This is a genomic window from Paraburkholderia sp. BL21I4N1, assembly GCF_002973525.1.
In the GTDB taxonomy this organism is placed as follows: Bacteria; Pseudomonadota; Gammaproteobacteria; order Burkholderiales; family Burkholderiaceae; genus Paraburkholderia.
The window spans coordinates 1-115,343 of record NZ_PVEN01000018.1; the positions used below are offsets into that span (position 1 = coordinate 1).

General features: G+C 61.9%; 99 protein-coding genes, 1 tRNA gene and 2 pseudogenes (1 of these 102 running past the window's edge). 53 read left to right on the forward strand and 49 right to left on the reverse strand.

The window, feature by feature from the left end; genetic code table 11:
- Positions 1–167 precede the first annotated feature (167 nt).
- Complete coding sequence (locus B0G83_RS31265) at positions 168–1,241, reverse strand: MBL fold metallo-hydrolase (RefSeq protein WP_105511209.1); 1,074 nt, start codon at positions 1,239–1,241, stop codon at positions 168–170.
- Positions 1,242–1,462: 221 nt separating this feature from the next.
- Between B0G83_RS31265 and B0G83_RS31270 the strand changes: the two genes are divergently transcribed.
- From B0G83_RS31270 to bioB, 11 genes are all read left to right on the forward strand, one after another.
- A complete protein-coding gene (locus B0G83_RS31270) occupies positions 1,463–1,867 on the forward strand; it encodes a MerR family DNA-binding transcriptional regulator (protein ID WP_105511210.1) in 405 nt (134 codons plus the stop codon).
- Positions 1,868–1,946: 79 nt separating this feature from the next.
- A complete protein-coding gene (gene aceK / locus B0G83_RS31275) occupies positions 1,947–3,803 on the forward strand; it encodes a bifunctional isocitrate dehydrogenase kinase/phosphatase (protein WP_105511211.1) in 1,857 nt (618 codons plus the stop codon).
- Between the two features lie 82 nt (positions 3,804–3,885).
- On the forward strand, positions 3,886–4,647 hold the full coding sequence (gene can / locus B0G83_RS31280; protein WP_105511212.1) for a carbonate dehydratase: 762 nt from the start codon (positions 3,886–3,888) through the stop codon (positions 4,645–4,647).
- A 7-nt stretch (positions 4,648–4,654) separates the two neighbouring features.
- Positions 4,655–5,848 (forward strand): acetyl-CoA C-acetyltransferase, encoded by a 1,194-nt coding sequence (locus B0G83_RS31285; RefSeq protein WP_105511213.1) that lies wholly within the window; start codon positions 4,655–4,657, stop codon positions 5,846–5,848.
- A gap of 62 nt (positions 5,849–5,910) precedes the next feature.
- A complete protein-coding gene (locus tag B0G83_RS31290) occupies positions 5,911–6,588 on the forward strand; it encodes an SDR family oxidoreductase (RefSeq protein WP_105511214.1) in 678 nt (225 codons plus the stop codon).
- 41 nt (positions 6,589–6,629) lie between these two features.
- On the forward strand, positions 6,630–7,079 hold the full coding sequence (locus B0G83_RS31295) for a YchJ family protein (RefSeq protein ID WP_105511215.1): 450 nt from the start codon (positions 6,630–6,632) through the stop codon (positions 7,077–7,079).
- Between the two features lie 571 nt (positions 7,080–7,650).
- Positions 7,651–8,934 (forward strand): dienelactone hydrolase family protein, encoded by a 1,284-nt coding sequence (locus tag B0G83_RS31305; protein WP_105511216.1) that lies wholly within the window; start codon positions 7,651–7,653, stop codon positions 8,932–8,934.
- 922 nt (positions 8,935–9,856) lie between these two features.
- Positions 9,857–11,218 (forward strand): adenosylmethionine--8-amino-7-oxononanoate transaminase, encoded by a 1,362-nt coding sequence (gene bioA, locus B0G83_RS31310; protein ID WP_105511217.1) that lies wholly within the window; start codon positions 9,857–9,859, stop codon positions 11,216–11,218.
- The gene (gene bioF / locus B0G83_RS31315; protein WP_105511218.1) at positions 11,218–12,402 is read left to right on the forward strand and encodes an 8-amino-7-oxononanoate synthase; all 1,185 of its coding nucleotides are present in this window, start codon (positions 11,218–11,220) and stop codon (positions 12,400–12,402) included. The genes bioA and bioF overlap by 1 nt, the downstream gene beginning before the upstream one ends.
- On the forward strand, positions 12,399–13,130 hold the full coding sequence (gene bioD / locus B0G83_RS31320) for a dethiobiotin synthase (RefSeq protein WP_105511219.1): 732 nt from the start codon (positions 12,399–12,401) through the stop codon (positions 13,128–13,130). The genes bioF and bioD overlap by 4 nt, the downstream gene beginning before the upstream one ends.
- Before the next feature lie 34 nt (positions 13,131–13,164).
- Entirely contained in the window at positions 13,165–14,244 is a 1,080-nt protein-coding gene (gene bioB / locus B0G83_RS31325) for a biotin synthase BioB (protein WP_105511220.1), read from the forward strand.
- 116 nt (positions 14,245–14,360) lie between these two features.
- Here the strand turns inward: bioB and B0G83_RS39620 are convergent.
- A pseudogene (locus B0G83_RS39620) lies at positions 14,361–14,459 on the reverse strand (sulfate ABC transporter substrate-binding protein); the annotation flags it as partial.
- 176 nt (positions 14,460–14,635) lie between these two features.
- Between B0G83_RS39620 and B0G83_RS31335 the strand changes: the two are divergent.
- Complete coding sequence (locus tag B0G83_RS31335) at positions 14,636–15,646, forward strand: HNH endonuclease (protein WP_105511221.1); 1,011 nt, start codon at positions 14,636–14,638, stop codon at positions 15,644–15,646.
- A gap of 143 nt (positions 15,647–15,789) precedes the next feature.
- Here B0G83_RS31335 and B0G83_RS31340 read toward each other — a convergent pair whose 3' ends face one another.
- Together B0G83_RS31340 and B0G83_RS31345 are read right to left on the reverse strand one after the other, a co-directional pair.
- A complete protein-coding gene (locus B0G83_RS31340; RefSeq protein ID WP_105511222.1) occupies positions 15,790–16,815 on the reverse strand; it encodes a sulfate ABC transporter substrate-binding protein in 1,026 nt (341 codons plus the stop codon).
- Between the two features lie 138 nt (positions 16,816–16,953).
- The gene (locus B0G83_RS31345) at positions 16,954–17,556 is read right to left on the reverse strand and encodes an alpha/beta hydrolase (RefSeq protein WP_105511223.1); all 603 of its coding nucleotides are present in this window, start codon (positions 17,554–17,556) and stop codon (positions 16,954–16,956) included.
- Positions 17,557–17,885: 329 nt separating this feature from the next.
- Between B0G83_RS31345 and B0G83_RS31350 the strand changes: the two genes are divergently transcribed.
- The 6 genes from B0G83_RS31350 to B0G83_RS31375 all read left to right on the forward strand — a co-directional run bounded on the left by B0G83_RS31350 (position 17,886) and on the right by B0G83_RS31375 (position 22,075).
- Positions 17,886–18,827 carry a glyoxylate/hydroxypyruvate reductase A gene (locus B0G83_RS31350; RefSeq protein ID WP_105511224.1) on the forward strand — a complete coding sequence of 314 codons (942 nt, stop codon included), beginning with the start codon at positions 17,886–17,888 and terminating at the stop codon, positions 18,825–18,827.
- A gap of 98 nt (positions 18,828–18,925) precedes the next feature.
- Positions 18,926–19,852 carry a hydroxymethylglutaryl-CoA lyase gene (locus B0G83_RS31355; protein ID WP_105511225.1) on the forward strand — a complete coding sequence of 309 codons (927 nt, stop codon included), beginning with the start codon at positions 18,926–18,928 and terminating at the stop codon, positions 19,850–19,852.
- A gap of 55 nt (positions 19,853–19,907) precedes the next feature.
- On the forward strand, positions 19,908–20,429 hold the full coding sequence (locus B0G83_RS31360) for a YbaK/EbsC family protein (protein ID WP_105511226.1): 522 nt from the start codon (positions 19,908–19,910) through the stop codon (positions 20,427–20,429).
- Positions 20,430–20,433: 4 nt separating this feature from the next.
- Complete coding sequence (locus B0G83_RS31365; RefSeq protein ID WP_105511227.1) at positions 20,434–20,661, forward strand: DUF1289 domain-containing protein; 228 nt, start codon at positions 20,434–20,436, stop codon at positions 20,659–20,661.
- Positions 20,658–21,125, forward strand: coding sequence for a MaoC family dehydratase (locus tag B0G83_RS31370; RefSeq protein ID WP_105511228.1), 468 nt, complete (start codon positions 20,658–20,660; stop codon positions 21,123–21,125). The genes B0G83_RS31365 and B0G83_RS31370 overlap by 4 nt, the downstream gene beginning before the upstream one ends.
- Positions 21,122–22,075 (forward strand): MBL fold metallo-hydrolase, encoded by a 954-nt coding sequence (locus tag B0G83_RS31375; protein WP_105511229.1) that lies wholly within the window; start codon positions 21,122–21,124, stop codon positions 22,073–22,075. The genes B0G83_RS31370 and B0G83_RS31375 overlap by 4 nt, the downstream gene beginning before the upstream one ends.
- Before the next feature lie 243 nt (positions 22,076–22,318).
- Here the strand turns inward: B0G83_RS31375 and B0G83_RS31380 are convergent, their stop codons facing one another.
- The gene (locus B0G83_RS31380; RefSeq protein WP_105511230.1) at positions 22,319–23,209 is read right to left on the reverse strand and encodes an alpha/beta fold hydrolase; all 891 of its coding nucleotides are present in this window, start codon (positions 23,207–23,209) and stop codon (positions 22,319–22,321) included.
- 326 nt (positions 23,210–23,535) lie between these two features.
- Between B0G83_RS31380 and B0G83_RS31385 the strand changes: the two genes are divergently transcribed.
- On the forward strand, positions 23,536–24,495 hold the full coding sequence (locus tag B0G83_RS31385; protein WP_105511231.1) for a nitronate monooxygenase family protein: 960 nt from the start codon (positions 23,536–23,538) through the stop codon (positions 24,493–24,495).
- A 32-nt stretch (positions 24,496–24,527) separates the two neighbouring features.
- Here B0G83_RS31385 and B0G83_RS31390 read toward each other — a convergent pair whose 3' ends face one another.
- On the reverse strand, positions 24,528–25,466 hold the full coding sequence (locus B0G83_RS31390) for a LysR family transcriptional regulator (RefSeq protein ID WP_105511232.1): 939 nt from the start codon (positions 25,464–25,466) through the stop codon (positions 24,528–24,530).
- A gap of 231 nt (positions 25,467–25,697) precedes the next feature.
- On the reverse strand, positions 25,698–26,783 hold the full coding sequence (locus B0G83_RS31395) for a porin (protein WP_105511233.1): 1,086 nt from the start codon (positions 26,781–26,783) through the stop codon (positions 25,698–25,700).
- Between the two features lie 124 nt (positions 26,784–26,907).
- Between B0G83_RS31395 and B0G83_RS38780 the strand changes: the two genes are divergently transcribed.
- On the forward strand, positions 26,908–27,075 hold the full coding sequence (locus B0G83_RS38780; protein ID WP_181157142.1) for a hypothetical protein: 168 nt from the start codon (positions 26,908–26,910) through the stop codon (positions 27,073–27,075).
- Positions 27,076–27,376: 301 nt separating this feature from the next.
- On the opposite strand, the gene B0G83_RS31400 is transcribed toward B0G83_RS38780, so the two are convergent.
- A complete protein-coding gene (locus B0G83_RS31400; protein WP_374954956.1) occupies positions 27,377–27,970 on the reverse strand; it encodes a hypothetical protein in 594 nt (197 codons plus the stop codon).
- A gap of 530 nt (positions 27,971–28,500) precedes the next feature.
- On the opposite strand from B0G83_RS31400, the gene B0G83_RS31405 reads away from it, so the two are divergent.
- From B0G83_RS31405 to B0G83_RS31445, 9 genes are all read left to right on the forward strand, one after another.
- Positions 28,501–29,529: a bile acid:sodium symporter family protein gene (locus B0G83_RS31405; RefSeq protein ID WP_105511234.1), complete on the forward strand. Its 1,029-nt coding sequence runs from the start codon at positions 28,501–28,503 to the stop codon at positions 29,527–29,529.
- Between the two features lie 275 nt (positions 29,530–29,804).
- Entirely contained in the window at positions 29,805–31,655 is a 1,851-nt protein-coding gene (locus tag B0G83_RS31410; protein WP_105511235.1) for a phosphodiesterase, read from the forward strand.
- Between the two features lie 230 nt (positions 31,656–31,885).
- Positions 31,886–32,872, forward strand: a complete 987-nt coding sequence (locus B0G83_RS31415; RefSeq protein WP_105511236.1) for a LacI family DNA-binding transcriptional regulator — start codon at positions 31,886–31,888, stop codon at positions 32,870–32,872.
- Entirely contained in the window at positions 32,869–34,152 is a 1,284-nt protein-coding gene (locus B0G83_RS31420; protein ID WP_105511237.1) for an AGE family epimerase/isomerase, read from the forward strand. Before B0G83_RS31415 ends, B0G83_RS31420 begins: the two co-directional genes overlap by 4 nt.
- Positions 34,149–35,066: a carbohydrate kinase gene (locus B0G83_RS31425; protein ID WP_105511238.1), complete on the forward strand. Its 918-nt coding sequence runs from the start codon at positions 34,149–34,151 to the stop codon at positions 35,064–35,066. The genes B0G83_RS31420 and B0G83_RS31425 overlap by 4 nt, the downstream gene beginning before the upstream one ends.
- Positions 35,067–35,186: 120 nt before the next feature.
- Complete coding sequence (locus tag B0G83_RS31430) at positions 35,187–35,417, forward strand: hypothetical protein (RefSeq protein ID WP_105511239.1); 231 nt, start codon at positions 35,187–35,189, stop codon at positions 35,415–35,417.
- 66 nt (positions 35,418–35,483) lie between these two features.
- A complete protein-coding gene (locus tag B0G83_RS31435; protein ID WP_105511240.1) occupies positions 35,484–35,729 on the forward strand; it encodes a hypothetical protein in 246 nt (81 codons plus the stop codon).
- A gap of 121 nt (positions 35,730–35,850) precedes the next feature.
- A complete protein-coding gene (locus B0G83_RS31440; protein WP_105511241.1) occupies positions 35,851–36,828 on the forward strand; it encodes an ion channel in 978 nt (325 codons plus the stop codon).
- A 366-nt stretch (positions 36,829–37,194) separates the two neighbouring features.
- Positions 37,195–40,782: an indolepyruvate ferredoxin oxidoreductase family protein gene (locus B0G83_RS31445; RefSeq protein ID WP_105511242.1), complete on the forward strand. Its 3,588-nt coding sequence runs from the start codon at positions 37,195–37,197 to the stop codon at positions 40,780–40,782.
- 115 nt (positions 40,783–40,897) lie between these two features.
- Here the strand turns inward: B0G83_RS31445 and B0G83_RS31450 are convergent, their stop codons facing one another.
- Entirely contained in the window at positions 40,898–41,596 is a 699-nt protein-coding gene (locus B0G83_RS31450; RefSeq protein WP_105511243.1) for a copper homeostasis protein CutC, read from the reverse strand.
- 48 nt (positions 41,597–41,644) lie between these two features.
- Positions 41,645–42,913 carry an EAL domain-containing protein gene (locus B0G83_RS31455; protein ID WP_105511244.1) on the reverse strand — a complete coding sequence of 423 codons (1,269 nt, stop codon included), beginning with the start codon at positions 42,911–42,913 and terminating at the stop codon, positions 41,645–41,647.
- A gap of 395 nt (positions 42,914–43,308) precedes the next feature.
- Here B0G83_RS31455 and B0G83_RS31460 point away from each other — a divergent pair, with 395 nt between their 5' ends.
- Positions 43,309–44,964 (forward strand): Na+/H+ antiporter, encoded by a 1,656-nt coding sequence (locus tag B0G83_RS31460; protein WP_105511245.1) that lies wholly within the window; start codon positions 43,309–43,311, stop codon positions 44,962–44,964.
- Positions 44,965–45,063: 99 nt separating this feature from the next.
- Here B0G83_RS31460 and B0G83_RS31465 read toward each other — a convergent pair whose 3' ends face one another.
- From B0G83_RS31465 to B0G83_RS31500, 8 genes are all read right to left on the reverse strand, one after another.
- Positions 45,064–46,371, reverse strand: coding sequence for a solute carrier family 23 protein (locus B0G83_RS31465; RefSeq protein ID WP_105511246.1), 1,308 nt, complete (start codon positions 46,369–46,371; stop codon positions 45,064–45,066).
- Between the two features lie 205 nt (positions 46,372–46,576).
- On the reverse strand, positions 46,577–48,142 hold the full coding sequence (locus B0G83_RS31470) for a methyl-accepting chemotaxis protein (RefSeq protein WP_105511247.1): 1,566 nt from the start codon (positions 48,140–48,142) through the stop codon (positions 46,577–46,579).
- Positions 48,143–48,516: 374 nt separating this feature from the next.
- On the reverse strand, positions 48,517–49,131 hold the full coding sequence (locus tag B0G83_RS31475; protein ID WP_105511333.1) for a DUF2239 family protein: 615 nt from the start codon (positions 49,129–49,131) through the stop codon (positions 48,517–48,519).
- A 126-nt stretch (positions 49,132–49,257) separates the two neighbouring features.
- Positions 49,258–50,769 (reverse strand): sensor domain-containing diguanylate cyclase, encoded by a 1,512-nt coding sequence (locus B0G83_RS31480; RefSeq protein ID WP_105511248.1) that lies wholly within the window; start codon positions 50,767–50,769, stop codon positions 49,258–49,260.
- A 156-nt stretch (positions 50,770–50,925) separates the two neighbouring features.
- Positions 50,926–51,627 (reverse strand): NAD(P)H-binding protein, encoded by a 702-nt coding sequence (locus B0G83_RS31485; RefSeq protein ID WP_105511249.1) that lies wholly within the window; start codon positions 51,625–51,627, stop codon positions 50,926–50,928.
- Positions 51,624–52,574 (reverse strand): SDR family oxidoreductase, encoded by a 951-nt coding sequence (locus B0G83_RS31490; protein WP_105511250.1) that lies wholly within the window; start codon positions 52,572–52,574, stop codon positions 51,624–51,626. Before B0G83_RS31490 ends, B0G83_RS31485 begins: the two co-directional genes overlap by 4 nt.
- A gap of 189 nt (positions 52,575–52,763) precedes the next feature.
- Complete coding sequence (locus B0G83_RS31495; protein ID WP_105511251.1) at positions 52,764–53,639, reverse strand: SDR family NAD(P)-dependent oxidoreductase; 876 nt, start codon at positions 53,637–53,639, stop codon at positions 52,764–52,766.
- Between the two features lie 56 nt (positions 53,640–53,695).
- Positions 53,696–54,268 (reverse strand): TetR/AcrR family transcriptional regulator, encoded by a 573-nt coding sequence (locus B0G83_RS31500; protein ID WP_105511252.1) that lies wholly within the window; start codon positions 54,266–54,268, stop codon positions 53,696–53,698.
- A gap of 421 nt (positions 54,269–54,689) precedes the next feature.
- Here B0G83_RS31500 and B0G83_RS31505 point away from each other — a divergent pair, with 421 nt between their 5' ends.
- Entirely contained in the window at positions 54,690–56,420 is a 1,731-nt protein-coding gene (locus B0G83_RS31505; RefSeq protein ID WP_105511253.1) for a methyl-accepting chemotaxis protein, read from the forward strand.
- Positions 56,421–56,486: 66 nt separating this feature from the next.
- Here the strand turns inward: B0G83_RS31505 and B0G83_RS31510 are convergent, their stop codons facing one another.
- The 3 genes from B0G83_RS31510 to B0G83_RS31520 form a co-directional block, all read right to left on the reverse strand.
- Positions 56,487–57,119 (reverse strand): NAD-dependent dehydratase, encoded by a 633-nt coding sequence (locus B0G83_RS31510; RefSeq protein WP_105511254.1) that lies wholly within the window; start codon positions 57,117–57,119, stop codon positions 56,487–56,489.
- An 83-nt stretch (positions 57,120–57,202) separates the two neighbouring features.
- Entirely contained in the window at positions 57,203–57,913 is a 711-nt protein-coding gene (locus B0G83_RS31515; RefSeq protein WP_105511255.1) for a YceI family protein, read from the reverse strand.
- Complete coding sequence (locus tag B0G83_RS31520; RefSeq protein ID WP_105511256.1) at positions 57,868–58,698, reverse strand: SDR family NAD(P)-dependent oxidoreductase; 831 nt, start codon at positions 58,696–58,698, stop codon at positions 57,868–57,870. Before B0G83_RS31520 ends, B0G83_RS31515 begins: the two co-directional genes overlap by 46 nt.
- A gap of 369 nt (positions 58,699–59,067) precedes the next feature.
- Between B0G83_RS31520 and B0G83_RS31525 the strand changes: the two genes are divergently transcribed.
- Positions 59,068–59,706 carry a TetR/AcrR family transcriptional regulator gene (locus B0G83_RS31525; RefSeq protein WP_105511257.1) on the forward strand — a complete coding sequence of 213 codons (639 nt, stop codon included), beginning with the start codon at positions 59,068–59,070 and terminating at the stop codon, positions 59,704–59,706.
- A 247-nt stretch (positions 59,707–59,953) separates the two neighbouring features.
- Positions 59,954–61,012, forward strand: a complete 1,059-nt coding sequence (locus tag B0G83_RS31530; protein WP_105511258.1) for a tyrosine-type recombinase/integrase — start codon at positions 59,954–59,956, stop codon at positions 61,010–61,012.
- A 137-nt stretch (positions 61,013–61,149) separates the two neighbouring features.
- Here the strand turns inward: B0G83_RS31530 and B0G83_RS31535 are convergent, their stop codons facing one another.
- The 5 genes from B0G83_RS31535 to B0G83_RS31555 all read right to left on the reverse strand — a co-directional run bounded on the left by B0G83_RS31535 (position 61,150) and on the right by B0G83_RS31555 (position 71,493).
- Complete coding sequence (locus B0G83_RS31535; protein ID WP_146120319.1) at positions 61,150–61,404, reverse strand: hypothetical protein; 255 nt, start codon at positions 61,402–61,404, stop codon at positions 61,150–61,152.
- Positions 61,405–62,145: 741 nt separating this feature from the next.
- Positions 62,146–64,278, reverse strand: coding sequence for a UvrD-helicase domain-containing protein (locus tag B0G83_RS31540; RefSeq protein WP_105511260.1), 2,133 nt, complete (start codon positions 64,276–64,278; stop codon positions 62,146–62,148).
- Positions 64,279–64,498: 220 nt separating this feature from the next.
- Positions 64,499–67,384 (reverse strand): site-specific DNA-methyltransferase, encoded by a 2,886-nt coding sequence (locus tag B0G83_RS31545; protein ID WP_105511261.1) that lies wholly within the window; start codon positions 67,382–67,384, stop codon positions 64,499–64,501.
- A 27-nt stretch (positions 67,385–67,411) separates the two neighbouring features.
- Positions 67,412–68,023 carry a hypothetical protein gene (locus tag B0G83_RS31550; RefSeq protein WP_105511262.1) on the reverse strand — a complete coding sequence of 204 codons (612 nt, stop codon included), beginning with the start codon at positions 68,021–68,023 and terminating at the stop codon, positions 67,412–67,414.
- On the reverse strand, positions 68,020–71,493 hold the full coding sequence (locus tag B0G83_RS31555) for a BPTD_3080 family restriction endonuclease (protein ID WP_105511263.1): 3,474 nt from the start codon (positions 71,491–71,493) through the stop codon (positions 68,020–68,022). Before B0G83_RS31555 ends, B0G83_RS31550 begins: the two co-directional genes overlap by 4 nt.
- Before the next feature lie 717 nt (positions 71,494–72,210).
- On the opposite strand from B0G83_RS31555, the gene B0G83_RS31565 reads away from it, so the two are divergent.
- Positions 72,211–73,146 (forward strand): hypothetical protein, encoded by a 936-nt coding sequence (locus B0G83_RS31565; RefSeq protein ID WP_146120320.1) that lies wholly within the window; start codon positions 72,211–72,213, stop codon positions 73,144–73,146.
- Positions 73,147–73,419: 273 nt separating this feature from the next.
- Here the strand turns inward: B0G83_RS31565 and B0G83_RS31570 are convergent, their stop codons facing one another.
- Both B0G83_RS31570 and B0G83_RS31575 read right to left on the reverse strand, forming a co-directional pair.
- Entirely contained in the window at positions 73,420–73,962 is a 543-nt protein-coding gene (locus B0G83_RS31570) for a hypothetical protein (RefSeq protein WP_146120321.1), read from the reverse strand.
- Positions 73,959–74,678, reverse strand: coding sequence for a hypothetical protein (locus tag B0G83_RS31575; RefSeq protein ID WP_146120322.1), 720 nt, complete (start codon positions 74,676–74,678; stop codon positions 73,959–73,961). The genes B0G83_RS31570 and B0G83_RS31575 overlap by 4 nt, the downstream gene beginning before the upstream one ends.
- Before the next feature lie 414 nt (positions 74,679–75,092).
- On the opposite strand from B0G83_RS31575, the gene B0G83_RS31580 reads away from it, so the two are divergent.
- The 7 genes from B0G83_RS31580 to B0G83_RS31625 all read left to right on the forward strand — a co-directional run bounded on the left by B0G83_RS31580 (position 75,093) and on the right by B0G83_RS31625 (position 84,399).
- A complete protein-coding gene (locus tag B0G83_RS31580) occupies positions 75,093–75,662 on the forward strand; it encodes a DUF4433 domain-containing protein (RefSeq protein WP_181157143.1) in 570 nt (189 codons plus the stop codon).
- Between the two features lie 13 nt (positions 75,663–75,675).
- On the forward strand, positions 75,676–76,788 hold the full coding sequence (locus tag B0G83_RS31585; protein WP_105511268.1) for a macro domain-containing protein: 1,113 nt from the start codon (positions 75,676–75,678) through the stop codon (positions 76,786–76,788).
- 2,671 nt (positions 76,789–79,459) lie between these two features.
- A complete protein-coding gene (traW, locus tag B0G83_RS31605) occupies positions 79,460–80,824 on the forward strand; it encodes a conjugal transfer protein TraW (RefSeq protein WP_146120323.1) in 1,365 nt (454 codons plus the stop codon).
- Between the two features lie 9 nt (positions 80,825–80,833).
- The gene (locus tag B0G83_RS31610) at positions 80,834–81,340 is read left to right on the forward strand and encodes a hypothetical protein (RefSeq protein ID WP_146120324.1); all 507 of its coding nucleotides are present in this window, start codon (positions 80,834–80,836) and stop codon (positions 81,338–81,340) included.
- Between the two features lie 14 nt (positions 81,341–81,354).
- Entirely contained in the window at positions 81,355–81,657 is a 303-nt protein-coding gene (locus B0G83_RS31615) for a hypothetical protein (protein WP_105511273.1), read from the forward strand.
- Entirely contained in the window at positions 81,654–82,175 is a 522-nt protein-coding gene (locus B0G83_RS31620; protein ID WP_105511274.1) for a hypothetical protein, read from the forward strand. Before B0G83_RS31615 ends, B0G83_RS31620 begins: the two co-directional genes overlap by 4 nt.
- Before the next feature lie 16 nt (positions 82,176–82,191).
- Positions 82,192–84,399: a DotA/TraY family protein gene (locus B0G83_RS31625; RefSeq protein ID WP_105511335.1), complete on the forward strand. Its 2,208-nt coding sequence runs from the start codon at positions 82,192–82,194 to the stop codon at positions 84,397–84,399.
- A gap of 41 nt (positions 84,400–84,440) precedes the next feature.
- Here the strand turns inward: B0G83_RS31625 and B0G83_RS31630 are convergent, their stop codons facing one another.
- Entirely contained in the window at positions 84,441–84,701 is a 261-nt protein-coding gene (locus B0G83_RS31630; protein WP_105511275.1) for a hypothetical protein, read from the reverse strand.
- Positions 84,698–84,943 (reverse strand): hypothetical protein, encoded by a 246-nt coding sequence (locus B0G83_RS31635; protein WP_105511276.1) that lies wholly within the window; start codon positions 84,941–84,943, stop codon positions 84,698–84,700. The genes B0G83_RS31630 and B0G83_RS31635 overlap by 4 nt, the downstream gene beginning before the upstream one ends.
- A 331-nt stretch (positions 84,944–85,274) precedes the next feature.
- Here B0G83_RS31635 and B0G83_RS31640 point away from each other — a divergent pair, with 331 nt between their 5' ends.
- The 3 genes from B0G83_RS31640 (at position 85,275) to B0G83_RS31650 (ending at position 86,355) form a co-directional block, all read left to right on the forward strand.
- Complete coding sequence (locus B0G83_RS31640; RefSeq protein WP_105511277.1) at positions 85,275–85,526, forward strand: hypothetical protein; 252 nt, start codon at positions 85,275–85,277, stop codon at positions 85,524–85,526.
- A 93-nt stretch (positions 85,527–85,619) separates the two neighbouring features.
- Positions 85,620–85,880: a hypothetical protein gene (locus B0G83_RS31645; RefSeq protein WP_105511278.1), complete on the forward strand. Its 261-nt coding sequence runs from the start codon at positions 85,620–85,622 to the stop codon at positions 85,878–85,880.
- 82 nt (positions 85,881–85,962) lie between these two features.
- Entirely contained in the window at positions 85,963–86,355 is a 393-nt protein-coding gene (locus B0G83_RS31650; protein ID WP_105511279.1) for a hypothetical protein, read from the forward strand.
- A gap of 1,399 nt (positions 86,356–87,754) precedes the next feature.
- Here B0G83_RS31650 and trfA read toward each other — a convergent pair.
- The 7 genes from trfA to B0G83_RS31690 all read right to left on the reverse strand — a co-directional run bounded on the left by trfA (position 87,755) and on the right by B0G83_RS31690 (position 92,195).
- The gene (gene trfA, locus B0G83_RS31660; protein WP_105511281.1) at positions 87,755–88,816 is read right to left on the reverse strand and encodes a plasmid replication initiator TrfA; all 1,062 of its coding nucleotides are present in this window, start codon (positions 88,814–88,816) and stop codon (positions 87,755–87,757) included.
- Positions 88,813–89,163, reverse strand: a complete 351-nt coding sequence (locus B0G83_RS31665) for an AlpA family transcriptional regulator (RefSeq protein ID WP_105511282.1) — start codon at positions 89,161–89,163, stop codon at positions 88,813–88,815. The genes trfA and B0G83_RS31665 overlap by 4 nt, the downstream gene beginning before the upstream one ends.
- A gap of 485 nt (positions 89,164–89,648) precedes the next feature.
- Positions 89,649–89,724: transfer RNA gene (locus tag B0G83_RS31670), tRNA-Ala, on the reverse strand.
- A gap of 64 nt (positions 89,725–89,788) precedes the next feature.
- The gene (locus B0G83_RS31675) at positions 89,789–90,136 is read right to left on the reverse strand and encodes a c-type cytochrome (protein WP_105511283.1); all 348 of its coding nucleotides are present in this window, start codon (positions 90,134–90,136) and stop codon (positions 89,789–89,791) included.
- Complete coding sequence (locus B0G83_RS31680) at positions 90,133–90,930, reverse strand: BON domain-containing protein (RefSeq protein WP_105511284.1); 798 nt, start codon at positions 90,928–90,930, stop codon at positions 90,133–90,135. The genes B0G83_RS31675 and B0G83_RS31680 overlap by 4 nt, the downstream gene beginning before the upstream one ends.
- A gap of 26 nt (positions 90,931–90,956) precedes the next feature.
- On the reverse strand, positions 90,957–91,544 hold the full coding sequence (locus B0G83_RS31685) for a phosphoheptose isomerase (RefSeq protein ID WP_105511285.1): 588 nt from the start codon (positions 91,542–91,544) through the stop codon (positions 90,957–90,959).
- 216 nt (positions 91,545–91,760) lie between these two features.
- Positions 91,761–92,195: a YraN family protein gene (locus B0G83_RS31690; protein WP_105511336.1), complete on the reverse strand. Its 435-nt coding sequence runs from the start codon at positions 92,193–92,195 to the stop codon at positions 91,761–91,763.
- A gap of 193 nt (positions 92,196–92,388) precedes the next feature.
- Between B0G83_RS31690 and rsmI the strand changes: the two genes are divergently transcribed.
- A complete protein-coding gene (gene rsmI / locus B0G83_RS31695; RefSeq protein WP_105511286.1) occupies positions 92,389–93,291 on the forward strand; it encodes a 16S rRNA (cytidine(1402)-2'-O)-methyltransferase in 903 nt (300 codons plus the stop codon).
- A 145-nt stretch (positions 93,292–93,436) separates the two neighbouring features.
- Here the strand turns inward: rsmI and B0G83_RS31700 are convergent, their stop codons facing one another.
- Positions 93,437–94,039: a septal ring lytic transglycosylase RlpA family protein gene (locus B0G83_RS31700; RefSeq protein ID WP_374954957.1), complete on the reverse strand. Its 603-nt coding sequence runs from the start codon at positions 94,037–94,039 to the stop codon at positions 93,437–93,439.
- 637 nt (positions 94,040–94,676) lie between these two features.
- Here B0G83_RS31700 and B0G83_RS31710 point away from each other — a divergent pair.
- The 3 genes from B0G83_RS31710 (at position 94,677) to B0G83_RS31720 (ending at position 96,495) form a co-directional block, all read left to right on the forward strand.
- The gene (locus tag B0G83_RS31710; RefSeq protein WP_105511289.1) at positions 94,677–95,321 is read left to right on the forward strand and encodes an MBL fold metallo-hydrolase; all 645 of its coding nucleotides are present in this window, start codon (positions 94,677–94,679) and stop codon (positions 95,319–95,321) included.
- Positions 95,318–95,947, forward strand: a complete 630-nt coding sequence (locus B0G83_RS31715) for an exonuclease (RefSeq protein ID WP_105511290.1) — start codon at positions 95,318–95,320, stop codon at positions 95,945–95,947. Before B0G83_RS31710 ends, B0G83_RS31715 begins: the two co-directional genes overlap by 4 nt.
- 89 nt (positions 95,948–96,036) lie before the next feature.
- Positions 96,037–96,495 carry an Lrp/AsnC family transcriptional regulator gene (locus tag B0G83_RS31720; RefSeq protein WP_012431468.1) on the forward strand — a complete coding sequence of 153 codons (459 nt, stop codon included), beginning with the start codon at positions 96,037–96,039 and terminating at the stop codon, positions 96,493–96,495.
- 42 nt (positions 96,496–96,537) lie between these two features.
- Here the strand turns inward: B0G83_RS31720 and B0G83_RS31725 are convergent, their stop codons facing one another.
- The 3 genes from B0G83_RS31725 to B0G83_RS31735 form a co-directional block, all read right to left on the reverse strand.
- On the reverse strand, positions 96,538–97,755 hold the full coding sequence (locus B0G83_RS31725) for a cation diffusion facilitator family transporter (RefSeq protein ID WP_105511291.1): 1,218 nt from the start codon (positions 97,753–97,755) through the stop codon (positions 96,538–96,540).
- Positions 97,756–98,054: 299 nt separating this feature from the next.
- A complete protein-coding gene (locus B0G83_RS31730; RefSeq protein WP_035553963.1) occupies positions 98,055–98,357 on the reverse strand; it encodes an H-NS family nucleoid-associated regulatory protein in 303 nt (100 codons plus the stop codon).
- A gap of 395 nt (positions 98,358–98,752) precedes the next feature.
- Entirely contained in the window at positions 98,753–99,415 is a 663-nt protein-coding gene (locus B0G83_RS31735; protein ID WP_105511292.1) for a HugZ family protein, read from the reverse strand.
- A 274-nt stretch (positions 99,416–99,689) separates the two neighbouring features.
- Here B0G83_RS31735 and B0G83_RS31740 point away from each other — a divergent pair, with 274 nt between their 5' ends.
- A complete protein-coding gene (locus tag B0G83_RS31740) occupies positions 99,690–100,901 on the forward strand; it encodes an MFS transporter (RefSeq protein ID WP_105511337.1) in 1,212 nt (403 codons plus the stop codon).
- 264 nt (positions 100,902–101,165) lie between these two features.
- Positions 101,166–102,857, forward strand: a pseudogene (locus B0G83_RS31745) (collagen-like triple helix repeat-containing protein); the annotation flags it as partial.
- 226 nt (positions 102,858–103,083) lie between these two features.
- Here the strand turns inward: B0G83_RS31745 and B0G83_RS31750 are convergent.
- From B0G83_RS31750 to B0G83_RS31760, 3 genes are all read right to left on the reverse strand, one after another.
- Complete coding sequence (locus tag B0G83_RS31750; protein ID WP_258168403.1) at positions 103,084–104,100, reverse strand: cupin-like domain-containing protein; 1,017 nt, start codon at positions 104,098–104,100, stop codon at positions 103,084–103,086.
- A 102-nt stretch (positions 104,101–104,202) separates the two neighbouring features.
- Positions 104,203–105,348: a branched-chain amino acid ABC transporter substrate-binding protein gene (locus tag B0G83_RS31755; protein WP_105511294.1), complete on the reverse strand. Its 1,146-nt coding sequence runs from the start codon at positions 105,346–105,348 to the stop codon at positions 104,203–104,205.
- A gap of 433 nt (positions 105,349–105,781) precedes the next feature.
- Positions 105,782–106,885, reverse strand: a complete 1,104-nt coding sequence (locus tag B0G83_RS31760) for a nitronate monooxygenase family protein (RefSeq protein ID WP_105511295.1) — start codon at positions 106,883–106,885, stop codon at positions 105,782–105,784.
- 268 nt (positions 106,886–107,153) lie between these two features.
- Between B0G83_RS31760 and B0G83_RS31765 the strand changes: the two genes are divergently transcribed.
- Complete coding sequence (locus B0G83_RS31765) at positions 107,154–107,852, forward strand: dienelactone hydrolase family protein (protein ID WP_105511339.1); 699 nt, start codon at positions 107,154–107,156, stop codon at positions 107,850–107,852.
- Between the two features lie 236 nt (positions 107,853–108,088).
- Positions 108,089–109,606 carry an amidase gene (locus tag B0G83_RS31770; RefSeq protein WP_105511296.1) on the forward strand — a complete coding sequence of 506 codons (1,518 nt, stop codon included), beginning with the start codon at positions 108,089–108,091 and terminating at the stop codon, positions 109,604–109,606.
- Positions 109,607–109,659: 53 nt separating this feature from the next.
- On the opposite strand, the gene B0G83_RS31775 is transcribed toward B0G83_RS31770, so the two are convergent.
- From B0G83_RS31775 to B0G83_RS31795, 5 genes are all read right to left on the reverse strand, one after another.
- Positions 109,660–110,952, reverse strand: coding sequence for an MFS transporter (locus B0G83_RS31775; RefSeq protein ID WP_105511297.1), 1,293 nt, complete (start codon positions 110,950–110,952; stop codon positions 109,660–109,662).
- 298 nt (positions 110,953–111,250) lie between these two features.
- Entirely contained in the window at positions 111,251–111,562 is a 312-nt protein-coding gene (locus tag B0G83_RS31780) for a high-potential iron-sulfur protein (RefSeq protein WP_105511298.1), read from the reverse strand.
- Positions 111,563–111,813: 251 nt separating this feature from the next.
- On the reverse strand, positions 111,814–112,920 hold the full coding sequence (locus B0G83_RS31785) for an NAD(P)/FAD-dependent oxidoreductase (RefSeq protein WP_105511299.1): 1,107 nt from the start codon (positions 112,918–112,920) through the stop codon (positions 111,814–111,816).
- Between the two features lie 371 nt (positions 112,921–113,291).
- Positions 113,292–113,717, reverse strand: coding sequence for a DUF4148 domain-containing protein (locus B0G83_RS39285; RefSeq protein ID WP_258168404.1), 426 nt, complete (start codon positions 113,715–113,717; stop codon positions 113,292–113,294).
- A 257-nt stretch (positions 113,718–113,974) separates the two neighbouring features.
- A complete protein-coding gene (locus tag B0G83_RS31795) occupies positions 113,975–114,952 on the reverse strand; it encodes an AAA family ATPase (protein ID WP_105511300.1) in 978 nt (325 codons plus the stop codon).
- Between the two features lie 266 nt (positions 114,953–115,218).
- On the opposite strand from B0G83_RS31795, the gene B0G83_RS31800 reads away from it, so the two are divergent.
- On the forward strand, positions 115,219–115,343 hold the start of the coding sequence (locus tag B0G83_RS31800; protein WP_105511301.1) for a hypothetical protein. It continues 379 nt past the right edge of the window; the window shows 125 of its 504 coding nt (coding positions 1–125); its start codon is at positions 115,219–115,221; the stop codon falls past the right edge of the window.

Below are 115,343 nucleotides of genomic sequence, written 5' to 3' on the forward strand. Positions count from 1 at the left end.
GCGTGTAATCACGCTGCGTTCGCTTCGAACCCGTTTCCAATTTGACTCTCCTTCTTCCCGCAGGATCAGGTGTCAACTTATTTCAGGACGGGTCAAGGCGCATGAAAAAGCCCGGTTGCGTATGAAACGCACCGGGCTTTTTTTATCGACTCACCAACGCCTTGAGTTTAGATCGGCGAAAACCGAATCACCCCATCCGCACCCTGCTCACGCTTCAACTCCCCCGCGAGCCACAGCAGATGCAAATGCGCGAGCGCCTCGCCCATTGCAAACGTCATCTGATGGATATCGAGTTGGCGCTTGAACATGAGCGGCACGATATCCGCGGCGCTCTGCGGTTTCTCCGCGCAAGCCTCGCGCACTTCGGCGAGGCGCGCGTCGTGATGCTCGCGCAACTGCCGGATACGCGTGCGCACGCCGCGAAACGGCTTGCCGTGCGACGGCAACACCAGGGTGTCTTCCGGCATCGTCTCATAACGACCGAGCGATTCCAGATACAACGCGAGCGGCGTGCCCTCCGGTTCGATATCGAACACCGACACATTGGTCGAAATTCGCGGCAACACCATGTCGCCGGAAATCAGCACGCCGGTTGCTTCGCAATACAGCGCGCAGTGTTCCGGCGAATGACCGAAACCCGTCACCACCTGCCACGTCTTGCCGCCGATCTTTACGCCATCCGCTTCACGCAGGCGACGGTACTGCCCCGGAATCGCCGGCACCAGACTCGCGTAGTAGCTCTTGCGATTGCGCAGTTTGTCGAGCGACTCTTCATCCGTCACGCCGTGCCGCGCGAAGTGTCGCGCCGCACCCTCGCCGCCTGCGTTCGAGCCGTCGCCGGCCGCCATCACGCGTGCCTGCATGTATTCGCCGAGGGTCATCCACAGCCGCACGTCCCAGCGCTGTTTGTCGCCGCCCGTGCAAATCCAGTGCGCGAGACCGATGTGATCGGGATGGCAATGCGTAACGATCACGCGCAACACCGGCAGACCGTCCAGCACCGTGTCGAACACGGTCTCCCAGTTCGCCTTGATCGTGTCCGACGTAATGCCGCAGTCCACCACCGTCCAGCCTTGCTGACCGTCAATCTCGTCGCGCAGCAGCCAGAGGTTGATGTGGTCCAGCGCGAACGGCAGGGGCATGCGTAGCCAGAAGACGCCCGGCGCGACTTCCAGCGCGTGGCCTGCGTCCGGCAAGGTGTCGTTGAACGGGTAGTCGAGTTGATGTTCGAGTGCATTCATTGTGGGTGTCTTCCTTCGTCGGCCGTCCGGCATGGCGAGGTGTGCGATGCCGGGCGGCGTGGTTGCGGCACGCTCGTGCCGTGGTACGCCGTGTTTGCTGCCGGTTACTGCCGGGTTTCTACCAGGTTCCTGCGGGTGTTGCGTTCAACTCAAGTTGACGATAACGTAAACGTCGATTCTATCGTCCAATCCGATTTTCTGCCCGGCCACGAGATGCCCCGATGAACACGCAATTCACGATCACCGAGCTCGCACGGGAATTCGACGTCACGCCGCGCGCCATCCGCTTCTACGAAGACCAGGGTTTACTCTCGCCGAGCCGTGAAGGATCGAGCGGTCTGCGGCGCGTGTACTCGGCCCGCGACCGCACGCGACTGAAGCTCACGCTGCGCGGCAAGCGGCTCGGCTTCACGCTGTCGGAGATTCGCGATCTGCTCGACGTGTACGAATCGCCGACCGACACCGTGTCGCAATTGCATGCGTTCCTCGCCACGGTAGCGCGGCATCGCGACGTGCTCGAACGTCAGCTGGAAGATCTGAATGCGACGCTCGAAGACCTCGCGCAATACGAAGCTCAGGCGCGTGTGCTGCTGGAAAACGGCACGCGCGAAACCAGGCGCGCGTGAACGGCGCGACGCATTGCGAGTCCGCCCGGACGATACAATTCCGGGTGTCTTCACGACATGAGGCGAGTGCACGGTCCACATGAATCACTTCCCCAAACTGCTGTCGTCGCAAATCGGCTTTGACGTCGCGCAGACCATGCTCGAAGGATTCGACCGGCACTACCGGATCTTTCGCGACGCCGCGATCCACGCCAAGACCTTGTTCGAAAACGCCGACTGGCATGGCCTGCAAAAGCTCGCTCGCGAACGCATTACCTCGTACGACGAACGCGTGGAGGAATGCGTTGAACTGCTTGAAGACGAATACGACGCCGAGAATATCGACAACGAAGTGTGGCAGCAGATCAAGCTGCACTACATCGGCCTGCTGACCACGCACCGTCAGCCCGAGTGCGCGGAAACGTTCTTCAATTCCGTGTGCTGCAAGATCCTGCACCGCTCGTACTTCAACAACGACTTCATCTTCGTGCGCCCGGCGATTTCGACCGAGTACATCGAGAACGACGAACCGGCCGCGAAACCGACGTATCGCGCGTATTACCCCGGCAAAGACGGCCTCGCCGCCACGCTTGAACGCATCGTCACGAATTTCCAGCTGGCGCCGCCGTTCGAAGATCTGAAGCGCGACGTGAGCTGCGTGATGCAGACCATCCACGACGCCTTCGGCGTGTTCGACGAAGCGCCCAACTTCCAGATTCACGTGCTGTCGTCGCTGTTTTACCGGAACAAGTCGGCGTATATCGTTGGACGGATCATCAACGGCGATCTGCTGCTGCCGTTCGCGGTGCCCTTGCGCCATGTGAAGCACGGCGTGCTCGCGCTCGATACCGTGCTGCTCAAGCGCGACCAGTTACTGATCATCTTCGGCTTTTCGCATTCGTACTTTCTGGTCGATATGGAAGTGCCGTCCGCCTATGTGGAGTTTCTCGGCACCATCATGCCGGGCAAGCCGAAGGCGGAAATCTACACGTCGGTGGGTCTGCAAAAACAGGGCAAGAATCTGTTCTATCGAGATCTGCTGCATCACCTGTCGCATTCGAGCGATCAGTTCATCATCGCGCCCGGTATCAAGGGGCTCGTCATGCTGGTGTTCACGCTGCCGTCGTTTCCATACGTGTTCAAGCTGATCAAGGATCACTTCCCGCCGCCGAAGGAAACCACGCGCGCGCAGATCAAGGAAAAGTATCAACTCGTCAAACGGCACGACCGTTTGGGCCGCATGGCCGACACGCTCGAATATTCGAGTGTCGCGCTGCCGCGTTCGCGGCTCGATGAAGCGCTCGTGCGCGAACTCGAAAAGGAAGTGCCGTCGCTGATCGAGTACGACGGCGACAATCTCGTGATTCGCCACATGTATATCGAGCGCCGCATGGTGCCGCTCAACCTGTTCCTGCAGAACGGCACGGACCAGGACGTCGACCACGGCATCAAGGAATACGGCAATGCGATCAAGGAACTGATGCAGGCCAACATCTTTCCCGGCGACATGCTGTACAAGAACTTCGGCGTGACGCGTCACGGCCGGGTCGTGTTTTACGACTACGACGAAATCGAATATCTGACCGACTGCAACGTGCGCGCGGTGCCGGCGCCACGTAACGAAGAAGACGAAATGTCGGGCGAGCCCTGGTACTCGGTCGGCCCGCACGACATTTTCCCGGAGACATATGGCACGTTCCTGCTCGGCGACCCACGCGTGCGCCGCTCCTTCATGCAGCATCACGCGGACTTCTTCGGTCCCGCGCTGTGGCAACGGCACAAGGATCATCTACTGAAAGGCGAACTGCCCGACTTTTTCCCGTACGACGACAGCGTGCGCTTTAGCGTGCGCTATCCGGAACGCTTCGCCGATGCGGCTTCGTCCGCGCCGGGTGCGCCGGGTGCGCCGGGTGCAGCGGATGCTCCAACCGACGAACCCAGCGTGCGCGCAGCGTGAAACCCACGCGCTAAACCTCTCGTCCGAATCTTATGCAACGACACCGGCCGGTCCATCGGTCGAGCAAACGTCCAGACACACCATGAACACGAAAGCCAATCCGTCCCCCCACCCGCTCGCGCATCTGTTCGACAACAACGACGCGTGGGTTACTCGCAAGCTGTCCGAAGACCCCGAGTATTTCTCGCGTCTCGCGCATCAGCAAACGCCCGAGTACCTGTGGATCGGCTGCTCCGATTCACGCGTGCCGGCGAATCAGATCATCGGTCTGCCGCCGGGTGAAGTGTTCGTGCACAGAAACATCGCCAACGTGGTGGTGCATACCGATCTGAACTGTCTGTCGGTGATCCAGTTCGCCGTCGACCTGCTGAAGGTCAAGCACATCATGGTGGTCGGCCATTACGGCTGCTCGGGTGTCGGCGCGGCGCTGCACGGCCGGCGCGTGGGTCTCGCGGACAACTGGCTGCATCACGTGCAGGACGTGCGCACCAAGCATGCAACGCTGCTCGAAAACTGGCCGCTCGGCGAAGCACGGCACCGTCGTCTGGTCGAACTGAACACGGTCGAACAGGTGATGAACGTGTGCCGCACCACCATCGTCAACGACGCGTGGGCGCGTGGTCAGGAACTCACCGTGCACGGCTGGGTGTATGGCGTGCACGACGGCAAGGTGCGCAACCTCGGCATGGCGATCAGCGACGCGGCCGCGCTCGACGCGACCTACAAGGACTGCATCGCGGCCGTCGCGGCCGGCGGTGCGTACAAGGAAGACAACGACGCGGCCCGGCTCGGCGACGTGCCGGCGATCGTCGAAGGTGTGATCAAGGAGCTTAAACATGAGTGAGGCAAGCATGAACCCGACGCAGAACGATCCGATCGTCATCGTAGGCGTAGCCCGCACGCCGATGGCGGCTTTCCAGGGCGACTTCGCGTCGCTGACAGCACCGCAACTCGGCTCGATCGCGATCGAAGCCGCGGTGCAGCGCGCGGGCCTCAAGCCCGAGCAGATCGACGAAGTGGTGATGGGCTGCGTGTTGCCCGCCGGCCTCGGCCAGGCGCCGGCACGGCAAGCCGCGTTGGGCGCCCACTTGCCGTTGAGCACCGGCAGCACGACCGTCAACAAGATGTGCGGCTCCGGGATGCGCGCGGCGATGTTCGCGCACGACATGCTGGCTGCGGGTTCCGTCGACGTGATCGTGGCGGGCGGCATGGAAAGCATGACGAACGCGCCGTATCTGTTGCCCAAGGCTCGCGGCGGCATGCGCATGGGTCACGGCCAGGTGATCGATCACATGTTCTACGACGGCCTCGAGGACGCTTACGAAAAAGGCCGTCTGATGGGCACCTTCGCCGAGGAATGCGCGGGGTCGTACGACTTCACGCGCGAAGCGCAAGACGCGTTCGCGATCGAGTCGCTCAACCGGGCGAAGCGCGCGAACGAAGACGGTTCGTTCGACTGGGAAATCGCGCCGGTAAAGCTGGAAAGCCGCAAAGGCGAAGTGACTGTCGACCACGACGAGCAGCCGTTCAAAGCGAACCTCGACAAGATCCCCACGCTCAAGCCCGCGTTCAGCAAAACCGGTACGGTGACGGCGGCGAATTCGTCGTCGATTTCCGACGGCGCCGCCGCGCTCGTGATGATGCGCGAGTCGACCGCGAAGCGCCTCGGCGTCGAACCGATCGCGCGCGTGGTCGGCCACTCGACCTTCGCGCAGGAGCCGGCGAAGTTCACTACCGCCCCGGTCGGCGCGATTCGCAAGCTGTTCGAGAAGAACGGCTGGCGCGCGGAAGAAGTCGATCTGTTCGAAGTCAACGAAGCGTTCGCCGTGGTGACGATGGCCGCGATGAAGGAACACCATCTGCCGCATGAGAAGGTCAACGTGAACGGCGGCGCCTGCGCGCTGGGGCATCCGATCGGCGCGTCGGGCGCGCGGATTCTCGTCACGCTGATCGGCGCGTTGAAGAAGCGCGGCTTGAAGCGGGGTGTCGCGACGCTGTGTATCGGCGGCGGCGAAGCGACCGCGATGGGCGTTGAGCTGGTTTAATGCGAGGCTTGCCGCACTCGCTGCGGCAATCATTGCGGCATTCGAGGAATCGAGGTGAGACGATGAAGTCAGTGTTGATTGTCGGTGCGTCGCGCGGCATCGGCCAGGAGTTTGTCCGGCAGTACAAAAAGAGCGGCTGGCGCGTGCTCGCCACCGCACGCGACGGCGCGGCGCTCGACGCGTTGAAGGCGCTCGGCGCCGAAACTTTTGCCGTCGACATCACCTCGGAAGAAGACATCGCCGAACTCGGCTCGCAGCTCGACGGAGAACGACTCGATGCGGCGATCGTGGTGTCGGGCGTGTACGGCCCGAACACTGAAGGCATTGAAGCGATCAGCGCCGAAGACTTCGACCATGTGATGCACACCAACGTACGCGGTCCGATGCAATTGATGCCGCTCCTGCTGCCGCTCGTCGAAGACGCCGGCGGCGTGTTCGCGGTGATCTCCAGCAAGATGGGCAGCATCGGCGACGCGAGCGGCACCGCCGGCTGGCTGTATCGCGCGAGCAAGGCGGCCTTGAACGACGCGTTGAAACTCGCCTCGCTCGACGCGCGTCGCGCGACCTGCGTCTCGTTGCATCCGGGCTGGGTGCGCACCGACATGGGTGGCGCCCAGGCCGCGATCGACCCGGCGCGCAGCGTCACCGGCATGCGCGAAGTGCTCGCGCAGGCCGCCGCCCTGCACGACGACTTCAACGGCCGTTTCTATCAATACGACGGCACGCCGCTCGACTGGTGAGGAAACAGAGCCATGGTGCTGCGAATCAGGTTGAAAGTCTGATGAATAAAACATTGTTGCCGACGCAACGACCTGCCGACTGCCCATGCGGCGGCGCCGCTCCCGATCACCGCGGCGGCGCCAGGGCGCCCCGCTTTGAGCAATGCTGTGGCCGCTATATCGACGCTGGCGAAGCAGCGCCGCGCGCGCTCGAACTGATGCGTTCGCGCTATAGCGCGTATGTTGTGGGCGCAACGGATTATCTGCGCGCCAGCTGGGCGCCGCAGACCTGTCCCGCCGACCTCGACGTCGACCCGGCCGCGCCCGACGCACCCCGCTGGCTCGGACTACAGATCAAGGCTTTCGCCGAGACCGGCGACGGCCATGCCACCGTCGAATTCATCGCACGATACAAGGTGGGTGGGCGTGCGCACCGGCTGCACGAACTGAGCCGCTTTATCCGCGGCGAGGACGGCCGTTGGCGCTATGTCGACGGCGACGTCAGCGAATAGTCCGTAACCTTTCAGCGCCTTACGCGGCGCAGCGGCGTGCATGTCACCGTGTTCACATAAGGCCCTGTATAAGGGCCTTTTTTTCGTGTTGGCTCAGCACGACACCACGCGCGACGACTCGACTTGCTTCGCACACCCGGACACCCGCGAGGCCTGCGTTTCGCGGCCGTTGGCAGGACGATCGGCGAGCGGCAATTTTTTCGTCGCGGGTTCTCCTTGATTGCACAAAACAAAATTGTCGTGCCAGGATGAGGTCGTAGCTTCATGACGTCACGTTGCGAGAGAGGGCCAACCCACTCCGCAAAATGCGCAGGGCGCTCTGCCGGGCACCAGATAGAGTGGGTTCGGCGGCAGTTCCGGCGGTAAGCGTGGCGCTCATCATCGGCGCGTGGGGTCGCGTCGGCCGTTTGGGTTCATCCCGTGCGATCTCGATTAGCGTGCGTGCGCCTGGCGCATTACGTACGCGAGTGTGTTTTTGTGTGCCGAAACTCGCTGAAAGTCAACTGTCAGCGACGGATTCGACAGACCAACACCACGGTGTTCAGGGCAGGATTTTGAGGCAGGTGCGTCAATGGTGTTCAGCAAGATTCTGACGAAGTGTGCGGTGATGTGTGCAACGGCCACGTGCGCGGTTGCACTCGCGCATGCCGACCCGCTCTCCGACACCCAGGCTGGGCCTTTGACCCGCGCGCATGTGCCGCGCATTGCCCTCGACGACGATGTCTATCTGCCCACTGCGGGCCTGAACGAACAGATCATTCGCGTACCGGTCGACGCTGCCGGCTCGGTCACGCTCGAAACGACGATTTACAAACCGGACGGCGCAGGTCCGTTTCCGATGATCGTCTTCAACCACGGCAAGATTCCCGGCGATCCGCGTACGCAGGAGCGCAGCGACCCGCTGCCGTTCGCGCGCGAATTCGTGCGCCGCGGCTACGTGGTGGTCGCGCCGAATCGCCAGGGCTTCGGCCATTCGGATGGCGTTTATCAGCAGGACGGTTGCGATGTCGAGCGCAACGGCGTCGGCCAGGCTGGCGACGTAGCGGCGACGATCGATTTCATGTCGAAGCAGCCGTATGTGGACGCCTCGCATATCGTGGTGGCGGGCACGTCGCACGGTGGCCTGGCGACGATGGCTTACGGCCCTGAGGCCGCGCCGGGCGTGCGGGCGTTGATCAATTTCTCGGGCGGTTTGCGGCAGGATGCGTGCAAGGACTGGCAGGGCAATCTGACGCGTGCGTTCGGCGTGTACGGTGAGAAGACCAAGGTGCCGTCGCTGTGGATGTACGGCGATAACGATTCGGTGTGGAATGCGCCGCTGGTGGCGGGCATGTATGCCGCGTATGGCGCGCATGGTGCGAGCGCGAAGATGGTGGACTTCGGCAACTACAAGAACGACGCGCATCGGCTGGTTGGCGATCGTGACGGCGTGCATGTGTGGTGGCCTGCGGTCGAGGCGTTTCTTGCGCAGGTTGGGATGCCGACGGGCGTGCAGTATCGGGTCGAGGATCCTTCCGCGCCTAAGGCGAGTGGGTTTGCTGCTGTCGACGCGGTCGATTCCGTGCCCTTTGTCGATGAAGCCGGGCGGAATGGGTATCGGAATTTCTTGCATCAGTATCCGAGTCGGGCTTTTGCTGTTTCGGATTCTGGGGCTTGGTCATGGGCTGAAGGCGGGGATGATCCTAATTCGGTTGCGGTGGCGAATTGTCAGAAGCAGAGCGTTGCGCCTTGTCGCCTGTATGCGGTGGATAACGCCGTTGTTTGGGGGGATCGGTCTTCGCAGACGGCTAGTGGTGAAGGTGCTGGGGCTTCTTCTGGCGCTGACGCGCGGCGGGCTATTGCTAGTCGTGAATGAGGGCGCTGCTTGCGCGGCGCTTGTTTTGGTTGGCTGGCCTCGCTTGTTGGCCTTTCCTTGAATTCGCGGTGGTCTATTGGCGTTGCCCCTGTGCGGGGCGGCACTTACTTCTCTTTGCCGCGGCAAAGAGAAGTAAGCAAGAGAAAGCCGCTCACACCGCCAACTCTTAAGCGGGTCCCCCGCGCAGCCACGGTAGTGGCTCATCTGGAATCCGTGCTCTCGCACATTCCACCCTCGTGACACAGCAGTCATTCCTCCGGTGGCGCTCCGCGCCCCGCCCGGTCGTTCGTCAAACCACCCACAATTTTTAGTCCCTACGGTCTTTCAGTGCCCCGCCTCTTTGCGTGCGCGGCGACTCGAAATTGCGGCCAGTCTTCGCGCGCGCAACTCGCGAGCCCCACCGTGCCAGCGGTGTATGAACGACCGCCGCGGCGCGCGCAGCGCTGCCGGAGGAATGACTGCCTTGTCACCGGCGCGGAGTGTGCGAGGGCACGGATTCCAGATGCACCACTACCGTTGGCGGACCACGAAACCCGCTTATGAGCTGGCGGTGTGAGCGGCTTTCTCTTGCTTACTTCTCTTTGCCGCGGCAAAGAGAAGTAAGTGCCGCCCCGCACAGGGGCAACGCCAATAGACCACCGCGACCTCAAGGAAAGGCCCAAAAAACCCGCTTAACAAGCAAATCCCCACCCACAAGGCCCAACTACTTTGCCGTCGCCAACTCCGCCGAACAGCGACCTTTTCAAACCAACGCAACCGACCAGCCCAAAACGTCGCCAAACCCCAGCGCCACAGGCAAAACCACCCACCCAGCCCCTAGTGCGCAGCACGAAAGAAACCGCTAATCTCAACCCCGCGCATCAGCCCCAAACCCTAACGCGCAGCGCAAAACCAGCAGCAAACCAGCATCCGGAGCACCGCATTGAACAAGCCAGCAGAACCCACCACGACCCCTGACGACTGGGTCGCCCGCAGCCTACGCGCCGTCTGGCATCCCTGCACCCAGATGAAGCACCACGAGCGCCTGCCGCTCGTCCCCGTCTCACGGGGTCAAGGTGCGTGGCTCTACGACCGCGCCAACCATCGTTATCTGGATGCGATCAGCTCCTGGTGGGTCAACCTGTTCGGCCACGCGAATCCCCGCATCAACGCGGCGCTCAAAGACCAGCTCGACACGCTCGAACACGCCATGCTCGCCGGCTGCACGCACGAACCGGCCATTGAACTCGCGGAACGCCTCAGCGCCCTCACCGACAATACGCTCGGTCACGCGTTCTTCGCGTCGGACGGCGCATCCGCCGTCGAAATCGCGCTAAAGATGAGCTTCCATTCGTGGCGCAATCGCGGCTTCGCCGATAAGCAGGAATTCGTCTGCGTCGCCAACAGCTATCACGGCGAAACCATCGGTGCGCTCGGCGTCACCGACGTCGCGCTCTTCAAGGACGCCTACGATCCGCTGATCCGTCACGCCCACGTCGTGGCATCGCCCGACGCGCGTCTGGCGCAACCGGGCGAAACCGCTGCCGACGTCGCACATCGCGCGCTCGAACACGTACGCTCGCTATTCGACGCGCGCGCCACGAAAATCGCCGCGCTGATCGTCGAGCCGCTCGTGCAATGCGCGGCCGGCATGGCCATGCACGACGCGTCGTATCTCGCGGGACTGCGCGCCCTGTGCGACCAGTACGGCGTGCATCTGATCGCCGATGAAATCGCCGTCGGTTGCGGTCGCACCGGCACGTTCTTCGCGTGCGAACAGGCCGGCATGTGGCCGGACTTTCTGTGTCTGTCGAAAGGTATCAGCGGCGGCTATCTGCCGCTCTCCATCGTGCTGTCCCGCGATGAAATCTACGCGGCCTTCTATCACGACGACACCGCGCGCGGCTTCCTGCACTCGCACTCGTACACCGGCAATCCGCTCGCGTGCCGTGCGGCGCTCGCCACGCTCGACCTGTTCGTCAGCGACAACGTGCTCGCCGCCAACGCGCAAAAATCCGCGACGCTCAAAGCCGCGCTCGCGCCGCTCGCCGAGCACAGCCACGTCCGCAATCTGCGCCAGTGCGGCACGATCTTCGCGTTCGACGCCGTGATCGACGACGCGCAGCAAGCTCGCACTTTCTCGCGCCGTTTCTTCGACAACGCGTTGCAGCGCGAACTCCTGCTGCGCCCGATCTCGACCACGGTGTATCTGATGCCCCCCTACATCCTCGACGACGAAGAACTCGCGCTGCTTGCATCGCGCACGCGCGAAACCTTCGAAGCCACGCTCACGGAGGCCCGTTAATGCATCTGCTCGACACACTCACGGCAGGCCTGAAAGACATCGACGAGCGCGGGCTGCGCCGCCGCCGCCGCATCGCGGACACGGCATGCGCGGCGCACATGACCGTCGACGGCCGCGCGATCATCGGCTTCGCCAGCAATGACTATCTCGGCCTCGCCGCGCATCCGCGGTTGATCGCGGCCATCGCCGAAGGCGCACAGCGCTACGGCGCGGGCAGCGGCGGCTCGCATCTGCTGGGCGGCCACTCGCGCGCGCATGCGCAACTCGAAGACGACCTGGCGGAATTCGTCGGCGGCTTCGTCGACAATGCGCGCGCGCTCTACTTCAGCACCGGCTATATGGCCAACCTCGCGACGCTCACCGCGCTCGCGGGCCGCGGCACGACGCTGTTCTCGGATGAGTTGAATCACGCGTCGCTAATCGACGGTGCACGGCTCTCGCGCGCCGACGTGCAGATCTATCCGCACTGCGACATGGATGCGTTGGGCGCCTTGCTCGAAGCGTCGAACGCGGAGGTCAAGGTGATCGTGTCGGACACCGTCTTCAGCATGGACGGCGACGTCGCGCCGCTGACGCGCCTGCTCGCGCTCGCGGAACAGCACGGCGCGTGGCTGATCGTCGACGACGCGCACGGTTTCGGCGTGCTCGGTCCGCAAGGCCGCGGCGCGGTCGCGCAAGCGGCGCTGCGCTCGCCGAATCTGATTTCGATCGGCACACTCGGCAAGGCCGCAGGCGTCTCGGGCGCGTTCGTCGTCGCGCATGAGACCGTGATCGAATGGCTCGTGCAGCGCGCGCGTCCGTACATCTTCACCACGGCGTCGGTACCGGCGGCGGCGCATGCGGTGTCGGCGAGCCTGCGCATTATCGGCGGCGAAGAAGGCGACGCGCGACGCGCGCATCTCCAGCAACTGATCAACCGCACGCGCGCGATGCTGAAAGCCACGCCGTGGCTGCCCGTCGATTCGCACACGGCCGTGCAGCCACTCATTATTGGCGAGAACGACGCGACGCTCGATATCGCGGCCACGCTCGACCGCGCCGGTCTATGGGTGCCGGCGATCCGTCCGCCGACCGTGCCGGTCGGCACGTCGCGGCTGCGCATTTCGCTGTCGGCGGCCCATTCGCTGGCGGATCTCGACCGGCTCGACGCTGGCTTGCAACAGCTCGGAGCGAAAGCGGCATGAGTAGCCTGAATCACAAACCGCTGTCGCTGTTCGTCACCGGTACCGATACGGAAATCGGCAAAACCTTCGTTTCGTCGGCCCTGTTGCGCGGTTTCGTGCGCGCGGGTTTGCAAGCCGCCGCGATGAAGCCGATCGCCGCCGGCGCGTTCGAAGTGAACGGCGTGCTGCACAACGAAGACGCGGATCAACTCGACGCCGCGTCGAGCGTGCTGCTGCCACCCGACATGCGCACGCCGTACCTGCTGAAGGAACCGGCCGCGCCGCACATCGCGGCCGCCTTGGAGAACGTCACGTTCGATCTCGGTCACATCGTCGCGTGTCACGCGCAGGCGTTGCAGCGCGCGGAGATCGTCGTGGTGGAAGGCGTCGGCGGATTTCGTGTGCCGCTGACCGCCACCGAAGACACCGCCGACCTCGCCGTCGCGCTGAAGCTGCCGGTGGTGCTGGTGGTCGGCATGCGTCTGGGCTGCATCAGCCATGCGCTCCTCACCGCTGAGGCGATCGCGGCGCGCGGACTCACGCTCGCGGGCTGGGTCGCGAATCGCGTCGATCCCAACATGACGTTCCCCGACGAAAACATCGCCTCGATCCGCGAGCAGCTGGCTCGCGCGTACGACGCCCCATTGCTCGGCATCGTGCCGCATCTGAGCCCGGCTTCGCCCGAACTTGCGGCGGACCAGCTCGACATCGACCGACTCTTGCAGACGCTGCGTCACACGCAGCGCTGATCCCCACACACATCTATCCACAAGGATTGACGATATGACGCAACTGAACATCGCTTCGACGCCAGCCGACACGGTCGCCGCCCAAAATAACGCCGCCGAAGGCGCCAAACAACTGGCGCGCTGGCGAGTCGCCGACATCGTCGCGCTGTACGAACTGCCGTTCAACGACCTGATGTTCCGCGCGCAGCAAACGCATCGCGAGCATTTCGACGCGAACACCGTGCAACTCTCCACGCTGCTGTCGATCAAGACCGGCGGCTGCGAAGAAGATTGCGCGTACTGTCCGCAGTCGGTGCATCACGACACGGGTCTGCAAGCCGACAAGCTGATGCCGGTCGACGAAGTACTCGCCGCCGCCAAGCTCGCCAAGGAAAACGGCGCGACACGCTTCTGCATGGGCGCCGCGTGGCGTAATCCGAAAGACCGTCACCTCGAACCGATCAAGGACATGATCCGCGGCGTGAAGGCGATGGGCCTCGAAACCTGCGTGACGCTCGGCATGCTCGAAACGCACCAGGCACAGGCGCTGCGCGATGCGGGCCTCGACTACTACAACCACAACCTCGATACGTCGCCGGAATTCTACGGTCAGATCATTTCGACGCGCACGTATCAGGACCGTCTCGACACGCTCGAACGCGTGCGCGATGCGGGCATCAACGTGTGTTGCGGCGGGATCGTGGGGCTGGGCGAATCGCGTCGTGAACGCGCCGGGCTGATCACCCAACTGGCGAACATGGAGCCGTATCCGGAATCGGTGCCTATCAACAATCTGGTGCAAGTTGAAGGCACGCCGCTGACGGGCACCGAACCGATCGACCCGTTCGAATTCGTGCGTACGATTGCGGTGGCGCGTATCACGATGCCGAAAGCAATGGTGCGTTTGTCGGCGGGCCGCGAACAGATGGATGAAGCGTTGCAGGCGCTGTGTTTCCTCGCTGGCGCGAACTCGATTTTCTACGGCGATCAATTGCTGACCACGAGCAATCCGCAAGCCGAAGCCGACCGCAAGCTGCTGGCACGTCTGGGCATTAGCGCCGAGGCCTCGCAGCAGATGCCGGTGGATCAAAGCGGCTGCGAACAGGGTTGCGACAGGCATGCCGCGCCGAATTGAGCGGTGATGAATCGAAAACTGCGTTGATGCAGTTGAAGCGCGCGATAAACCGCGCGCAATAAAAAAGGGCGCCTCGATTTACATCGAGGCGCCCTTTGCGTTTCTAGTATCGCTGCTTACTTCTTGTCGACGATGATCTGATCGAACGTCCCGCCATCGGCGAAATGGGTTTGCTGCGCTTTCTGCCAGCTGCTGAACATCTCTTCGACGGTGAAGAAATTCGATTTTCTACCGGGGGCGCTTGCGCATCATCGCGGATTTGTGGCATTTTCACCGCGACACATCACAAACGCGGAAACTTCATGCCGGTTTTTCTCGCACACAACCAACCCTGCTTCGCCCCTCTCTCTCCATTCAGTCACCCTTTGGGACGAGCGAGGAGGATCAAGTGATGACCAGTCCTCGTGCATGGTCGTTCTTAACGATTGAAGGAACACGGCAATATGGTGGCAACGCAGGCTACGACGACAATCCGGCCGAGGTTTACCGATATGACAGTAACGTCGCCAACTATCGACAAGTTGCAATTAAAGACGTCGTCATTCTGAGATCAAGGACCAACATTCTTGGCATAGCGCAGATTGAAAGCATTGTGCCTGGAAATGGGAAAAAGGCGAGGTTGCGCTGCCCGACGTGTCGGATCTCAAACATCAAGGAGCGCGCCACGATGGCGCCGCGCTGGGCATGCAAGAACCGCCATCTGTTCGATGTTCCACTTCAAGAATCGGTTGAAGTAAAAACATTCGAGGCGCATTACGGCAAAACATTTCGCCAAGCACCTGCAATGCTCACCCTGCAACAAATCAACGACGCAGTAGTCCGTCCGAGTGACCAGATGTCGATCAAGGAACTTGATCTGGCCAAGCTCGAGGCAATACTAATTAGCGAGGCGGGATGCCGACAGCTGGTCGAAAATTTTGCGGGTGCTATCAGTTTGGACACGTCTGCGCACTTGACGGCAGAAGCGACAATGCCTAACTCGATCATTGAAGCAAGACGACGCGTGTTGCGTGAGGTCAATTTGAGACGCGGGCAACCTCAGTTCCGACAGCGACTTATCCAACGCTACGGCAGCGCTTGTCAGATTAGTCGCTGCGATTACCCGTATCTTGTTGAGGCAGCGCACATTGCGCCTTATGCGTTGAGTAACGAGAACGGAGCACACAACGGCTTGCTGCTACGCAGCGATTTGCACATTCTGTTTGACCTCGGCATGTTGGCAATCCATCCTGTGGAAATGACGATCTCACTGCACACGGATTTGATGAAAATGGAGTACGCAGCCTTTCAAGGTCAACGCCTTTTCCTGAACGGAACAACAGGCCCTGATCGCACCGCGCTCGAAGCTCGCTGGGAATTCTCCAAACGCCTGGATGCGATCGCCGCAACGAACTCCAAATGATATTGCTACGAGACTGGTCGAATGAAAAATAGGAGCACGGAGCTCTGAAGCGTGGCAACGAAGATACCTGTGGCACCAACACTTTGAAAAAAAGGGCGCCTCGATGTAAATCGAGGCGCCCTTTGCGTTTCTAGTATCGCTGCTTACTTCTTGTCGACGATGATCTGATCGAACGTCCCGCCATCGGCGAAATGGGTTTGCTGCGCTTTCTGCCAGCTGCCGAACATCTCTTCGACGGTGAAGGTTTTGATCGGCTTGAACTCGGCTGCGTGCTTCGCCAGCACGTCCTTGTCACGGGGACGCAGATGATGCTCCGCGATGATTTCCTGCGCGGCCGGCGACCACAGATAGTCGAGATACGCCTGCGCTTCCTTGCGCGTGCCGCGCTTGTCGACCACCTTGTCGACGATCGCAACCGGCGGCGCCGCCAGCAGACTCACCGACGGATACACCGCCTCGAAATTGCCCGCACCCACGCCGCTATCGATCAGCGACACTTCGTTTTCGAAGGTCACCAGCACGTCGCCGATGCCGCGTTGCGTGAACGTGGTCGTCGCGCCACGGCCGCCCGTATCGAGCACCGGCACGTTTTTGAAGATCGCCTTTTCGAAGTCGAGCGCCTGCGCATCCGTGCCGCCGTGCTGCTTGCGATAACCCCATGCGGCGAGATACGAATAGCGTCCGTTGCCCGAGGTCTTCGGATTGGCGATCACCACCTGCACGCCCGGCTTCGCGAGATCGTCCCAGTCCTTGATGTGCTTCGGGTTGCCCTTACGCACAAGGAACACCATCGTGGTGGTGTACGGCGCGCTGTCGTTCGGCAGACGCGCACGCCAGTTGGCCGGTACGAGTTGGCCCTTCTCGGCGAGCAGGTCGATATCGTTCGGCTGGTTCATCGTCACGACGTCGGCCTGCAAGCCTTGCAGCACCGACAGCGCCTGCGCGCTCGACGCGCCATGCGACTGGCGCACCGACACCGTCTCGCCGCTCTTCTGCTTATACGCCGCGATGAAGCCGGCGTTGATGTCCTTGTACAACTCGCGCGTCACGTCGTACGACACGTTCAGCAGCGACGTGTCGGCGTGCGCCGTCGAGATGCCGCCCATCGCGAGCGTGATTGCCGTCATGCCGGCTGCGAGCCAGCGCGATGTCCCCGTATTGCCTGCCATCTTGTCCCCGCCTATCGATGATAAAAACCTGTAGCCGCACGAGCGCGCGGCGTGAAGCGGGATTCTAACGGATTGCTTACTGCCTCGTCCGGGCCGAAGCCGGACATAACGCAACGGCGCAAAGCGCCATCGCCGTGCTCAAACGAACGCGTGCTGCGCGGCCTCGAACGTCTCCTCGCGAAAGCGCAGCGGCGCCGCGCAGTGCACCAGCGTGTCGACGAAATACTTGGCGCGCGGCCAAGGACCGAAGCCGGCCGCGGTGTTGATGTGCCCGACGTCGCCGAGATTGACGAACGCGCTGCCGAAACGCTGCGCGAGTTCGCGCGCACCGGTGAGCGGCATCCATGGATCGGTTTCGCTGCCGATCAGAATGGAGGGCACGCCGAGCCGGCGCGCGTCGAACGGGCCCGCGAAGGCGAATTTCTCCGGACTGGCGGGTGCGACGAACAGCACGCCGACCACGTCGTTCGCATACGACGCCTGCTGCAACGCGTGCGCGGCCGCGAGGCAACCGAAGCTGTGCGCGGCCAGCACGAACGGCCCGCGCTCGCGCGCCAGCAGGTCGCGCAGCGATTGCGCCCAGCGCGCGACGTCCGGGGCTTCCCAGTCCGCCTGCTCGACGCGCAACGAACGCGCGAACTGCCGCTCCAGCCAGCTTTGCCAGTGCGCGCCCTCGCTGCCGTGCAGGCCGGGGACGGTCACGAGCCGCGGCGGCCACGTCGATTTGATGCATGGAAGCATGTCTGTCCCTCGCAGCGGGAATCTGGAAAGGCATTGTCCCGCCCGGTTCGGCGTGGGTGAACCAAGTTTTTGTGCTTTGGTTATGGGGCAAATGCAGGGGCAAATGCAGTGGCAAATGCGGGGACGAATACGGGGGCGAATGCGGCCAAACCCGTACGCCCGTACGCAAACGCGCGCGGTTCACGTCGAAAAAGTAGAATGAAGCTTATCCATAAAAAGGAGGAGGCCCCCATGCCGCAAGCGTCGACCAATGCACCGCGCGCAGTGCCGCCGTGCGACCGGGCCTTCTTCGTCAATCGATCCGACTACGCAGGGACCTGCCCGACCGTATGAAAGTCCTTTTCTACATGACGCATCCCGACGCCGCCGAATGGCTGCACGACTTCGCCCGCGCGCTGCCCGAAGCGGAACTGCGCGAATGGCAGCCGGGCGATACCGCGCCGGCCGATTTCGCGGTCGTGTGGCGGCCGCCGCGCGAGATGCTGGCCGGCCGCGACGATCTGCGCGCGATTTTGAATCTCGGCGCGGGCGTCGACGCGATCCTCGGGCTTGAACACGCGCACCCCGGCACGCTGCCGCGCAATGCGCAATTGATCCGGCTCGAGGATTCCGGCATGGCGCTGCAAATGGCCGAGTATGTGACGCACACGGTACTGCGCTATCTGCGTCGTTTCGACGAGTATCAAACGCTGCAAGGCGAACGCCGCTGGCACGTGCTCGAACCGCATCCGCGTGACACGTTCACAGTCGGCGTGCTGGGACTCGGCGTGCTCGGCTCGCACGTCGCGAAGGCGCTCGCGAGCTTCGGGTTACCCGTGCGTGGTTACAGCCGCGGTGCGCGGCAGATCGACGGCATCACGACCTTCGCCGGCGATACCCAGTTCGACGCGTTTCTCGATGGCGTCAAGGTGCTGGTGAATCTGCTGCCCCACACGCCCGACACTAGCGACGTGCTGAACACCCGCACGTTCTCGAAGCTCGCGCGCGGCGCGTATCTGATCAACGTGGCGCGCGGCGGCCATCTGGTCGAACAGGATCTGCTGGACGCGCTGGCTAGCGGGCAACTGACGGCCGCGACACTCGACGTGTTCCGCGAGGAACCGCTGCCGGCCGATCATCTGTTCTGGCGCGAGCCGCGTATCACGATCACGCCGCACGTGTCCGCGCTGACGTTGCGCTCGGAAAGCGTCGAACAGGTCGCGTGCAAGATTAAAGCGCTGATGCGTGGCGATACGGTCGGCGGGGTGGTGAATCTTGAGCGCGGATATTGAATCCATTCGCAGGAGCGCCGCTTCGCGCGGCTCGCAACTCAATCGCATGAAACCCGAGTAAGCGCTAAGCCGCTAGCTCGGGTCGAAAGGAGACAATCATGGCCTTACCCCAGCAAGTCAAAATCGTCGAAGTCGGTCCGCGTGACGGACTGCAGAACGAAAAGGAATTCGTTCCCACCGCAACCAAGATCGAGCTGATCAACCGGTTGTCGGCGGCAGGTTTCCGCAATGTCGAAGCGGCCTCGTTCGTGTCGCCCAAATGGGTGCCGCAAATGGCCGACGGCGCCGACGTGATGGCCGGCATCGCGCGCCATCCGGGCACGATCTACTCGGTGCTCACGCCGAACCTGCGCGGCTTCGAAGGCGCGCTTGCGGCACACGCGGACGAAATCGTGATCTTCGGCGCGGCCAGCGAAGCGTTCTCGCAGAAGAACATCAATTGCAGCATCGCAGAAAGCATCGACCGCTTCGCGCCGGTCGCGCAGGCGGCCAGGGAACACGGCCTGCGGATTCGCGGCAGCGTGTCGTGCGCGCTCGGCTGCCCCTATCAGGGCGAGGTGCCGGTGGCGTCGGTGGTCGATGTGGTCGAACGCTTCGCGGCGCTCGGCTGCGACGAGATCGATATCGCCGACACGATCGGCGTCGGCACGCCCAAGCGCACGCGCGAAGTATTCGAAGCCGTGACCCGCGTGTTTCCGCGCGAACGTCTGTCGGGCCACTTCCACGACACCTATGGCCAGGCGCTCGCGAATATCTACGCCGCGCTGCAGGAAGGTATCGAGATCTATCACGCGTCGGTGGCGGGGCTGGGCGGTTGTCCGTATGCGAAGGGCGCGACCGGCAACGTCGCGACCGAAGACGTGCTGTACCTGATGAACGGCCTCGGCATCGAGACCGGTATCGACCTCGCGCAAGTCGTGGCGATCGGCGATTTCATCTCGACGTCGATCGGCAAGCCGAACGTGTCGCGCGCCGGTAAAGCGCTGCTCGCCAAGGCGCGCAACGAAGCGGGCAATTGCGTCTGATTCCAGCCGGTACTATTCGTCACTCACCTTTGCTCATCTATCAGGACCCGAAACGATGACGGACCACGCTTCCCTCGACTCCGACGATCTCGCCGCGTTGCCGGAATCCGCGCGACGCGTTGCGCTGCTGCTGCGCGAACGCGGCCACGCGGGCCGGATCGTGATGCTGCCGGAAACCGGCAAGACTTCCGCCGAAGCCGCTGCGGGACTTGGCTGCTCGGTCGCGCAGATCGCCAAGTCGATCCTGTTTCGCCGTCGTAAAGACGATGCGCCGGTGCTGGTGGTCGCCAGTGGCGCGAATCGCGTCGACGAGCAGAAAGTCGCCGCGCAAGTCGGCGAGATCGGCCGCGCGGATGCGAAGTTCGTCCGCGAACAGACCGGCTATGCGATCGGCGGCGTCTGCCCGATCGGCCACGCGGTCAAGCCGGTGACGCTGATCGACGCCGATCTGCTCGAACTCGACAGCCTGTGGGCGGCGGCGGGGCATCCGCATGCGGTGTTCAATCTGACCGCGCAGGAGTTGGTCGCGCTGACGGGCGCGCCGGTGGTCGACGTGGCGCTGCGCGAGACCGCGTGACGCGATGACGGCCGGCGACGATATCGAAGACGAGGACGGCAGCGTGATGTCGCCGTGCATCAGCATTTGCCGTATGGACGAGTCGACCGGCTGGTGCGAAGGCTGCCTGCGCACCATCGACGAAATCGCCGGCTGGTCGCTGTTCGACGACGACGCGAAACGCGCGGTCTGGCGCGCCATCGAAGTCCGGCACGCGGAGTTCATGGCGAAACACGCGAAGGAGCGGCGATGAAGCCCGCGCCGCGTATCGTCACGATCGGCGAGACGTTCAGCGCCACGCTCGAACTGTCGGCGCAATCGGTGAAATCGTTCGCCGCGCTCGTCAACGATTTCAACCCGCTGCATCACGACGACGCGTATGCCGCGCAGAGCCGCTTCGGCGGCTTGATCGCGTCCGGCACGCAACCGACCGCGCATTTCATGGCCTTGCTGGCGACGCATTTTTCGAGCTATGCGCAGCCGCTCGGTCTTGAGTTCGATATCAAGTTGAAGAAGGCCGTCCACGCGACCGACACGCTCACGATCACCTGGCAGGTGCGCGACGCCTACTGGAAAGCGAGCCTGAATGGCGATCTGACGCATCTCGACGGAACGGTCGTGAATCAGCGTGGCGACCTCATGTTGATCGGCACGTCGACCATTCTCGTGATGCCGAAGCCCGAAGCGAACGAATCAACCCGTGCGGCCACATCATGATCACGCTGCCGGAATCGATACGGGTTTTCGAACGCGGCTGGTTGTCGTCGAATAACGTGCTGCTCGTTGATGACGCGTGCGCCGCGCTTGTCGATACCGGCTATGCGAGCCACGCACTGCAAACGGTCGCGCTGGTGCGGCAGGCACTTGGCACCCGGCCGCTCGATCTGATCGTCAACACGCACCTGCATTCGGATCACTGCGGCGGCAATGCGCAGTTGCAGGCAACCTGGCCGTGCCGCACCGTCATTCCCGCTTCCGAAGCCGATGTCGTGCGCGACTGGGACGAAAGCCGTCTGACGTTTCGCGCCACCGGCCAGACCTGCGAGCGTTTCGATTTCACAGGTACGGTTACGGCCGGCGCGCGGTTGCGCCTCGGCGCGCTGGATTGGGAGGTGCTGGGCGCGCCCGGTCACGATCCGCATTCGCTGATGCTGTATTGCGCGGACGTACGCGTTCTGATCAGCGCGGACGCGTTGTGGGAGAACGGCTTCGGCGTGATTTTTCCGGAACTGGAAGGTGAAAGCGGATTCGCCGAAGAACAGGCGGTGCTCGAAGCGATTGCGAAACTCGACGTGCGTGTCGTGATTCCGGGGCATGGTGCGCCGTTCATGAATGTCGAACAGGCGCTTGAACGCGCGTTCTCGCGTGTCGCGTGGTTGCGTGCCGATCCCACACGCAACGCGAAGAATGCGCTGAAGGTGTTGATTGTGTTCAAGCTGCTTGAAGTCCGCGTGATGAGCTTTGACGCGCTGGTGCGGATGGTGGATGACGCTGAGGTGATGCGCGCGGCGGCGGCGATGCTCGCGCCGCGTGGTGGATGGACTGCGTTGCTGAAGGGAATCGTCGCGGAACTCGCGGCGAAACATGGCCCGCTGGAGGTGGAGGGCGAACGCATCCTGGCGAGGGATTCGAAACCGGTGGCACAAAAAGAAAGCCGCTCGACCTGAGGCAGGCGAGCGGCGGAAATTCTGTCGGACGTGATCAGCGTCTGATGCCATGATACGCGTGGCGGATTTTTGACCGCATTGGTGATTTCCCTACAGAAGGTTGACGGGTCGTTTTAAACCCGCATACGCAACGGTTACGAGGCCTCGTAGTCTGGGGCTTTAGTATGTATTAAGCCGCCGATTTGAATAACCGAGCTTTTTTTGGTTAATCTGGAATCCGTAGTATTGGCACAAAAGCTAACGCTACTGCTCAACCGCCTCAAAGAAGGAAAGCATCTCGGCAACTAGCTCTTCAGAGGCTTCCTCGGGAATATAGTGCCCGCAAGAAAGCGCCCTGCCGCTAACATCCCGCGCTACGTGCCGCCATTCCGCAAGCGCATCGAAGCACTTCTCAATAACACCCTTGTCCCCCCAAAGCACGCGCAACGGACACCCGATCTTATGCCCGCGCTCGACATCGGCGCGATCATGTTCAAGATCGACACTCGCCGACGCCCGATAATCCTCGCACATAGCATGCACCGCCCCAGGCTGCGCCAACGCCGACCGGTAAGCATCGAGCGAAGCAGGATCAAACGCCGCCAGCCCCGCATGACGGCTCCCCATCACCGCATCGACATAAGCAGCCGGATCGGCACCAATCAGCGTCTCGGGCAAAGGCTCCGGCTGAATCAGAAAAAACCAGTGGAAATAAAGCGTCGCAAACGTGCGATCAGTCGCCTCGTACATGGCGAGCGTCGGCGCAATATCGAGCAGCATCAATCGCTCGACCGCATCGGCATGATCCAGCGCCATCCGATGCGCGACCCGCGCGCCGCGATCATGCGCGCATACCAGAAAACGTTCGAAACCGAAATGCCGCATCACGGCGACCTGATCGGCCGCCATCGTGCGTTTGGAATACGGTATGTGAGCGGCGTCGCTCGACGGCTTACCCGATGCGCCGTAGCCACGCAGATCGGTGGCAATCACGGTGAAGTGCTCAGCCAGTTGCTCGGCGCAACGCGCCCAGATCAGATGCGACTGCGGATGGCCGTGCAGCAATAGAAGAGGCGGCCCCGCTCCACCCTTCACTCCGAAAATATCGACATCGCCCACGGCGACGCGAAAGGGCGTGAAATTCTCGAAGGCCATAGCGTCTCTCTTGTCATTACGAGTCAACGCATTGTAGGAGCCCAATGTGTCCACGCGAGGTGGGGTAGCCCACGCAAACGTAGAACCTGAACTCTCCTTCCAACTGTTCTAAACAGCCGTGCATTACTCGAGCGACAGGCATCGCCTATAATCGAACGATCGTTCTTTAATTATCGGGCGACACGTGTCGTCTCGCGCATGTGTGGCGAGCCAGCGGTAAATCGCGCCGCGCCGCTTCGGCGCAATGCCCGCCATGTGCCGCTAAACTCATACACGCCGGGCGCGCGAACGCCGTACCGGTCCGATCAAAACTGGAGACTCGCATCATGGCATTGCCCGCCGTTCTGCAAAAACTCGCACTGCCCGTCGTTGCCTCGCCGATGTTTATCGTCAGCTATCCCGAACTCGTGTTGGCCCAATGTAAGGCGGGTATCGTCGGTTCGTTTCCCGCGCTGAATGCGCGCCCGGCTGAATTGCTCGACGAATGGCTCACGCAGATTCAGACGCAACTCGCCGAGCACAAGGCCGCCAATCCGGATGCGGTTATCGGGCCGATCGCCGTCAACCAGATCGTTCACCAATCGAATACGCGACTCGAACACGATGTGCGCGTGTGCGTCGACCACAAGATTCCGATCTTCATCACGAGCCTGCGTGCACCGTCGCGTGAAATCGTCGACGCGGTGCATAGCTACGGCGGCATCGTGCTGCATGACGTCATCAATCTGCGTCACGCGCAGAAGGCGCTCGAAGCGGGCGTCGACGGTCTGATCCTGGTGGCCTCCGGCGCCGGCGGCCATGCGGGCACGACCTCGCCGTTCGCGCTGGTCGGCGAAGTGCGGCGCATGTTCGACGGCCCGATCATTCTGTCGGGCTCAATCGCGAACGGCGGCTCGATCCTCGCCGCTCAGGCCATGGGCGCGGACCTCGCGTACATGGGCACGCGCTTCATCGCGACCAAAGAAGCGCACGCGGTCGAGGGCTACAAGCAGGCCATCGTCAACTCCACCGCGTCGGACATCATCTACACGAACCTGTTCACCGGCGTGCATGGCAACTACATCCGCGAAAGTATCGTCAACGCAGGGCTCGACCCGGACGCGCTGCCGGAGTCGGACAAGACCGCGATGAACTTCGCCAGCGACAAGGCGAAGGCGTGGAAAGACATCTGGGGCGCAGGCCAGGGCGTCGGCCTGATGGACGACGTGCCGAGCGTCGGCGAACTGGTGCAGCGCCTGTCGAAGGAATACGACGACGCGAAGGCGCGGCTGGGCATCGCGCGCTAGTCGTTTCGTCTGCCGCCGGGCGTCACCGCGAATCAGCGCACTGCCATCGCCTTGATCTGCTCCAGCGATGGCCACAACGATTCATTCGCGAAGCGCTCGGCCAGAAAGTCGACGAACGAGCGCACCTTCGCCGACAGATGCCGCCGGCTCGCGTAGACCACGTGGATCGGCAGTTCGCGCGGCGGCACTTCATCCACCAGCAGCGGCACCAGCCGGCCCGTGGCCAGATCGTCGCCGATCACCTCGGTGCCGAGCATCGCGATGCCCGCCCCTTGCAGCACGATCACGCGCTGTGCCTCCAGATGGTTGACGATCAGATTGCCCGACAGGCGCACGCGCGGCGACGCGTCGCCGGATGCGGTGGCGAGTTCGAGCGTCGAGACGCCCGCGTATTGCAGGTAGTTGTGACGCGCCAGATCGGCGACCGTCTTCGGCGTGCCGTGGCGCCTGAGATACGCCGGCGACGCGCACAGCACGAGGTGCGCGGTCGCAATCTGCCGCGCGATCAGCGACGACGATTTCAACCCGCTCGGTGAGGCCCGGATCGCGACATCGAAACCTTCGTCGATCAGCTCGACCACACGGTCGGACAAGGTGATGTCGACGGTGACCTGCGGATAGTGCGCGGCGTAGTCGGCCACCGCGGCCATCACATGACTCAAGCCGAACGCCGAGAGCGACGACACCCGCAAGCGCCCTTGCGGCACGACACTCGCCGCGCCGACCACCTGCTCGGCTTCTTCCAGTTCGGTGAGCACCTGGCTCAGGCGCTCGTAGTATTCGCGGCCTGCCTCGGTGGGCGCGACGCGCCGCGTCGTGCGGTTCAGCAGACGCGCGCCAAGCTGCTGCTCGAGGTGCATCACATGCTTGCTCGCCATCGCCGCCGACATTTCCATCCGTTCCGCCGCGCCGACAAAACTGCCGACCTCCACCACATGGCGGAACACTTTCATGCTGACGAGGGTATCCATCGCAATCGCTCGCTTGAGGAATCAATCGACGTCATTTTGCCGGGTTTATAAAAAACTGGTGAGCAAAGCGGTGGCCGGCAGCTAATAAGCCTCGCCGGAAAATAAAAAAGCCCGCTTTCCGAAGAAAGCGGGCTTTGCCCATGCCACCGGTCTGCAACGTCGCGCGGCAGCCTGTGCGGCTTAGGCGCGCCGCGCGCCGTACGGATCGTGTGGGTCGCGCCGTAACGCTTGTTAGAACTTCGCGCGCAGACCGACGCCGTACGTGTTGCCGCTCGACTGGTTCGTGATGTGGTCGTACAGGTACGCGGCGTACACGTCCGTGCGCTTGGACAGCGGATAGTCGTAGCCGATCGCCGCCGTCTGACGGGTCTGGTTGAAACCGCCGCCGTCGCGCGAATAAGCGTAGGACGCCATCACCGTGCCCGGACCGACCGGTACCGACGCGCCGCCCTGCCCCGTGTTGACATGCCAGCTCGTGATCTGCTGATTGTTGTACGTGTACATGTACTGCGCGTAGAACTTCACGAACTTCAGGTCGTACGACGCACCCACTTGCGCTACGCTCTGGCTCTTCAGGCCAGGAACGCCAGACGAATCGAAGCTGCCGAGGTCGCTCGGCACGTTGTTGAAGTTCACGTACTGGTAGACCGCTGTCGCTGCGAACGGGCCGTGGAAATACAGCACCTGGCCGCTCCACTTCTTCGCGCCGTTCTCGGTCGTGTTGCCGAGCGCGTACATGGCCGTCGCGCTCAGGCCGTTGAAGTTCGGCGACGAATACGACACCGCGTTGCTCCAGCCGGAATCGCCCGTCACGCCTTGATCCGTGTTGTAGGTCGGGAACGTGCCGAGGCCGAGGTACGTGTGGTACACCATCGGCGAGAACACGTACGAGTCGATGAACGGGTTGAACAGAATCGTCGAAATGAACAACGGCGTCGTCAGACGGCCAGCCGTAACCGTGCCGTACGGCGATTCGATACCGACATACGCATTACGCGAGAACATCGTGTCGCCGGTGAAGCGGCCGTACTGGCCGTTCTGCGCGAGGAAGAAGCCTTCAATCGTGAAGATCGCCTTGTAGCCGTTGCCCAGATCCTCGGCGCCCTTCAAACCCCAGTACGACGTCGACATACCGCCGCCGGACACCACGGCAGCGCTCTTATTGGCCGAAAACTTCTGCGAGCCGACCCATTCGTCGACCTGACCGTAAAGCTGCACGCTCGATTGCGCAAAGGCAGCCGATGCGCTGGCCAGCAGAGCGGCGCACGCAGTGGCCTTGAGGGTGGTCTTCAGCGCACTGCTGATGCTTGTATTCATGGGTTCTCCTGTCTTTGTCAAAAGGGTGTGGCTGTGCGAAAGGGGGAGCTCGCGCGAACCATTTGTTGTTGTCCGTTCGATCGTCGAGCCAATCTGGGCGGGACCATCTTTGCGGACCATTTTTATGGACAAAAATATCGCTGGTTATTGCCGGTATATCGGTCTGGTTAGTTTTGTCGAATATCGGTCTGATAACGCTGCGCCGATTAACCCCCGGGCGCTGTCGTCACCGATTTTGCTGCGCCGCGCAAAACACCGCGAACGCCACGTCCGAAGCGGTGATAACGCATGAAATGACATGCGGATGACGCAGCGCCGCAGAAACGATGGAATTTGACGACAACAGGAGGATCACCGCCGAGTGTTTTCAAAAAAGTGTGGCGTCGAAACGTCACATTGACGGTAGCGTAATGGAGGGGGTAGTACGCGGAGATAAAGCAGGCGGCTTGAAAGGCAGGAGAAACGATCAGACCCAATGCAATAGCGCATTAGCTGACACGCACTGAAGGGAGTTGAAGAGCGTTGAACCGCGTGGGCGCGGCCGTGCGTTGCATCGCGCTGACTAGTCGCATCCGACTACGCGGCTAGTACGGCTAGTTGCGGTAGGGCGAGCCTTCCGGCTGACGCGGATCTTCGCCTTGGCGCGGCATGCCGCGTCCCGAACCGCGCTCTTCGTTATAGCGAGCGACGTCGGCGCGAATCGAACCCGCGCGAACCGGCGCATTGGCCGGCGGCCGAGGTACCCCACGCGATTCGGCGCTGACCGGAGTAATAGCGCCGGCGTATTGCATGCCGCCGCGGCCTTGGCCCGGATAACCGGCGGGACCGGCGACACGACGCATGCCCGGGTTATAGACGCCAAAGCCGTTATTGCCGCCATTGCCGCCCACGAAGTTCGCGGCGCCACGTGGCGGCAGGCTCGCGTTGCGGTCGATCGTGAGACTACGGCCGGGAGCCGGTCTCGCGGCCGGCGCACTGTCATAGCGGCTACCGCGCGTTTCACCGCGCATGCCGTGGTTCGCGGCGACATGTGAATACCCGCCGCCGCCGAAGTGCGGCACGCCCGGCGCTTTCGCATAGGCGAACGAGCACAGCGCGGCGATAACCGCGCCCAACGCCCAGTGCTTCGTTCTCGACAACCCGTCCACCTGATGACTCACATGCCCGAAGACTTGCCTGGAGCCCACCGTTCGAGCTGCGATGGACTGGTTTAGGGACTGACGCGAGCGGTATGTTTCAATCGCAGCGCGGCGCATCCCGACGGCCTTTGAACCGTAATTTATGGGTGGCGGCAGAGGGTGTCGAGCCAAAAAGTGTTAGGCCTCCGCCGCGGATGTAACACCTTGTTACTGCGACGTTTTTCTACGACAGAACCCTTGCGCCGCGGCCTTGAAACCGCTTGCTCATAAGGCTTTGCCGAAGGCCCGCAACGGCCTTGCATATGATGAATTCGAGCCGCTTTTTTCGCCCTCATTGTCAAAACCGCATGGACCAAACCGAGTGCGTCGCCAATACTGAAATCGTGATGACTCACGTCGACCCAACGCTCGCCGCTCCGTCGCGTTGATGCGTCAATCTCATTAATCGATTCGGCAAATGAATTTGCATTTTTAATCGATATAAAATAACAATAGCCTTTTGCCACAGCCGGAGGCGGGCACTCGCGCGCGCCTCCCGCGCATCGCCCGCATCCGCATCACCGAATTGAGATTCCGCCATGGCTCGCCCGAAACTGCTTCCCGACAACTTCACCTTATGCCTCGTCGGCACGGTGATTCTTGCCAGCTTGCTGCCGGTTCACGGGCAAGCCGCCGTCGGCTTCAACTGGCTGACGAACGTGGCGGTCGGCCTGCTGTTCTTCCTGCACGGCGCGAAGCTGTCACGCGAAGCGATTGTTGCGGGTGCGACGCATTGGCGGCTTCACCTGGTCGTGCTGATCAGTACCTTCGTGCTGTTTCCGCTGCTCGGCCTCGCGCTGAAGCCGCTGCTTTCGCCACTTGTCACGCCTGCGCTCTATGCGGGGGTCCTCTTCCTCTGCACGCTGCCTTCTACCGTTCAGTCGTCGATCGCGTTCACCTCTATTGCCAAGGGCAATGTGCCGGCTGCTGTGTGTAGCGCGTCGGCCTCGAGCCTCCTCGGCATCTTCATCACGCCCGCGCTCGTCAGTGTCGTGGTCACCAATCAGGCGGCCGGCGGCAGTTCGCCGTGGCACACGGTGGGCAATATCGTGCTGCAACTGCTGGTGCCGTTCGTAGCCGGACAGCTGCTGCGCCCGCTGATCGGCAAATGGATCGAGCGCCATCGCGGCGTGCTGAAGTTCGTCGACCAGGGTTCGATCCTGCTGGTGGTGTACGGCGCGTTCAGCGAAGCGGTGAACGAAGGCCTGTGGCATCAGATTCCGCTGTCCGCGCTCGGCGGCCTGCTGCTGATCAACGTGGTGCTGCTCGCGCTGGCGCTGGCCGTGACGATCTTCGCCAGCAAGCGGCTCGGCTTCAATCGCGCCGATCAGATCACCATCATCTTCTGCGGGTCGAAGAAAAGCCTCGCCGCCGGCGTGCCGATGGCCAAAGTGATCTTCTCCTCGCACGCCGTGGGCGCCGTGGTGTTGCCGCTGATGCTGTTCCACCAGATCCAGCTGATGGTGTGCGCCGCCCTCGCGCAGCGCTGGGGCGCTCGCGACACCAGTGGCGAAACCCGCGCCGCCGCCGCGCGCGAAGGATCCGCCGCCGCCATGGCCCGGCGGTAAATACGCGCGCAATGCAAACAGGACATTCATAAGCGCCCTCCCTGAGCGTGATTCGAAGAAAGCCGCCTCGTGCGGCTTTTTTGTTATTTCACGCGCAAACGCCGTCGCTGTCGCCTCAGCCGGACGGCATAAGCCGAGTCTTGGCCGGGCCTAAAACCCATCCCGTCCCGGCATCCAGGACATGCACCACACCAGTGCATCGTGTCACCAAAAATTCACTTAACTCTGCGCTAGCCGCGCCGATAAGCCGAACGTCGCTCGCTACGCCTACTGCCATGCAACCTCGCTCGCCCTCCCGATCCGCCACGCCGCGCATCGAGGAGTTGATCGCCCGGCGTGATCTGTTCGCGGTATTTCAACCGATCATCGATTTCGAAGACGGCGCGATCCTCGGCTACGAAGGTTTGATTCGCGGTCCGGCGGGCACGCCGCTCGAAACGCCCTTCGCCCTGTTCTCGCAAGCGCTCGCCGAAGGCTGCGCGATCGCGCTGGAACAGGCCGCCGCGCGCACTTGCATCGAAGCCTTCGCGAAGCTCGACTACGACGGCAAGCTGTTCCTCAATTTCAGCGCGGGCGCGATGCGTCAACTCGCCGAAGCGCGCGACGACACGCTCGCGCTGCTGCGGCACCGCGGCGTCGATCCGCAGCGGCTCGTGATCGAGCTGACCGAACAGAGTTCGATTCCCGATGTAGGCGGCTTCCTGCCGGTGATCTCGACGCTGCGCGCGGCCGGCGCGCAATTCGCGCTCGACGACTACGGCACCGCCAACGCGAGCATGAATCTGTGGGTGCGTCTGCAACCGGACGTCGTGAAGATCGATCGCTTCTTCATCCACGACATTGCGAGCGATCCGCTCAAGTTCGAAGCCGTGCGCGCCATGCAGCATTTCGCCAACGCGAGCGGCGCGCAGCTGGTGGCCGAAGGCATCGAGAACGAGGCGGATCTGATCGTCGTGCGCGACATGGGAATCGGCTGCGGGCAGGGCTATTTCTTCGGCCGCCCGCATGCGCACCCGGCACGCAAGCTGAATGACGACGCACGCGCCGCCTTGAGCGCCAATCACATCGCCGTGTTCCCCGAGACCACGCGCGCGGTGAGCAGCGCGTCGCCGTCGGGCGGCATGGCGTCGGCGAAAATGCTAGTGCATGCGCCGGCGTTGCCGCGTCACGCCACCAACAACGACGTGCTCGACCTGTTCAACCGCCTGCCCGATCTGCACGCGGTCGCGGTGGTCGAGAACGACCAGCCGGTCGCCCTCATCAACCGGCGCAGCTTCATGGATCGTTACGCGTTGCCGTATCACCGCGAGCTGTTCGGCAAGCGCCCTTGCCTGCAATTCGCCAACGCGTCGCCGGTGATTATCGAAAAATCGATGACAGTCGAGCAGATGGCCAAGCTCCTCGCGAGCGACGACCAGCGCTATCTCGCCGACGGCTTCGTCATCACCGAAAACGGCCAGTACGCCGGCCTCGGCACCGGCGAGAAACTGGTCCGCGCGGTGACCGAAGTGCGTATCGAAGCGGCGCGCTACGCGAACCCGCTGACCTTCCTGCCGGGCAACATTCCGATCAGCTCGCACATTGCCCGCCTGCTGGGCAACGACGCGGCTTTTCACGCGTGCTACGTCGATCTGAACCACTTCAAGCCGTTCAACGACCAGTACGGTTACTGGCAAGGCGACGAAGTGCTGAAATTCGCCGCGGCCGTGCTCGCCGAGGTGTGCGACCCGACCCGCGATTTTCTTGGGCACGTGGGCGGCGACGATTTCATGATCCTGTTCCAGAGCGACGACTGGCAAGACCGCGTGCTGCGCGCGATCCACGTCTTCAACGAAGGCGCGCAGCGTTTCTACGCGCCGGCCGACCGGCTCGTGGGCGGCATTTACGGCGAAGACCGGCGCGGCAATCCGAGCTTCTTCGCCTTCGTGACGATGGCAATTGGCTGCGTGCGCGTCGAACCGGCGAACGGACCGTCGTTGTACAACAGCGAGGAAATCGCGTCGGTCGCGGCGGTGGCCAAGCGACGCGCGAAGCAACAGACGAGCGGCTTCGTGCTGATCGACGCCGACGAAAGCGTCGCCTTGCTACGCGGCCAGGCGGAGGCGGCTCACGCGCATATCGACTGAAGGCTCTGCCGGCGGCGCACGAACTCAATCGCCACCCAACGCGACCAAAGCGCCCTTTCACGCCATTGTTTAGCTTGTTTTACTAAACAGCATATTTCGAGCCAACCTCAACACCCAGGGGTATCTCCGGGTGTCGCGCGAGTGTTTTTCCGGCGGTCGAAGGCACGTTTTACTATACAATCGCCGGACTCAAACACCGTGCGGTCGCCTACTCGCGGCCGCTTTATTCGATGGCCACAACCATCCGCGACGTCGCCCGCGCGGCCAGCGTGTCGATCGGCACCGTCTCGCGCGCCTTGAAGAACCAGCCGGGGTTATCCGAGGCAACCCGCGAACGCGTGGTCGAAGCGGCGCGGCAGCTCGGTTATGACGCCGCGCAACTGCGGCCGCGCATCCGCCGACTCACCTTTCTGTTGCACCGTCAGCACAACAACTTCGCCGTCAGCCCGTTTTTTTCGCACGTGCTGCACGGGGTGGAAGATGCCTGTCGCGAACGCGGCATCGTGCCGTCGGTGCTGACCGCCGGCCCCACCGAAGACGTGATCCAGCAACTGCGCCTGCACGCGCCCGACGCGGTCGCGATTGCCGGTTTCGTCGAGCTCGAAACGCTCACCACGCTGGTCGCGATGCAGCGTCCGCTCGTGCTGATCGATCTGTGGGCGCCGGGCTTGCGCTCGGTGAATCTCGACAACGCCGCCGGCGCCACCCTCGCCATGCGGCATCTGTTCGAGCAGCAGCGCAAGCGCGTCGCGTTTATCGGCGGCTCGCTCGCGCACTTCAGCATCGCGCAGCGCGCGCTCGGCTACCGGCGCGCGTTTTTCGAAGCGGGCCTGCTGTTCGATCCGTCGCTGGAAGTCACGATCGACGCCGGCCTCGACCCCGACAGCGGCGCCGCGCGCGCCATGCATCAGTTGCTCGACGCGCCGGGCCCGCACCCCGACGCCGTATTTGCGTACAACGACGCCGCCGCGCTCGCGGCGCTGCGCGCGTGCCTTGCGCGCGGTCTGCGCGTACCCGAGGACGTCGCCATCATCGGCTTCGACGACATTCCCGCCGCCGCCCACGCCACGCCGCCGCTGTCGACCATTTCGGTCGACAAGGAAGCGCTCGGCCGGCGCGGCGTCGAATTGCTGCTCGAAGACGCCCCCGCCGAACTCGAAGTCCGTTTGCCCGTCCATCTCATTGCCCGAGCCAGTACTTTGGTGAAAACGCCATGACGCAATCCGATTCGCTTCACCCCGCCAACGGCGTCGCCGCGCCGCCTGTCGACGATTTCCGCAGCCGCGAGTTTCTGCTCTCGCACGTAGAGGACACGCTGCGTTTTTACGCACCGAACGTATTCGATCCGAGCGGCGGCTTCTTCCATTTTTTCCGCGACGACGGGTCGATCTACGACAGGACCACGCGGCATCTGGTGAGCAGTTGCCGCTACGTGTTCAACTACGCGATGGCGTATCGCCAGTTCGGCGACCCGCAGCATCTCGAGTACGCGCGCCACGGTCTACGCTTTCTGCGTGAGGCGCATTGGGACGCCCAGCACGAAGGCTACGACTGGGAACTCGAATGGCGCGACGGCCACAAGCGCACGCTCGACGCCACGCGCCACTGCTACGGCCTCGCCTTCGTGCTGCTCGCGTATTCGCACGCGGCGATGGCCGGCATCGAAGAGGCGAAGCCGATGATCGGCGCGACCTTCGAATTGATGGAACACCGCTTCTGGGACGCCGCGGCCGGCCTCTACGCCGACGAAGCCTCGCCCGAATGGCGCGTCAGTTCGTACCGCGGCCAGAACGCCAACATGCACACCACCGAGGCGCTGCTCGCCGCGCACGAAGCGACCGGCCATCTGGTCTATCTGGATCGCGCCGAGCGGGTGGCGTCGAACATCACGCTGCGTCAGGCCAAGCTCTCGCAGGGGCTGGTGTGGGAGCACTTTCACGCGGACTGGTCGGTCGACTGGCACTACAACGAGGAAGACAGTTCGAACATCTTCCGTCCGTGGGGCTTCCAGCCGGGGCATCAAACCGAGTGGGCCAAGCTGCTGCTGATTCTCGAGCGCTTCCGTCCGCTGCCGTGGCTGCTGCCGCGCGCGGTCGAATTGTTCGACGCCGCCATGACGCACGCGTGGGACGAAGACCACGGCGGCCTCTACTACGGCTTCGGCCCGGACGGCACCGTGTGCGATCACGACAAATATTTCTGGGTCCAGGCCGAGACCTTCGCGACCGCCGCGCTGCTCGGCAAGCGCACCGGCAACGAACGTTTCTGGGACTGGTACGACGAGATCTGGCGCTATAGCTGGGCGCATTTCGTCGATCACAAGTACGGTGCGTGGTATCGCATCCTCACCTGCGACAACCGCAAATACAGCGACGAAAAGAGTCCGGCCGGCAAGACCGACTACCACACGATGGGCGCGTGCTACGAAGTGCTGACGCACGCGTTGTCCGATGGCACGGCCGCCGCCGCATCCGAATCCGCGGAGCACACGAAATGAGCCAACCCAACGCAAGCCCCGAATTCCCGCAGTTCGTTTCGGCCGGCGACATCCTCACCGATCTCGTGCGCACCGGCACTTCGCAATGGCTGTCGCGTCCCGGCGGCGCGGGCTGGAACGTGGCGCGCTGTGTCGCGCGGCTCGGTTTGCCGACCGCGTGCGCCGGTTCGCTCGGCGTCGACAATTTCTCCGACGAGCTGTGGAACGCGAGTGTCGCGGCCGGTCTCGACATGCGCTTCATGCAGCGCGTGACGCGGCCGCCGCTGCTGGCGATCGTGCATCAGACCCATCCGCCGGCGTACTTTTTCATGGGCGAAAACGGCGCCGATCTGGCCTTCGATCCGGCGCACTTGCCGGCCGGCTGGAGCGAGCACGTGAAGTGGGCGCACTTCGGTTGCATCAGCCTCGTGCGTCAGCCGCTCGGCGATACGTTGGCGGCGCTCGCGGCGCGGTTGCGTTCTCAAGGCGTGAAGATCAGCTTCGATCCGAACTACCGCAACCTGATGGAGCACGGCTACGAGCCGACCTTGCGCAAGATGGCCGCGCTCGCCGATCTGATCAAGGTATCCGACGAGGATCTGCGCCTGCTGTTCAAGACCGACGACGAAGCCGCCGCGCTCGCCCAACTGCAAGCCATGAATCCCGCCGCCACCGTGCTGGTGACGCGTGGGCCGGAAACGGCTCTGTTGATCGACGGCGCGCTGGTGGTCGAAGCGCGGCCTCCGCGCGTCGAGGTGGTCGACACGGTGGGCGCGGGCGACGCGTCGATCGGCGGCCTGCTGTTCAGCCTGATGACGGCGCCGCAGCGGGCGTGGCCCGAGCATCTGGCGTTCGCGCTGGCGGCCGGTGCGGCGGCTTGCCGGCATGCCGGCGCGCACGCGCCCGCGCTCGACGAAGTCGTCGCGCTGCTGTAATTCTGCTGCCTTGTGCGGCGCGCATTGTCACTGACAAGAAGCGCCGCCAGCGCGAAAGCCGGCGCTCCTTCATCGTGCTACGATGAAAAATCCGTCACCTTTGGAACAAGGAGCGTCGTCATGGAAGACATCACCTACACCAAAGGCATCTACACGGCCACGGCTTCGATAAAAGAAGTACAGAGCGACACGTGGCAGGGCGTGGTCACGCTCTCCCGCGACGAAGGCGACGACACCGCCGACCAGGAAACCACGGTCTACGAAGTGGACGCCACCTCGTCGACACCGGAGGAAGCGCTCGAAGAAGCCAAGGCGCTCGCTCACCGCATTCTCGGCAGCATCGAACTCTAGGCAGTCCGGCGCGGCGCGCGTCGAAGGCGCGCCGCGCCACCTTGATCCAACCGGCTGGAGGCGATCATGGCGGAACAACTCTTCCTCTACGGCGTGTACTCGATACACGTCCACCCTCTCGAACTCAACGGCGCACGCTGGGACGCGGAATACGAAATCCGCCATCGCGACAAAGCGGTGAAATCGTGGACGACCGTGGGTGGCGATAACGGCTACAGCGACGCGGCCGAAGCGATCGCCGCGGCGCATCGGCGAGCCGTCGACGACATCGAACACGGCGCGGGCATTCCGAAGCCGCGCGCGTTTCCGTAAGCGGCGGGCAACCACGTCCTAACGGTGAGCGGAACCTGGATCAAACGTTGCGGCATCGCGGCATTGGACTCGCGAAACGCCGTGCTACGCTTTGCGCGTTTTCATATCCCACGAGCAAGTGATGGCTACCGAACCGTCAGACCGAATGGCCGGCCTTGGCGACGCCAAGGAGAGCGCCCCGAAGCGCCGCGCGCGCGGCAGCCGCGAATTACGTCTCGACGATCGCGTGATCATTGCGCACGGCATGCCGACGCCGCTCTGGCAGGATCTCTACCATCGCGCGGTCGTGGCGCGCTGGCCGATGTTCTTCGCTTCGCTCGCGGTGCTGTTCCTGCTGCTCAACACGGCATTCGCCGGCCTGTACATGCTCGGCAAGGCGCCGATCGCCAATCAGTATCCGTCGGGTTTCGGCGGCGCTTTCTTTTTCAGCGTCGAGACGCTGGCGACCGTCGGCTACGGCGACATGCACCCGCAAACCGTTTACGCCCACTGGATCGCCACGCTCGAAATCTTCTTCGGCATGTCCAGCGTCGCGTTGGCGACCGGCCTGATCTTCGCGCGCTTTTCGCGGCCGCACGCCAAGATCATGTTCGCCCGTTACGCCATCATCCGGCCGCTCGACGGCCGCATGACGCTAATGGTGCGCTCGGCCAACGCGCGTCAGAACGTGATCGCCGAGGCGCATGCGAGGCTGCGTATTCTGCGCAAGGAAACCACCGTCGAAGGTTTGGTGCTGCGCAAGCTCTATGACCTGACGCTGGTGCGCGATCAGCATCCGGTTTTCAAACTCGGCTGGAGCCTGATGCACATCATCGACGAAAGCAGTCCGCTGTTCGGCGAAACCGCCGAATCGCTCAAGGGCAGCGATACGTCGCTGGTGTTGACGCTCGAAGGCGTCGACGAATCGACCTCGCAAACCATGCAGGCGCGCCACATGTGGAGCTGCGATCAGATTCGCTGGCATTACCGCTTCGTCGACATCATGAGTGAGCAAGACGGCGTGAGCCACATCGATTACGCGCACTTCGACGAAATCGTGCCGCTCGACGCGGCGCCGCTCGCGGCTAATGTGGTGAATGTGGCCAAGCCCAAAGCGTGATCACGGCGTAACGCTATCGGATGACGCCGGTCACGTTGCACCCAAGTGACCTGCAACGTTACGCGGCCGTGCGCTCGGCCCTTCTGGCGGCCCCACGCCTGCCGCCGGCCTGGGCGAAGAACTCGATGAATTGCCGATCCCTTCGATCGCGCAAACGCACCAGGGCATACCCGAATCCGCTTGCCGCGTGGAAGATCCACCTCAAAACTTCATTAAAACGCGTGGCTCGTCTCGCCCATTCGTTGCATGCTCATCAAACTAGAAAAAATTCACTCTAATCGGCGCTAAAAAATAGAGTCTCTTTCGCTGCGTCACCTCCGTGGTCCCCACCACCGCGCGCGGATGCAAAATATTGGAGACTCACCCATGACCGCTCGCCTGCCCATCGACGGCACGCCCGCTCTCGCCGACTACAAGCTGTCCGACAACCTTACCGCGACGCGCGGCCGGATCTTCCTGACCGGCACGCAGGCCCTGGTGCGGCTCGTGCTGATGCAGCGCGCCGCCGACAAGGCGCGCGACATGAACACCGCCGGCTTTATCAGCGGCTATCGCGGCTCGCCGCTCGGCATGGTCGACCAGCAGTTATGGAAAGCGAAAAAACTGCTCGCGGCGAGTGATATTCGCTTCCTGCCCGCGATCAACGAAGAGCTCGGCGGCACCGCCGTGCTCGGCACGCAGCGGGTGGAATCGGACCCGGAGCGCACCGTCGAAGGCGTGTTCGCGATGTGGTACGGCAAGGGCCCCGGCGTGGACCGCGCGGGCGACGCGCTCAAGCACGGCAACGCGTACGGCTCGTCACCGCACGGCGGCGTGCTGGTGGTGGCGGGCGACGACCACGGCTGCGTGTCGTCGTCGATGCCGCATCAGAGCGACTTCGCCATGATGGCTTGGCATATGCCGGTGGTGAATCCGTCGAATATCGCCGACATGCTCGAATTCGGCCTGTACGGCTGGGCGATGTCGCGCTTCTCGGGCGCCTGGGTCGGCTACAAGGCGATCTCCGAAACGGTCGAATCGGGCTCGACGGTCGATCTCGACGCGCTGCAAACCGAATGGGCCGTCCCGCAAGATTTCGCCACGCCCGCCGGCGGCCTGCATAACCGCTGGCCGGACCTGCCGAGCCTGACCATCGAATCGCGGATGCACGCGAAGCTCGACGCCGTGCGCCATTTCTCGCGCGTGAACAGCATCGACAAATGGATCGCACCGAGTCCGCACGCCAACGTGGGGATCGTGACCTGCGGCAAGGCGCATCTGGACCTGATGGAAACGCTGCGCCGCCTCGATCTGACGGTCGCGGATCTGGAAGCGGCCGGCGTGCGCATCTACAAGGTCGGCCTGTCGTTTCCGCTAGAGATGACGCGGATCGACGCGTTCGTCTCCGGTTTGTCCGAAGTACTCGTGATCGAGGAGAAAGGCCCGGTCATCGAACAGCAGATCAAAGACTATCTGTACAACCGCACGCAAGGCACGCGGCCGATCGTGGTCGGCAAGAACGCCGCCGACGGCACGCTGCTGCTCTCCTCGCTCGGCGAATTGCGGCCCTCGCGCATTTTGCCGGTGTTCGCGGACTGGCTCGCGAAACACAAGCCGGCGCTGGACCGCCGCGACCGCGTGGTCGATCTGGTGGCGCCGCATATTCTCTCGAACGCCGCGGACAGCGTGAAGCGCACGCCGTACTTCTGCTCGGGCTGTCCGCACAACACGTCGACGAAAGTACCGGAAGGTTCCATTGCGCATGCGGGCATCGGCTGCCACTTCATGGCCTCGTGGATGGAGCGTGACACTACCGGGCTGATCCAGATGGGCGGCGAAGGCGTGGACTGGGCCTCGCATTCCATGTTCACGAAAACGCGTCACGTGTTCCAGAATCTCGGCGACGGCACCTACTTCCACTCCGGCATTCTCGCGATCCGCCAGGCCGTGGCCGCGAAAGCGACCATCACGTACAAGATTCTCTATAACGACGCGGTCGCGATGACCGGCGGACAGCCGGTGGACGGCAGCATCTCGGTGCCGCAGATCGCGCGTCAGGTGGAAGCCGAAGGCGTGTCGCGCTTCGTCGTGGTGAGCGACGAGCCGGAGAAATACGACGGCCATCACGATCTGTTTCCGAAGGGCACGACGTTCCACCATCGCAGCGAAATGGACACCGTGCAGCGCGAATTACGCGACACCGACGGCGTCACCGTGCTGATCTACGACCAAACGTGCGCGGCGGAAAAACGCCGTCGCCGGAAAAAAGGCGAGTTTCCCGACCCGGACAAGCGCCTCTTCATCAACGAGGAAGTGTGCGAAGGCTGCGGCGATTGCGGCGTGCAATCGAATTGCCTGTCGGTCGAGCCGGTTGAAACGGCCTTGGGACGCAAGCGGCGTATCGATCAATCGTCGTGCAACAAAGACTTTTCTTGCGTGAACGGCTTCTGCCCGAGCTTCGTCACCGTGGAAGGCGGCAAGCTGAAGAAAGCCGCGGGCGCCGCGTTCGATCCGCAAGCGCTGGCCGCGCGCGTCGACACGTTGCCGATTCCCGCGACGCATCTGGACGCCGCGCCGTACGACATTCTCGTGACTGGTGTAGGCGGCACGGGCGTCGTGACGGTGGGCGCATTGATCAGCATGGCCGCGCATCTGGAAGGCAAGAGCGCCTCCGTGCTCGACTTCATGGGCTTCGCGCAGAAGGGCGGTTCGGTGCTGTCGTTCGTGCGCTTCGCCGCGCGTGACGAATGGCTCAACCAGGTGCGTATCGACACGCAACAGGCCGACGTGCTGCTCGCCTGCGACATGGTGGTCGGTGCCAGCGCCGATGCGCTGCAAACGGTGCGTCATGGCCGCACGCGCATCGTGGTGAACACGCATGCGATTCCCAACGCGACCTTCGTGACGAATCCGGACGCGACGTTGCACGCCGACGCGCTGATCGACAAGATGCGTCACGCGGCCGGCGCGGAACGTATGTCGACCTGTGACGCTCAGGCACTCGCCACGCGTTTTCTCGGCGACACGATCGGCGCCAACATTCTGATGCTCGGCTACGCATGGCAGCTCGGGCTGGTGCCCGTCTCGTTCGCCGCGATGATGCGCGCGATCGAATTGAACAACGTCGCGGTGCAGATGAACCAACTGGCGTTTTCGATCGGGCGTCTGGCGGCGGAAGATCCGGCCGCGCTCGACGCGTTGTGGCAGGCTCGGCATCTGGCGAAGCAGGCTGTTAAGGTCGACACGCTCGACGAACTGATCGCGCATCGCGAAGGCCGTTTGCAGATTTACGGCGGCGCGAGCTACGTGAAGCGTTATCGCGCGCTGGTCGACGCGGCACGCCGCGCCGAAACCGCCGTCGATGCGCAAAGCGAACGCGTGACGCGTGCAGTCGCGACGACGTTCTACCGACTGCTCGCGGTGAAGGACGAATACGAAGTCGCGCGTCTGCACACGGACACGGCGTTCCGCGAAGCGCTCGAAGCGCAATTCGAAGGCGTGGCCGGCAAGGACTTCGGCATCAAGTTCAACCTCGCGCCGCCGACCATTGCGCGTCCGCAGCACGGCAAGCATCCGGCCAAGAAAACCTTCGGTCAATGGATGTGGCCGGTGCTCGGCATGCTGGCAAAGTGGCGCGGCCTGCGCGGCACGATGCTCGATCCGTTCGGCCGCACGCTCGAACGCAAGATGGAACGCGACCTCGCCGGCGATTACGAAACCACGCTGCAACGTGCGTTCGCCAAGCTCGACACGACCACGCTGGAAGACGTCGCGAAGCTGGCCGATCTGCACGCGCGTGTGCGCGGTTACGGTCATGTGAAGCTGGCGAATCTGGCGGGCGTGAAGCGCGGCGAGCGCGATCTGGCGGCTCGCTTGCAGATCGATCCGGCGACGAGTGCGGCGGTGCGTCAGTCGCTGGACGAGGTGAAGGACGCTGGGCAGTTGCGCGGGATTCCGGTGGTTGTCGCGAAGTAGGTTTCGCGCGCGGCGATTCGGACTGAGCGAAAGCAACGCCGCTTCGAGTCATGGACTCGAAGCGGCGTTGTTGTTTGGGTGCGGATTTCAGCGGCAGATAGTTACACGTGCGTGCTCATGCGCTCGCGTTTAACGACGCACGGACCTTCGCGACTCGATCGGCATCGACCGGCGCGAGGCCGTTGCCGTCCACGCGAACGCCCGAACCGAAGTGCACCGCATCGACTTGCGTTCGGCTCGCAAAGCCGGCGATAGCGTCCACGGTTAAGCCCGCGCCCGCCAACACCGTGCAATGCGATCCCGACGCCTGCTGGATCAACTCGCGGATCGTGGCTTCCGCATTCAGTACCGACGCTTGTCCGCCCGAAGTCAAAACGTTCGTCACCTCGGGGAAGGCGAGCAGCACGTCCAACGCCTGGCGTAAATCGCGCGCTTCGTCGAATGCCCGGTGAAATGTGATCGTCAGACCATCGGCCGCATCGATCGCTCGGGCGAGCGCTTCGCGGTCGATCTCGCCCGCCTCGTTGAGCATGCCGATCACCACGCCGTTCGCACCCGCCGCCTTGGCCGCGCGCACGTCGCGCCACATCACCGCGTAATCGTCCGCGTCGTAGACGAACGAGCGGCTATGCGGTCGCACGATCACGTTCACGGGGATTTCAACGGCCGCCACCACCGCTTCGATCAGGCCGACGCTCGGCGTCAACCCGCCCTCGCCCATCGCGGTGATGAGTTCGAGACGGTCGGCGCCCGCCTGCGCGGCAAGGCGCGCATCGGCAACGGTCGTGGCAATCACTTCGAGTAGAACGGACATAGGCGCGTCTGAGTGTCGTCGTTGAAAACGACATCATCGCAGACGGGCTTATTCCTCGACCCAATCGATGTCGCCGCACAGCACGCAGGTCTGTTCACCCACACGCGTCGCGACTGAAAGCGTGACGCACGGCAACGCCTCGTTGATCGACAGATACGGACGCGTCACATGCACGCGTTCCGGCGCATTGATCGCGTCGCGGAAATACGGACGACGCAACCAGTTCGCCCCTTGCGCGTCCGCTAGCGGTAGGAAGCGCGTTTCATGTGCCGCGCGATCCGCGCGCAACACGACGTTGCGGCCGGCCTGCTTGCCTTTGGCGTCGAGCAGGAAACAGCGCGCGGCATGATCGAGCGCGAGAAAATTCCAGCACACTTCTTCGAGCGGTTCACCGGCCGCCAGCCGCTCGGCAGCGCGCTCGAAGGCCCGCAGATACGGCACGAGGCGACTCGCGCTGCGCCGCTCGCGCGCTTCGGTCTGATCGCGATACCGTTCGGTGAGTTCGCTGATGCATTCGGCGGCATGCGCCGCATCGGCCACGGCCGGATTCGGCCGGCCGAAGAAAAAACCCTGCACGAAATCCGCGTTGCAGGCGAGCGCCATCTGCGCTTCGTGCTCCGTTTCCACGCCTTCGATCAGTACGAGCTTGCCCGCCTCGTGCAGCAACGCGACGAGCCCCGGCAAGATCGTCGCCATATCCGCGCGATGCGCGGCGTGCGACAGCATGATGCGGTCGAGCTTCACGATATCGGGATTCAACTGCCAGATCCGTTCGACGTTCGAGTGTCCCGCGCCGAAATCGTCGAGCGCGATCAGAAAGCCGCGCTCGCGGAATTGACGCACGGCATCAGCGAGACGTTCGAGGTCTTCCGCGCGATGTTCGAGCACTTCGAGCACGATGCGCCGCGGCGGCAGATCGAGGCGCCTGAGCGTGGCCAGCAACGCGGCCGACAGATACGGAACGGTGAGCGCGCCGGGATGCACGTTCAGGAACAGCCATTCGCGCTCGGCGCCGAGCACCTTGAAGTTCTCCAGATGCAGGGTCTGCGCCAGCCGGTCCACCTGCAGCACGTCGCCGAGACGGGCGGCCTCGCCGAATACGTCGAGCGGCGACACGGGACGGTCGAGCGAGTCGTGCGCGCGCAGCAGTCCCTCGTAGCCGACCGCCCGCATATGCGACAGGCTGAAAATCGGTTGAAACACGCTGGTCAGCGTCAGCTCGCCATGCTGAACCGAAAAACGCTCGAGCCCCGACGTCACTTCGACGTCGAAGCCATGCGGCACGCTGGCCGTTCTTTCCTGTTGCGCAATCGTCATGCAATCCTCTCACGCGAGAGCCGGGCCGGTCCGAACGCGGAAGCGAACAACGGCGGCGCCATTTCTCAAAATGTGCGTCATCGATATCTCTTAAGCAAGCTCCATGCGCACGCTGGCGCACATTCGAATGAAGTTTGCATCGGAGATTGCACGGCGCAAGGGCCGATGCGCCGCACGTGGGCGCGGCGCGCACCGTTACGGTGCGTAACGTGATGGCGGCGGATCAAGGCGTGCGGTGACCGCACGCTTCTTCGCGTTGCCGGGTTCGCGGGAAGGCGCGACCTCATCGGGCTAAACTTCGCGGGCTACACTTCAACGTCGCGTCGCTGCAAAGCCCATGCGGCGGCATCAACAATCTCTTACGTCACGCCCGTCATCTCCCCGGAAACAGACCGATGGATATTGTTTTTACCGTATTGATTCTTCTGCTGGCCGTCTCCGCGTCGGGCATCGTCATCCGTTTGCTGCCGTTCACGTTGCCGCTGCCGCTCGTGCAGATCGCGATCGGCGCGATGCTCGCGTGGCCGAAGCTCGGACTGCACGTCACGTTCGATCCAGACATCTTCATGATGCTGTTCATCCCGCCGCTGCTGTTCGCGGACGGCTGGCGTATCCCGAAACGCGAGCTGTTCATGGCGCGCCGCTCGATCCTGATGCTCGCGCTCGGTCTGGTCTTCATGACGGTGCTGGTGGTCGGCTATTTCGTGCATGCGCTGGTGCCGGCCATTTCGCTGCCGGTCGCGTTCGCGCTCGCCGCCGTGTTGTCGCCGACCGATGCGGTGGCGTTGTCCGGCATCGTCGGCAAGGGCAAGATCCCTGGCCGGCTGATGCATATCCTCGAAGGCGAAGCGTTGATGAACGACGCGTCGGGCCTCGTCGCGCTGAAGTTCGCGATCGCCGCCGCGCTGACCGGTGTGTTCTCGCTACGCGACGCCTCGATCAGCTTCGTCATCATCGCCGCCGGCGGACTCGCGACGGGCGCGGCGGTAAGCTGGCTCTTCAGCTTCGTGTCGGCGCATTTTCTGAGTCTCAACGAAGAAGGCGATCCGGCGCCCGGCGTCGTGATGACCTTGCTGATTCCGTTCGCCGCCTACCTGATCGCCGAGCGCTTCGAGTTGTCCGGCATTCTCTCGGCGGTCGCCGCCGGCATGATGATGAACTACGCGAGTATTGCGAACGCGGGACCGGTGTCGTCGCGGGTACGCTCGAACAGTACGTGGACCATGATCGAGTTCGTCTTCAACGGCATGGTGTTCATTCTGCTGGGGCTGCAGTTTCCCCATATTCTCGGCCGCGCGCTGCTCGACGCGCACGAAACCAGCGACGCCCAGGTCGGGCTGCTGATCGGCTACATCGCGGCGGTGGCGCTAGCGCTCTATGCGATGCGCTTCGTGTGGGTGTGGCTGCTGCGCTGGTTCGCGAGCCGCGGCGCGACGAAGCGCGGCGTGGCGAACGCGGTGCCGGGGTTGCGCACGGTCACGGTGACGACCGTCGCCGGTGTTCGTGGCGCGGTGACGCTGGCGGGCGTGTTGTCGTTGCCCGAAATGTTGCCGGGCGGCGCGCCGCTGCCGGGCCGCGATCTGGCGATTTTCATCGCGTCGGGCGTGATTCTGGTGTCGCTGCTGGTGGCGGTGGTGGCGTTGCCGTTGCTGTTGCGCGGCTGGCGCAAGGGCCGCGACCCGCATGCGGCCGAAGAAGCGCTCGCCCGCACGATGGCGGCGCAAGCCGCGATCCGTGCGATCGATGTGATGCACGATAAAGAGTGCGCGGGGCTGGAAGAATCGGCCTCCGCCTACGCGGCAGATGTCACCGCACGCGTGATGGACCTGTACCGGCGCCGCCTCGCCACGCTCGACGACGAACAGGAGCCTCGCGAGCTGGCGCGCCTCGCCGATGCGCTGGAGTTCCGAATGAAGCTCGCTGCGATGCGCGCCGAACGCAAGACCTTGCTGGCGCTACGCAACAGTCAGCAGATCAACGACGAGACGTTGAACAAGCTGATGCGCGAGGTCGATCTGTTGGAGACGGCGCTGACCGCGCGCAAGAAATAAGGCCCGGTTTGCAGGATGGCGGCGGCGTGGGTTGCAAGATTGCCTGTCAACCAACACCGCCGGCAAGACCGCGCATAGCACCAGCAGGCTAAAACTCGATCACGCCACCGGCCCTTGCGCCGGTTTCCTACGCAGCAGTGCGTACAGAATGATCGCGCCGAACGTCGCGGTACCGATCCCGCCGAGCCCGAATCCGCCGAGCTTCAACGAGAAATCGCCAGCGCCCAGCACGAGCGTCACGGCAGCGACGATCAGGTTGCGGTTGTCGGAGAAGTCGACCTTGTTGACGACCCAGATGCGCGCGCCGGTCACGGCGATCAGCCCGAACACGACGATCGACACGCCGCCCAGCACCGGCCCCGGAATGGTTTGAATCACCGCGCCGAACTTCGGCGAGAAACCCAGCACCAGCGCGATCAACGCCGCGATCACGAACACCAGCGTCGAATAGATCTTGGTGACGGCCATCACGCCGATGTTCTCGGCGTACGTCGTCACACCCGTGCCGCCGGCAAAGCCCGACACGATGGTGGCGAGCCCGTCGCCGAGAAACGCGCGGCCGACGTAGCCGTCCAGGTTCTGGCCGGTCATCGCACTGACCGCCTTGATGTGCCCGAGATTTTCCGCGACGAGAATCACCGCGATCGGCGCGAGCAAGGTCATCGCCTGCACGTTGAAGACCGGCGCGGTGAAATGCGGCATGCCGAACCACGCCGCATTCGCGACGATCGAGAAGTCGATCGGCTTGCCCATGCCGAGACCGTTCGTGACGATCGCATAGATCACATACGCCATCAGCAGGCCGACGAGAATCAGCAGACGCTGCAGCATGCCGCGCGCGAACACCGCGACCGCGCCGACGCACAGCACCGTGACCAGCGCCATCCACGATTCGAAGTTGCTGCCGCTCACGCCGTGTACCGCGATCGGCGCGAGATTCAGACCGATCACGCAGACAATCGCGCCCGTCACGACCGGCGGCATCAGCGTTTCGATCCAGCGCGTGCCGACCGCCGACACGATCAATCCGATGATCGCGTACACCACGCCACACGCGATGATGCCGCCCAGCGCCACCGGAATGTTCAGATTGGGACCGTGACCGCCGTAGCCCGTCACCGCGATTACCAGACCGATGAACGCGAAGCTCGAGCCGAGATAGCTCGGCACGCGGCCGCCCACCAGCACGAAGAACAGCAGCGTGCCGATACCCGACATGAAGATGCAGAGGTTCGGGTCGAAGCCCATCAGCAGCGGTGCGAGCACGGTCGAACCGAACATGGCGACGACGTGCTGCACGCCCATCGCAACCATTTGCGGCCACGCGAGCCGTTCGTCGGTGCTGACGATGCGGCCTTCGGCGCCGGCAGACTGGCGGCGCCAGCGGGGGAAGTAGGAATCGGCCATGGCGGGGGTTCTCCTCTGTTCGGCGTGATTTATCGTGGACGGCGCCGGAACGAGGCGCCGCCGCTCAAGAATTAGGCGCGAGTGTACGGAGTGCCAATGGGCCTGGCAAGGGTGGTTAAACGCGTGGCTTTCACTACCGTGCGAGCGCGCTGCGAGCTTTGAAGCGCATGGCTCAAACGGCTCAGTCGGCTCGCACGATCGGCCTTCAGGCGGCGCGCGCTTCGAGCGAAAACACCGTCACGGCCGTTTGCAGTTGGCGCGCCTGGTCCGCCATCGACGCCGCCGCCGCAGCCGCCTGCTCGACCAGCGCGGCGTTCTGCTGGGTCACGTCGTCCATCTGCGCGACCGCGCGGTTCACTTCCTCGATGCCGGTGCTCTGCTCCTGCGACGCCGACGAAATCTCGCCCATGATGTCGGTCACGCGCTTCACCGCGTGCGTGACTTCGGCCATGGTCTGGCCGGCGCGCTCGGCGAGTTCGGCGCCGCTGCCCACCCGCGCGGTCGAGCTTTCGATCAGTTCCTTGATCTCCTTGGCCGACACCGCGCTGCGTTGCGCGAGCGAGCGCACTTCGCCCGCCACGACCGCGAAGCCGCGGCCCTGCTCGCCGGCACGCGCCGCTTCGACCGCCGCGTTCAGCGCAAGAATGTTGGTCTGGAACGCGATGCCTTCGATCACCGCGATGATGTCGGTCATGCGCTTCGAGCCGGCCGCCAGTTCGCGCATGGTCTCGACCACGTCGCCCACCAGGCTGCTGCCGCGCGCCGCGACTTCCGACGCGCCATGCGCCACGCCGCCCGCCTGCTGCGCGTTCTCGGCGTTCATCTTCACCGTCGACGTGAGTTCCTGCATGCTCGACGCGGTTTCCTGCAAGGCAGCGGCCTGCTCTTCGGTGCGTTGCGACAGATCGGTGTTGCCCTGCGCGATCTCGCCCGACGCCATCAGAATGGACTCGCTCGATTCGCTGATGCCCGAGACGATGCCCGCCAGCCGCTCACGCATGTTGCGCAGCGCGAACAGCATGCTGTCGGTGTCGCCGGCGCGGGTGTCGACGCGCACGCTCAGGTCGCCGCCTGCGATCCGGTTGGCAATCTGCATCGCGTAGTCCGGCTCGCCGCCAAGCTGACGCGCCAAACGGCGCGCGATCAACGTGGCGAGCATCATGCCCACGACGATCGCGCCCAGCACCAGCACGCTCATCACGATTCGCATGTGCTGATAGTCGGCGCTGGCTTCCTGCTGCGCGTCGTTGGCCTGCTCGCGGCGATAGTCGATCAGCGCCGTGATGCGGTCGCGCAGCGCTTCGCTGGCGGCAATCGCGCGACGCACGAGTTCGTTATTGTCGACGCCGGCCGGAATCGGCTCGAGCCCGATCTGCTGATGCACGATGCCTTCCCACACCGCCGATTCGCGCAGCACGGCGTCGAACATCTCCTGGCCCTTGCCGGTGCCGACGGTCTTGCGATATTCGTCGTAGGCGCTGTGCATGGTCTTCAGCGACGCGACGATGCCGTCCTTCAACTTTTGACGGCCGGCGTCGTCGGCGGCATAGCCGAGATTCGCGGCGGCCAGATCGGAATCAATCTTGTGGCGATTGGCCTCTTCCATCCAGTAGAGGCCGTTCATGTGTTTGTCGCCGATCACGGTCGTAATGTCATGCATCGACGACAGCGTGCTCAGCGCCGTCGCGCCGATCACGACGCAAAAGCCGATCACGACGGCGAACGCCAGCAACAATTTGCGGAATACGGTCATGCGGTCGAACCACTTCATCTCATCATCCCTTCACAAGGTCTCGACAGGCTGTTTCGCCATCGCGCCGTTGCCACCCCGTTTGAAAAAACCATGGGTACGTAGCGGCGCTCCTTCTCTTTTACGGCTGTCAGGGTGGAGTCTTGATCGGACAAATGGCAGGAATAACCGGGCAAGGATGATGTAAGGGATGCGAGACGAACGGGGCCGGATCGCGACGCCACGCCTGGACTGGCGCAAGCCGTAACGGCGTTTGGGATTTGTCTGATTTATTGGGGTAAACCGGTCTCTTAGACTGCGTTTGCTGCGTTCCCCCCTGAACCGCATGCGATGTTGTAACTCTCCGACTCACCGCTCACGCTTCCCCGGCGTGAGCGGTTTTTTTTCGTCTGGCGTTATGCGCTCGCGGCGAAAGCGCCTTCGGCAAGCCGTAACACGTGGGCGCCTACATCGTCCGGCCATGCCGCGACGATCGCCGCAAACCGCGGCCGGTCGTTCGCATAGAGCGCGCGCGTAGCGTCTTCGTAATCCGGCAGATTGCCGGCCAGCGCGGTCATGAAGCGATACACGGCGTCCTGCGCCGCGCGCCGGCGATCCTTGTCCTCACCCGCGGCGCGCGCCGCCTCGACCAGCTTGCGCAGCGCCACCGACGCGCCGCCCGATTGTCCGTTCAGCCAATCCCAATGACGCGGCAGCAAGGTGACCTCGCGGGCCACGACGCCGAGCTTGGGCCGACCACGGCCGCGCGGTGTGTCGTCCTCCGTCGCGGCGGCGGGTGCCGCAGCCGCTTCGTCGCCGCGCATCTGCGTGGCCAGTCGCGCCACGATCTCCTCCGACGTGCCGCGCAGATCGAATTCGACCGGCTGACTCGTGATGTCGTCGAAGATCAGGACGGGCGCCTGTTCACCGCGCGTGAGCACCGCCTTGACCGCCAGCGCGACCTCCGCCAGTGAGCCCGAGGCAATGCGGCGATGGCCTTCAAAGGCCGTGCAAGTGGAAATAGACGAGATCACGACAAACTCCTGAGAGAAGATTTGTCGAATTATACCCGGGTGAAATTTGGATGCAAAATATTATCCGGGTGAAATTAACGAGCGGCTAGGTGGTCCGTGAGGTCAGCGCACACCTTGGTCGTTTTAGTGCCCCGGTGTCACTGCCGCCTTGCGAGCGTGCGTGTGAACCGTCGCCCGATACCCCATCACGCGATTGCGGCCCGCGTCTTTGGCTTCGTAGAGCGCCTCATCGGCGGCGTTGATCAGCGCGCGGCTCGTTGCGAAGGCGTGGCCGTGGGTCGTCGCAACGCCCACGCTCACCGTCAGCAGGTGATGCGAACTCGCCACATGGCGAAGCTCCCGGGCGTGAATCGCCGCGCGAATCTTCTCGGCGATGTGCGCCGCGCCGCCCGCGTCGGTATCCGGCAACAGCACGGCGAACTCCTCGCCGCCGTAGCGCGCCGCCGTGTCGCCCGGACGCCGCACGTTTTGCGCGATGCAGCGGGCGACCGTGACGAGCGCATCGTCGCCCGCCGAATGGCCGTACAGATCGTTGAAACCCTTGAAATTGTCGACGTCGATCAGCAGCATCGACAGCGCCCAGCCGTTACGCTGCGCGCGGCGCCATTCCGCTTCGACCTCCTCTTCGAAGGTGCGGCGGTTGTTCAGGCCGGTCAGCCCGTCGGTGCGCGCCAGCACGCGCAACTCTTCTTCGGCGGCGCGGCGATGCCGCAACTGCTGCGAAAACAGCAAAGCCAGCGCGATGATGGTCAGATCGAGCGCGGCAATCAGCGAACCGATGATCCACGCGCGGTGCCGCCATTCCACGTAGATGTCGCGGGTGGACAGCGCGACGTCCAGGATCAGCGGATACATGTCGATATGGCGAAACGCGTACCAGCGCTCGACGCCGTCGATCGCCGCCGTGCCGAAGAAGTCGCCGCTCGGCTGGGTGAGAAAGCGCGAATAGTTGGCGGTGCCCGCGAGGCCGATGCCGATGATCTTCGGGTCGTAAGGACGCCGCATCAGCATCGTGCCGTCGCTCAGCATCAGCGCCATCGAGCCGCCCGTGCCGAGGTTCATGCCGGCGAACAGGCTGCGGAAGTACGTCAGGCGCATCGTGCCGACCACCACACCGCCGAAGCTGCCGTCTGGCTTCGTAATCCGCCGGCTCAGCGCAATGCTGACTTCCTTGCCGGTGACCCTCGGTATGAACGGGTGGCTGAGATACAGGCCGACGTTGGGCGAATCGCGCTGCACCTTGAAGTAATCGCGATCGGCGAGATTGATCTTGCGTGGCGGATTGGCTTGCGAATCGAAGCGGATGTTGCCCGCCTCGTCGACGACGAGGAGCGAGCCGAGGTCTTTGGCGCTGGCCGAGCCGTCGAACAGCACCATCTGACGCAGAGCCGGATCCAGGTCCAGCACGCCGGGCTGCTTCAGACCGTCGATCACCGCGCGCAGCGACAGATCGTAGATCTCCAGATTGCGCGACACGTCGCGCTCGATCAGCAGGGAAACGTTGAAGACGGAGTCCTGCGCACGCCGCAGCGCGTCGTCGCGCATCTGGGCGAGCACCCACACGGCGATCGCGAGTATCGCGCTGGCCAGCACGATACTGATCGCAATCACGATGTTCGGTCGGCGCGTCACCATGGCAGGTTCGTTCAAGCATGCGCTGACTTACGCGCGTGAAGAAGGAGGCCGCGTCCGCAATAGCGCGTCCTGTTTGCCCGTAGCGTACCAGACACGGCAATGCGTCAAACGATTGAATAGGCGGCTTTTTTCCGGCTTGAACGAAAACCGCGGCGCTTACCCGGCATGTAGATCGAGGGCGGGGGCGGAAGCCGGACGGCTGAGCGCGCGAATGTCGACGGTCTCGAGCACCGCCTTGGGAGCGCCGTGGCGCACAACCGTCAGCATGGCGAGGCCGATGTCTTCGGTGCTCAGCACGTAGTTCGGCAGCAGCGCGCGCAGCATCGGCAGCATGGGTTTGGCCAGCGTATAGAACAGCCGGTAGGAACGTGTTTTCGAACGGATGCCGTGCAGCGGTTCGATCACGCCCGGGCGGAACAGATAGACGGCTTTGAACGGCAGTTGCCGCAGCGCGTTCTCTGTTCGGCCTTTGACGCGCGCCCACATGCTGCGGCCGCGTTCGGTGCTGTCGGTGCTCGCGCCGGACACGTAGACGAAGGTCATGCGCGGGTTGAGGCGCGCGAGCGTGCGCGCCGCCGCCAGCGTCAGGTCAAAGGTGAGGCGCGTATAGTCCGCCTCCTGCATGCCCGCCGACGACACGCCAAGGCAGAAGAAGCACGCGTCGAAACCGGCGAGCTGCGATTCCAGCGCGCGGTAGTCCATCAGGTCCGGCTGGATCACTTCGATAAGGCGCGGATCGAGCTGGCCGCTGCGCGTGCGGCCGATCGTCTGGACGACCTCGACGTCCGGCGCGCGCAAGCATTCGCGCAAGACGCCCTGTCCGACCATGCCGGTCGCACCGAAAATCAGGACCTTCATGATGCGTGCTCCAGGGTTGCGCGAGGCCAGCGCGCGTTGGTGAGTGCTTCGGAGACCGTCCACAGGCGCGCGGCGATCGCCGTGTCCTGCGCAAGGCGCGAAATCCGTGCGTCTCCCGGCGGTCCTTTCAGTTCGAACGCGCCGGTGGGTCCGTAATAGCCGGCGGGTTCGGCGTCGGGGGACGTCGCGGCGAATAGCGTCGGCAAGGCGCCGTCAGCCGCCGATTGGCTCGCGAGCCGCTCGAACGTCACACGGTTGATCGACTGCAGCCACGTGTCGGCACCCGGGCCGTTGGCGATCAGGTCGGTGCGCGCGTAGCCGGGATGCGCGGCGTTGCTCAGCAACCCCCAGCCGTTCGCGTCGCTGCGGCGTTGCAGTTCGAGCGCGAACATCAGCATCGCCAGCTTCGACTGGGCGTACGCGGGCCACGGCTTGTAGCCGTGCTGCCATTGCAGATCGTCGAAATGAATCGCCGCGCCGATCCGGTGTGCGGCACTGCTCAGATTGACCACGCGCGGCGCGCGTGCTGCGCGCAGCAGCGGCAGCAAGCGTTCGGTCAGCGCGAAGTGGCCGAGGTAGTTGGTGCCGAATTGCAGTTCGAAGCCGTCCGGGGTGGTGTGCCGCTGGGGTGGCATCATCACGCCGGCGTTGTTGATCAACAGATCGAGCGACGCGTGGCCGGACGCGAATTGATCGGCGAACTCACGCACGGACGCGAGGCTCGCCAGATCGAGATGCGTATAACGAATCGACGCGGTGGGATGCCGCGCGCGGATCTCGTCGAGCGCGGCCTGCCCTTTTTGCGCGTTACGTCCGGTCAGCACGACGTCGGCACCCGCGCCGGCCAGCGCCAGCGCCGTTTCGAAACCGAGCCCGCCGGTCGCGCCGGTGATCACCGCGAGGCGGCCGGTCTGACGGGGAATGTTCGCAGTGGTCCAGTTGGGCATGGAGTGTGTCCTTGTTTGCGCGGCGCCGATTCGACGCCGCCTTGCCGATTGCCGCGATAAGCGCTCGGACGCTTAGGCGTGCGTGGTTGCGCCAGGTTAGTCGCTCAGGCTTGTGCGCTTGTGACGTTCATCACGTTCATCACGTTCATCACGTTCATCACGTTCATCACGCTTATCGCCGCTGGACGCTCAGGCTTTCGCCGTTGCGTTGGGGAACACGGGCAGTTGCGCCGGCGCGGAGAAATCCGTCGACAGACTGACGGCGCGCCATGCTTCAGCGTTTGCCGCACGCGCCTTGTCACCTTCTCCGCAATAGTGCAACGCATCGCTGCCCAGCAACAGATGCGCCGGCAAAGCGTCGTGATACGCAAGCTTCAGCACGACTTGCGCCACCTTCGCCGGATCGCTGGCTTCGCGACCGATGTACTGCTTCAGCATCGCGACGACCGCGCCAACCGACGGCTCATAGTCCGGCAGCAACGCAGGCGTCGCGCCGGACGCCTCGTTGCCCCACTCCGTTTTCATGCCACCCGGTTCGAGCGCGGTGACGTGGACGCCGAACGGCGCGAGCTCCTGACTCAGCACTTCGGTGAAACCGCCGACCGCCCACTTCGCCGCCTGATACGCACTCAACCCCGCGATCCCGACGCGTCCACCGACCGACGAAATCTGGATGATGTGCCCGGCGCGCTGCTGCCTCAGCACCGGCAACGCGGCGCGCGTCACGTTGACTACGCCGTGGAAGTTCGTGTCGATCTGCGCGCGGAAATCGTCCTCACTGGTCTGCTCGAACGGCACCAGATGGCCGAAGCCCGCGTTGTTGACCACCACGTCGAGGCGGCCGAATGCATCGACGGCGCTCTGCACCGCGTCATGCGCCGCCGCCGGATCGGTGACGTCCAGCGCGATCGCGCGAACCTGCTCGCCGTAACGCGCCACCAGATCCTGCAGACGGCCCGGATCGCGCGCCGTGGCGACGACCCGCTCGCCCGCTTGCAACGCGGCTTCGACGATCTCGCGCCCGAGGCCGCGAGCACTTCCGGTAACCAGCCAGACTTTCGACATAACGTGCTCCTTGGAGTTAAATGAGCAAGCAATCACTCATTAATACGACAAAAAATTTACCGCTTGGCGATCGCGTTCCAGAACGCGTCGAAGCCGGCCGTGCGATAGCGCGACGCCTGGTCCGGTTCTCGCGCGATGAAATCCATGGTGGTTTCGGCGAGCGCGCTCATGATCGCCGACTGAAACGCCGGCGGATGGTCATGCAACGCGCCGCTTGCCACGCTCGCCTGGATCATGCCGTTGATGTCGGCGAACGACTGCATGCCTGTAGCCCGCGTATGCGCGGTGAGCCGCTCGGAGACGGTCAGTTGGGCCATGGCGCGGCGTTTTTGCGGCTGCGCGACGCCCCAGTCGACGAACTGGTTCCACACATGCTGCACACGCTCCTTCACACTGGCGTGTTGCGGATACGTTGCCATCATCACTTCGCGCAGTTCGGCCTTGATGTCGAGGTACAACGCGTTCAGCAAGTCGTCTTTACTGTCGAAGTACGTGAACAGCGTGCCTTCCGCCACGCCCGCGACCCTGGCAATCCGTGCGGTCGGCGCGCCAAGCCCCTGCTCGGCGATCACCGTGGCGGCGGCGGCAAGGATGGCGTTGCGTTTGTCTTCGCTTTTGGGACGGGCCATGCTGATTCGATCGGACTAAGCACAATAAATGAGTGACCACTCAATCATAGCGATGAAGCCTCACCGGCTCAAGGCATTTTTCTGGAATTCGCTTTTCTCAAACCGGGCATTGCGCGCCGACGCTCGTGTCCTTCGGCAAGAAACCGCGTCGCCATCCTGTCACCGAGCGCTTAAATTTACTCATCTTCTGAGGAAATTACGTCTTCTTCGCTCATCGCGTGCAAGCTTATAGAGACATACCCGATACCCCTTAAGTCCTCGAGCATCCAGTCCGATATCCGGTAAATGGGATACCCATTTTGGGGAAATCAACCGCGCAGGGCCGCTTTTGCAGTTAAGGCGGTCACATAGACGCTCCCATGCCCGGACCTGAGAGTCCATTGCGAACGCTTTCTAACGTTTCGTTTTTGGAGAAACAATCGTGACACTTCAGCATCTGTCTATCAAAGCCAAACTTATTGCCGGTTTCGGCATGCTATCGGTCATCGTCGTCGCGGTTTCCGGCCTGTCGCTCAAGGCGCTGAGCGATTCGACCGATGGCTTTTCCGACTTTGTCCACGGCATCAACGCGCGCGCGGACATGGCCGTACAGGTACGCACCGCGGTCGACCGGCGCGCCATCGCCGCGCGTAATCTGGTGCTCGTCACCCAACCCCAGGACCTCGACATAGAGAAGGCCGACGTGATGCGCGCGCATGAAGACGTGCAGACCGACCTGAAGAAGCTCAACGACATGATCGCGACCGCGTCCGATACCTCGGACAAAGCGCGCAGCCTCGTCGCCGAGATCAATCGCGTGGAGGCCTTGTACGGTCCGGTCGCCACCGACATCGTCAACCTCGCGCTGACCAACAAGCGCGACGACGCCATCGTCAAGATGGACAACCAATGCCGGCCGCTGCTCGCCGCGTTGATTCGCTCCACCGACGCTTACGCCGACTACACACGTAGCCGCCAGGAACAGATGATCAACGATTACGCGGCGCACTACGTGAGCCAGCGCAACCTGTTGATGGTGATGTGCCTGATCGCGGTGGCGCTGGCGATCGGCGCGTGCGTGATGATCACGCGCGCGGTGACCGGCCCCTTGCGTTTTGCGATCGACGTGGCGCGTACCGTGTCGCAAGGCGATCTGCGTACGCGTATCACCGTCGAAGGTCGTGACGAAACCAGCAAATTGCTCGGCGCGCTGCGCGAAATGAACGAACGCTTGACGGCGATCGTGGGGCGCGTGCGCGACAGCAGCGCCAGCATCGCCGGCGCGGCGCGGCAAATCGCGGCGGGCAACATGGATCTGAGCCAGCGCACCGAACAGCAGGCTGCGTCGCTTCAGGAAACCGCGTCCAGCATGGAAGAGCTCACCTCGACGGTGAAGCAGAACGCCGACAACGCGCAGCAAGGCAGCACGTTGGCCGCGAATGCTTCGTCGGTGGCGCACAAGGGCAGCACGGTAGTCGGCCAGGTGGTGAGCACGATGCACGACATCAGCGATAGCTCGACGAAGATCGCGGAGATCACCGGCATTATCGAAGGGATTGCGTTTCAGACCAATATTCTGGCGCTGAACGCGGCGGTCGAAGCGGCGCGTGCCGGTGAACAGGGCCGTGGTTTCGCTGTAGTGGCCAGCGAGGTGAGAAGCCTCGCGCAACGTTCGTCGAGCGCCGCGAAGGAGATCAAGGATCTGATTGCGAACTCGGTGGAGAAGATTCGCGATGGGTCCGCGCTGGCGGGGGAAGCGGGCAAGACGATGACGGAAGTCACGCAGGCGGTCGCACAGGTGACGGACATCATGGCGGAGATCGCGGCGGCTTCGACGGAGCAAAGCCGTGGGATTGAGCAGGTCAATCTGGCGATTACGCAGATGGACAACGTTACGCAACAGAATGCCGCGCTGGTGGAAGAAGCGGCGGCGGCTTCACGGTCGATGGAAGATCAGGGGCAGCAGCTGAATGAAGTGGTGGCGTTTTTTCAGATTGTGAATGGTGAGCGGGGGATGGAGGCGGCCTCGGTTTCGAGGAAGGAGGCGGCTCGGCGTGTGGTGACGGCGAACACGGCTGTTGCGCCGGTGAGTCGGGTTGTGCGGAGCGCTGCGCCGGTTGTCGCGCTGGCTGGCGCGAGCGCGGGTGGCGATGACGGGTGGGATAAGTTCTGATTGAAAGCCGCTGGGTTTTGGAAAGGCGAAAACCGGCTCGTGGCGGCCGGCTTTCGCGTTACGACTTCAGTTCACTTCTTGAGCACGAATCCAACGGGTGCCCGTTTTTGCCACGATAACGGCGTCGAGCAACGCGGCGGCAATGGCATCCGCTGGATTGACACGGAATTGCTTCGGCAGGATCGGCGCTAACAGCCGAACCAGCGTCAGCATCGCGCCTTCCGCCGCCCTCGTTTCATTTCGCTCTCCACCGATGAGGCTCGGTCTGCAGATTGTGAGAGAGCGGAAGCCGATTTTCTCGATCTCTTTCTCCACCTCGCCTTTCGTCCTGTAGTAGAAACTCATGGATTTTGCAGATGCTCCCATGGCGGTCACGATCGCATAGGTCTCCGTGCCGGCCTGATGCGCTGCGTTGCCCAATGCGATAGGGAGTTCGTAGTCGACGTAACGGAACGCGACCTTCGAACCCGCTTTCGCCATGGTCGTTCCCAATGCGCAGATGACTGCGTCCGGCTTGTGAGCAATCAGGATTGGCGCGAGCTCCTCCAGACGCGACCCCAGCGGATTCACCAGTTTGCCGCTCGGCGCCAGCGGTTTCCGTGTTGGCGCAATCACGCCGGAGACGGAGTCGTTGGCGAGCGCAAGCTTCAATATGCCGCCTCCGACCAGTCCGGTCGCGCCGAGCAGTAGCAGTTTCACTTTCAGGCTCTCTTATCCGAGTGTTCGCGCATTCGAATCGACGTGGCGCGGAAACGCTGTTCCGGGCAGGCAAAAAACGGCGCCTACTGTTTGATGCCTTCGAAATTGATCGTCACGTGCACGTCGTCGCCGACATAGGGCACGTAGGCCTTCATGCCAAACTCGGACCGCTTGATCGTGGTCGTGGCGGTGAAGCCGGCTTTGTAGACGTTCGTGCCGGTTGTATCTTGCGCCATTCTGTTGAACGTCGTCTTTAGGACCAACGGCCTGGTGATCCCGAGCAAGGTGAAGTCGCCCCGGATGTCCGCCGTTTTGGCGCTCGTCATGTTGATGTGCGTGCTTTTGAACGTCATCGTCGGAAACTGGGCAACGTTGAAGAACATGGGGCTCTGCAATGCCTTATCGCGCGCCGCAAAGCCGGTATCGACGCTGTCCGCTGCCATGGTCACTTCGACCACGCTATCTTCCGGCTTTGCCGCGTCGAAAAACAGTGTGCCTTTAAGATCGTGAACCGCCCCGGTGATCGTTGAAAAACCGAGATGATCGATCGTAAAGATCGTCTGCGTATGCGCCGGATCCAATGCGTAGGTGTCGGCCGCGAACGCGGAAGTAAGCGGTGCGGCGGCGATCAGGATCGCCGACAAAAGGGCCTTCAGTGTATGGGTCATCGAGTTGTCGCGTTTTACTTGGAATTGGGAAAGGGAATTCGGCGGTTCCTGGGTGTGATCGACTTGATCCAATCGCTGCGTCAGGTGTTTTGCGTGCCTTGCGCGGCGTTCGATACGGCCGCCCATTTGTCCCAGTTGCCCAGCCGCGCCTGATAAACCGCCTTGAACTTGGCGATCGTCGTCGAGCCAAGCACCAGGCGCAGTGGAGGCTCATCGGCGTCCACAGCCTTGAAGATCGCGGCGGACGTAGCCGCCGGATCGCCAAAATCCTCGGGTTTAAATGACGCGCGAATGCCAAGGCGTATGGGGTTGTAAACGTCGATGGCCGGCGGCGATTGCACGGCCGCGCGAAACCCCGTGGTGAAGTGGCCCGGTTCGATGATCGTCACCTTGATGCCGAATGCGGACACTTCGGCGGCCAGTGCTTCCGATATCGCTTCGACAGCGAATTTGGTGGCCGTATAGGTTCCGCCCGTCGGAAACGCGATGACGCCTCCGATGCTCGATACCGTTAAGACGTGCCCGCTGCCCTGCGCCCGCAAAATCGGCAGCGCGGCCTGAATGACCGAGAGCGTCCCAAACACATTCGTGTCGAAGCTCGCTTTGGCCTGCTCGTATTCCAGTTCCTCGATGGCCCCCATGTAACCGTAGCCGGCGTTGCTCACGATGACGTCGAGCCGTCCGAAATGCCGGTGCGCTTGAGCGACCGCTTCGAACACGGCGTCGCGATCTGTTACGTCGAGCGATAGAGGTAGAACGGCGTCGCCATGGGCTGCCACCAACTCGTTGAGCGACGCTGCATTTCGCGCTGTAGCCACTACTCTGTCGCCGCGTTTCAGCGCGGCCTCCGTCCAGACTCGGCCAAACCCGCTCGATGTCCCGGTGATGAACCAAACCTTTGACACTGCCATGTCAGTTCCCCCTCGATAAATTACACTAAGTGCAATTTATAGCACTCAGTGTAGGAATGTCAAGGGCGGCTTTTTTTTCGCTAGGCGCTGCTGCCGGGCAAGCACGACTCGACTAGATAGGCCGGGGCGTTCGAGCAGGATTTTGGAGGTTTCCCTTGCGGATTTTTTCGCTTCGCTCAGGCACGAGCGCGCTGGGGGGCCGCTAATGGCTGCGGCATAATCCGGAGAATGAGCGTTGTCCGACGCCGTATCGGCGCAAACAACTCCCGTTTTTCGACAGGTAGCGCGCCCCTTGACCTCCTCCGGCTCCGGCAAGTTCGCATGCCGCTCGGAAAACATTGAATCTCCGCCGCCGTATAAGTGACAACGATGACCAACATTGAGAACGCCCCGAACAACCTGCGCGAGCGCAAACGTCAGCTGACGCTCGATCTGATCGCCAAAACCGGTCTTAAGCTCTTCGTGGAAAACGGCTATGAGGCGACGACGCTGGATGCGATCGCGGCGGCTTCGGGAATATCGCGGCGCACGTTTTTTTATTATTTGAAGTCGAAAGAAGATGTTTTGCTGGCGCATGAGAGCGGCAATATTCCGCGATTGCTGCGTCCCACTTTTCTTAAACAGTCGCCCACGCAATCGCCGATTGAAGCTGCGCGGAGTACTTTTTTGACCCTCGCCTCGATGTATGAAACCGAGGAGTCAGTGATGGCGGATCGGATTCTGCGATCGATAGAAACACTTCGGCTACGGAAAGAAGCGCTCCATGTTCAATTGGAGGAAGTATTGGCCGATGCGATGTGTGAGTTGTGGCCGGATCCGGCCCGGCGGCCGGCTTTACGTCTTGCCGCCATCATGGCGATGGGTACGCTTAGGTTTGCCAAAGATAACTGGCGACGGGAAGAGGCGGCGCGGCCTTTGGGGGATTACATTGATGAGGCGTTTGAGCTGCTGGGGCGGTCGATGGAGGCGGTGGGGAGTGGAAGGATTGAGGGGACGGGGGGACGATAGAGAGAGGTATAGCGCGATCGTTCGATGATAAAAATACTGCGGGTATGTGGCGATCGAGGTTTGCGGGATTTTTCGCATGTAAGCCTTTGATTTTACTGGTGAGGAGGAGGATCGAACTCCCGACCTTCGCATTGCGAATCAGAAGGCCTACGCCCCTATATAAATGTTCATTGACCTATTTCGCCATTTTTGGGACAATTTTGAGACACACCAGTCCCGAAAACGACATCTAGCGGTCATTTGACCTATGGCGACCTTTACCAAACGCGGTGACCTTCAGTGGCAAGCCAAGGTTCGTAGAAAAGGCTACCCCCAAGAGTCGAAGACCTTCGACACCAAGGCAGATGCTGAGAAGTGGGCGAGATCCATCGAACGCGAGATGGACCGGGGACGCTTCGTTAGCAACGCGGAAGCTGAAAGCACAACCTTCACCGAAGCGTTGGATCGCTACGAGCGCGAGATTGCATCGAACAAACGAGGCGCAACGCAGGAAAAGTCTATCATTCGCCAGCTGCGCGACTCATGGCTCGCAAAGCGGCCCCTCGCAGGAATCCGGCGGGCTGACATTGCGAAGCTGCGCGACGAATGGTGTGTCACTCATAGCCCGGCGACGGTTGTCCGCCGCCTAGCTGTCATCTCTCACCTTTTCACAATTGCGCGAAAGGAGTGGGGGCTGGAAAGCCTCTCCAATCCTGTCGAGCTAGTTCGCAAGCCTCCGGTCAAAAACGAGCGCACCCGCCGCATTGCCAACATCGAACCAGATAACGTGGGAGGCGCCTCGATCGACGAACTCGCATACGTCAAAGCAGCGTCCGCGTCTGCTTTCTTGCCAGCCCTCATCGACATTGCAGTCGAGACCGCGATGCGTAGAGGCGAGTTGATCTCGCTCGGCCCTGCCCAGGTTGATCTTACGAAACGCGTCGCACATCTCGCCAGGACGAAGAATGGGAGTTCGCGCGACGTCCCCCTATCGAGCAAAGCGATTGCCGTCTTTGAAGAGCTCATCAAAGATGGGCGCGAATCGTTTTTCCCGCTCCGTCCCGACGCGGTAACTCGGGCGTTCGAGAGAGCGGTAGCACGGGCCAGGAAAACCTACGAGGAGGATTGTGCGAACAGGTGCGTGGCCGCGAACCCTAATCTCCTAGTCGACCTATGCTTTCACGACTTGCGACACGAGGCAACATCACGCCTTGCCGAAAAATTTCCACTCCATGAGCTGGCGAAGATTACTGGCCACCGCGACACGAAGATGCTTATGCGGTATTACCATCCGAGGGCAGAGGATCTTGCGAAGAAGCTGGATTAGCGCGACCGCTTATCTCGCGCGCTCGCCAAAAAATTTCCAGCCCGACCTGAAACTGCGTGTCTGGCCCATCGTGGCAACACCGGCGGTTGTCGGCAGCAGGCCGACTCCGATCTCGACATCAGTTCGACTTCGACGTATTACGTTTCGCCGTCCGGCGCGCGCGTGCTGAAGTCGATACTAACGATCAACGCGGACCGGCGAAATGGCGCCGTGAATGCGACGAAACACCACGCCAAGTGGTCTGACGCGGCGAGCGTTAGCAACCGTTGAAATTCGCCCTCATTCATATCAATCACTCCCTGTAATTCCGGCTTGACCGATATGAACGCGCCGATGTTCGGCACGGCGGCATTGCCCAAATCCGGCTTGTCCTTCGGAGAAACCTGGATCAAGAACCTGACTACGCCGCCCACTGCTTCAGTGAACTCCCCCTCTAACTGAATCGATGCACGACTCTCTCGCCCCGGAGGATAACCTCGAGGCCGGTCTGCGCGAATTGACAGGCTCGAGTGCCAACTGATGACGCGCCCATAGCGACTCAGTAGCTCGCGCCGGTGGTGTCGTTGCTTTGCCTTCATAACGCCCCTCACGAACTTGACGAAACCGGTAGCTCGAACACGCCGACTAGCGTTTCGGCGCACGCCTCACTAGCCGCTACTTTGTTGAGCTGCTGCATCGCGCGCATGTATATCGGGACTGCGACTCTTTGAGCGTGACACACGAGCGTTGAAAAATCGGCGGAGCTCGTAAAGGTGGTTGGATGCCTGCCATCGTCCACAGGAACGTGAGATCGCCACGGCGCATGCTGGCAGGCGTCGAACGAGCCTCGATGGAGGAAACCGCGGAGTGCCCCGATACGTTGGGAGTCCTAGGGCTATGGCGATGATAGGCCGGGATCCCAGCAATGTTGATGGATGCGCGGTGAGGCGGGATGCTGGATCCGCGCTGACGCAGTGATGCCATTCCTGCGAAGTGGGCCACTGCGCGCCTTGCGGGAGCGTGGTGTCCCCATTAAGGCGTGGGAAAGTTGTCGGCGGAACAGACGTGTCTGCCTCGCCCACGCTGCATTCACCACTGCTTTATGCGTGAGTGTAATAAGCGCAGACGGAGCGCGGAGGAAGGGATCATGAAGCTCATCCGATGTCCTGCATGTCTTGCAGAAACTCCGACCCGAGCTCGACGCCCGTGACCAGCAACTGGTCACGGGCCCGCGTGCACGCCACGTAGAGCAGGTGCCGCTCTGTATTGTAGACCTCTTCCAGGTCAGCTTTGTCAGCCACGGATTCGACACGCTCCTGCAGCGGCAGAACTTCCTCGTCGCAGGCCATTACCGCGACAGCCCGGAATTCCAGCCCCTTCGCCAGGTGCATCGTGCAGATGTTCAGCGCGTCGGGCGCCGCTCCGGGCATCGCGGTGATCGCGGCCAGCCGGCCATCTAGTACCGTATGCCCCAAGGCTGCACGTTTGGCAGCAGCCTGCGCACGCCCTATCTGAGCATCAGAGCGGACGAAGAGGCCGATACCGCGCGCAGGCATGCCTTCTGCGACCCGCGCCCGCAACCAGTCCGCCACGGCGCAGATTTCCTGTTCTTCATCGCCGAAGAGACCGATCACTGGCTCCGGCCCATTGAACACCGACACAGTGCCACGCCGATCCTCGGTGTTGCCGTCCACGTCCGACACTTCTGGCCCCAGCAGGCGATCGGCTTGGACGCGAATCTGATGCGATGTGCGGTAGTTGATGTGCAACGTGCGAGAGCGTCCGCGCACGTCCACGCCCAACGACTTCCAGGAGAAAGGTGGCTGGAAGATCCGTTGTCCCAGATCGCCTGCGAAGAACAAACCGTTGGGCGTGGTGCCCGCCAGCGCCGCGAGAAACCGCAGTTGCGGCACGCTGAGGTCCTGCGCCTCGTCGACCACCACATGGTCAAAGATCGGGGTCTGGCCAACAGCTGAGCGCTGGGATTGCACCGATGCGAGCTGCGTGAACAGCCGGGCCCAAGTTGTCACACGTCGGTTAGCCAGCTTGGCCCGCAGGGCCTCGAACACCTGCCACAGTGCCGCGCGTTGCGCCTCCGACAGCCGGGTCTTGCGACCCAAGCGCTTGATGTCACGGTAGGCCTCCCAATGATCGAGCTGCCAGGCGTCGACCATTTCCTCCCATTCGCTCAGCAGGAAGGAGATGCTGAACTTCAGGTTCCCCAAACTTGGTGCGCATTCGGCCCATGAGGCCTGCATGAGTGCACGTAGTTCTTCATACGAGGCGATATGCACTTGGCCACGCTGCGCTTGGTGCAGCCGCTGGCCGATGGCGTTCAGCGACAGCACTTCCAGCCGTTCGGCCAGTCGAGGCTGATTGCTGATCAAGCGCCGGAGCTTGTCGTGCAGCGCGTACGCCAGTGTGTCGGAGAACGTGGTCAGCAGGACACGGCTATCCGGCTGGCTGCTCGCCAGAAATACAGCCCGGTGCAAGGCGACGATGGTCTTGCCCGTGCCTGCGGAACCCGCAATGCGGGCCGGTCCGGCGTAGTCCCGCTCAACCCATTGACGCTGGGCAGGGTGCAGGAAGATCGTCCACTTGTCCCAGGGAAAGTCGAGGGCGCGCTCCAGCTCTTCCATGTCGTGCATCACCCGGAATCGGCGCTGTGCATCTGGGTGCGCGAAAGGGTCGGCGCCCGGGGGGGCCGCCATTGCAAAAGCGGGCTGACCACCCGTTGCCACGTCAAGCAAGGCCTCCACCGCTTCGGCGGGCAGGTGATCCGCTAAGGACAGCAAGGCATTCTCGTCAGCAGCGCGCACATCGGCCAGCCACTCGGCCGGCACGCCATAGGCCAACAAATCGTCGTCGGAACAGTGCGCGAACAAGGCCGGCTTGACGGACAGAGATGCTGTCGACAACGGTGCCGACGGCACTGATGGGACGATAATGTCCTCCACCCGTTCACGGATCTCCACCCACTGCGCGGCACCGGTTGTCGGGTGCGCCTCCAGTTTGCGGCGTTCGGCCCAGCGATAGGCCTGGTCGTGGTGTGCCACATAGCAGAGCAGAAAGCTCGATGCCGTGCGATGCACGATCAACCGAAGATCGCGATTTATCCGCGCCGACCAGAAATGCTTGTCCTTGGACTGCTCAATCTTGTGTAACTGCATGCCCGGATTCACCGGGTTCATTTGCAGATCGAAAGCTGTGGTCTTGACGAGTTTCTGCTCCTCGCCGGTCAGACGGGCGAGGCTGTCGGTGAAAGTGTCGGCGATGCGGAAGTCCATACGGGTCGTTTTCCTCTTGATCAGACAATGGGCCAGATCTTCACAGCGTCCTTCGGAAAGGCGATCAGATGGATGTCTGCCAGCAGTTCACCCACCTGCTTTTCTTGCCAGAATAGCGACACTGGTATGCCGGAATTACGTATTGCTAGCATTGACCGCCGAGCGCATGCGCGACGGTCCGCGAAGTCCGATTGACGAACATGAATTGATCCACGGCGTTTCATGCCTCGATTCGGAACACCTTCATCACCTCATCCCCCAGGTGATTGATCACCTTCACGGCGATGCGCCCCGACTTCGGCTTCTCGAACGGCCGCGAGGTGTCGCTGTTGAGCGTGGCCCAAGCGTCCTCGTCGATCTCGGCCTTGAGGGTGGTCCTGAGGGATTTGTAGGGGTCGTTAGCGCCCAGGAAGTAGGCATGGCGGACGAAGAAGCTTTCTTCGTTGTAGTCGGTGTCGATGAACCAGCAGGCGATGCCTTCGGCGCCGTCGCTGCGCACCTCGCCGGTGTTGGGGTGGAATACGTCCACGCCGTTGACCTTCACGCACACGTGGCCTTCCGCACCGTCCGGGCCTGCGTCGAGGATGTCGATGTCGGGCTCGCCGAAGATCACGAACAGGTTGCCCTTGCCGGTGTTCTTCAGGTCGTCGGCCATGTGCAGGTCGGCATTCATGCGGGCCTTGAGCACGGGGATGCGGCCGAGCTTGGCGAACTCGCTGGAATGCGCGTCGTAGTTGAAGGCGCAGGCGATTAGCACGTCGAAGCCGGCGTCGCCCGCCTCGCGCGCGGCGGCCACCAGATCGGGGCGCGCCACGGTGCCAAACTCGGGGCCGATGAAGATGGCGGCGCGTCTCTCGGCCTCGCCCTCCGCATAGCGGCCCTCGGCGCAGACCAGATCACCCGGCCAAGGCGTGAGCGAAGTGAAGTTGATCTTGTCCTGCTTGTGCGCCTGCTGCACACCGGCAGTCTTGAGGTTCTCCAGGATGATCTGGACGAAGTTGCGCTCGGCGTTGTACTCCGCCTCGCGCTCTCTGGCCTTGGGGCTGGCCGTGTCGATCAGTTCGTCGTCCGCGCCCACCGCCAGCATGCGGTGGGGCGAAAGGCTTTCCACCGTGAAGGGGCCGGCCACGCGCACCTTCTTCCTATCGTCGTAGGGCTTGTCGTAGAGGTATTCGAACTCGGCCTTAGCGGCAATGGAAGCGTCGATGTCCTTCTGGCGCGCGATGCGCTGTTGCCACCATTGTGTGTGCAGATGCTTGGCTTCTTGCGGCCATTTGTTGCCGACCTCACGCGGGATTTCCCATTCCTCCCAGGCCTTGCCGAGCACCTTGTTGAGCGACGTGCGTAAGGGTTCCAGCGCCTTCTGGTGCTGCTCCCAGATCACGTCGATCTCGACATTGTTGGCGATAGACTTCAGCGTGATGTGTGGCACACGCTCGTAGACGAACCCCTGGCGCACGTCGCCATGCACGGGCGTGGTGGAGGGCGCCTTGCGCGTGACTTCGGCTTCCTTTAACTGGCCTTCACGGCTGTCGGCCAACAGGTAGTAGGAGTAGCGCGCGCCCATGATGCGCGCGCGGGCCAGCGCCAGCGCGACTCGCGAGGTGTCGATGGTAATCCAGCGGCGGCCCCATTGTTCGGCGACGTAGGCGGTGGTGCCGGAGCCGCAGGTGGGGTCGAGGACGAGGTCACCGGGGTCGGTGGCCATTAGGATGCAACGCTCAACAATCTTGGGCGTGGTTTCAACGACGTAACGCTTGTCCGAAGCGCCTCCAATGTCACTCCATACATTTGTAAGTACGTATGCGGGAAAGTCATCAATCCTCCGAAGATACCTAAGGGAGTTCTTCTGGGGGAGCAACCTATTGGCAGCGAGAAGACGATTCATTCCAATTTGGCTCGTCTTCCAGATGCTTTGCATGGTGGGACGAAACAGGCGTCCTTCGCATTGGACGTCGAACCACGAAGCAGCACCCGCGCCTTTCTCACTTCCATGACTCCCTGTAGATTGCAATTGATCTGGCGTGTACAAGGCAGCTCCCGGAGGAAGCTTGCCCTCCCGTTCTTCAGGCGTTGCAGGGCGACGCGATCCATCCTCAAAGATGACTGAGCCATAGTGAGCAGAGCCATCCCCGCCGGCAGACTTCCCTTTGTATAGCTGCCGATATTTGCATGCGGGCTTGTTCTTAGCGAACCAAACCACATGATCTGCTACACCGGGAAGGTAATCACTCGTTGCCGAGGTTGTTTTGGTCAGAGTAAGCAAGGAGATAAAATTCTCATCACCGAACACTTCATCCATCACCGCCCGCACCCGGTGCACATTCTCATCTCCGATCTGGATAAAGATTGACCCCGAATCGGCCAGCAGATCCCGCGCCACCGTCAACCGGTCACGCAGATAGGTCAGGTAGGAATGGATGCCGTCTCGCCAGGTGTCGCGAAAGGCCTTGACCTGTTCCGGCTCGCGTGTGATGTGTGTCGCTTTGCCATCGGTGACATCACGACTGCTCGTGCTCCATTGGAAGTTGCTGTTGAATTTGATGCCATATGGCGGATCGAAGTAGATGCACTGCACCTTGCCGCGCAGGCCTTCGCGCTCGGCCAGCGAGGCCATCACCGACAGGCTGTCGCCCAGGATCATGCGGTTGGCCCAGTGGGCGTCGTGCTGGTAGAACTCGGTGCGCGCGTCATCAGAAGGCAGGCCGTTGAAGTCGGCGAACAGGTCCACCTGCTCTGTGAATTGGCGGGTACCGCGCGCCGCAGCTTCGCGCTGCCGCTCGGTTTCGCGACGCAACTCGTCGATCAGCACCTTGGGGTGCACCTTCTCCTGGATGTAGAGCGGCGGCGCCTGCACGATGAGGCTGGACCAGTCCTGCTCGTCCTTGCCGCGCCAGACAAGCTGCGGGTCCAGGTCACGGTTGCGGCCGGCCTTTTCTTCCCCTAGGCCCTCGCTGCCGGCACGCTCAAAGGTCACGGGCAAGGGACTTTGCTCGTCTTGGGCCATGACCGACTGGTATTCGGCTGTGGGAATGTTCTTGCGCGTGGCACCGTCGTGCTTGAGGGTGTCGACGACGAGGGGAGCTTTGATTTTTTTGGTGGCCATTTCAGATTCTCGTGCTGTGGCAATGGCTCATTCGCCGACAACGTGCATGTTGCAGCCGACATGGCCGATTTCGACCACCGCGCCGCTGGGATGGAGGTGCTTTGAAAGAAAACACCACTTCGATGGAAGATCTGTGGTCACGCCTTGCTGCTGTTCAGGAAGGTCTTGGTCCATTCTTTCGCGCACTTTTTTCATCAAGCCTTCGATATTGGCCTTCTTGACGTAGGCAATCACCAGGCCTCGACATTCGCGGCCCGTGCTGTAGCCAAGGAGCTGTTTCACTCCCTGGAAGTGCCATTCGGGGCCGTCGTAGATCTTGGCTTCCCCCAGCTTCGTCCGCGTGAGGTGGCAGTCCTGAATCTTGATGGTGATGTCCACATGGCCGTTGGAGTGGAGCTGCTGACTGACTTCGATGCAGGGAACTGCCAGGGCGAGGGCCAACGCCGCCGTCAACCCGTCTTCCTTCAGCGGCGCAAAGTTCTTGCTGTTGGTCTCCAGCCCTTGCACCGCACGTCCCAGTTGTGCATCGAAGGCTTTTTCAAACACGGCGTCGTCCGGACTCAACAGGTCCAAGTACTCCGGCGCCTTGCGCAGTATCAGCTCGCTCAGCTCAAATGCTGTGCTCTTGGGCACCGTCATCTTTGTTCCCCCGTTCTGCCGTTAGGGCGCCATGACACGCTAATCGACGACGCCCAGGCGCGCCAGTCGCTATCGCTCATGGCGCCTGCTTGTCGCCATGCACGTAGCCGTTCGACGAGTTGCTCCACGCCCACCGGCACACCGTCCGGAATCCGTTGAAGTCGCATGCTGAACTGGCCAAATCGACTACCGGTGAGCATGGAAAGCACCGAAAAGACATCCAAGTCGTCTCGGTTCAATGCACGTGCGGCCTGGTCGACATCCACGAGGTCGATAGCACCATCGTCTCTTTGCTCAGCCAAGCTCCAAAGTCTTTGTGCCACTGCAGGAATCCAGGGGTTCGCCTTGGCGGCGGGTGCAAGGAGTACTTCCGCGCGATTGGCCGCTTGCGTCCACGCTGTGAACTCACGTCCGGATGACAACTCGATGATCCGAGCAAATGCCTCTTCGACGCGTTCACGAAAGTCGTCCTGCATCTGCCAGACGTCCACGAATTCGGCAAACGCCCAGCGCCCATGGGTGCCCAGCCGGTTCACGCCAGGCACCCAGTGGGTAAGCATGGTTTCCTTCTTGATCTTGGCGTCTTCGCCGCGGTAGCCCTTTATCTCGACCACTAGGTTCAGCAGGTCTTCATCGCCATGGCCGTCATCCACGCGCACGATGAAGTCGGGGCGATAGCGATGGGGTTGGCCGTCTTTGCGGTACGGCACCTCCAGCCCAAGGTTGTGGTTTTTCACGTAGGCGTGCACGCGCGGGTGGGCCTCGGCCACGCGGCAGAACTCGGCCTCCCAGTCGCTGTCGAGGATGACCCAGTTGATGTGGCAGCGTGACCCGCGCGACTGGCCTTCAAGGGCTGCACCGCTAGTGTCCCAGCGCTCGGTCTTCGATGTGTTGAAGCTGACGTGGCGGGTGCTGCCGACCGGGTTGTACGGGTCCAGGACGGCCTGGATAGGCCGCTGACCGAGGAAGGCCCGGGAGATGCCGGCATTGATGCGCTCGCACGCATCATCGGCCAGGGTCTTATATTTGAGCTGTGCGGGGTAGGTGCCGCCCTTGCAGTCCAGGTAGCCTTCCAGCCACTGGCGGGCGATGCGCTTGAGTTGGCCGAACAGGTGCAGCTGCGGCTGACCGTCGGCATCGCGGAAGCGCGTCAGCAGCAGGTGGGACGTCAGCTCATACACCACCTGCGAGGGGCGCACATCGCCCGTATGAACTAGGTTCAAATCCACCTGCTCGCCGATGATGCCGGACTGCCGCGTCTCGGTGGCCCCCACCAGTGCGGGCGTGAGTTCCATGCGCGAGTCGTCAGTGAACTCGGCGCGCAACTGCACTTCGGGCAGTTCCACGCGGTACCCCTGAACGCGCGGAAAGCGGATCTCCAACGCCTCGCGCTCGCGCAGCGCCTTGACCTGGATGGTCTCGCGCGGTTTTTGCGGTGGAGCAACGACGGGCTCGGCGTTGAAGTCGAAGGGAATGCCCAGTACGTCGGCGTATTCGACATTGAACAGACCCTCGCCATTGAGTTCGTAGGACTGGCGGCGCAGGGCGCGGCCGATGACCTGTTCACACAGCAACTGGGTGCCGAAGGCGCGCACGCCCAAGACGTGGGTGACGGTGTTAGTGTCCCAGCCCTCAGTGAGCATGGAGACAGAGACCACGCAGCGGATTGAGTCGCCCAGCCGGCCCGGCTTGCCAACGGTGTTCATCACCTCGCGGAGCAGATCTTGGTCTGTGATCTTCTGGCCGGCCTGGGCGTCACCGGTGCGCTCGACGATCTCGCGGCGGAATCGATCGATCTCGTCGGCCGCCATGCCGCGGAAGCTATCGTCCAGCGCTTCGCCAGATTCCAACTGCTCGCTGTCAATCAACAACGTACACGGTCGGCCCAGCGCATTGCCGTAGTCGTCCTGATTGCGAAACAGCGGCAGGCGACCGGGTTCATGCGTGCCGTCTGCACGCGTAAAGCCCGAGATGTAGTCGTATACGAGCTTCGAGGTGGCAGTGTTGTTGCACACCACGATGAAGCAGGGTGGCACCGCAATCTTGGCTTCCTGCCAGAGAGCGAAGGTCTTTTCGTAGTGACCATACAGGGCTTCCAGCGCGGTCTGCAACTGCGTGGGCAGCTCTAGGGGGTTCAAGCCCTCGGCTTTGCCGCGCCCTTTTTTCGGCATCCTGGCGCGGATGTGTTCCCACAGGTTGCGGAACATCGGCATCTCAGCGCCAGGAATGTTGTCGGCCACAGGCACACGCGGCAGTTTGACGATGCCGCATTCAATGGCATCCATCAGCGAGAAGTCGCTCATGGTCCAGGGGAACAGTGTGCCTTCGGCGTAGCCTGAGCCGCGCAGGAAGAACGGCGTGGCTGAGAGATCGAATACGCGGGAGACGCCCAGCTTGCGCTGCACGGCTTCGAGACCGGAGATCCAGAGTCGGGCGGCAGCATTGTTCTCTTCGGCTTCCTTCCTCTCCTCCCCCTTCAGATCTTCATCTTCCGACGCATCGGGCTTCTCCCGGTAGCAATGGTGGGCTTCGTCGTTGATGACCAGCACGTCCTTCAAGCCCATCAGATCGGGCATCACCCGCTGGAGCATCTGGCCCTCGGTTTCCAGCGTGTCGAGATCTTCGCCGCCACGGCCCTGCAGCAGCGCCCGACCACCCTTGGACAGTTCCAGGCGTTCGCGCCGTTTGAAAGCGTGGTAATTCGTGATGACGATCTTGGCGCGCTCCAAGTCGGCCAGCATGTCGCCGGGCACCAGTTCACGGCTGGCATAGTAGCTGTCGGGATCGTTGGGTTGCAACACCCGCAGGCGGTCACGGATGGTCAGACCGGGGGCGACGACCAGAAAGCCGCGGGTAAAGCGGCGGCTGGTGGGCCTACGAACGGCATTGATGGTTTGCCACGCGATCAGCATGGCCATCACGGTGGTCTTGCCAGCCCCGGTGGCCAGCTTTAGCGCCAGACGCGCGAGGCTAGGGTTGGCGTCTTGATTGGCGCGCTCCAGGTGATCGATGAAGGTCTTGCCCGTCTTGCCGAGTTGAGGTGCCACCTCGGTCAGCCAGATGGCTGTTTCCACAGCTTCGACCTGGCAGAAGAAGGGGCGTACGCCACTGAATTCGTGGTGGCGCCAATGCTGGAGGAGCCGCGCGGTTTCGGGCGTGACGCGCCAATCGGCCGGATTGGGCAGGGCACGCCACTTGTCCACCTCTTGTCGCACGGCATTGATGACAGCTTGGTGATCGTATTGCTGTGCTTGGGTCGAAAGGCCCTTACCCTCGTCGAAAAGGAGCGCATCCTGCTTAGCTACGCCGATGCGCTTCCTGGGCCGCGGGATCGGGGTGATGAATTCAGCACTACGGCGGCTGGCAACGATCTGCTGCGTCGGTTGCCCATTCTTGTCCAGCTCCCAGTGCCGCGACGGACAGGCGTACGGAGAGTTGAGGATGGGTTTTTCGAAGAATACGTTGGTCATTGTTGAAAGCCTGTGCCGTAGTCCATTTCATTACCAGTTCATACCAGACGCCTCGACCAATGCCGTGCCGACGAAGCTGCCCTTGCCCGACGAGCGATCGGAAATTCTGCTTGAGCGTGTTGCGGTTGCCTCCCGTGAGCCGGATCGCATCCCCCTCGTGACGCGCCCACTCTCATGCCCACGCTCTCGTTGGATGCAACGGCATGCGAGGGCGCGGACCGTATTCTATATGTCCGGATGCCTTGGTAGTTCGGACGTTCGTTCTCGTTGAACGAGTGGCTGCAAACAGGTCCCACAAGAGTCAATCGCGTTGGCTTGCCGCGACCGCAGCGCTGTCCGAGAGCCGCGCTGCGCACAGAGGCCGCTCATCATGGATCTTCCCCGATCATTCGCCGGAGGACTGTAGGTCAGACGCGACTTACGAGGGCCATTTGCCACGGGGAACGGCCAATTGTCCGATTCCCGAGCCACCTTCAGATTTTTCAATCTTTGTCGATAAACCTATTGACTGCGGGAAAATTGCCTCGTGAGTGCGACAACTATTTTTTGCATATGCTGGAAAGAGCCCAACACCGTTGCTTATCTATCCGCCGTCGGCAGTCGACACGCTTTACCTGCGTCCCGCTAGGTGGCTGAGCGATTGGGTAAGCTAAGAGTCGTCTCTCGCCTCACCACTGGCTTCCTGATTAGATTTTAGGAGGTTAAAAAAACTAATTCATGTCTACAATTGATCTTATTAGCGTTTTATCTACCATTTTCACGATATTGTCCTCCGCGAGTGCTGCTTTCGTCTGCACGGCCATGGCCACAAAAAAATGGCGAGAAGGAGTTTTGAAGGAACTAAACGCACATTCATTCGGTGCGGCGACATTCGACCAAATGGCCAAAGCGTGGGCCACGATTTTTGAGCGATATTTTGGAGCGCGCTTTTTATCTGCAAGGCAACTGGTTACGGTGCCCGCCTACACGCTGGTCGTTTCCTGCGTCTATGTGGGAGCATGGCTAATTTACAATATACACGGCGACGTAGTGGCGCTCACCAAACCATTTTCGCCAATAATGCGTCAGGCGTTACATGACTTCTTTCACGAGGCAATTTTTGTAGCGCTTGTTGTCGATTTTTGCTCGATTTCATTAACAAGAATTGCAATTCGCGCAGGACGAACAAAAGGATTCCTTTCGTTTAGATTCATATTATTTTTTATTCTTGCTGTGGGCGCAGCGTTCTTTATTTTCACATTGGGGCTATTTTTTTTACGCGTTGCAGACATGGTTCGGCTTTACATGGATCTTGCGCCACAAGATCCCATACCGGTTATGCCGTACAGGCCGCTTGACGGCTTCGAAGTACTGCTGAATTTGTTCAACACGCCCTCGATGATTCACTCTACATCGCGGGGCGTGTTCTCGACGTACTTCATACCAGAGCCGGTTTTGTTCTACACTGCCGTTACAGGCCAGTTGTCCCTCCTATTCATCGTCGCGTCGAATATCCTGGCCAGATTTGCGGCAGTAGCTCGACAGACGTCCGTCAAAATGCTTCAGACGGCAGGCACACCCGCCGGCGCAGCCGCAGGCGTCTTTGCATCCATGCTCCTATGGATGCTTACCATCGTGCTTGTATTTGGTATCGTGGCTTTCCACCGCTCCTAAGTTGACGCGGTAGGAGTCGCCTGTCGCACGGGGACGCAGGACGCAATGGCCTCATAGGTGATGCTCCTTGAGGCTAAGCGTTCGTTGGTACAATTCCTGCCGCACCGACCTCTGGTAAGTGGGCGAACGGCACCACTATTCGTTTGCACAACATACGCGCATCGCACTCCTCGCCTCTTCAAGATGCCTTACAGCCGCCGGCTGTATTGGTACGGGCATGGATTGATTCCCACCGGCCAACATCCGAGCTAGTGCGACGGTCGCGCGGCAGGCCTAGTTAGACGCTTTGGCACTCTCGGCGACGACTAAATTGAGTCTCGCCTGTTTCGCACTTGCTGGTAACTCCAATTCCGACACGGTTGTTGCGCTGATCCCGACACGCAGCGCATTTTTTCGCACACCGTCATCAGACGAAATAACAAGTGTCACTCCTTGCGCCTTTCCGATCGCGATAATTTGGCGATCAATTTTAATTTTTTGCCATGGCTCGACAACTTCATCCTTCTTATTGCCGCCGCCTAACGCCGCGCGGTCCAATAAAGCACATTCGAAAGCCGCCGCGCGATCGAACGGGGCGACAAAGATATACGTTTTCCGCTCTAACTTGTTGAACGACTCTATCGCTGCGGTATCAGCTCCGACAAGATATTCGGCCACGGCAGGCATTGGGATTACGATGCGAGCTTTCGATTTCTCCGCGTTGGAGAGGAAGTTGTCGATGCGCGCCTTGTCGTCGTCGCTAACCTTGTCGCTCGCGAGCATTACCAAAAAATTGGCGTCAACGAGCACACACTTAGGAAAGGGAGCCTTGCTCAATGCAGGCCCCGCAGAGATTCCCATTCTCCGAGCGGGTCGTCGAGCAATCGCCAGCCGTTGTCTGGAGTGGACGCAAAGTTATGGAAGACATCCCGCAATGCCGTGTCGTCGAGCACGTCGAATGCTTCCACAGTGCATTTGTTAGGCTCCGGAGTCCAACCCGAGTCAGTACGCTGCCAAGTTCCCCGGATGTGCAAACGGACGAATCCATTTCGGAACTGTATAAGCAGCTCGCGGGCGAGTTCTTCATCTCGAATGATCAACTTTAGGTCCCGATCAAAGTGGTCGCGCAGATGAACATGCATAGTGTCGTCAGCACCGACTATCCCGGTAACCATCCCATCGACAGTGCCCCGCTGGTAGAGCCGATCAGCCCGGTCCGATTCCTCAGCTCGTCCCTCGAACAAATAGACAACGTTATTGGAAGAGTCCAGTAACTGTGCTCGCTGTATCGAATCGTGGCCGAGCATGTCTTCGATGCTCCGCAGCAGCCGCGCAGGTTTGCTCGCAAGCTGCGTTTTCGCCTCAACGAGCCGTGCTCTGGCATAAGGTAGCCGATCAGGCGGGATTGCAGCCTTCAGCCCCGTACTTGCCTTCTTAATGCCCGCAAACACCGGATGATTATCGGTGCCAAGCAGCTCGGCAAACTGGCGAATGTACTCGCCCAACCGCTCCATTGGGATTCGGTCGGGGTTCCGCTGCAAGATTCGCAGCATGTACGTCCACTCTGTGGTCCATTTCGCCCGCTTCATGACCCTATGATACCCGAGCTGTCGCCAGCACACACCGCTTGAAGTATAAATGGGGCGCAATCACGATAACGGTCGAGCAGCGCAGCACCTGCACCAGCTGCGGAAGCTTCCAGCTTACGAGCTCCACGAGATTTGGCGTCATCCTCGATGCCAATCTCTCCGGCTACCGACATATTTGCTAGAACAGCCTCGACCGCTCGGACAACAGTCCAGGATCACCTGCAAGTGCGGGTAAAATGCGTCGTTCAACGCTGTTAGCAGTGACTTAAAGCAGTTCGCGGGTTGCCGGGCGCGAGCTAGTCACGGTGGAATCGAGACCCAAAGGCCTGTATCTCGCCCGAAATCACTAACTCCAACAGGGGCAGCATGGACCCACGCGTGACGGAATTTCACTGCATCATGCCAATCGAGAACCTGCCCTCGGTGCAAAGGTTTGGAATCGTGTCGCACGAGAACGCTTCGAACCTTCCGCACCGATCCGTCGCCTTGCAGCCAGTCCAAGACAAGCGCGACGTCAAGCAAGTACCGCAAGGCCTCAAGCTCCATCAATACGCGAACTTGTACTTCCATGCGCGCAACCCCATGATGTTCTTGCGCCGATTTGAAGCCGGTCTTTGCGTGCTTCGTATTTCACTTGACGTACTGGCAGTTCCCGGAACGGTCCTTGCTGACCAAAATGCCGCCAGTAATTATGTCCGTTTTTTATCTCCAGTCCAGATTGACCAATTGAACTTCGATCGCATCTATGCATTAGACTGGACGGATGACAATCTGATTTCCTACTACCAGAAAAAGGCCGCACGATGCGCGGAGGTGCTGGTGCCCCACCACGTCAACCGTATTCTCATCACAGGAGCCTATGTACGCGATGAGGCAGCAGCATTGCTTGCCCGACAAACCGCGCCGTGGCTGGAGGTAACCGTTGAACCGCACCTGTTTTTTGCCTGAGGAGCGACGCGAAATGTTTAAAGCGCTTATAGGCGACATGTTTACCAGCGACGCACAAGTTTTGGTGAATACCGTCAATTGCGTCGGCGTTATGGGAAAAGGCGTGGCCCAAGAGTTCAAACGTCGTTTTCCTGCAATGTTCGAAGACTACAAAGCACGCTGCGACCGGCATCAAGTACGTATTGGGGAGCCTTACCTTTACCGCGATCTCTCCGGACTGCTGGTATTGAATTTTCCGACTAAAGACCATTGGCGCTCTCCATCTCGCCTTGCGGACATCGAGCAAGGTTTGGACTACCTAACTCAGCATCTTGAGGAATGGGGCATTCGCAGTATGGCGATGCCACCACTTGGATGCGGCAACGGTGGATTGGAATGGTCGGAAGTAGGTCCTCTGATTTATCGCAAGCTGAGTGCGCTACCGGTCGATGTTGAACTTTATGCACCTTATGGAACGCCAAAATCCGAGGTTGGGACGGATTTTCTCCAAGCACCGACCCAACTATCTTTGGAAGGCAAGGGCCGAAAAGCTGACGCCTTTCGGCCCGAATGGGCGGTTCTGATGGAAATTCTGCGCGAACTTCAGCTACAACCGTATGCGAACCCAGTCGGACGGACGATCTTCCAGAAGATATGCTACGTGGCAACAGAGATGGGTATACCAACCGGTTTCGCTTTTGAAAAGGGAAGCTATGGGCCCTTCTCGAACGACGTAGGCCGGGCACTGCACGTTTTTGCGAACAAGAACTGGCTCAAGGAAGAACGTCTAGGCCGTATGATTGCGATGCGCGTTACTCCCCAGTTCGAGCGTGAGAGCCGCAGCTATTCGGAATACATAAGCGCCAATCAGAAAAAAATTCGGAAGGCGGTGGACCTGTTCAGCCGAATCAAGTCGACTGAACAGGCCGAAGAGGTTCTGACGGTTCTGTTCGCTAGCCGGCAGATGAAGCAGTCTCGCCCAAATGCTGAACTCGATGAGCAGCAATTGTTCGACTTTGTTTTGGGTTGGAAAAAGTCTTGGCAAACGGAAGAAAAAAAGGAGGCCGTCGCAAGCGCGATCCGCAACTTGGTTATCCTTGGCTGGATGAAAGTAACTCCCAGCGAATCATTTATGGTGACAGCGTAGGTCGAACCAACGACGATGCCGGCGCAACGCTCTCATGATGCGGCCGGCTCTTCTGCCGGCTGCATCGCCAAAACTGAATTTGTGCAGCGCTCCGCAAAGACGCTGGGTGGCGCCGGCTGCTCGAGCCTACGTAGCTCATCTACTTCAGACGCCCCAGCCACCAGCTCTTGCAGCCGCTCTTTGGGGCGCTCTTGTGGCTGGTGAGGAAGCAGTCCTATAACTCCAAAGGAGTTTCAGCTTTCGTCTTGCGCTGTCGAACCGTACCAAAGAATGTGTCGGGGTGGCGCCGCCATGCAACCATCTCTTTTTCTAAACGAGCCCAAGCGCAGATGGCAGAAGTTCCATCTTCAAAGCTGGCACCGCAGTATGCTTTGTGCTCCACAACGCATTCATGAATGCATTCAAGATTCGCCAGCTCCTAGCCAGCGGTACGCATCAAACGAACGACGCAACGATGACGCATTTCCCCTTGCAAATTATCTGGTGCCGCAGCGCATAGCGTCCCACGACGCAAGAATGACGCATGTTTGCGTCGTTCGCGCCAACTCGCCTAGCCGCCCCACCTCGGGTCGAAGGTACCAACAACGCAATTTCGACGCAATCGACCTTAACTCGATTGCTCTTCCTGCGACTCCATGCCTTACGTGAAGCCGCCATCCGCTCGCTTCCGAATGTCTCGAGTCCTGCGGAACACGGATTCGAATCGGCGCGGTATCTGATACTTATTCGACACCTAATGGCCGTTACAGCTCACTGCGAGTGAAGCTGTAACGCGGCTATATGAAATATAGTCGCTACGTGATACCTCACCGTGTAACGAATCCCAAAACACTCAGAATGCGATCGGGTGGAATGCAAAATCCATTCGAAACCTGGTAGCCTTGAAACCGCAACTTCTCGACAACTCCAAGCCGACCACTCACCAATTGCCACCAAAAGGGAAGCCGGATCCACATCATGAAGGACCCACATCAAACGGCCAGAAATCAAACCCGGACGAAGCCGACCATCGCTGCATACCTGTCGCGAGCCCATGGCCTCTTGTGTCGGATTGCAGAAGAATTAAAGTTACCTGAGGATGCCTATCCGGCACCAAGCGATGTCGTTGCCTATATGAAGCGGCGCGCCAAAGACTGGAAGTGGGCGACTTTTCGGCAGTACCAAGCCAGCCTCGTTTGCAGATACGAGATCGAATTCGAGCGAAACCGAGATCCGCTGTTCCAGCAGACTGCGGAGGAGATCCGCAACCTTCCGTCCGCCGATTGTCGGTCGAACCGCGAACCCGGTCACACGTCATCGCGCAAACGAAAAGGCATTCCCAGGCGCGACTACGATCTGCTGGTAGCAAACCTCGCCAAACCAGCCCGCGCTAGCGATTTTTCGAAACGCGCCGCACTTTGGCTAATGGCGGGACTTGCGACGGGGTTGCGTCCGTGCGAATGGGCAAACGCACGACTGTCCGAAGACGGCAGGACTCTCAACGTACTGAACGCAAAAGCCACCAACGGCCGAGCGACGGGCATCAGCCGAGTGGTCCCCGTTAACGCCGACGACTTCCCAGTAGTCCACGCTCACCTCGAGTCACTCCGAGAGCTTCTCGCTCGCGGGCTCGAATTCTCCGTGATACAGAAGGGATGCACGCAAGCAATTCGCCGAACGTGCGCCGCCCTGTGGCCTGGCGACGACAAGCGAACATACGCGCTCTACTCCGCTCGCCATCAATTTTCGGCAAACGCGAAGGCTATCGCGTCTGCCGAGGAGGTTGCCGCTCTCCTCGGCCACCGATCGACCCGCACTGCGCGCCGACACTATGCACCGCGCCGCAGCGCTTGGTCCGAATTCAGGCAAGTCCAAACCGCAAAACCGACTGCGCCAATGCAAGCACCTATCCGGCGATCAACGCCTCGGATCGGATAGTTGACGAAGGGCGCTCGGTGCGCATTCGTCAACTCCCATTTCGTTGATATCAAGCGTTTTGGCTGCGTGCAGACGTCTGCCCAATTTGCTCTCCTCCCAAGTTCGACGGCGGGCGGCCAGGAAGCTTCTCGTGAGTCGACTTTGGATCTAAAACAACATGGGAGCTTCGGTAATTTCGCAACGGACAAAAAAAAACTTTGCCGACATTGAACTATAGCGCAACCCGCCTATTGCCCGATTATCAGTAAGGGTGATAATTGATTATCTTTAATTAGATCACCTTAAGAGAAAGCGGCGCGACGATCGGCTGGCACCGGCCGTCGCACCTGACCACCACGTCACCTGTACAAGAGGCTACGCAATGGCTAATAAGCATTCTAGCAGTCACCCCCTTTCCTCCCTTTCGAGCGAAAGCAAATTGTCGATTGAGTTCGAATTGAGCGATCCGTTTCATATGCCGCTCGATCGGCTCGAAAGTCTCATTGAGGACACGGAACCCGGCACGGAAATAAGAGGTTATCTGTTCGGCCTACTCGACCTGCGCCGCGCAGTGATCTACGCACGGGGGCACTGACATGAGAAACGTCATTTGCGCATGCCTGCTCGCTGCCGCGTCGGCGTCAGCTTTTGCCGATCAACAAGCCGTTTCCGATCTGATCGCGACCGCGCAGGCTGCGGCCGATGCGCACCACGTCGAAGTCACCGCGGAACTCAACACCGAGGACGACACGGCTATGGATCGTGTCGTGACGGTTTGCGATTGCGTGAAGGGGATATCCATCTATCGTCAAACGACGCTGCGGCAGTACCTAAACGAAGGCAAGGCCCTTGCAATGAAAGCGCGGTTGCTCGAAACGTTCGTTTCCGCGCCGACAGCGATGCGTCTGCTTTCATCCTGCCACTGAGAAGCCCCATGAAGCTGAGAAAAACTCTCCTATGTGTCGCGCTGACCTGCTTGACCATGCTTTCGACCAGCAGCGCCTACGCCGTATGCGACGGGTGCGTGGTGAGCGCCGTCGAGCAAGCGTCACTGGTGCTCGGCAACATGCTCCAAGCGATCAGTTCAACGTTCACGACGCTATTCAACGAGATTGACACCGATATCGCGAGCGTTGGCACGAAGGTCTCGAACGCCGTTACGCAGGCGTCCGACTCGCAGCGCGAAATGGCGCTCGAAGTCCAGCGACAGCAGGAAATGGATCAGGTCGCCCGCGAAACAGAGTTGCCGATAGACCCGTGCGCCACGTCTTCGAGCAACTATGCGGTGCAAGCCGTTAGCGGCGCTGCCTCTGCATCGTCGTCGCTGCGTCCGGGTGGCGCACACGTCAACTATCCGCCACTCGAGAAGGCGCTGAACTCGCCGGCCCCCTCTGTTGAGGCTTCGCGTCGCGCTTCGGCGAGCATCCACGCCGACAACTACTGCACGCCGCTGGAGTTGCAGCTTGGCTATCCGGGCTGCAAGGCTTCCCAACTTCCCGATGGCGATGCGGACGTGGATTCGATTTTCATCGGTGCTGGCTTGCCGGGTAAAAGCGTCGATCTGACGTTCACGCAGCAGCAACAGGACGCGGCCCGCGCCTACGCGCGCATGTCGATCGATCCGCAACCGCCCGAGAGCATTAACAAGGCTGAGGCAGGCACGGAGGCCGGCAAGCTCTATATCGCGATGCAGAAGGCTTACCAAGCCAATATGTCGAGCGCCATCAAGCCGATCAATGACCTCATCGGTTCACGTCAGCCGTTCGCCGGCAGCGCCCAACTGATTCAGGATATCAAGCAGTCGGACGCCGCCGCGCAGTATTTCAACGCGACCGCATCGAGCGTTGCCAAGAGCACGGGCACGATGAGTCTCGCCGAACTCGAAGATTTCGAGGCCGGCCGTCGCTGGCGTAACCCGTACTGGCAAATCGAGTTTGGCGCGATCGCCGACCCGACCAAGCTCATGCGCGAACTGCTGTTCACCACGGCTTTCCTGGCCGATCAAACGCATAAGCACGTCGAGTTGCAACGGCAAACGAACGTGCTGTTGGGGCAACTGCTCGCAAACAATGAGCGCGGAGTGGACCGTACCGCGATCGAAACGCAGCTACAGCGCGTGCGCGCGACCAATGCTCGATAAGGAGTGGCTGTGAAGCCAAAGAGACAGAGTTTCGGGTGTGCGTTGGCAATGATGTTGATCGCTACGGCGCTCGCTCAACCCGTGCAAGCTGCCTGCACGATGCAAACGGAAATGTCGAACGCTCAGGCTCAAGAGCAGGATCGCCGTTTGAACAACATCAACACCAATTTTCAGCAGATTCAGCTACTCAACCAGTTGCAGACAGCCTGCCTCGAAAACTTCCCCGACTATCCGACGCAGTACCTCGGCAATAGCTCGGTGATGGCAACGGCATTCAACAAGATCAAGCAGGCATCCTGCCAGTCGCTCGCGAACAAAGCCCGGCAGACCTCGGCGCAGGCAATGGCCTCAGCGCAAGCCCAGGTGCAGCAGCAGATTGACGCCATTCAAAAGAACGTGGCCGGCTCTACGGCCGGGTCGAGTGGATTGCTGTCGGGCACGTTCAATCAGGTTGCGCCATCGTCCAGTGGCGTGATTTCAACCATTACCGGCAGCCTGGCGCGGCTGTTCCAGTAAAGCGAGAGGCACATATGACCATCAGCCATTTCCTTCATGTGCTCGCCGCTTCGCCGCGCGTTTTGGCCCGTCGCCGCGCACGTGGTGGCCTCACACATGAGCAGTTCAAGGATGCCTGCCTCGTCGTCCAGATTTGTTTTCTCGTGCATTGCTTTGTAGTCGCCTCGATCTGGTGGGCGCGCAGCCACGAAGGCTATCCGACGCGTTGGCTTGGCGTCGCGGTAGCCGTGGCGTGGGTCATCTTTTTCTGGTGCTTCCTCTTGAAGCAGGCATACCAAACGGTCGAAAACGCAGTGGCGCGGGAGATCCAACGATGACCAACGAAACGAAGAAAACCAGCATCGGCCGCCGCGTCGCGCGTGCGAGCCTTTACATGGTCCCAGGCTATCCAGTCTATAAGGCGTTCCAGTCCGCCAAGGAAACGGCCAGCAGCGGGGCAAAGACGTTGCGCGATCTGCACAACGAACTCGAACGGCAACGGCCAACAACCCGGCACGTGCGAACCTATCGCGAAGCACTTGCGGTCCGACCGGCCGACGCGCTGCCCCTGCCGCAGATCATGCGGAAGTGTCTCAATAGCAAGAGGGTATGCCTCCTCGTCGCGTACCTGTGCCTCTTGTACTTCATCTATGGGGTGGTTGGCGGGGACTTCCTGGCCGTGTTCAACAGCGTGTTTGGTGCCATGCTCCCGTTGCTTTTCACGGTCAAATACGAGCATCAACTCTGGCAACTGGAAAGTGGCCCACAGCGGCCCGACGAGCCACTTGGCAGCTACCGCGACTTCTTCCGCTCGCGCGGGGCGCTCCTGCGGTTGGTCAATCCGCGCCTGTTCTAGATCACGGGGTATGTCGATGCATAAGATATTTAAACGGGCTGCTGTTGCCGTCCCGTTCATCCTCGTAACAGCAACGTCATTCGCCCAACAGGCGAGCGTTTCGATGGGCGATATCCAGAACGCGGCGAATCGCAGCGGCGACAAGTCAATGTCGCTGCTCGAAACGGTGTTCGGCTCGATCGTTCGCAATCCGTTGACCGCTGGAAGCGGTGCCGGCAGCATGGTCGCGCAAATGTTTCTCGTGCTGAATTCGTGCATGCTCGCGGTCGGCGCGATCTGGGCCACGTATCACTTCGTCGCCGCACTGATTCAGACCGGCCAGGATGGCGAGTTCATGGGCCAGAAAAAGTCTTCGCCCTGGTTCGTGATTCGAACGTCTACCGGCTTTTCTTCGCTCGTTCCGGTCTTTGGCGGCTTCAACGGGGCGCAGGCGGTCATGCTGTGGGGAACGGTGCTCGGCGTCGGCATTGCCAATCTCACGATGGACGCCGCCCTGACTGTGCTAAATGGCGGCGGCTCGATGATCGCGACGCCGGCAGCGCCGCAAGCAACGACGTTGGCGAAGGCCCTTTTCGAGGCCAACCTGTGCGCGCAGGCCGCGAACACGGCCATCGATAACATGCCCAACGACACGGGCGTATCCGTCGATCCCGCCGAGAAATTCAACTCAGCCGGAACCGGGGCAAAGATCGTCCTGATGAACCAGCGCGGCCTCTCATGCGGCGGAGCGGAAATCAGCATTGCAGCCCCGCCGTCGATCCCGCAATTCGATGGTATGGCTGTCTATGCGAACGATCCGAACCAGGCGTATTCGCAACTGCTTGCCGCGCACCAAAGCGCGCTCTCGGCAATGCAATCAACGCTGGCCGGTGCCGCGCAGACCTACGTGTCCGCTATCAACGCGGGACAGGCACAGCCGGCCGATCCTGCGAACACCATCAATCAGGCCGCATTGCAATACCAGGCCACGATCACGAAGGCGCTCGCAGACTCATCAAGCGGCATCAGCCAGCTCGCAAGCGTCATCCAGTCGAACCTTCAGCGTGACGGTTGGGTCATGATGGGCACGTGGTATCAGACTTTCGCGCAGGCGAACTCGCAGCTTACGAGCCTCGCAAACGCGACGGCCGCAGCAGTGTCGGGAACCAGCCCCGACAATCTGCCTTACCCACAGCTATACCGAAAAGTCAGTGCCGTCTACAGCCAGCAGCTACAGCAGGACGCATCGGTTACAACAACGCCAGGTGCGCTGGACAACCTGTCGGTAGGTATCACCGGAACGGACCCGAAAAGCATCCTCGGCAAGCTTGTCAACACGCAGGGTCTCGTGAAATGGGCGGTCAACCTCAACTCGGGGCAAGGGCCAAACGGTTCGACCAATCCCCTGATTGGCATGAAAAACCTCGGCGATTACATCCTCGACGCCGGCTGGACCGCGCTCGGCGCGTATGGTGTCGTCAAGGCGACCGTGGGTGCGGCGAAAGAGAGTACGACCGGAAAGATTGCCGATGTGGTGACAGGTGGCATTACAGGACTGTTGACGGGCGCGGGCGATGGCTTGTTGAGCGCGCTCGGCCCGTTCATCGTGATAATTTTGCTCACACTGTTTTTCTTCGGCGCAATGCTGTCGATCTATATCCCTATGCTGCCGTTCATGGTGTGGTTCGGGGGCGTGGTTGGCTGGTTTGCTGTCGTTTGTGAAAGCGTCGTTGCCGCACCGCTATGGGCGTTTGCTCACCTTGACGGCGAGGGCGAAGGGATGGGCCAGCGCACCACGCACGGCTATATCTTCCTGCTGAACGTCATGTTTCGCCCCGTCTTCATGATGCTCGGCTTCATTTTTGGTGGGGCCGGCGTGGTTGTGCTCGGCACGTTGCTCAACACGATGTTTGGCGTAGCACTGGCGAACGCGCAATTCGATTCGACAACCGGCCTGGTGAGCATCATCGGCTACATCGTCCTGTACGTGAGCATGTGCCTCAGTCTGGTCAACGGCGCATTTGCGCTCATCCACGTGATACCCGATCAGGTGTTCGCGTGGGTCGGCGGACAGATGACTGGTGCGGTTGGTCGGGATCTACACGAAAAGGCCAATCAGAACTTCGGCGCGGGCCTCAATCAAGGGGCCAACGTTGCCCGCAGTCAAGCGCCTGCCATGCTCGGGGGCGCTGGTGCTCCACGCACCCCGGGCGATGTCGGTCCCGCCCCCCGCGAACGCGTGTGACGGAAGCCCGTCTGCCCCACGGGCTCCTTTTTTGGTACATGCTACGCGGCGCGAATCGACGCTATGAACGCGTCAAAATCCTTGTCGTACACTCGTTGACGATTCTGTTGCACCATCAAGTAATTTGCTGGATCGACCTTTGCCAGTTCGCGCAGAGCCGCGTCCTTGAGTGCCTTATTACCCGCGAGGTTCGCTTCCACAGCCAACAGTTGTTGCTCGAGCTTTCTCGCATAAGCCTTCCAGTCTGCTGCGGTCCGTTCGGCCGCGAATGCCCTGCCAAGCGCTGCCCCGTTATCGCTCATTTCCCGGCTCCTTGGATCGGATCTTCTCCGCTCAATAGATCGGGAACTCGCCGACCCTCGCAAGAATCGTTTGCGCGCGCGGCGTCATCACAGTGACCAACGATTCGACCCGTCTTCCTGTCGAGATAGGCGGGTTGGATACCCTTGGCCTCAAGTTTACGCACAGCTTCAAAGACGGCTGCGTTGGCTCGCTTCAGAAACTCAAGGCTCTGCATATAGCTACCTAGTTTATCGGCTGGCATGGCTTCCTCTCCTTTTCATATAAGCATACGCCCACCTGCCGGAACCTCGAAAGTGTTGATTTCGGCTACTGCATCGCGCAAGCGCGACCAAATAACCTCACGGCTGCGGCGCAGGCCGAACGGCATCCTGTCCATGTCGTCACAATCAGCGGGCATGCCGCCGTTTTCACGCGACTGAGGCCGGGAGGATACACAAAGTGGTATCGTTCATCGGTACATCTTGCCAGTGCATTCCCTCATTACACTGTCGAATACCGCTGCACTGATCACGTTCGCCGCCTCGCGGTGCTGTTAGCCGTTTCCGGGCAGTTCGCCCGCACTGGAGGTCGCCGTGACGCTTGAGATTCCAATAACCGGCCTGCGCGAGTTCATTGCCGATCTGGCGAAATGTCACGGCGTAGCGGATGTAACGGACGGCACTGCTGCGCTTGCGCAACTCGTCACGCGGCTGTCCGATGACGAGGTCGTGCCCGACGAGACCGAAAAGCCGGTCATCGCTTTGCGCCGCGCGAAGATCATCGATGGCCCTACGGTAGTGGAGTTCCTCGGCCGCTACTTTGACGAACAGCCGCGCAAGCGCTAGGGTCCAGACCTTCAGGAGACTCTGCTCTCGGTCGGTTCTATGAGCTCGGTCCCCCGCTACACTGGCAGTCGTTACCTATACAGGCCGTTACCCATGAGCACCAAAGCGACTCTTGCGCATCAGAATTCCGAAGGCGGCAAACCATCGTGGCATCTCTACGAAGAAGTGTTCGAGATGGGCGTGGTGTATCTGGAACTGGAAGGCGTGCAGGTTGACGTGGTGATGATCGACAGCCCGTGGGACAAAGCGGGCACTGTGCGACTGCGCCTACCGATCGAAACCGCGAAACAGCTTGGCCTGCATACCATCGTGCCATCTGAGCGCTGGGAGATGGCTTGCGATCCGGACAAATAGTCAGTTCTCGGTCGACTCCGGAGAAGCCCAGATTCAGGCAAGGGTCGTCTATGACCCGGTTCGTGATCTGCTGGTTGGCACGGTGCTCGCAACCGGGGCAACGTTTGAAGCGCGCGACGGGCGCGAACTGGCCGAGCTGCTGTTTGCCGCAGGTGTGCGGCATGCCCATGTCTCGATGCCCGACTGGCGAGAGGGGGACACGGCACCGGCCACGGGAGACAAGATCGCGTTGAACTTCCGCCTCAATCAGCTCGGGCAAGCTGCTGAGCGGCTCGCTGCACTGCACGCGGTGCGCGTGATCGAGCGCGAAGGCCACCCGTATTACGTTCGTCCCGCCGACATTCCGCAACCATGGCGAGATCAGTTTCGCGCGGCTCTTCACGGCTCGGGCTGTCCAGCGATCGTCGGCGAAAGCGAATGTGCGCATGCGTCGGACTGGTCCGACTGGCTTCGGGGCAATCTTCCGCATTGGTAGTGCTCATCGTCGCGATATTACTGACGCAAGGCATTGAGCGGACACGCTCGGTCCTTACCTTCTGGTCTTACGCACGGGAACGGTCATGCTCGAATACCGAGATAAGATTGTGCAGGAAGTTGCAGCCTGCGCCTGCGATCGTTGTGGTCGAAGGCTAACGCCTGGCGATGACGATTGGCATGAAAAGCTGAGCGTCGAGTACCGGGGCGGCTACTTCTCAGTGTTCGGCGACGGCGCTACAGTCAGCATTGACCTATGCCAACAATGCGTGCGCGACGCGCTGGGACCGTGGCTGCGAATCTGTCCGGGTGTGTAGCAGCAAAGGGCACAGCATTGTCGAGTCGAAGCAGCCTTCCATGCAGCCAGCGAGCGCGACCAAATAACCTCGCCAAGCTCCCTTCGTATGTTGCCTCGAAGCTCTCGCAATTCGCAACAGCGGTTCACCTCATGATTACGTACAACGTCATTTCTATGACGATGATCCGGCGAAATCTGACATAAGCGTTGTTATGTCAGGGCTACTACGTTGACAGAGCCAAGCGCTCTATGGGTGCGTGGAACATGTTTGCCTTGGGCGCCGCAAAGCCTTTTGCGACAGGCGTTTGGGAAAATCTCGAATTTTTTCGTGGAACATTTGACAGCAACCTACCGCCCTGTGTTTTCGCAAGGATGCTGAGGTTATTTGGTCGCGGCCCGCCCAGAAAACGACATCTGGGCACCTGCTATTGCTTGGCTAGTCGAACCGTCGCTTCGCGCGGCAGAGGTCGTTCCGCGCCCGCCCGTGGATGGGAGCACTGCCCACACCGCAAGGGCGTGGACAGCGCCGGCTTGGTAGCCGGCGTCCTGCACCCGCCCACCGGCTCCTCGCGAGCGTTGCCTTCGGCCTGACGCGCCGCGATGCGGCTTGCCTTAGTGATAAGGTCTGCCGACCATAGGCCCATCTCTGCAAGCCCAAGCCGTTGATCGACGATTCGGCATCGCGAGTGCCACGAGCCCGGATTGAGGCGCACGGGCACCGCCGCCCGCAGGGCGGCGGGAGAGCGCCGACCGGCCTTCAAGGCCGGGCAATCCGGCTGGGCGGTTGTTGACCGACGGTGTTTTACCAGGGCTGATCACGCGCCGCAGGCGCGCACTTGTTCTTTTCCACGGTGGGACGAAGTAAGCCGAGGCGAAATTCTCTGCTGAGTTCTCCATAGCTTTTCCACAGCGCGGGGACGGTTTACGGTTAAAGAGAGGTTAGTAAACTGTTATGGGTTGCCGAAACTGACCGCTTAGCCCCTTGCAGAAAGGATTTGAAGAAATCGTATGCCGGTCAAAGGTCATAGTCCGGCCGGTCAAAGGTCACACTCCGGCCGGTCAAAGGTCATGGCCGGCCGGCCAAAGGTCATACTTCGGTCGGTCAAAGGTCATGCAGTCGCTCGACCTTCACGAGACCGTCTGGACCAACAGAAAAGTCTTTCAAAAAACCCACTCGCTCGAGTTCATTCAGGGCGGCTTTTACAAGTTCGCGCAGATGCTTCTGCGTCGTAGTTGTCAGCCCCGCCCCTGCCTTGATGGTCCCCACCTTGATCGGGAACGGCACTTCATGGCTCGCAAAGTAACCATGTAGCCATGTTGCGAGTCCAGGCGGCAGATCGAGCCGCTGTGCCCACTCAACTCGGGTGAAATAGCCCTTTCCGCCGTACAGGTCGACCAGTTGCGGGGCCAATTGCACCCTGTACTGCTTGAGTGCGACACCGGTACGGGCGTCGCGCCACTCGAATGCAGGGATCATCGACATCGCCCTGCCATCTTCCGCGCCTTTTTCGTTGCTACCGCCGAGTCGCTTTACTATCACCTGCAACGATGTGGCTTGCATACGCGTCAGGCAATCACGCAAACGTGTATAGCTTTGGCTTTTGACTGGCCATCCGATGGCCAAGAGAAAAGAACGTGCGGTGAACCGCACGCTTTCGCCAAGCGGCTGAGACTTGGCGAGCTGAATCAGTTGAAGCCAGACCGTCTCATCATCCTGTCGTAGCTCCTCACCCGTGTATGTGATCCGGCCGTCACCGATGACGTAGATGTCACGCTCTTTCAGATACTCGCGTTTCCTACATTTATTGCGTGCGTTGAAGAGAGCTGATCGGAAAACTTCATTCGGCAGCGCACGAAACTTCGCGGGCCAGAAAGGAAGCGACATCTGTTGATTGGCTACGCTCTCCGCTATAGCCGCGTCCAGCTTTGCTCGCTGCGCAGCCTGCTTGGCCTGTTGCGCAACCGACCGCTGTACGATCTCCGGCGAATGCGCGAAGATCGTGTCGGCCGCAGATTTCATTGAACCAGCCACCTCTCGCTCGCGGCACGTCGAGCGGTCGTTAACGGGACGCTTATGCACGTCATGCATCGGTTGACGATTTGAAAGAGGCGGGTGAACACCCCCGGCAACTAGCGGCAAGGTCTGCTCATCCGAGGAGTTCATCTGCCCTCCCGCGCCGCCGCCAAACGTTCGAACTGTTGTCGTTTCGTCGGTCGCCCGATTCGCCGCGATTGCTGAGACTCGGTTATCGGATCCGTCTTTCGATTAGCGTTGCGGAAATTGGGCGCGACTACGGTAGCAGCGACCGCTGGTTGGACGTGCTGGTCAATCCAATCGAGAACGTCCTGCTTGCGCCAAAACAACTTTCGTTGACCGGGCAATCGCACGATCGGCGGCAGGCGATCGAAGCGCTTCGCGGCAATGTCTGCGTAGACGGTCGCAGGCTTTCTGTGGAGGAGAGGGCATAGCTGACCTAGCGTCAGCAACTCGATGGGAAAATCTGTCGGCATGGGCGAACTCCGGCGGCCCACAAGCAATATGTGCATGTGAGCTACCGAACGTGCGCACCAGCCAATGGCCCAGACGCCGCAGCGTTGTACCAGGAGGCGGGCCGAATGGCCCTCAGTGGCCCCTTCGCCATGTCCTGCAGCGCTCTGTCTTGCGCTGCGCCGACGCCGTTCGTAATCGGTCGGTTGACATGTCGTTAACCGCGCGCGGAGGGTGCTTATCCACACGGGCCTTGATCGGTGTGATCAAGTCAAAGATCGAGTACTCTGGATTGTGTATGGTGTGCGTAGATCAGTCAACAGACGACGCTCCCGCGAGCGGAAGCAGAACTGAACCACAAAGGCCGCATCGGTCGGTTCGACAAGGGATTCGCGCGGGACAAGTTTGGGACGCTAATTGACCAAAAGCGACCCAAAACGACCGCGATTGATATAAGCAGTAGACAATAAAAAACCGGCCTAAGTGGCCGGTTTTAAAGAGAATTCCATGGTGGAGAGGAGGAGGATCGAACTCCCGACCTTCGCATTGCGAACGCGACGCTCTCCCAGCTGAGCTACCCCCCCGACCTGCAAACAATTCTAGCACAGGCATTTTCCATTTTGCCTAGCCCCAAACCCCACCAAACCATCACTTCGACGGCGCCCCCTTCAGCACCCAATCGACCACCGTCCGAATATCCGCATCGCTCATCGACTGGTGCGCGGGCATCGGAATCATGCCCCACACGCCGGAGCCACCGTTCTTTACCTTACTCGCCAGTTTGGCCGGCGCCTGCGCATCGCCCTTATATTTCGCGGCGATCTGCTGGAACGACGGACCCACCAGTTTGCGGTCCACCGCATGACATCCCATGCAAGCATTCGCGTTAGCGATACTCTGCCCACGCGGCGCATCGGCAGCATGCGCGCTGGACACAAACAAGCCCACCACCGCCCCGACCAAAACCGACCCGGCAACGATCACACCGCGCTTCATGGCGTAGTCGCTTTCGGATTACCCGGATGCACCGCGTTCGAATTGGTAACCGGCGCCGGCGCCTGCTGATCGAGCGGTCGCGAGCTCACCGACGAATCCGGAATCGCGCCGACAGTCGGCGCATTCGCGTCCGGCTGCGACGCGGCGGGCGTCGGTGCAGCCGCTGCTGCTGCCGCCGCGGCCGCGGCTTCCTGCGGCTGAATGTACTGGAACAGCTTCACGACCTGCACCACGCCCGGCACGCGGCTCGCGACGTCGGCGCCGCGATTGCCCTCGTCCATCGTGACGAGACCCATCAGGTACACCGAGCCACGCTCGGCCACCACCTTGAAATTGTTCGCCGAAATATTCTTCTCGGCGATCAGCGCGGTCTTCACTCGCGTTTCCAGATAGGTGTCGTTGGTGCGCGACGAGAACGAACTGGCCGGCATGATCGCCAGTTCGTTCACGATCGTGTTGACGTTGTTCAAGCCACGCACGATCGTCTCGGCACGCTGCTTCGACACGTCGCCCGCGACTTCGCCGGTCAGCAACACGCGACGATTGAACACCGCGACGTTGACGTGCGCGTTGTCCGGCAGATTCTGGCTGATCTGCGAGAGCGCCTTCACCTGCAACTCGCGATCTTCGGTCTGCGCGCCAAGCGTGCGCCGATCGGTCGCCACCAGCGCGCCGCCGCCCGCCGCGCCGGCAACGGCGAGAAAGCAACCCTGCAACGTCGCGGACAGCCCCGCCGCGAACCCCACCACCAGCACGGTTCTCACCAGTGTCTTCTTGACGCGGAATACGCTCATCAACTAGCTCTCCTTCGGAATCAATCTCAGTCTTCGCCCAGCAACATGGCATCGATGCCGTCGCACAGACAATGGATGGTCAGCAAATGCACTTCCTGAATACGCGCGGTGCGATCCGACGGCACGCAAACGTGGATGTCGGTATCGCTCAATACATCTTGCATGCGGCCGCCGCCCTTGCCGGTCAGCGCGACCACGATCATTTCGCGCTCGTGCGCGGCTTCGATCGCGGCCAGCACGTTGGCCGAATTGCCGGACGTGGTGATGGCCAGCAGCACGTCGCCCGGCTGGCCGAGCGCCCAGACCTGCTTCGAAAAAATCTGCTCGAACGAATAGTCGTTGGCGATGGCGGTCAGCACGGACGTATCCGTGCTCAGCGCGATTGCCGGCAAGCCGGGCCGTTCACGTTCGAAGCGGCCAATCAGCTCGGCAGCGAAGTGTTGCGCGTCGGCCGCCGAGCCGCCGTTGCCGCACGCCAGAATGCGGTTGCCGTTGGCGAGCGCGCCGAACATCGTGTCGATCGCTGCGGCGATCGGCATCGACAGGGTTTCGAGGGCTTCGAGTTTGACTGCCGCGCTGTCGCGGAAGTGTTGTTGAATGCGTTCGACTGACATCGAGTCTCTATCTTCTACCGCGAATGAGCCGCACTGCGCGGCCGTGTTGTGAAGTCGTATTGCGAGTGATGCTGCGCCGGTAAAGCTGGCCGGTAACGTGGCGCGGTAGCGTCGATGCATCGCAAAGTACCCGACATTGCGCGCAATCCGCGTCGCCCCGTGGCCCGGACGCGAGCGCAAGTTTATCGTACTCACGCGGGTTCTCCGCGCGCGGCTTCAGACTTCGTCGGCACGAAACGCGTCGCGCAACCAGACGAGCCGGCCGGCTTCGAACGCGACCACGTCGAAACGGCACGCGGGCTGATCGTGCGAACAGCGGCCATGAATGGCCAGATAATGCTGCGCCGCGCGCACGATGCGCCGCTGCTTACGCCAGTCGATGCTCGCCGCCGCGCCGCCGAATTGAGCTTGCGCCCGCGCGCGGACCTCGACGAACACCAGCGCACCGTCACGGTCGCGCATAACCAGATCGATCTCGCCGCCGCGGCACGACACGTTACGCGCGACGAACCGCAAACGCTGCCGCTGCAAAAACTCCTGCGCCCGCAACTCGAAAACCGCGCCGACGAGTTTGGACCCGGCCGATCTTGAAAAGTTGTGCGGGGCAGGACTGGACGGTGATGCGGTGGCCGTCTGCGGACACGCGAGCATGCTCGCCAGCGCATTTTGCGATGCCCTCGTCGCCGCTCGCGTCACGGTCGCGGCGCATACCTTCGCCGATGTATGCCCCGCCATGGCGACCTGCGAACGCTCAACTCCCCGCTCACCGTCCCCAGCCCCCAGAACCTCCGAGGCTGCGTGGCACAATGGCGGCCTCTTTCTGTCAGTTTGCGTCTTTTGCCTCATGACTCCTCTCTCCGAACTCGCGCAAGGGCAGCAGTACCCCACCGCCGCGCTGTATGTGGTGGCCACGCCGATCGGCAACATTGCCGACGTCACGCTGCGCGCGTTGCATGTGCTCGGACTGGTGGACCGTATCGCGGCCGAAGACACCCGCAACACCGGCCAACTGCTCGCACGCTACGGCATCTCGAAGCCGCTCGTTGCGGTGCATCAGCACAACGAGCGGGCCGCGGCGCAGCGCCTGATCGAACATCTGCAAGCGGGCGAGCGCGTGGCCTACGTGTCCGACGCGGGCACGCCCGGCATCTCCGACCCCGGCGCCAAACTGGTCGACGCCGTGCGCGAAGCCGGCTATCCGGTGATTCCGCTGCCCGGAGCAAGCGCTCTTGCCACGGCGTTGAGCGCGGCCGGCGACTGGGTCGCGACGTTCTCGTTCCTCGGCTTCCTGCCACCCAAGCCAAAGGCGCGGGCCGCCGCGTTGCAGGAACTCGCGCGCCATACTCACGCGATGGTGTTCTATGAAGCGCCGCACCGGATCGTCGAGACGGTCCAGGCGCTGGCCGACGCCTTCGGCGGCGAACGCAAGCTGCTGATCGCGCGAGAGCTGACAAAGTTACACGAAGCGCTGCACCAAGGCACCCTGGCCGAAGGGCCAACATGGCTCGCCGCCGATCCGAACCGACAGCGCGGCGAATTCGTGCTGGTGGTGGAAGGCGCGCAGCCGGAAGCCACCGGCGAACACGATCACGACGCGCTGCTGGGCATCCTGCTGGAAGAGTTGACGGTGAGCAGCGCGGCTAAGGTGGCGGCGTCGATCACTGGGGCGTCGCGCAACGCGCTGTACGCACGCGCGCTGGCATTGAAGAAAGACAACGAAGACGAAGACGACCACGAAGAAGACTAAGCGGTCGGAAGAAAAAAGTCGGACAAAAAAGAAAAGGGCCTCGTGGCCCTTTTCTTTTTTGACAGAGATGGCATGAACTGCCACCTCCGTCTGCTACGAGCGCGCTTATCACGCACGCACTCGCAGCCTCACCATCGACTTTCGATTACTTCTCGCTGCTCGAACCCGAGTTCGACGCCAGCGTTTCGTTCAGCTCGGCGCGTGCTTCCTGCTGCGTCAGACCTTCGATCTTGACACGCGCCGTGCCGGCGTGACGCATATCGAGCGCGCTCGCGGCGGCCATCGACAGATCGATCACACGGCCGCGAGCATACGGGCCACGATCGTTGATGCGCACCACGACCGAACGCGACGTGGCCGGATTGGTCACGCGCACATACGAGCCGAGCGGCAACGTGCGATGCGCGGCGGTCAGCGCATGCATGTCGTAGCGTTCGCCGTTCGCGGTGCGGCGGCCATGGAAGCCGCGGCCGTACCACGACGCGCGACCGGTTTGATGAAAGTCCGAAATGTCCGAACCATCGTCCGTTAGAGGCTTGGCGTCGGCCAGCGACGAGCCCGCGGCGCTTGCGCCGGAGGCCGGCGCGCTACCGAAGGCTTGCGGTCCGAAGCTCCCTGCCTGCGCTGCTTTGGTGCTGAGCGGCGCGTCGTTGGCGGACGTGTTCGCGGTGCCCGGAGGCGTGGCGCAACCAGCCAGCACAAAAAAAGCAAAAAGAGTCCCCAGACCACGGGATAACCGAGTTTTCATAAGACGTGCAATCACAATGTCGAGCCGCATCACGCGAAGTTGAGCGTGTTGCCTGCGACTCCGGCGGCAATGGACGACAACGCGCCGCGCAGACATGCGCAGAACGTCAAAGCCCGGATGCGACCCAATCGGCCGCTACCGCACGGTTAATTTTCACGTCTGGCGCAACCTGTCCCCGGCAGCCTGACCAGACCCCACATGCCGCCATCGAACGTGGCAAACACGTTCTTGCGCGCGGAACTCAGCGCACAGGAACGGCGGCGTAGGCCCCACCCAGCGTCACGGCAGTTAAGTCCGTAGCAGGCGCGCGGCGCCTGGCTGGGCAAGACGTGTGCATCGAAAGCATCGATACTTGATGGCTGTCCAGCAGTGCGACAGCCCAAACTTGAGTGGCGATCCGCGTGCCCATTTTTGATGGGGACGCATCGCCTTGTGGCATGCCCAGTTCCCTAGGCATGGGGTGCATTATACCCAAAAGAAATTTTTGAGATGACAAGCGCTTGAAAACCTTGATGAATTTTCACGCTTGCTGCAAAAATAGGCGCGCCAAAGCCCGCTGGGGCGGGCCTTCCGGGCACTCGGCGAGCGCGGCGCGCTGGCCGGTACAATCGACGTTTTCCCTGCGGCGCCGTCACCCATGAAAGTCACTTTGATCCCCGTCACGCCGTTTCAGCAGAACAGCTCGCTGCTCGTTTGCGAGGCAACCGGGCGCGCGGCCGTCGTCGATCCGGGCGGCGATCTCGATGTCATCCAGGGCGAAATAGCGCGCCAGAACGTGACGGTCGAAAAAGTGTTCCTGACGCACGGTCACATCGATCACTGCGCCGGCGCGAAGACGCTGGCCACCCACTACGGCGTGCCGATCGAAGGCCCGCATCCCGACGAAAGTTTCTGGCTCGACAAGTTGCCGGATCAAAGCACGCGCTTCGGCTTTCCGGCGGCCGAGGCGTTCGAGCCGGATCGCTGGCTGCAGAACGGCGAGACCGTGCAATTCGGCGACGAAACCCTCGAGGTCTATCACTGCCCCGGCCACACACCCGGTCACGTGGTGTTTTTCAGCCGCGCGCATCGACTGGCGCTGGTCGGCGACGTGCTGTTCGCCGGCTCGATCGGCCGCACGGATTTTCCGCGCGGCAATCACGCGGACCTTGTGAGCTCGATCCGCGAAAAACTCTGGCCGCTCGGCGACGACGTCACCTTCGTGCCGGGCCATGGACCCACATCGACCTTCGGCGCCGAGCGCCGCAGCAATCCGTACGTCGCCGACGGAGTCGAGGCATGAGCAGCGAAATCTATGTGAGCACCGACGTCGAAGCGGACGGCCCGATTCCCGGTCCCCATTCGATGCTGAGTTTCGCCTCGGCCGCCTATACCGAAGACAAGCAGCTGATCGCCACGTTCTCGGCGAATCTCGAGGTGCTCGACGGCGCGAAACCGCATCCGGTGCAGGAAGCTTGGTGGAAGACGCAGCCCGAAGCGTGGGCTGCCTGTCGCCAGGACTTGCAGGATCCCGCCGCCGCGCTGACCGCCTATGTGGAGTGGGTCGAAGCGCTGCCGGGCAAGCCGGTGTTCGTCGCGATGCCGGCCGGCTTCGACTTCACCTATATGTTCTGGTACATGATGCGTTTTGTCGGCCGTTGCCCGTTTTCGTGGTCGGCGCTCGACATCAAGACGCTCGCGTTCGCCATGACCGGCCTGCCGTATCGCAAGAACATCAAGCCGCGCTTTCCAAAACACTGGTTCGACGAGCATCCGCACACGCACGTCGCGCTGGACGACGCGATCGAACAGGGCGCGCTCTTCTGCAACATGCTCAAGGATCTGCGCGTCGGTCAGGCGGCCCTGCTCGCAGCCGCTAAAGATGGGGACGGCTCAGGACAAAACGCCGCTGAGAAACCGGCAAATTAGGTAATCTCCCTCGACTAGGCCGTTTTACATTGCGTTTCGTTTTCGAGCCCTCTACCATGCGTTGATAGGCGACGCTAACGGAGGCGCAGTTGACACTCGATACGTTCTCACAAAAAATCCTGCGCCTGCTGCAGTTGGACGCACGCCGCTCCGTGCAAGAAATTTCCGACCAGGTCGGCCTGTCGAGCACGCCGTGCTGGCGGCGCATCAAGGACATGGAGCAGTCGGGGGTGATCCAGCGCTACACGGCGCTGCTTGATCGGGAGAAGCTGGGACTGCATGTGTGCGCGCTGGCGCATATTCATTTGACGCGCCACACCGAAGGCGGCGTCGAGCAGTTCGAACGGGAAATCGCCACCTGTCCTGAAGTCACCGAGTGCTACAGCACGACCGGCGAATCCGATTACATCCTCAAGATCGTCGCGCCGGACATCAAGGCGTACGACAGCTTTCTACACGAACGCATCTTCAAGATTCCGGCGGTCGCGCAGGTCCGCACGAGCGTCGTGCTGCGCGAGATCAAGTTCGACACGCAATTGCCGCTTTAAGCCGAAAAGGCGCCGATTGAGACGTTGTCCGGCGCCGTGCGGTCAATGCGTCTTGACGAAATCGGCCGACGGATCGACATCCGCCGCTTTCGCAGCGCCGGTTTCATCCAGCTTCATATCCCATTCCTGTAGCACGTTCAGCTTGCGGGCGCCTAAGCGGCCTTTAAGTGCCGTCAGGTCGACGCTCGCGAGGTCGGGCGCGCTGCCGCCCAGCGTGCGCGAGGGCAGCACCAGATCGACATCGAGCCCCGTGCTCAGGTAGTGAAGGTCGACCGCGGCCGCCTTCATGCCAACCGTGGCCAGCGCGGCGTCGATTTCGGCAGAGACTTTCTCGCGGCTGGGCAGATCGACCGGCGGACGCGCCAGCGCATCGTTCTCCGGATCGACATGGATCAGCGCGTCGAGCACGCGGCTGTCGGTCAGCACGCGCACGCGGGCCGACTCGGCAATGTAATGCCCCTCCGACACCGAGATCAGCGGATCGACCAGGATATGCGCGTCGACCAGCGCAAAATCGCCCATCTTACGAGTGCGCAGCTCATGCACGTCGCGTACGCCCGGCGTGGACAGCAGTAGCGCGCGCATGTTGGCGGTGGCGGTTTCGTCGAGCGCGCGGTCGGATAGATCTTGCAGCGCGTCCCAACCGAACGTCCAACCCATGCGCGCCACCATGAAACCAACGATCGCCGCGGCAATCGGATCGAGCAAGCGCACGCCGGCAAGACTACCAATAATGCCGATCGCGACCACCAACGACGAAGCCGCGTCAGAACGCGCATGCCACGCATTGGCAATCAACATGGCGGAACGCACGCGCTGCGCTTCGCGCAGCATGTAGCGAAACAGCCCTTCTTTCGAAATCAGGACGAGCACCGCGACGGCGAGCGCGCTCAGATGGACGGCCGGGATACTCTGCAAATCGGCCAGGCGCGTTCCGGCCCGCCACAACATCCCAGCGCCGACTGCAATCAGCAGCGCGCCAAGAAATAATGACGCCACCGTTTCATAGCGGCTATGTCCGTAATTGTGATCGGCGTCAGGCTTCGCACCGCTATGCCGATTGGCAATCAGCACGACAAAATCGGAAATCAGATCGGCAAGCGAATGAAACCCGTCGGCGACCAGCGCCTGCGAATGCGCAACCACGCCGACGACGATTTGCAGCGTCATCAACCCTGTATTGAGCGCAATACTGACGAAGGTACTTTTGCGCGCAACGCGATGTTTTTCGGCGGACTGGCCGGCGGCGAGGGAAGGCATCGAAGAAGCCGTAACAGAATCTCAATGCGTGCATTCTACCCGGCGCATCTCGCAAGGCATCGGAATGACCCTAAAAAATCCTTTTAAATCAGCCGCTTATCAAAATGAAAAGCATTCGTGTTCCGCTGCTGCGATGTGCTTGCGACAAAACCCAGCACCGTTTTCAAGCGCAATAAAAAAACCGCGCCCTGACAGGTACGCGGTTTTCTGGTTCGTCACCGCTGCGCGCTATTGGCGCAACTGATTGACTTGATTCGTAATACCTATAGGCCAGCGGAATTAGCTACCGGCCCACGGCATTACTTCTGGATTAGAAACTTCTCACGATCCAGACCTGCGATCCAACGCGGCGGCTTACCACGGCCGGACCACGTGCTGCCGCTATCCGGGTCGCGATACTTCGGTGCAACGCCTGCGCGCGGACGGCCGGCTTTAGCGCCCTTCGCAGCGCGGCCACCGCCGAGTTCAGTCAGCGAAATGCCGTAGTCGGCCATTTTTTGCTTGATTTCATTCAACACTTCCGCGTATTCACGCGACTTCGCTTCTTCGATCTGCTTTTCAAGCTTCTCGCGCTGAGCGAGTAGTTCCTTGTAGGAAGACATAGGTTCCCTTGTGGTATGGATAAATGACTGCCAGTCTTAAGCCAGCTTGCCCTTTGAAGGTGATCATGCCTCGGAATTTGATGGCGAGATTAACACAAAATAGAAAGACCACAAAAGCGTTCGCGTAAAATTAATCTAGAAACGTTTCAAAAAATTTCCAACGGATGCGCTTGTTACGCGCTCCCTTTCAATTGGCCTATTCGGTATTTCGCTAAAAGTTCCTAGTCGGCATCCTTAATTATGAGATTAACTCGCAAAACATGAAAATTACCATGACGATCGAGCATCAACATTTCATGGCATGAGAACTTCAACATGAAATGTCGGAACATATTGCGGCCCGCGCGCCGTGCTGTTATTGCCGCATGAGTGTTTTCCCCGAATCGCAATAAAACCTAATTCGCGTAGCGCTCGATGCAATCTTCTAGCGCCCCATGCAAGGTTTCAGTATTCAATTTGGCATCGTCGAAGACGAACCGGCTGCGCACGCCATCGCGTCTCAGATCGGCGCCGTATCGATCGACGCCGAGCAATGTCAATCCGTCGACGTGTCCGGCATGCAGGGTGAAATGGTCGATTAGCGTGTTCTCTTCTTCGAAAGCGAGCGGCGGCAACGGATCGAGTTCGGCGCCGCCCAGCCAGCCCATCGCGCCGAAACCGCCGATATAACGCAAACGTTCGAGCCGCATGACCCAGAACGTGAAATCGCCGAGCACCAGATAGCGTTCCGCGTCGGGGTGGTAGCGCAGGTAGCGCCGCACGATCTCCGGGCTCGATTCGACCGCTTCGAAGATGCCTAGCAGCGTGACGCGCTGGCCGCTCAGTACGTCACCGTCGGGCGCGTCGACCGCCAGAAAACCGGCGCGCGGGTCGGCGTGCAGGTTGTGGGTATGCTCGGCGAGGCGGCTCACCAGAATCGTCGGCCGATGCTGCAAGTCAGGCGCGAACGGCAGCACCGACGGATAAGGAAACCCTTCCGGCTGGCGCGCGTGCGTGGCCAGCGTGCCGACAGCGGCCGTGTGCAGCAGGTGAAGCGGTGCGTGAGCGGGGATATTCAAGTGCGCGTTCCTCGATATAAACAGGCGGCGGATAACGGTCAGGCCGTCGGGTCGTCAGGACAAAAGGCGGATGGCTCTTTTAATGTCGTAGCCGTAATCGGAGCGACTCAGGGCAACGCGACGCCAGGTCGAATCGCGCAAATCCGAAGCGCATCAATCCAACCGCTCGTCAGTGTCCAATCTTCTGGTTCCAAGCATAAGACAGCCCGCTTCGTTAGAATCGAAAATTCCCTTTCAACGCGCTTTCTTCCGCGTGCCCCTCCAAGAGATTTCCGTGTCCGACCGTTCCGCCGAATTTGCCGCCCTCCCCGCCGCTCACCGTGAGCTCACCGACAGCGCCCGCCAACGCGCGCGCTTCGCCACGATGGCGGTGTTCTTCATCGCCGGCATGATGTACGCGTCGTGGGGGGTGCATGTGCCGACCGTGCGCGACCGCTTCCATCTGAACGCGGCGCTGTTGTCGTTTGCGCTGCTGGCCGTGGCGGGCGGCTCGATCGGCGCGATGGCGGCCAATGCTTCGTGGATCGCGCGAGTCGGCACGCGGCGCGCGTGCCTGACCGGTGGGCTGGTGATGGCGGTCTGTGCGGCGCTGATTCTGGTGGTGCCGGCCTACTGGATGCTGCTGGTCGTGCTGGCGATTTTCGGCGCGGGGATGGCCACGCTCGACGTCGCGATGAACGCCGAAGCCAGCGCCGTCGAGAAAGCGCTCGGCAAGCCGATCATGTCGTCGCTGCACGGCATGTTCAGTGTTGGCGGGATGGTCGGCGCGGCCGTCGGCGGCGCCCTGTTGGCGCGCGGCATGGCGCCCGCGCTACATCTCGCGCTCGCCGCGGCGGTCAGCGCGCTGGTACTAGTCGCCGCCTGCCCGTCGGTTCTGCCTCACGTGCCGCACGAGGATCACCCGGATGCCGCCACGCCGCGCGCCAACCGCTGGCGCTCGCCGGCGCTGTGGGCGCTCGGTGCGATGGCGCTGGTCGCCTTGATCGCCGAGGGCGCCATGTACGACTGGGCGACCGTCTATATGCGCGACGTCGTACTGGCCACGCCCGCGCTCGCCAGCGCGGCCTATGCGGCGTTTTCCGGCGGCATGGCGGCCGCGCGTTTTGCCGGCGACGTGGTCCGCGCCCGTTTCGGCGCGCCGCAACTGGTGATGGCAAGTGCGGCGCTCGCCTGCGCCGGCATGGTCGGCGCGCTCCTGCTGCCGAATTCGGTAGCCGCGTTGATCGGCTTCACGCTGATGGGACTCGGCCTCGCGAACATGATGCCGGTGCTGTTCGCGGCGGCGGCGAGCGTCAAGGGCATCCACGCGGCGGAAGGGCTCGCGCACGTCGCCGGGCTAGCGTATTTCGGGCTCATGCTCGGGCCGGTGATTATCGGCGCGGTGACGCAGGCGACCAGTTTGCCGATCGGCTTGTCGGTGGTGGCCGTGTGTTCCGCATTGATCGCGGTCGCGGGGCCGAAGGTGCTGCGGCGCCTGAAGATCTGAGGCGCAGATGCGCCGCGAAGACATCGGCGCGTACGACCGGGCAGGCATGCGAAAGCGCGCCTCCTGACGTTACGTTACGCATGGCCGACGGCCTGAGGTGTTCCGCGACACATCGCGGGCATTGGTCCGCCGTGCATCCTTACGACGCCCTCCTATACCTTTGATTTATATAGATTTATTTGACTCACTGGCCGCCGAAATAAAAATGGCATAGGCCTTGCAGTTAGTTCCCCCAGCAGTATCCAAACTACGGGGGAGCAGACCATGAATCGCAATTTCAAACTCTCGGCGATCGCAATGTGCGTGTCGTCGATGATCATCCTCACAGGATGCGGCAGCACCTTGACCGGAGCGGGGATGACCGGCGGCGCAGGCGCGGCTGGCGGAGGCGCTGGTGCAGGTGCTGGAACTGGCGGTGGAGCTGGAGGCGGATCGGGTGGTGGCACGCCAACACCTACTCCGACACCGACACCGACGCCAACGCCGACACCGACGCCGACACCTACCCCAACGCCTACCCCGACACCGACGCCCACCCCGACGCCGACGCCGACACCCACTCCGACGCCGACACCGACACCGACACCGACACCGACACCGACGCCGACACCGACACCGACACCGACACCCACCCCAACGCCGACACCTACCCCGACGCCGACACCCACCCCGACGCCCACCCCCACCAGCGCCAACCCGATCGGCGTGGTCGTCCAAAACACCGGCAACGTAATCACCGCCACCGGCCAGACCGTGGCGGCGGTCGGCAGCCAGATCGGCCTCACGCCGATTCCCGGCGCGAATCCGGCGACCACCACCGCGCTCGGCAGCGTCGTGTCGAATCTTGGCAACGGCGTCACTGCGGTCGGCACGGGCGCGGCGAACGGTCTCGGCCAGCTCGGCAATTCGACCGATCCGCTCGGCACCACGCTTGCGAGCAGCGGCAATCTCGTCGTCGACACCGGCCAGGCCGTCAACAGCGCCGGCCAGCTCGTGACGAGTCTCGGCAGCGGCCCCACCGCGCCGCTTAGCCCACTGACCACACCGCTCGGCAGCACGGTCTCGACGGTCGGCAACGCGGTCAGCGGCCTCGGCACGCAACTCGGTGCGCAACTGACGAGCGGCCCAATCCAGCAGGTCACGCAGACCCTCAGCACGACGATCACGCCGATCACCAGCACACTCGCGCAGACCACTCAGACCGTCGGCGATACGACCGGTCTCGGAGCGCCGCTGAACGGCCTGCTGTCGACCATCGGTCACGGCCTCGACAGTGCCGGCGGCCAGATCAGCAGTGCGACCAGCAATCCGATCGGCCAGAACCTCGGCAATGTCGTGACGAAACTCGGCGACACGGTCACGTCGGCGGGAGGCCTGTTGACCGCCGGCGGCACCGGCAGCGGTAATCCGCTGGGCGGCCTCACCGGCATTCTGAATCCCGGCAGCGGCGGCTCGGGCAATCCGCTGAGCGGCACGCCGCTCGCGCCATTGACCAGCATCCTCACCGCGTTGCCCGGCACACTGAGCGGCGGCCTGACGGGCGGCAGCGGTAGCGGCCCGCTCGCGCCGCTGACCAACGTGATCAGCACGTTGACCGGCAGCCCCGGTGGGACAGGCAGTCCGCTTGCACCGTTGACCGGCGTGGTGAGTTCGGTAACCGGCGCGTTGAGTGGCGCGGCAGGCAGCGGTAGTCCGCTTGCGCCGCTAACCGGCGTGGTGAGTTCGGTAACCAGCGCGCTGAGCGGCGCGACCGGCGGCGGCAATCTGCTCGCGCCGGTGACGTCGGCGGTGTCGTCGCTGACTGGCGCGCTCGGTTCGGCGGCAGGCTCGGGCGGTGGTAGCGGCAGTGGCGGTAGCAGTAGTGGCAGCAGCAACCCGCTCGCGCCGGTCACCGGTCTGCTGAGCACCGTCACCGGCACCTTAACCGGCGCGGCCACTCCGGCCGGCGGCGCCACGGGCGGCGGTTTGCTCGGCGGCCTCAGCGGCCTCGGCACCAAAAAGTGACGAAGACGAACAACGGCAGCAAATAACGACGCGAAGAAACAGCGTCGAAGGGGGGCGGCGAACCGGGCAACCGGTTCGCCGTTTTTTTATCGGCGCGTACCAACGCAAGCGGTCACGTCACGCAGCTAAAGCACCTATCAAGCGCCATCGACAGCGCGAGCGCGAGCGCTTCATCGCATCACAACTCGTGATACGTATCGTAATGACGGGAAAAATCGTTACTACGCAGAAAATGAGTGAACGTCATCGTCACCGACGCGTCGAGTGCCTCGACGTAATGCCACCAGCCGATCGGCAAAAACAGCAACTCACCAGGCGCGAGCGTGCATTCGAGCAACTGCGTGTTTTGCATCGACGGGAAACGCTCGTAGTCGATCGCGGCGCCATCCACTTGCGAATAACAATGCAGATGGTTCGCCATATGCGGCGTATCGGACAACGGCGCCAACCTGATTCGCTTACGCCCGATCACCTGCGCCATGAAGTTATTGGTGAGGTCATGGTGAAACGGCGTGCGCGTCCCCGCCGGTCCCATCCAGAAGAATCCGGTATCGGCCGACGCGGGATCGAGATACTCGTCGATCACCGGCACGTCGGACCACAAGGCCGCGAGCGCCGCGCGATTATGCGAGGTGTTATTGGCGGTCATGTAGAAATCGTTGGTCGAGCCGCTGCGCTCGACCAGATCGACATAATCGGCAAACCGCATCATGCGCTTGAGCTTCGGCTGATTGATTTCGTAATTCGCATCCGACTCGCGGCCGAACTGCACTTCCACTTCGCATTCGCCGCAACGCTCGCGAAAGTAATCGAACCGCCATTGCGTGCGCGCGGGCCAGAAATCGAACGCGCCGGTGATGATTACCGGCCGGTTCTGACAGTAGTACTGCTCGAAGAACACCTCGCGCGGCAAGCGCTCGCGCCGCTCGATTTCTCCACTCGCCGCACGCATGCGATTGAGCGTGCTATATACCGACAAAATCCAGTCACGCTTACGCAAACGATTGCGCAAACGCGCGGCCCCCTGAAAATAAGGACTCGCGAGTACCGCAGCGATTTCCCGCGCAGACTCCGCCGGGTCGAAACCATGTTCGCGCAGCGCGCCATGCAATGCGTCCGGCTGGGCGTCGAGCATCAAATTCTCGGCGATCCAGCGGCGCCAGTCGTCGTCGAATGAACGGGGCACGGTCGTCACGGCGCTCTCCCTCAAAAGAAAAGGCACGCGAACCTCGCGGCGCGCGTGCCTTTTAATCAGCGGATCGAAGACAGGCGCAAAGCCTTCTTCGGTCGCGCGAATTTACATCTTCACTACGTCAAGCAGCGTCTTCTTGCCTGCCTTGTAGTTGTACAGCGAGATCACGCCGTGTTGAAGGTCACCCTTCGAGTCGAACGTGGTTTCGCCGATCACACCCTTGTAGTCCGTTGCCGGCATCGCTGCCAGGATCTTCGCCGGATCGGTCGAGTTAGCACGCTTCATAGCGTCGACGATGATGTACACAGCGTCATACGTGAACGGTGCGTAGATCTGGATCGGCTGACCGAAACGCTTTTGATACTTGGCGAGGAATGCAGCGCCGCCAGCCATCTTCTCGAGCGCCATACCGGCTTCCGAGCAGACGATGTTGTCGGTTGCGTCACCCGCCAGGTCAGCCAGCTTGTCGGTACACACGCCGTCGCCAGCCAGCACCTTCGCACGCAGGCCGAGCTGCTTGGCTTGCTTCGCGAACGGGCCGCCGGTTGCGTCCATACCGCCGTACATGATCGCGTCCGGGTTTTCGCCCTTGATCTTCGTCAGAATCGCGCGGAAGTCGACAGCCTTGTCGTTCGTCGCGTCATGCGACATCACGTTCAGGCCCAGCGACTTGGCGGTCTTTTCGAATTCGTTGGCGAGACCCTGGCCGTAAGCGGTCGAGTCGTCGACGATCGCGACGCTCTTCACTTTCAGGCCCTTGGCTGCGTAGTTAGCCAGTGCCGGACCTTGCTGCGCATCGGTCGCGACAACGCGGTACGTCGTCTTGAAACCTTGTTGCGTGTAAGCCGGGTTCGTTGCCGACGGCGAGATCTGCACGATGCCTGCATCGCTATAGATCTTCGAAGCCGGAATCGACGTACCCGAGTTCAGGTGACCGACCACTGCGACGACCTTATCGTCGACCAGCTTCTGCGCGACTTGCGTAGCAGTACGCGGGTCGGCTGCGTCGTCTTGTGCGTCGAGTTGCAACGTGATTTTCTGGCCACCGATCGTGAGGCCCTTGGCGTTGATTTCTTCAACTGCCAGGCGCGCGCCGTTTTCGTTGTCTTTACCCAGGTGAGCGATACCGCCGGTCAGCGGTGCAACGTGGCCGATCTTGACGACCTGGTCAGCTGCCGCGGAAGTTGCCAACGTTGCGAACAGCATCGCCGCAGCGCTGATCGGCAACAGCTTTTGAATCTTGATGTTCATGTAAGTCTCCAGTTTCGGTCCCAAAAACAACGTAATCGCCCTGTGCCCCCGCTTCCCCTACACGTGTCGCTCAGTCCCGTGGACGACCACGCCGGTTGCATCGTTCATGCACTTGGCCAGCACGCTCGCCGGCCTGTTTGTGGCAGGCGGCAAACCGTACTTGCGCGCAAGTGTAGGCCATCAAATTAAATTGTGGGACTTTTTTGAGGAAGTGGGATCAACACTAATAGCGTTTATCCAACAGGCGCTGATTCCGTCTCGGGAGACTCGCTGGAAAGCACCAGCCCATGCGGGTTTCCGCTATGCCGGTCTTTCGTCTAACAGCGCGGCCTAAAGCTTTTCGCGACTTAAACCGTTAATGGTTCAAATAGGCTTTGTGCTTAAAAAGAAGGCGCGCCGCCAAGCATTGCGGGCGCGCCTCGGGTATGCCGAATCAGCGTTGCTGCGCGGCGATCCGCGACGTCGCCGCATGCCATTCCTGTTCAAGTTGGGCCATCAGTTCGGCGGCGCCGATTCCCTCCGGGCGCGCACGGCCGAGCGGTGCGCCCTGCCCCGACCAGAGCGACAGATAATCGGCGTTCTGCGCACGTCCCGCGCTCTGCCGCAACTCCTGCGTCAATGCGTTTTGCACCGGATACGGCGCGACCTTTTGCGCGGTTTCGGTCAACCGCTGCATCAACGGATTGCGTATGCCGCGCGCATGTCGACCGGTGATGGCGCGCGTTACCGTGGTCGACGTATCCGACATCTCGCGTACGCGGGTTTTCCAGACCTGCGGAATCGCGCTCTCGCGGCAGGTGAGAAACGCGGTGCCCATGGCCGCCGCTTGCGCACCGAGCGCGAGCGCGGCGACGATGCCGCGACCGTCCATGATGCCGCCCGCCGCAAGCACCGGCAGCCCGGTTGCGTCGACCAGTTGCGGCACGAGCGCCAAGGTGCCGACCAACGCGTCTTCGAACGCGCCGATGAAGGTGCCGCGATGCGCGCCCGCCTCCGCGCCCTGCGCGGCGATCGCATCGGCGCCCACGTCGCGCCAGGCGACGCCTTCGGCGGTATGCGTCGCCGTGCCGATGACATATAGACCGGCGTCATGCAGACGCGCGACGTCGTGCGCCGGCAGCAGCCCGAAGGTGAAACTCGCCACCGGCACGCGCAATTCGATCAGCATCTCCAGTTGCGCGCGGAAATCCGGCGCATAGCGTTCAAGCGCGTGGCCGGGCGGCAGGTCGAATTCGGCGCGCAGCGGGTCGATGGCTTCGAGCGCGCGCCGCACGGTGGCGTCGTCCGGCGTGGCCGGATCGAGCACGAACAGATTCACGCCGAACGGTCGATCCGTCAGCGCGCGAATCGCCGCGACTTCGCTGGCGATCTTCTCCGGCTGCAGCGCCGCGCCCGCCAGAAACCCGAGGCCGCCTGCATTCGACACGGCGGCGACCAGCGCGGGGGTGGTCGCGCCGCCGGCCATCGGCGCCTGCACGACCGGCACGCGCAACGCGAAACGTTCGGCAAACGGTGTCACAAAACGGACTTCACTCATGATCGGTTCCTTTGGGTCATGCGCTCGCGGCAACCGCGAGCCGATAGCGTCGACTGTATAGAGAGGGCGCGCCGCCGGAAAATGAATAATCGAGAACGTTTCAATCGTCTTACGAGATTCATGCCGCGCGCGCCTTGTCGGCGCGCGTGGGGCTCGCTGCAGCGCCTTTCTTTTTTTGGCAAACTGACCGCCCGCTTCAGGCATTCCGGCCTCCGGCATTCATTCAGACCGACCTCGTGCGACAACGCGCGGGGCTATGGAGAGCACCATGAGCATCACGTCCCGATGGATCGACATTCCCGCCGGCAACGACAGTTTCGGCGGATACCTGGCGCTGCCCCAGGGCGGCAAGGGACCCGCCGTCATCATCATTCAGGAAATCTTCGGTGTGAACGGACATATCCGCTCGGTGGCGGATCAGTACGCGCAGGACGGCTACGTCGCGCTCGCGCCCGACGTGTTCTGGCGAGTGCAGCCGCGCGTCGAATTGACGTACGAAGGCGCCGATCGCGCGAAGGGCGTCGAACTGATGCAGAAGCTCAACGTGGACGAAGCCGTGTCCGACATCGGCGCAGCCGCCGCCGCCTTGCGTGCGATGCCCGAAGTGACCGGCAAGCTTGCAGCGATCGGTTACTGCTTCGGCGGCCGGCTGGCTTATCTGGCGGCGGCGCAAGGTACGCTCGACGGCGCGGTCGCTTATTACGGCGGCGGCATCCAGAATCAGCTCGACGAAGCCGCGAAGATCAAGGTGCCGATGCAGTTCCATTACGGCGAACTCGACGCGCATATTCCGTTGTCGGCCGTCGGTCAGATCCAGGAGCGTTTCGCCGGTCGCGCGGACACCGAGTTTCACATTTATCCGAATGCCGATCACGGCTTCAACTGCTCGGAGCGCGCGTCGTATAACCAGCGCGCGTCGGCGCTCGCGCATGGGCGCACGCTGACGTTTCTTGGCGAACGGCTGTGATGTGCGCTTGAGTTACGAATGGCGCTGAATTGGCGCTTGAATGGCGCTTGAATGGCGCTTGATTCGCCAATAACTCGGTTACTCTCCTGAAAGACGGCGCGTCCGCGACTCGCCGTCTTTTTTCATGTGCGGCGATTCATCTGGACCCGAGCGGCGCAATCGCCAGTCAGAACCGGGCTGATCGAGTACATGAAAAACCAACCGCCTCAACCTTTGAAAGCGAGGATCTCCCCGTCGTGCTATCAGACTATCTCGCCCATGACGCCATCGGCCTCGCCGAACTCGTGAGAACCCGTCAGGCGAGCGCCCGCGAGTTGCTCGACATCGCGATCTCGCGCACCGAGGCGGTCAATCCCGCGATCAACGCCATCGTGCTGAAAGACTACGACGCCGCCCGTCACCGTGCCTCACGCAATGACGCGAGCCGAGCCAACGGCGCGGACCCGGCAGATAGCACAAGCGCGCAAGCAGCGTTGGCCGGTGTGCCGTACCTGATCAAAGACCTGGGCGCGCCGGTGGCCGGATTACGGATGGCGATGGGCAGCCGTCACTATCGCCACTTCATTCCGACTGAAGACGCGCCGGTCGTCACGCTCTCAAAAGCGGCCGGCCTCAACATTTTCGCCAAGACCAGTACCTCCGAACTCGGCCAGATGCCTTATACGGAGCCCGAACTGTTCGGCGCGTGCCGCAATCCGTGGAATCTCGACCACACGCCGGGCGGATCGAGCGGCGGCGCAGCCGCGGCGGTTGCCGCGGGCATCGTGCCGCTTGCGCATGCGTCGGACGGCGGCGGCTCGATCCGGATTCCCGCCTCGTGCTGCGGACTCTTCGGCCTCAAACCTTCGAGGGCTCGCGTGCCGCGCGTCGCGCCGCCGGGCGCCGGCGATCTCGGCGTCGACCATGCGGTCTCGCGCAGCGTGCGCGATAGCGCGTTGCTGCTCGATCTGCTGGCAGGGAATGCGCAGCGGCCGCTCGGCGCGCCCGGCACCTTTCTCGCCGCGAGCCGCGAGCCATGCAAGCCGCTGAATATCGCGTACGTCACCGAGCCGATGCTGGCGCCCTCGCTTTCCGCCGACTCGCGCGCCGCGCTCGACGACGCCGCGCAGCTCGCCATGTCACTCGGTCACAAGATTGAACCGGTTTCGCTCGGCATCGACTTCGCGACGGTTCGTCACGCGTTTCTCATGCTGTGGTCCGTGACAGCGGAAGAATTGGTGCTGAATGCCGATCGTATTACGGGCCGCAAACCCTCCCGCGGCGAATTCGAAATTTCGACGTGGGCCATGGCGCACATGGGCCGCAAGCTCGGCGAGCGTGGCTTGCCCTCCGCGCTTGACGAACAACGCCGTATCACCGCACGCCTCACCGATCTGTTGAACCGCTACGACGTGGTGTTGTGCGCCACGCTGGCCGCGCCGCCAATCAAGATCGGCGAAATGCATCCCACCTCGGCCGAGCGGATCCAGATGCGCGCGGTCAGTGCGTTGCCGATCGAGGCGCTCATGAAAAAGCTGCTGACCGAGGCGTCGAACAAGGCGTTCGCGTGGGCGGGCTGCACGGAGCTGTTCAATCTGACGGGCCAACCGGCGATGTCGGTGCCGTTGTACTGGAATGCGCGGGGCTTGCCGGTCGGCGTGCAATTCGCCGCGCGCGAAGGCGGCGAAGCGACGCTGCTGCGTCTCGCCGCGCAACTCGAAACGGCGCGGCCATGGTTCGACAAGCGGCCACCGTTGATGCAGGCTCGGAGTTAGGGAGTTGGCGATTCGAATCAAGCGTGAACGCCTGATTCGAATCGCACCGCACGTCACGCCGGTTTTCGCCGCGCGTCGAGGTCCGCGTGACGCTTGCCGGGAATGCACGCCACCGCGACGATCGACAACACCAATCCGCTCATCACGTAGTAAGTCGGCGCGAGCGGCGAGCCGGTCGTATCGATCAGCCACGTCACGAGAAGTGGCCCGAAACCGCCGAACACCATCACCGCGACGTTATACGCGAGCGATAGACCGATCGAGCGCACGTTCGCCGGAAACAGTTCGGCGATCAACGCGCCGAACGGCCCGTAATAGCCCGACAGCGTGGTCGACAGAAGCGCCTGCACGAGAATCAGTTTCGACACGCTCGGCTCCGCCGCAAGCCACGCGAACAGCGGATAAATGATTGCGAGCGTGATGCCCAGCGACCACAACGACAAACCCTTGCGCCCGATCCGGTCCGACCATGCGCCGGCCACGGGCGAGAGCACCATCAACAGCAGATTGCCGACGATCGCCGCGTAGAAGGATTGCGCGTAAGGCAGCTTGAGTTGCTTCACCGCGAAGGTCGGCAGATAACTGATCAGCACGTAGACCGTCACCGTGAGCGCGATCACCGAACCGAGTCCGCACAGCACGTCGCGGCTATGGCTCTTGAAGACTTCGCCGAGGGTCGCGCGTCGTGCGGTTTTTTGTGCGTGGAGAAAAGCCTCGGAGTCGGCCAGATGCCGGCGAATATAAAAACCGATCGGGCCGATGATCAAGCCCATCACGAACGGCACACGCCAGCCCCAGGACTTCAACGCATCGGGCGATAAACCGCGCGAGATCGCCGCGCCCACCAGCGCACCGAGCAGCAGCGCCGCGGCCTGACTCGCCATCTGCCAGCTACCGTAGAAGCCGCGCTTCGAGAACGGCGCCGCTTCGATCAGCAGCGCGGTCGAACTGCCGAACTCACCGCCCACGGAAAAACCCTGCAGCAGACGCCCGAGCACAATCATCAACGGTGCGCCGATGCCGATCGCCGAATACGGCGGCGCAATCGCCAGCAGCAGCATGCCGAGCGTCATCAGCGCGATGACGAGCGACAACGCCGCCTTGCGTCCCGCGCGATCCGCGTAGAGTCCGAGCACGATGGCGCCGATCGGCCGCATCACAAACGCGACGCCGAAAGTCGCGGTAGTCAGCAGCAATGAGGTGTAGTCGCTGCCCGCCGGAAAGAACAACTGCGCGATCACCACGGACAGAAAACCGAAGACGGTGAAGTCGTACCATTCGAGCGCGTTACCGATCACCGCCGCGACGACGGCGCGCGTATTGAGGCTCTTTGACGCGGGTGCCATGCGAATCTCCAGCCGGCGAAATGGGTCCCGTGGTACGCCGGGTTCGCGTGAAGTGCGCGAGCGCGAACGTAGAAGAGCAACGTCAGTCGCAAGAATCGCCTTGGAGTGTAAAGAGCGCACCCGCTGTTTTCAAGCAGCAATGCGCGCGGCAGAGCGGATAACAACGGATAACGGCGAATAGCAAAAAGGCGTCTGTCGCATGGAGCGGCAGACGCCTCAATGATCGAAGCTCGATCTCGCGCCGCGATGTTGCGGCGCATTTCGCGCATCACTGAATGTGTGCGCGGTTCAAACGTAATCAGGCCTTCTTGTTATATGCACTGCACCAACCCTTGCTGGCGACCTGCTTGCCCGCGAACATCGGGCAGCCACCGTAGGCGTCGGTCGGCTTGGCTTGATAGAAACTGCAGTTGCCGCAATCCTGGCCCGCTGCGTACTTCGCGAACTTGGCTTTGTCGACTTTGCTGGCGTCGGCCTTGTAGCCGAGTGCTTGTGCGGTCGGGTCGGTTTCGGCCACTTTCGGTGCATCGGCAAAAGCCGAGCGCGACAGCGCGAACGTGGACGCCACACCAATGCTGGTGATCAAAAACGTACGACGGGAAGATTTCATGGGGGACTCACTCCATTTATATAGAACTGATCGCCGTTCTAGTGACAGCGGTCCCCAAGGATAGCAACGAAGCCGTCGCGCGTGACGGCCCAAATGATAGAGATAACCGAATCGGTACGCCCCTGCGCCAGAATGTCGCGCGAGCGCTTGAGCCGCGATGGCGCGCGATGAGAATGACTCGCAAAGAGAATCGCGTGGGGTCGCTTTGCGGCGTATTTAAGCGAGAGAGTGAGTGGCGAATCTCGCTCGATCTACGCGCGCCCACTCAATTCGCAAACCCGCTGCGCGATCGCCAGCGACGCCGTCAATCCCGGCGACTCGATCCCGAACAGATTGACGAGCCCACGCACACCATGCGCGGCCGGACCTTGAATCAGAAAGTCCGCCGCCGGCTCGCCCGGCCCGGAAAGCTTCGGACGAATCCCTGCATAAGCGGGTTGCAGCGCGTCGTCGGGCAGCGCGGGCCAATACGCGCGAATCGCCGCATAAAACGAGTCCGCGCGATGAGGATCGACGTCGTAGTTGATCGCATCGACCCACTCGACGTCGGGACCGAAACGCGCCTGGCCGCCGAGATCGATTGTCAGATGCACGCCGAGGCCAGCTTCGTTCGGCATCGGATAGATCAGACGGCTGAATGGCGCGCGGCCCGACATGCTGAAGTAGTTGCCGCGCGCCAGATAAAGCGGCGGCACGTGACGCGCGTCGAGTCCACGAATCTGCCGCGCTAACGCATTCGCCTGCAGCCCCGCGCTGTTGATCACGCACGCGGCGCTAATCGTGGTCGGCGCGCTGCCGCCGACCTTGATGATGAAGCGGCCGTTGCTCGCTTCGATCGCTTCGACCGGCGCGTGAAACGCGCACACGGCGCCGTCGCGTTCGGCATCGCCCTGAATCGCCAGCATGAACTGATGACTATCGACGATACCCGTCTGCGGCGAGAACACCGCCTCGACACATTCGAGCGCCGGTTCGAGCGCCTGCGCCTGATCGCCGTCGATCCGCAGCAGGTCGAGCACGCCGTTCTCGCGCCCTTTGGCCATGATGCTTTCGAGCTGGGGAATCTGGTTGCGCGAAGTGGCGACCAGCAGTTTGCCGCAGCGCGAATGCGGTACGTTGTGCTCGGCGCAGAAGTCGTAAAGCATCTCGCGGCCGCGCACGCAGAGCGCCGCCTTCTGCGAGCCGCGTGGATAGTAGATGCCCGCGTGAATCACTTCGCTGTTGCGTGAGCTGGTGCCCACGCCGATCGCTTCGGCGGCCTCCAGCACGATCACTTCACGCCCGCGCGCGGCCAGCGCGCGCGCCACGGCCAGACCGACCACGCCCGCGCCGATCACTACACATTCGATTTGGTCCATGTCCCTTGACGCGATTGAATCATCGCGCGCTGCCTCGTTCACCCGATAGTGATGAAGACAGGATGCGGCTATCGAGTGCCGCACACCGCTCGCTGTCGAACGTACCTGCCGTTTCTGCAACCGCTACGCAAATTGTACGACGCCGCACAGACGCAAATGCCCGCCGTCGGAAACGACGGCGGGCATTTGCATTCGGTCTTCAGCGGGTCAAACGTAGCGGCCAGACGAATCAGTGTACGCCGTCGAAGCGGCCGGCGCTCGCTTCTTCGCGTGCTCTCGCGACAGCCTGTGCGGCGACTGCTGCGCGCCGCTGCACAGACAAGCCGCAGACGGCACGGTTGTCACCGCAGCGTCACGAACAGCGCAAACGTTTAGTTCTGCGTGCTCACCGTACGGCGCGATGCTTCGACCACCGAGCTCGTCGCTTGCGCGCGCGGCGGCGTATAGCCACCCAGCGCAATTTGCTGCTGATAAGCGGGCGCGTTCGGGTTGAGATTCAGTTCACCGCTGGCGCGCGCTTCGGCCAGCTCGGCCTTCACCTGAGCGCGCGTTTTCGGGCCGTTGTCCGGCGTGGCGCGGACGCTGTCGGCGGAAACCGGCGCATACGGGTTCTGATTCAGTTCGCCGTCGGCGCGCGCTTGCACCACCTCGGCGTTGACTTGAGCGCGGCTTACGCCGCTCGGCTGCGTGTACGTCGCGACTTCGGGACGATACGAGGTTGCCGGACCGTAGCCGCTCGCGAAAGCCGGGGCCGCGACTGCAACGGAGAAAAGCAAAGCGAAGGAAGCGGATCTCATGATGGTTTCCAATAGTCGTTGAATTCGGGTTCTGTGCCTGGCGAGTGACGTCTGGCGCGGTGGCCTGGGCGTCATGTCGATGAAGCTCAGTGTATTCCCTGACTATCGAAAAATTGGACCGATTGAAAGCAACTTAACATCTCATAATCAGCAACAATTGCTGCGGCAATCTCCGCATTTGCGGCAGGGATCGCCGCTTTGGGGCCATAAAAAAGCCGCCTGGAGGCGGCTTTTCTACGAAAAATGGGCAAAAAATCTCAAAAACCGATTGGTTTTCGTCGATTTCCGTAGTCGAGGCGAATGTCGCCCGCTTCGATCCGATCGCGTCCGTCGATACGCGCGGAGCCGAAGCCATTGAGAATCGCCCGGCGCATTTCCCGCGGTGACGCTGGCTTCAACGCATCGAGTGCGCCGTCACCGATCTGCTCGGGAAAGCGCTGTCCCCAGTTGTGCGCCGAGCGGATCTCGTCGTAGATCGATTGGGCGATGCGGCGCGCGCCCGCGTGATCCGGCGGCGGGATCTCATACACGTTCATGCGGTTCAGGATTGGCTCGGGGATCGAGCGTTCGTCGTTCGCGGTCGCGATCCAGATCACGTGTCCCGCGTCGATCGGAATCTCCGCGAATTCATCGATAAAGGTCTGCGCCGTGTCGTGCTCCAGCAGCGCGTACAACGCGCCGAGCGGATCGTATTGCGAATCGCCGGTCGCCTTATCGATTTCGTCGACGGCAATCACGGGATTCGCGTAGCTGCCGTTCACGAGCGCATCGAACACCTTGCCCGGCTTCGCGTTCTTCCATTGCGACGAGGCACCCGACAGAATCCAGCCCGCCGTCAACGAACTCATCGCCACGTATTGATACGCGGTGCCGAGCAGGCGCGCCAACTGCTTGGCAAAGTGTGTCTTGCCGATGCCGGGGTCGCCGAGCAGCAGGATCGGCATCAGTTCGAGCCGGTCCTCGGTCTCGAGGCACAACGCGACCTGTTTGCGGATGTCGTCGAGCGGCGCTGAAAAGTTGGGCAACGCGCCGATCAGATCGTCGATGGACGGCATCCGGTTCGGCTTGACGCAGAAGCGCAGATTACCGGTTTTCAGCATCTTTTCGTACATGGCGCGCAGCGCTTCGTTTGCGCCTTCGCCGAGATCGTTCAGCGCGGTCTCGACCTGATCGAGGTCGTACACCTGACTGAAAGACGCCACGGCGATTTCCTGTTTGACTATTGCTGTTGTCATCGCTCACCCCGTCTGGCTGGTCTTGCTGCAGCGGCTACCGTTAGGCGCCGTTTCAAGTCCAGTGTAACGACGACATATTCGTGTGCAAGCCAGCAGTCGTGCGGCTCTGCTGCTAACAAGCGGTTGTTTTCCGGGCTCCAGCCCTCAACTGAAATGCATTGTTGCTGAACCCGGCCCGTTTGGCGTGTCAGAAAAACGTTCCGCCCATCAGGCGTAAGATGACCGTCTGTCCAGGCGGGCAGGTGCAGTGACCGGAGAATTCTTCTATGTGGAAAACCAGTATCCTGGCCGTGCTGCTCGGCACTTCGTTGCTGGCGAACGCGCAGCAGCGTCCGGCGCAACAGGTCGTGCAGTGGCAATTGCAGGTCATGCGCGACGGCCAGCAGATCGA

What these genes read in the sequence shown, in the direction of transcription:
- B0G83_RS31760 (WP_105511295.1), bottom strand. Translation starts at nt 106,885, where the DNA reads ATGAGTGAAGTCCGTTTTGTGACACCGTTTGCCGAACGTTTCGCGTTG.
- B0G83_RS31550 (WP_105511262.1), bottom strand. Translation starts at nt 68,023, where the DNA reads ATGACGGTGCCCAAGAGCACAGCATTTGAGCTGAGCGAGCTGATACTG.
- B0G83_RS31460 (WP_105511245.1), top strand. Translation starts at nt 43,309, where the DNA reads ATGGATATTGTTTTTACCGTATTGATTCTTCTGCTGGCCGTCTCCGCG.
- bioD (WP_105511219.1), top strand. Translation starts at nt 12,399, where the DNA reads ATGAGTAGCCTGAATCACAAACCGCTGTCGCTGTTCGTCACCGGTACC.
- B0G83_RS31265 (WP_105511209.1), bottom strand. Translation starts at nt 1,241, where the DNA reads ATGAATGCACTCGAACATCAACTCGACTACCCGTTCAACGACACCTTG.
- rsmI (WP_105511286.1), top strand. Translation starts at nt 92,389, where the DNA reads ATGACTCCTCTCTCCGAACTCGCGCAAGGGCAGCAGTACCCCACCGCC.
- B0G83_RS31530 (WP_105511258.1), top strand. Translation starts at nt 59,954, where the DNA reads ATGGCGACCTTTACCAAACGCGGTGACCTTCAGTGGCAAGCCAAGGTT.
- B0G83_RS38780 (WP_181157142.1), top strand. Translation starts at nt 26,908, where the DNA reads ATGGACAAAAATATCGCTGGTTATTGCCGGTATATCGGTCTGGTTAGT.
- B0G83_RS31765 (WP_105511339.1), top strand. Translation starts at nt 107,154, where the DNA reads ATGAGCATCACGTCCCGATGGATCGACATTCCCGCCGGCAACGACAGT.
- B0G83_RS31350 (WP_105511224.1), top strand. Translation starts at nt 17,886, where the DNA reads ATGAAAGTCCTTTTCTACATGACGCATCCCGACGCCGCCGAATGGCTG.
- B0G83_RS31290 (WP_105511214.1), top strand. Translation starts at nt 5,911, where the DNA reads ATGAAGTCAGTGTTGATTGTCGGTGCGTCGCGCGGCATCGGCCAGGAG.
- B0G83_RS31690 (WP_105511336.1), bottom strand. Translation starts at nt 92,195, where the DNA reads ATGCTCGCGTGTCCGCAGACGGCCACCGCATCACCGTCCAGTCCTGCC.
- B0G83_RS31685 (WP_105511285.1), bottom strand. Translation starts at nt 91,544, where the DNA reads ATGTCAGTCGAACGCATTCAACAACACTTCCGCGACAGCGCGGCAGTC.
- B0G83_RS31340 (WP_105511222.1), bottom strand. Translation starts at nt 16,815, where the DNA reads ATGGCAGGCAATACGGGGACATCGCGCTGGCTCGCAGCCGGCATGACG.
- B0G83_RS31755 (WP_105511294.1), bottom strand. Translation starts at nt 105,348, where the DNA reads ATGAACATCAAGATTCAAAAGCTGTTGCCGATCAGCGCTGCGGCGATG.
- B0G83_RS31710 (WP_105511289.1), top strand. Translation starts at nt 94,677, where the DNA reads ATGAAAGTCACTTTGATCCCCGTCACGCCGTTTCAGCAGAACAGCTCG.
- B0G83_RS31385 (WP_105511231.1), top strand. Translation starts at nt 23,536, where the DNA reads ATGGCATTGCCCGCCGTTCTGCAAAAACTCGCACTGCCCGTCGTTGCC.
- B0G83_RS31485 (WP_105511249.1), bottom strand. Translation starts at nt 51,627, where the DNA reads ATGAAGGTCCTGATTTTCGGTGCGACCGGCATGGTCGGACAGGGCGTC.
- B0G83_RS31620 (WP_105511274.1), top strand. Translation starts at nt 81,654, where the DNA reads ATGACCAACGAAACGAAGAAAACCAGCATCGGCCGCCGCGTCGCGCGT.
- B0G83_RS31540 (WP_105511260.1), bottom strand. Translation starts at nt 64,278, where the DNA reads ATGGACTTCCGCATCGCCGACACTTTCACCGACAGCCTCGCCCGTCTG.
- B0G83_RS31495 (WP_105511251.1), bottom strand. Translation starts at nt 53,639, where the DNA reads ATGTCGAAAGTCTGGCTGGTTACCGGAAGTGCTCGCGGCCTCGGGCGC.
- B0G83_RS31615 (WP_105511273.1), top strand. Translation starts at nt 81,355, where the DNA reads ATGACCATCAGCCATTTCCTTCATGTGCTCGCCGCTTCGCCGCGCGTT.
- B0G83_RS31440 (WP_105511241.1), top strand. Translation starts at nt 35,851, where the DNA reads ATGGCTACCGAACCGTCAGACCGAATGGCCGGCCTTGGCGACGCCAAG.
- B0G83_RS31305 (WP_105511216.1), top strand. Translation starts at nt 7,651, where the DNA reads ATGGTGTTCAGCAAGATTCTGACGAAGTGTGCGGTGATGTGTGCAACG.
- B0G83_RS31700 (WP_374954957.1), bottom strand. Translation starts at nt 94,039, where the DNA reads ATGAAAACTCGGTTATCCCGTGGTCTGGGGACTCTTTTTGCTTTTTTT.
- B0G83_RS31465 (WP_105511246.1), bottom strand. Translation starts at nt 46,371, where the DNA reads ATGGCCGATTCCTACTTCCCCCGCTGGCGCCGCCAGTCTGCCGGCGCC.
- B0G83_RS31380 (WP_105511230.1), bottom strand. Translation starts at nt 23,209, where the DNA reads ATGGCCTTCGAGAATTTCACGCCCTTTCGCGTCGCCGTGGGCGATGTC.
- B0G83_RS31515 (WP_105511255.1), bottom strand. Translation starts at nt 57,913, where the DNA reads ATGGGCGGCCGTATCGAACGCCGCGCAAGGCACGCAAAACACCTGACG.
- B0G83_RS31625 (WP_105511335.1), top strand. Translation starts at nt 82,192, where the DNA reads ATGCATAAGATATTTAAACGGGCTGCTGTTGCCGTCCCGTTCATCCTC.
- B0G83_RS31390 (WP_105511232.1), bottom strand. Translation starts at nt 25,466, where the DNA reads ATGGATACCCTCGTCAGCATGAAAGTGTTCCGCCATGTGGTGGAGGTC.
- B0G83_RS31405 (WP_105511234.1), top strand. Translation starts at nt 28,501, where the DNA reads ATGGCTCGCCCGAAACTGCTTCCCGACAACTTCACCTTATGCCTCGTC.
- B0G83_RS31450 (WP_105511243.1), bottom strand. Translation starts at nt 41,596, where the DNA reads ATGTCCGTTCTACTCGAAGTGATTGCCACGACCGTTGCCGATGCGCGC.
- B0G83_RS31375 (WP_105511229.1), top strand. Translation starts at nt 21,122, where the DNA reads ATGATCACGCTGCCGGAATCGATACGGGTTTTCGAACGCGGCTGGTTG.
- B0G83_RS31415 (WP_105511236.1), top strand. Translation starts at nt 31,886, where the DNA reads ATGGCCACAACCATCCGCGACGTCGCCCGCGCGGCCAGCGTGTCGATC.
- B0G83_RS31360 (WP_105511226.1), top strand. Translation starts at nt 19,908, where the DNA reads ATGACGGACCACGCTTCCCTCGACTCCGACGATCTCGCCGCGTTGCCG.
- B0G83_RS31520 (WP_105511256.1), bottom strand. Translation starts at nt 58,698, where the DNA reads ATGGCAGTGTCAAAGGTTTGGTTCATCACCGGGACATCGAGCGGGTTT.
- can (WP_105511212.1), top strand. Translation starts at nt 3,886, where the DNA reads ATGAACACGAAAGCCAATCCGTCCCCCCACCCGCTCGCGCATCTGTTC.
- B0G83_RS31630 (WP_105511275.1), bottom strand. Translation starts at nt 84,701, where the DNA reads ATGAGCGATAACGGGGCAGCGCTTGGCAGGGCATTCGCGGCCGAACGG.
- B0G83_RS31370 (WP_105511228.1), top strand. Translation starts at nt 20,658, where the DNA reads ATGAAGCCCGCGCCGCGTATCGTCACGATCGGCGAGACGTTCAGCGCC.
- B0G83_RS31335 (WP_105511221.1), top strand. Translation starts at nt 14,636, where the DNA reads ATGACCAGTCCTCGTGCATGGTCGTTCTTAACGATTGAAGGAACACGG.
- B0G83_RS31680 (WP_105511284.1), bottom strand. Translation starts at nt 90,930, where the DNA reads ATGAGCGTATTCCGCGTCAAGAAGACACTGGTGAGAACCGTGCTGGTG.
- B0G83_RS31480 (WP_105511248.1), bottom strand. Translation starts at nt 50,769, where the DNA reads ATGGTGACGCGCCGACCGAACATCGTGATTGCGATCAGTATCGTGCTG.
- B0G83_RS31365 (WP_105511227.1), top strand. Translation starts at nt 20,434, where the DNA reads ATGACGGCCGGCGACGATATCGAAGACGAGGACGGCAGCGTGATGTCG.
- B0G83_RS31645 (WP_105511278.1), top strand. Translation starts at nt 85,620, where the DNA reads ATGAGCACCAAAGCGACTCTTGCGCATCAGAATTCCGAAGGCGGCAAA.
- B0G83_RS31715 (WP_105511290.1), top strand. Translation starts at nt 95,318, where the DNA reads ATGAGCAGCGAAATCTATGTGAGCACCGACGTCGAAGCGGACGGCCCG.
- bioF (WP_105511218.1), top strand. Translation starts at nt 11,218, where the DNA reads ATGCATCTGCTCGACACACTCACGGCAGGCCTGAAAGACATCGACGAG.
- B0G83_RS31470 (WP_105511247.1), bottom strand. Translation starts at nt 48,142, where the DNA reads ATGAAGTGGTTCGACCGCATGACCGTATTCCGCAAATTGTTGCTGGCG.
- B0G83_RS31780 (WP_105511298.1), bottom strand. Translation starts at nt 111,562, where the DNA reads ATGAAATCTTCCCGTCGTACGTTTTTGATCACCAGCATTGGTGTGGCG.
- B0G83_RS31435 (WP_105511240.1), top strand. Translation starts at nt 35,484, where the DNA reads ATGGCGGAACAACTCTTCCTCTACGGCGTGTACTCGATACACGTCCAC.
- B0G83_RS31395 (WP_105511233.1), bottom strand. Translation starts at nt 26,783, where the DNA reads ATGAATACAAGCATCAGCAGTGCGCTGAAGACCACCCTCAAGGCCACT.
- B0G83_RS31410 (WP_105511235.1), top strand. Translation starts at nt 29,805, where the DNA reads ATGCAACCTCGCTCGCCCTCCCGATCCGCCACGCCGCGCATCGAGGAG.
- aceK (WP_105511211.1), top strand. Translation starts at nt 1,947, where the DNA reads ATGAATCACTTCCCCAAACTGCTGTCGTCGCAAATCGGCTTTGACGTC.
- B0G83_RS39285 (WP_258168404.1), bottom strand. Translation starts at nt 113,717, where the DNA reads ATGAGATCCGCTTCCTTCGCTTTGCTTTTCTCCGTTGCAGTCGCGGCC.
- B0G83_RS31525 (WP_105511257.1), top strand. Translation starts at nt 59,068, where the DNA reads ATGACCAACATTGAGAACGCCCCGAACAACCTGCGCGAGCGCAAACGT.
- B0G83_RS31490 (WP_105511250.1), bottom strand. Translation starts at nt 52,574, where the DNA reads ATGCCCAACTGGACCACTGCGAACATTCCCCGTCAGACCGGCCGCCTC.
- B0G83_RS31665 (WP_105511282.1), bottom strand. Translation starts at nt 89,163, where the DNA reads ATGCCGACAGATTTTCCCATCGAGTTGCTGACGCTAGGTCAGCTATGC.
- trfA (WP_105511281.1), bottom strand. Translation starts at nt 88,816, where the DNA reads ATGAACTCCTCGGATGAGCAGACCTTGCCGCTAGTTGCCGGGGGTGTT.
- B0G83_RS31775 (WP_105511297.1), bottom strand. Translation starts at nt 110,952, where the DNA reads ATGGCACCCGCGTCAAAGAGCCTCAATACGCGCGCCGTCGTCGCGGCG.
- B0G83_RS31455 (WP_105511244.1), bottom strand. Translation starts at nt 42,913, where the DNA reads ATGACGATTGCGCAACAGGAAAGAACGGCCAGCGTGCCGCATGGCTTC.
- B0G83_RS31445 (WP_105511242.1), top strand. Translation starts at nt 37,195, where the DNA reads ATGACCGCTCGCCTGCCCATCGACGGCACGCCCGCTCTCGCCGACTAC.
- B0G83_RS31565 (WP_146120320.1), top strand. Translation starts at nt 72,211, where the DNA reads ATGTCTACAATTGATCTTATTAGCGTTTTATCTACCATTTTCACGATA.
- B0G83_RS31285 (WP_105511213.1), top strand. Translation starts at nt 4,655, where the DNA reads ATGAACCCGACGCAGAACGATCCGATCGTCATCGTAGGCGTAGCCCGC.
- B0G83_RS31425 (WP_105511238.1), top strand. Translation starts at nt 34,149, where the DNA reads ATGAGCCAACCCAACGCAAGCCCCGAATTCCCGCAGTTCGTTTCGGCC.
- B0G83_RS31545 (WP_105511261.1), bottom strand. Translation starts at nt 67,384, where the DNA reads ATGGCCACCAAAAAAATCAAAGCTCCCCTCGTCGTCGACACCCTCAAG.
- B0G83_RS31430 (WP_105511239.1), top strand. Translation starts at nt 35,187, where the DNA reads ATGGAAGACATCACCTACACCAAAGGCATCTACACGGCCACGGCTTCG.
- B0G83_RS31675 (WP_105511283.1), bottom strand. Translation starts at nt 90,136, where the DNA reads ATGAAGCGCGGTGTGATCGTTGCCGGGTCGGTTTTGGTCGGGGCGGTG.
- B0G83_RS31795 (WP_105511300.1), bottom strand. Translation starts at nt 114,952, where the DNA reads ATGACAACAGCAATAGTCAAACAGGAAATCGCCGTGGCGTCTTTCAGT.
- B0G83_RS31500 (WP_105511252.1), bottom strand. Translation starts at nt 54,268, where the DNA reads ATGGCCCGTCCCAAAAGCGAAGACAAACGCAACGCCATCCTTGCCGCC.
- B0G83_RS31270 (WP_105511210.1), top strand. Translation starts at nt 1,463, where the DNA reads ATGAACACGCAATTCACGATCACCGAGCTCGCACGGGAATTCGACGTC.
- B0G83_RS31355 (WP_105511225.1), top strand. Translation starts at nt 18,926, where the DNA reads ATGGCCTTACCCCAGCAAGTCAAAATCGTCGAAGTCGGTCCGCGTGAC.
- B0G83_RS31295 (WP_105511215.1), top strand. Translation starts at nt 6,630, where the DNA reads ATGAATAAAACATTGTTGCCGACGCAACGACCTGCCGACTGCCCATGC.
- B0G83_RS31635 (WP_105511276.1), bottom strand. Translation starts at nt 84,943, where the DNA reads ATGCCAGCCGATAAACTAGGTAGCTATATGCAGAGCCTTGAGTTTCTG.
- B0G83_RS31785 (WP_105511299.1), bottom strand. Translation starts at nt 112,920, where the DNA reads ATGGACCAAATCGAATGTGTAGTGATCGGCGCGGGCGTGGTCGGTCTG.
- B0G83_RS31575 (WP_146120322.1), bottom strand. Translation starts at nt 74,678, where the DNA reads ATGCTGCGAATCTTGCAGCGGAACCCCGACCGAATCCCAATGGAGCGG.
- B0G83_RS31585 (WP_105511268.1), top strand. Translation starts at nt 75,676, where the DNA reads ATGTTTAAAGCGCTTATAGGCGACATGTTTACCAGCGACGCACAAGTT.
- B0G83_RS31555 (WP_105511263.1), bottom strand. Translation starts at nt 71,493, where the DNA reads ATGACCAACGTATTCTTCGAAAAACCCATCCTCAACTCTCCGTACGCC.
- bioB (WP_105511220.1), top strand. Translation starts at nt 13,165, where the DNA reads ATGACGCAACTGAACATCGCTTCGACGCCAGCCGACACGGTCGCCGCC.
- B0G83_RS31345 (WP_105511223.1), bottom strand. Translation starts at nt 17,556, where the DNA reads ATGCTTCCATGCATCAAATCGACGTGGCCGCCGCGGCTCGTGACCGTC.
- B0G83_RS31730 (WP_035553963.1), bottom strand. Translation starts at nt 98,357, where the DNA reads ATGTCTTCCTACAAGGAACTACTCGCTCAGCGCGAGAAGCTTGAAAAG.
- B0G83_RS31420 (WP_105511237.1), top strand. Translation starts at nt 32,869, where the DNA reads ATGACGCAATCCGATTCGCTTCACCCCGCCAACGGCGTCGCCGCGCCG.
- B0G83_RS31725 (WP_105511291.1), bottom strand. Translation starts at nt 97,755, where the DNA reads ATGCCTTCCCTCGCCGCCGGCCAGTCCGCCGAAAAACATCGCGTTGCG.